Origin of the sequence: Fervidobacterium changbaicum, assembly GCF_004117075.1 — a bacterium.
Taxonomy (GTDB): domain Bacteria; phylum Thermotogota; class Thermotogae; order Thermotogales; family Fervidobacteriaceae; genus Fervidobacterium; species Fervidobacterium islandicum.
Window position 1 is genome coordinate 1,730,143 of sequence record NZ_CP026721.1, and the last position, 115,343, is coordinate 1,845,485.

Consider the following 115,343-nt stretch of genomic DNA (forward strand, 5'->3'; position numbering starts at 1 on the left):
ATCCTTCTAACTATTCCATCAGCATCGAGTGTTCCGATCTCGTACGTGGCGCTGTAAGCTGCCATAGCAAAAGGCTCGTACACGGGGCGTATTTTGTAAACTGTGAAAGGTTTCATGAGCAAAAGTTCTCTAAAATTAATCATCTTGTAGGCATAATCAAGGTACGTTCTGTTCTGCTCTATTCTCTCTCTCAGCTTTTTGTTGAAAAGTTCGTAAGTTTCTTTTTCATTTATCAAATACGTACCGAGCACCACATTACCATACATGAGTAGAGTACTTGCGAAATAAGCATCTGTATTTTCATCCATAGGTTCTGTGAAAGAAACATCGAATGCTACAACTTTTGCACCATCTTCAAAAACTTTTTGGAGCAACTTTCCGTAAACATCGCGGTTCCAAGGCCATGTATCTCCTTCTACCTCCAGAGTGCTAAGTGAATATTCATCGATTCCAACAACCACAACATGGGGTGAAATACCAGCTGCACCACGCATTTTGTAAAACAAATCTGAAATCTTGAGGTCCAGAACTTCCGTCATTTCGAATTTGAACATGATGGCCCAAATCATGAAGAATGTCAGCGCTATATTCAGAATATGTATCTTTTTCATATATCCTCCTTTGACTCGATCTCCAAAAAACAGTTGCCCGTTCCAAAAAATAGATTTATCTAGTATAATTCTATCAGAGCACTCTATAAATTAGACCATAAAATTGTTAAAATCGTTGAATTATATAAAAACTTAAAAGGAGGTACCTTTATATGAAAAGCTACACTGAATACCTTTGGTTCAACACAAGCAAGAAGAGGGAACTCGTTTACATAACAGATAAGATACAAGAAATTGTAGAAAAAAGTGGCATCAAGGAAGGTTTCTGCCTTGTGTCAGCGATGCATATAACCGCTGGGATAATCGTGAACGACAACGAATCCGGTCTGCATCAAGACATCTGGGAATGGCTTGAGAAACTTGCACCGGCGGGTAATTACAAACACCACTGGACTGGAGAAACAAACGGTGACGCACACTTAAAGCGCATCTTAACCCATCACCAAGTTGTACTTCCGGTTACAAACGGAAAACTTGACCTGGGCCCTTGGGAAGAGATATTCTATGCAGAGTATGACGGACAAAGAAGAAAAAGAGTCGTGGTCAAAGTCATTGGAGAATAGTGCCTGAAACTGCGGGCACACTAAAACCATGGAGATGAGCTGATGGAAAGGATCTATAAGATAGTTCTTGATTCAATTATCGAGGGAATAATCATCGTCGATAAAGACGCCAAAGTGCTTTATGTAAACAAAAACGCGCAAAAACTTTTGAATTTGCCCTCGGACATTGTCGGGAAAAGAGTCGATGAGGTTGTTAAAAACACCCGTTTACACATCGTTGTCCAGACTGGAATCCCCGAAATCGACCAAGTCCAACACACCGAGAATGCAGTAATCATCACCTCAAGAATACCAATCAAAGATGAAAATGGAAGAATCTTAGGTGCCGTTGCGGTCTTTAGGGATATAACAAGTATAAGAAAACTTGCTGAAGAAATTACCAACTTAAAGGAAATCGAAGCTCAGCTCAAAGCAATAATTGACTCTACAAATGATGCGATAAGCGTTGCCGATGAGAACGGTATAGTAAGACTCGTTAACAAAGCTTATACAAAGATCACAGGTTACTCACCCGAAGATGTCATAGGCAAGCCTGCAACGGTTGACATTGCCGAAGGTGAGAGCATACACATGCTCATCGCAAAACTCAGACAACCGATCTACAACGCTCGACTAAAGGTTGGACCAGCGAAGAAAGAGGTTATCGTGAACGCTACCCCGTTGTTTGTGAAGGGCAAATTCAAAGGTAGCGTTGCGGTGGTTCACGACGTTTCCGAAATTTTGAAACTAACCAACGAACTTGAAGAAGTAAAAAGGTTGATCAGGCACATGCGAGCTCAGTACACCTTTGATGACATCATTGGGGAAAGCAGGCTCATACAAATTGCGAAAGAGCAGGCAAAAAAGGTTGCGCAAACTCCGGCGACCGTTTTACTCAGAGGGGAAAGTGGCACAGGTAAGGAATTGTTCGCACATGCAATTCACAACGCAAGCCCGAGGAGAAACAAGCCGTTTGTCAGTGTGAACTGCGCAGCGATACCGGAAACAATTTTGGAATCCGAATTGTTTGGTTACGAGGAAGGCTCTTTCACAGGCGCACTCCACGGTGGTAAAAAGGGGCTTGTTGAAGAGGCAGACGGTGGCACTTTGTTCCTTGACGAAGTTGGGAAACTTCCACTTTCTTTGCAGCCCAAGTTGTTGAGGTTCATCGAAACAAAAGAGTTTGTTCCTGTCGGCGGGAGAAACGTCAGAAAAGTTGATGTAAGGATTATAGCGGCAACGAACATGGAACTTGAGAAGATGGTGAGAAACGGCGAGTTTTTACCAGACCTATACTTTAGGCTCAACGTCTTTCCGATATATTTACCAGCCTTAAAAGATAGAAAAGAAGACATTCCGAAATTGGCAATTCATATAGTCAAAAAACTCAATCAACAATACGGCAGGATGGTGGAAGGTATCAGTCCTGGGGTTATCAAATACATAGTTTCAAGAGATTGGCCAGGGAACGTAAGAGAACTTGAGAACTTCCTTGGTAGAGTCATGATAAACATGGGACCAGAGGAAAGGTACATCGACTTAAAACACCTTCCGGATGACAGCGGCGCGAAAGCGGAGAAGAAAGAAGCAGAATTTACCGATTTGGGCGAAAAACCGCTGAAAGATATGGTTGAAGAGTACGAAAAAAAGGTCATCACTGCGGCGTTAAAACAATCCGGCGGTGACAAAGTCAAAGCGGCAAAGATGCTTGATATCAGTGTCAGGACGTTGTACTACAAAATGGAACGGTACGGAATAGAAGACTGAAGTACCGTCAGAGAGGAGTGGACAACTTTGGAGAACCTTTATCCCATGCTCGTGATATTCTCTTATTCGCTTGTTTTAAACTCGATGCCGCCACTACTGAGTTCTTTTAGAGAACTGTTCGATATATCAATAGCTGTCTCTTCGCTTCTACCGTTCTTTTCACTTGCAGGAACGGTCATTTCGAATATCTTCACTGGGCTCTACCTTGGAAGGCTGGGAATTAAGCGTGCCTTACTTATCGGCTACACATTGACGATTACAGGTTCTTTGATAGTTGCGTTCTCAGGTAATTATTTACTTTCCATGCTCGGTTTGTTCGTATTCGGCCTTTCAACGGGATTTGGTTTCACAAGTTCCACAACACTTCTTGCGCAAGCCAAGAATGCGAACTTTGGCTTTTTTCATGGTGCGTACGGACTTGGAGGAGTGATTGCACCCCTTTGCATAACGTGGGCAACAAAATACCTTGGTGATTTCAGGAACGTGTATTTGATATATACTATTCTGTTCTTAACCCTTGGAATATACACAATTTTGAAACACTTCCCGGCTTTACACAACCAGCAAGGTGGGTTCTCATTGAGGGGCATAGTGGATGCGTTCAAGGACGGCAATTTTTCAACGTTCTTGCTGCTTCTTATATTTTACTCATCCGTTGAAATAGGTGTCATCACTTGGGCTGGAACGATAATGAAAGAGCGCATATTGTCAACGTACATGGCGTACGCCCTATTTTGGGTGACATTCACGGTGAGTAGGTTTATAACAAATACTATCCAGAAGGCTATCCCCAATTTATTGCGAACAAATGTGCTGATTTTAGTCTTCACTATAGCGCTGTTATTTATTTTTAGAAATCCACTTTTCTTCGTCTTTTCGGGCTTTTTCTTTGGACCACTTTTCCCTTACGTGCAAAAATGCGCACTTGGGAAAATTCAAAAAGACCACGTTACGCTCTTCAACGGTGCAACGTACGCGTTCACCTCACTTGGAGGTAGTGTAGTGAGCATGCTGTTGGGGGTAATCATAGAAAAGAACATATCTTTCTCACTCGTTGTACCGTTGATTATACTACTTGGCATGGGGTACATAAGCTTTAAAACAGCTAAAGTGCGATGAAAAAAGCCTGGGCGCAAAGCCCAGGCTTTTTTTGAAAACATAAATTACTTTTCGTTTATTATTTCGAGCTTTGCAATCACTGGAGCTTTTGTTGCTGGTATGTTGAGTTTGACATAAATTTCATCTTTTGAACGTTCTAATCCTTTCTGCCCGCGTCCCTTGCCCACACCAACGAGCCATCCACCTGCCAAGAGTATTTGGCTTGGATTGATATCCTGCACGGCAAAAGTTGAGAGTCTGTCTTTCAGCCACACTTGGAAATATGGTGTATCGCCGTAGCCGTATGCGTAGAACATAAGATTCCCATCAGCTGTTCTGAAGAGTGCTACATCTTTAACGTTCTTCTTTTGTAGTCTTATAGTTACGTTCTTTCCATCGAAATCAACCGACTGCACATCAAATATTCTTGTAACAGGTTCGTCAAATGAATAATTATTTACAGCATTGATCTTCGCTTCAATGTAGACTCCGCTCTTATCCGCCTTCATTGGGAACCCGTTTATCTTGCCATCGACAAATAGGTTATTGCCGTACGGATCAACTATATTAACTGGAGTTCTTTCTTTCGGTGCATTGGAATTAGCGGGACTGAAAAGGTTACAGCTTGATAGTACGATTAAAATTGAAACAACGGCGATTAAAAACAGATGTTTTCTCATAACGTTCACCTCTCTTCCCTATTCAAGGAATCACTGGAATACATCGGCCGGAGCGATAGCAAATCCGAACATCGTCGTGAAGATATAAAGGTCAGATGCGTCAACATTGTTGGTCGAATCAGTTAAGTATCCAACCTTGTAGCTGTAAACATTTGGATACGGTGGTGTGTAGTCTTGGCGTGGACCAATGTTGAAAACCATTTCCGTGCCGGTTACGGTTGTTCCAAGTCTGGTAACAAACATATTCCAGTCGTTGATATCCACATCTAAGTCGTTGTCGAAATCACCGAGAATATATAAGAACTTACCTGCTTTGTAAACCCTCTTTGCGGTTAGATAATCTGGATCCACCATTCCACCCTGAAGTTGTGCATATCCATACAAATCAAAGTATTGCTCGTATGGGTCACTTGCACTGCCAGTAAACGTGGCTTTGTCTGGGAACATAAGGTTGAGCGCAATTGTCGCAACCCTTGTTGTACCAGAAAGGGGTGGGTTGAAGTTTTGCAAGACTATCTCTAGCTTATTGGGTGATACTCTACTAAGTGAATCTACTTTTGTGACGTTAGCAGAGTAGTTTTCAAACTCAATCCTACTTATTGTAACACCAAGCTTAGTCTCCAGTCTCATAGCTTCAGCTACTGAATTAGTAGCTGCATCTAAAAATAGGAAGGCTTTAGTTGGACCATACGCAAACTCTGGAACTAAGAGAGTTACGGTGGCGTTGAGTTGAGCGTAGAATATTTCAACATATCCTGGTCCCTTTAACGGTAGTTGGATACTGTCTTTATAATAGTAAGTTTGTCTGTCATAGCCTGTGGACGCGTCTGGATTCCATTGATAAACGTTCCATTTATAAGCATAGAACACTTGCCCACCTTGTACTGGACTTGAGTTTATCGTGACCTTGGCATTATTTGGGTTGTTTATGAATTTACCGTAGTTAAATGTTGTGTTTACAACTGTCGTACCTTCTGAATTTGCGCTGAGTGGATACCTGTGGTAAATGAAGTATGTATAACTTGCATCTGTGTAGAGTTCCACCCTTCTGTCGTTGAATCTGAACGTCAAAGTTGCCGGGTTGTCACCTTGTGCACCTTCGTAATTATTTGGAGCGCCTGTTCTCCAGAACCTGAAGGTAAACGTGGAGTCCTTCGTTGGTTGTGTACTAACACCACGCACGTTAACGTATCTACCAAGTAGTAATCTAGCAGTTGTTGGTGTTGAGAACTCGACAACGGCTGATTGAACACCTGGGATACCTTGAAGAATAGAAGCAGGATTTGTTTCGTTCGTTCTTAAATTCCTGAATACTGTAGGTGGGCTATTATCGTCATTCACGATGGTCGCATCGTAAAGCAAACCATAAACGGGGCTTGATATCGAACCTGAAAGTAGAGAACTTGAAAGTTCTTTGCCGTAGTAACCTTCTCTTGCTATCAAATAAATTCTCGAGCTAAAGCCTATAGAAGTTCGGTCAATGAAACCTGTATTAAACGAGTTTTGACCGTACTTTGCCCAAATACCGTAGAGGCCACGTGCATCGAACTGCCATGCGTACACGGTTCCATCATTTGCCGCTACGGTGAAATAGTAATTCTCGGACATAAGAGCACCCAACGGTGCGATATTCACAGCACCACTGATTGGTATTGAGCTTGGAATGTTGTACTGCCATACTAAGTTAAACTGTCCGCTTGTTAAGTTATACGAAAGTATGCTTACCTTTCCGTTTCCATACGAAGATGATGGCACAATTAGGTATGTTATACCGTCAAGACCTTTTACGATACCTGGTGTTGAGGTGATCTGTTGTCCGATGCTGAATTCTCCTGCTTTTGTCAAACTGGAGTTAAGTGCTACTACTTTCCCGTTATCTCCAAAGACATAAATAATATCATCACCATCTATTAGCGGTCCAGATGAATTGGCAGCACTCAAGAATGTAACGTGTTGTTCCGAAGGCGATGTGGATGGATCAATTTTGTAGAGTGTACCTTGGTTGCTCAGTGCATAAACGTGTCCGCTACTACTCATCGCCATAGGTGTTGTAAATTCACCACCAAGAGTTATTGAAGAAACTTCAGTTAGGTCATTTTCATATCTTATCGAGAATGTTCCGTTCTGGGTTAGCACGTATACTCGTGTTCTACCTGGATTGAGCATCGGGGGTGTTTTAATGGGCTGTCCGAGGTTTACTGTAATAGGTGGTGTTACAAAACTGTTATTCACGGTGTCATAAGTTATTCTATACAAAGTACCGTTAACTGTGCCAAGGAAAATAACAATTTGGCCTGAGTCAAGGTATGCTGTAAGTCCATAGGATGGACCGTTTATGTTTGTATAATATGCAGTGCCACCTGTACTACCTTGTGTGAAATGATGCACTACGAGTCTATTTTGAGCCGTACCCTGAGCAGTGACGTATATCAAGTACCTGTCAGGACCGCTATCAGGTTTAATAAACACGGGAGGAGCTACGATGTTCGCCACTTGATCAATTTGTCCTTGTTGAATGGTGCCACCTGCCATAGTCAGTGTGAAAAGAGCACCGTCGTTTGACAGATAAAGCAAGGTTCCACCTTCCAGCGCAATTATACTCGGTCCTGATTTGCCTGGTATCGACCTTGAGAATGTTGGGGCCCATAATCCGCTGATGTTCAGTGCAGAAAACGTGAACTGCGGCAACAGAACTATTATGAACGTTAACAAGACAACCAAAAGTTTAAATCGCACCTTCATACACCGTACCCTCCTTTCTCACATGCTTATTAATCGTTACATCCAAACGTCAGAGAACCTGAAAGTTTTGGGCTGAGTTGGAGCTCATTCCGAACTACCGCGTATCTGAAGCAAGAAACACGAGAACGTTTTTTTGCACACTAGCTTTACAAGACTTTCATATGTCACCTCCTACATAAAAATATGGTATAAATAATTTAGCTTAAAAAAATTGAGGGCAGGACAACTTATGTCACCTTGGCTTTTAAGCCATTTAAGGAGTCTGTTGCCTGCCTTTAACCATGATTAGTTGGTTGGGCTTTCAGCCCTCGTCAGCATGGAGGATTGGTTCAGCAGGCTCCCTGCCCTCATCATTCGAAAGGAGGATTTTTCATGGATAACTTCCCTGTTTTCGTCGGCATCGATGTTTCCAAGGATAAGTTCAACGTCTGCGCTATCTCTAATCCCAGTTCCATCATCTTCGAATCTTCTTTCGATATGTCCCAGCAAGGCTTTTCCTCCTTCGCAAACAAACTCTCTGCCTTCCCAAAACAATCCATCATCATCGCTATGGAATCTACTGGCTGTTATCATCTCAACCTTCTGGCTTTCCTTTCTTCCAACGACTTTGCTTGCGCTGTTTTTAATCCTCTAACTGTTAAAAACTTTGCTTCTCTTCGAAAGACCAAAACCGACAAAATCGATGCTCGCATTATCGCTACTGCTTTGTTTTACCTACAACATCAAATTCCTTCTTCTGCTTTTGTCAACTCTGAGCTTCGTGATATTGTCAGAGCACGCGAAAACATTATCCACCGCATCGCAAAAGTTAAAGACAATATCGAAAAACTGCTCAACGTTCTTTTCCCTGAACTCGAAAGAGTTACCAATATCTACAGTGACACTATCCTCAATCTTCTTTCTCATTTCCCTTCTGCCAAGGCTATTCAAAAGGCTCGTAATCTGGATGTGTTCTTTTCCAAAGACCGTGGCAGAAGTACAAAACTTAATGCTCAAAAACTTAAAGAACTCGCTAATAACTCGATTGCTCAATATTGGCCGATGAAAGAAAAGATTCTTGTGCAAAATATCAAAGAACTACAATTTTTACAGCAACAGCTTGAAGAATACGACAAGATGATGAAAGAATATTGCGAATGTAGTGCGATAAACCTTGATATCGAGATACTCACGTCAATACCAGGTATTGGTGAAAACAGCGCGATGCATTTCTTGGCAGAAGTTGGAGATATCTCAAGATTTAGTACATACAAAAAACTCATTGCGTATTGTGGACTCGATCCAAGCATTGCCCAATCAGGCAAAAGCAAAGTAGAAGGACACATATCGAAAAGGGGCAATGCCCACCTAAGACGAATACTATGGCTAATGGCAGTGAGTGTAGTGATTCACAACGAATATTTCCGAACATACTATGAACGAAAAAGGCAGCAAGGTATACCGTACAAAAAAGCGATAATGTCAGTAGTACACAAGTTATTGCGAACGTTGTACGCAATGTTGAGAAAGAAAGAGAAGTTCAATATTGATTATGCTATCTCACACTCAAAACAAAAATTTAATTTTGCATAGTTGACTCCTTTGAATTTTCTATTTTTCCGTTTTTTACCAAAGCTTTTTTCATTTTTTGGCTGCTCAGGGATTATCTAAACAAAAATCAGGATTATTGTACATACAACAAGAAGTTTCCAATATCCCGCATCAAGTTACCTGACAAATCCTGAACATTCATAACAGTAACGTAATAATAGCCCAGTGCCATTATGGTAGACACGGAGAACACAACAGTCTTCCCATCAGAAGAGATCTCTTCCGGTTCCATTAGTAAATCCCTGTAAAAGCTGGCGAATTCGTTTTCTCTGATGAGCAGCCTCGGTTTAACTCCTGTGTTTATTCCACCAGCGTCGTAGACTTTCAATTTAAAGACCGCCGGTCCGGGTGAAATGTACGTTGGCTGGTCCTTCCCCATCTCAACATCGTTTACGGTGAGTGAGATAAATCTCGGACCGTTGTAGTCGGGTACACTCACAAAAGTTTCGGCTATTCCACCTCTATTATCGTCCGATTCCGCGTAAACTGTAATTATATGTGTTCCCTCTTCTACGTCCCACAAAGTAAATCTTTTTGCTTCTTTTCCTTCAGAAGCGATGCTCGAGTCTATCGCTTTCCCGTCGACGAAGTACACAATCTTTGTGTATCGGACTCTCTCTTCTTGTGGAACAAGTGCGATAACCGCCGTTCCACCTGCAGTTAAATTCGCTGGGCTCACCTCGACCTCAAAACTCAAAGCCGTCGAACCGACGTAGATTCTTTTCGAATAGTAGGCGGCATTTCCTTCTTTATCTCTCACAGTTATATTAAGCGTATGTGTTCCAAGTTCTTTTTTACCTATTTTTATGGCTTTTTCAAACGATTTTCCTGAAATCTTACCTTGCTCGACAACTTCACCATTGAACTCCACTTTGTAATAATCGAGCTCTTCGTTGTCATACATTTTGACTTCGAAGCTCACATCTGAGTTTACCGGATAAAAAGTCTTAGTGAAAACATTAATGATAGGTTTGACCCTATCCACTGGATTTACTTCGAATACTACCTTCGTGGCATCCTCCATATTGTAAGAAGAAGTTTTTAGAAATAGCTCCACTTTTCCAGGATAATTTACTGGTTCAAGTTTTCTATAAACATATCCCGCCTTCTCGGTAAGTGCTTTCCTTATCCAAGTGTTACCACCTACTCGACCGTCCAAAGTGTAGTTCACTATGGGGTTCTCACTACCGACTTTGATTAGCAGCATCACCTCATCGCCCACATACGGGCGCTCGGGTATGAGTCTCACTTCCTCAATTAAGGGAGGTAACGAATCGTAAACCGTCATTGTTCCGTTAGTGGTGTACCAAACATTATCAACTATCGAATAACCCTCAACACTTAGCTGGTAAATGCCCGGCTTTGAGAAGCGCTTCGTGATTTCGTAAGGGTACTTGTTAATCGAAATGGATTCACTGAACACGGTGCTGTCACTGTGTTTGGATTTCACCTTTATGTTCGACAAGCCCGGCTCGAGTGGTTCAACGGTGATTTTTACATCCGTATTGACAAAAGTGACTTCTGGGTAGGATACTTTAAACTTTTCGTTGGAAGTTGTTGTACCTCTTGAAGTACATGAGAAAACAGCTAACAGAAAGATATTCAGCACAATCAATAACAAAGCAGTTGACTTGGTGATGAACCCAAAAAAGAACCTGCTTTTTTTAACTTCAGGTTTCATACAAGCACACCTCCGAAAGTGTTCTATTTTTTATCTTCTTATTTGTGACAAACATCCCAAAAAGTACCAGAACACAAATTTACCCAATAACATATTCTATATTAGGCGTGCCTGCTCCTACTACATCAACTATAAATTTAGACCTCGAATTAGTCAAAATTATTGAAATTTTGTTAAGAAAAAATGTAAAGGAATCCTTCTTGATTTTTTTTCAATAAATGATATAATCTTCATGCGTATTAAGATGCATGTGTCATAATAGTGGGGCCGTAGCTCAGCTTGGGAGAGCGCTACCATGGCACGGTAGAGGTCGTGGGTTCAAGTCCCATCGGCTCCACCAACAGTTCAGACTTCAGCCCTGGTTGATCCCAGGGCTTTTGTTTTTCAATACCATACTTTTCGTGATGTTGCAAACAAAGCCGTTCAGTCAATTTTGGTTAGTGAAAACATAAGAAAAAATAAGAAAAATACATTTATTTCGCTATAAAGCTGCATAAATGGCCATAGACGTAAACTTTCACAATTCACATATTTCATTTTTCTGTTATACTAAAATTAGCACACGCAACTAAAGAGTGATAATCAAAACACAACAACATGTGACAGGAGGGGGTAAGAGTATGAAGGTAAAACCACTTGGTGAAAGGCTTTTGATAAAGCCCATCATCGAAGAAAAGAAGACAGCAGGTGGTATTGTACTTCCAGATGCCGCTAAGGAAAAACCGATGAAGGCTGAGATAGTTGAAGTTGGTAAACTGCCAGAAGATTGCACACTCAAAGTCGGAGACAAGGTAATATACAACAAGTACTCCGGAACAGAAATTAAGATCGACGATGAAGACTACATTTTGATCGATTTGAACGACATTCTTGCAAAAATAGAAGAATAAAAACGGAAAATTGGAGGAGGTGTGAGATATGGCAAAGTTGTTGAAATACAGTGAAGAAGCAAGAAGGGCACTCGAATCAGGTGTTGATGCGGTTGCGAATGCAGTGAAGATCACACTTGGTCCAAAGGGTAGAAACGTCGTTATCGAAAAATCTTGGGGAAGCCCAACAATTACAAACGACGGTGTTTCCATCGCTAAGGAAATAGAACTCGAAGACAAGTTCGCAAACCTTGGTGCTCAGCTCGTTAAGGAAGTTGCAAGCAAGACAAACGACGTTGCCGGTGACGGTACAACAACTGCAACAGTTCTTGCGCAGGCAATGATTAAAGAAGGACTCAAGATGGTCGCAGCTGGCGCAAATCCAATACTTGTCAAACGCGGAATCGACAAAGCTGTAGCAAAGGTTGTTGAGGAAATTAAAAAGATTTCCAAGAAGCTCTCCAGCACGGAAGATATAGCACACGTTGCAGCTATAAGCGCCAACAGCGAAGAGATTGGAAAGCTTATTGCAGAAGCTATGGAAAAGGTTGGAGAAGATGGGGTCATCACAGTTGAGGACAGCAAAACCATCGACACATACGTTGAATTCACCGAAGGTATGCAATTTGACAGAGGTTATATCTCACCGTACTTTGTAACAGACCCAGAAAAGATGGAAGTTGTCTACAACGAACCGTTCATACTCATTACCGATAGAAAACTTTCCAACGTAAAACCACTCATCCCAATACTTGAAAAAGTTGCTCAAACAGGAAGACCACTCGTAATCATTGCAGAAGATGTCGAAGGTGAAGTACTCACAACGCTTGTGCTCAACAAGCTCAAGGGTACACTCAACACAGTTGCAGTTAAGGCTCCTGGCTTCGGTGACAGAAGGAAAGCCATGCTCCAGGATATTGCAATTCTCACAGGTGGTATCGTAGCAAGCGAAGAAGTTGGTATTAATCTTGAAGACCTCACACTCCAAGACCTCGGTAGAGCGGATGTTGTTAGAGTAAAGAAAGACGAAACAATAATCGTCGGTGGTAAAGGTAAACCAGAAGAAATCAAAAAGAGAATCGCTCAGATTAAAGCCCAGATCGAACAGACCACAAGCGAATACGAAAAAGAAACGTTGCAAGAAAGAATGGCAAAACTCGCTGGTGGAGTAGCAGTTATAAAAGTCGGTGCTGCTACAGAAACGGAACTCAAAGAAAAGAAACACAGAATTGAAGACGCTCTTAGCGCAACAAGGGCAGCTGTTGAAGAAGGTATCGTTCCCGGTGGTGGAATTACACTCTTAAGAGCAAGAAAAGCCATCGAGCCACTCTTGAACGAACTTACTGGTGATGAGAAACTCGGAGCACAGATCGTTTACAACGCACTCGAGGCGCCAATCAGACAGATTGCTCTCAACGCTGGTTACGACGGTGCAATTATAGTACACAACGTTCTTGCAAAAGACGAGGTAGCATACGGTTTCGATGCACTCAAAGGAGAATACTGCAACATGTACGAACGCGGTATAATTGACCCAGCAAAGGTTACAAGGAGTGCACTGCAAAACGCAGCCTCAATCGCTGGAATGCTCCTCACAACAGAAGTGCTCGTCGTTGAAAAGCCAGAGGAAAAGAAAGCATCCGTGCCTGAAATGCCAGAATATTAATACTAGAAGAAATAGCAAAAAAAGCGGTACCCGGAAAGCGGGTACCGCTTTTTTATTCATTGCACTGTGCTAAAATATATTAAATGAAAGGGAAGGTGGTTGATACGAGAATCAGATTGCTGGCAGTGACAGATGTAAGGGGAACTATCGCAATTAATGAAAACGATAGAACGGATTGGGGAAGTCCGGAGGACAAAAGACTTTTCAAAGAAATAACCACCCGCTCAGGTCTTGTTGTTATGGGCAGAAAGACCTACGAAGCGATTGGTAAAAGATTGCCCGGAAGGTACAACGTTGTTCTGAGCACAAAGGGCGTGTTTTCTTGTGGAGAGCCTGATTTGGTACTAAACGGGAACGTTTCGCAGATAATTCAGGAACTTAGGAACCGAGGTTTTGAAGACGTGTGCGTTATCGGTGGTCAGACTTTGTTTTCTCAATTTCTAAACGCTGGTCTTGTAACAGACTTACACTTGACAATAGAACCGATAATCCTACCTGACGGGTTGAATCTTTTTTCAAATATTGACAAACACTACTCATTACGCTTTGAAAAAGCTCAGATTCTGAATTCTAAGGGAACTATCTACGTGCATTATCGAATTGGAGAGCTTGGAAACAAAATACAGGGTTTGAAAATCTGAAATATTCTGGTAAAATATACCACAGTGACATTTTTTTATCATATACGGAGGTGGGGACATGGTTGCGAAGGATAAACGCACAGTGGCTCTTGTGGGTCACAACGGTTCTGGAAAATCCGCTTTGATGGTAGCTGCTCTTAACCTTGGTGGGATGAACGTTACAAAGAAAGAGGTTGATTTTGATCCAATAGAAGCACAAAGGGGTGCAAGTATAAACTCGCATGTTGGCACGTTTAAGTTCGAAGGTAAACAGATCACGCTTGTTGACACGCCAGGTTTCAGCGATTTTATTGGTGAAGTTATCAGTGCGATCTTCGTTTCCGAGAATGTTATCAGCGTTATAAATGCAACGGCAGGTGTGGAAATCCAGACGGAAAGAACATGGGCTCTTGCAACGGAAATGGAAAAACCCATAATGGTCTTCATCAACCAGATGGACAAGGAAAGAGCAAGCTTTGAGAATTCACTCGCATCACTCAAGGAACGGTTCGAAGCGAAGATTGTACCCATAGTCTACCCAGTTGGTGCAGAAGCGAACTTCAAAGGAGTTGTCGATCTTATCTCTGGAAAAGCATACCTCTATGAAAATGGCAAACCAAAGGAGACAGAAATTCCAGCAGAAGTAAAGGATAAAGTTGAAGAAATTAAGATGTCGATAATGGAAGATATCGTTTCACTCGATGATACTTTGATGGAAAAATACTTTGCAGAAGAACCAATTACCCCTGAAGAACTTTGGTCGGCTCTTAGAAAGGGATTCATCGAAAGACAAATCGTCCCAGTTTTGGCAGGTTCTGCAGAAAAGAACATAGGTGTTGACGTATTACTTAGAACACTGAACAACATCGGTGCTTCTCCACTTGAAGCTAAACCGTACAAGGCAAGACTCGAAAGTGGCGACGAAGTGGATGTTGTAGCTTCCGAGACAGATCCGTTCGTTGGTTACACGTTCAAAGCGGTTGTTGACCCGTTCGTTGGAAAATTGAGCTACATAAAGGTTGTCTCCGGTGTTCTTAAACCAGGTGATACATTTGTTAATGTAACAAGAGGTTCCCAAGAAAAGGTCGGACACCTGTACTTTGCAAAAGGTAAGGAAACCTACGAAGTTGAGGAGGCATCCTGTGGTGATGTTGTTGTCCTTCCAAAACTCAAAGAGAGTGCCGTTAGGGACACACTAACGCACAAAGATAGGAAACTTGCGATAATTCCTCCAGTTTACCCGGAACCGATGATCTCCAAGAGCGTCAACCCAAAATCAAAGTCAGACATCGACAAGATCAGCAACGGTCTGAGCAGATTGGCGGATTCCGATCCAACATTCGCTTGGGAATTCGATCCCGAAACTTCGGAAACCGTTATCTCAGGTATTGGTGGTATGCACCTTGATGTCATGGTTGAAAGACTCAAGAACATCTTTGGCGTAGATGTAGAGGTTGGAAAACCGAAGATTGCTTACAGGGAAACTGTAATGGCAAAGGCGATTTCTGAGCACAAACACAAGAAACAAACAGGTGGACACGGTCAGTATGGACACGTTAAGATAGAGATCGAGCCACTTGAAAGAGGCGCGGGCTTTGAATTTGTTGACAAGATCGTGGGTGGAGTCATTCCAAGAAACTTCATCCCGTCGGTTGAAAAAGGAATTCGTGAAGCAATGAAGAAAGGTGTGCTTGCGGCGTATCCGGTTGTCGATGTCAGAGTAACACTATTCGACGGTTCGTACCACGAAGTCGACTCATCGGATATCTCGTTCCAAATCGCAGCAATTCAAGCATTCAAAAAAGGTATGCAGCAGGCAAGGCCAGTTTTGCTTGAACCAGTAATGTACGTAGAAGTCTTCACACCAGATGAAAACGCTGGAGATGTGATGGGAGATATAAGCTCAAGAAGGGGAAGACCGATGGGAATGGAGCCTGCAGGAAAAGGTATGACTGTTGTCAAAGCAGAAGTCCCACTTGCCGAAATGCTTGACTTCCAGAGCAGACTCTCATCGATCACGAGTGGTAGAGGTTATTTCACGATGAGGTTTGCGAAATACGATATCGTTCCACCAAACATCCAAGAAAAGATAATAGCAGAACGCAAGAAGTACCTCGAACAGCAAGCGGAAGAATAACGATAATTTCTTTGGCAGTAATGAGGGTCGGCATCAGCCGACCCTTTTCTTTTTTCACACTTAGGAAAATCATATCGCACAGAAGAATATTGAATTGGAGGTGGACTAATGAAATCAAGAAAATGGCTTTTCATATTGTTGGGCATCCTTATTGGAGTGCTAATTGTTGCAGTGATTTTTTTCTATGGCTATTCTTCATATCTTATAAGTCAAATTTACGGAAAAGAGGCCTCTACGTTCCAAGCGTGGAGAAACTATTTTGGCCTTTTATTTTCCAAAGTTCCGATTGTGAAAAACTTCGTTCAGTACGAGCCAATAAACGTTTTCACCGCAAAAGAGTACTTTGAAAGCGCTTATGAGCAATACGCTTCACAACTCGATGCGAAATTAAAAGAACTGGAGGAAAAAGAAACACTCTTAGCCAAGAAAGAATCCGAAGTTAACAAACTCTTAGAAGCGCTGAAAACGGTGGAGAATAACTGGAAAGAGCAGAGATTAAAAGAACAACTGAACAAAGTTGAAGATACAACAACACTGAAGCGCTTGCAGGACCTTGTAGATACATTTCTCAACTCAGATCCACCACAGCTCAGAAGGCTAATGAATGCAGAAAACATGTCGGTTGAAACACTTGCACTGATACTTTCAAAGCTACCTGCAGATACAAGGGCGGAATTACTCCAAGAACTCACCGCAGTTAATCCAGTAAAGGCAGCTCAAGTCGTTGAGAAGATAGGCGGTGTGGATCAGATAATTAGTGATATAGAGAACAAAATCCAAGACCTTGAGGCGAAGATAAACGAGTTAGTTTCATACGAAGCGCAGATAATAACAGTGGATGGTTTTAGGAAAGGGCTTTCAGCATACTTATCAGAAATGCCGTACGAAGAAATCTGGAACATGGTTGAAAAGATAAGCAAAAAGCCAGACTTGGTGTTCTACATCCTTTCAAACGTCGATGACCAAACACGAATCAGGTTGTTGAAAGACATAAAAGACAAGAACGAAGAGCTCTTCATCGAAGTTTTGAACTTGGGGGCGAGATTTTGATTGATCTAATCAACCTTACAAAAATTCTCGGTAGTCCTGAGAAAGTTCAAAGCGTGCTTTCCGAAATAAGTAAAAGTTCTGGAAATGGAGAATCTTTTGAAAAGATTCTCCAAAAAGTCGTTGATGAACTATCTAAAACAGACACTAGCGAAAGTCCCCAGAACGAGAATAGCGCTGTAGCGAAAAAGATCGCACTTTCACAACAAATAGTGAAAAACGAGAATCAAGTAGGTTCATTGGGCGAAGAAAACAAAATGAACAAGAAAGAAATCTTGCAAACAACCGTCACTGGCCAAAGCGAAAGATTAATAAAGGAGACTACCGCTGGGGATAGCAAGACCCACGAGGTAAAGAGTGACAATGGTGAAGAACTGTTCTCTCAAGCTTCAAATGAGCTAAGTGAAGGCAAAGATATCAATAATGACAAACACATATCAGTAATAGGCAAACTCCAAGAACTATCGAAAAAGGATTCGAACATTATCTCGAATTCCTTACAAACATCCGCTTCTGAAAACGGAAAAAGCGAAACTGGCACGGCATATTTGAAAGAAGAAAAAATCATCGAAGCAACCAAAGAAGAAGATAGCGTTTCGCAGCTCAAAAAAAAGTTTTTGACCGAGTTCACATCCGAAGCTCCAAAAGATGATAAACATGGGATTGTGGTTGCGGATACTGGTGTTAAAGGTCAGAACATGTACACAAAATACGAAACAGCAGAGAAACTTTCTATTAAAGTAAATACTGTTCACACTGAACAGCAAGCACAAGTCAGCGTCAAAGAAGTGACTTTGAACATGAATGATGCTGGAAAGGAAAATTCAGGACCAATTTCATCAAATAGTTCGAAGGATAATAAGCAAACAAAAGTTGTTATGAACGCTTCCGAAAAGGTCCAGCCTAAATACGTAAAAGAAAATAGAACCGTTAGCGATAACGCAGGTATTTTTAACTACGAAGCACCAACCAAAACCAAGCGCGATGATTTGCAGAATGTTCAAATATTCCCACAACAACTGAGCGAAACAAAGACAAGTAATTCCAAGACAGCGCAAAGCTTAGGAAACAAAATAGCCGAACCTCAGAGCAACCAAATTGCCAGAATTTTCAGTCAAAAAGCCGAGGTTGAAATTGTTCAGGACATCGGTCACGAAGCTTCTAAAACAAGATACGTAGTGGAACCAAACTCACAGATGGCTAAATCAAAGACAACCGATAAGAAGACCGATGTGATTCAGGAAAATCTGCAAAAGGAAGAACTTCAAAACAACGTATATAGACCTTCCGATAAAGGCATCCAAAATCTGGCTCAAAACGCTTTCGAAGCAAAGCGCATTGTTGAATCAAACTCTGCTATTGCCCAGTCGAAAGCGAGCGATACGAAAACAAATGCGATTAATGAAAAGAGGGAAAAACTGGAAGCATCAACTAAGGAGAACAAATCAATCGGTCGTGTTAGCAGTTTTATCAGTATTGAAAACATCGCTTATTTAGAAGAGAGAGCCCAGTTACTTCAATCTTCAGTCAATGAGTTTTCTAAATCTTTGCAAAGACAAAATTCGACCAATGGTGTTGTGTCTAATGTAAATGTCGAAAAAACGAACGTGCTTCATGAAATCAATGTTAGAAATGCAAGAACTTCGGAAAATGTGGCAGTAGTAAACGGTTTATCGACATCCCATACAAACGTACAGAATAAATCCAACATGGAAAAGATAGATAAAGTTATCTCGCAAGAGAAAATCCAGACTAGTCAGCGGGTTGTTCCTTTTGTTGCGAACAGTAACGCTAATGAGTCTAAGCAAAATGATGCAGAAAGGAAGAGCGATGGAAACATCTTACCGATACTTGGTTCAATAAGATTGATTGCTTCGGAAAAATTAAATCAGATTGTGAATTTCCAAAGTAAGGATGAAGATATTGGAAAAGATAATGCAATAGATTCTAAAGCTTCAAAAATCTCCAACCAACAGATATCACTAGCAGCTGAGTTAGTCAAAAGCGCAGCTATGGAAAATCCAAAGGTTGTGTCTAATCAACCAAATGTTCAAGTGAAGGAAAGCATTAAAGATAAAAACAACGTACAATTAGCTGAAAAATCAAACATTCCAGACATAACACAACCCGAAATTTCAAGCGATGTTGTGAAACCGGCTCAGAACGACATTTTTCAAAATACGAACTCTCAGCAAGAAAAATACGATGCAAAGGCATTTAGGAATGAGGCTGGTGAGGTGTCGAAGAATAAATTAGAGATAAAGTCCTTTGAAGTTGAGTACAGAGTTAAAGATGAACCTAAGAAAGGAGAAATTCAAGAAAAACCTAACATCTCAAACAAGTTCTTAGAACGGCTTGCTGAAATGACGTACAAAGCATCGGAAACAAAATTCGAGCAAACATACCAAGCAAGTAGCAGATTTGAACTTGCAGAACGTTTACAATATGCTCGTAACCTTGAAGAGATTTATCAAAAGATAAGAGAATTTGGATTTTCAGGCAAATTGGAAGAGAACGTAAGGATGAAGTTGTATCCAGAACAACTCGGGAACATCGACGTTGAGTTGAAAAAAGAGGGCAGGTCCATTACTATCGTTTTTGTGGCGGAGAATGAAAAAAGTAAGGAGCTTTTGGAAAAAAACATCGGTGTTTTGCGAGAAAGATTGACAACTCTGGATTTTGATGTGAAGAACTTGGAAGTGCGCATGAAAGAAGAGAACAACTACTATGAAGAAAGTAGACATCAGCACAATCAACAACAAAGAGAACATAATCAAGAAGGAAATAGAAAAAGAGCGTTTAATGAAGAGGTGATGGAAGATGATGATGAACGTGAACGCGACGTCTAATCTCTTCTCCCAGGTGAGTGAAAGAACAACGAAGAAAGATATGGATAAAGAAGCGTTCCTGAGACTATTGATCACGCAGCTCAAAAATCAAGATCCACTTGAGCCAATGAAAGACAGGGACTTCATTGCGCAGATGTCTCAGCTTTCATCCCTCGAGCAGATAATGAACATGAGCAAGTCTGTGCAGCAATTTGTTGAGACGGCAGCTCAACTTTACCGAACACAAGCAGTTTCCATGATAGGAAAGACCGCGGTGGTTAAGACCAACACGATACAGGTCTCGAACGGGGTTCCAGAGACGAAAGTTTTCAAGCTTGACGAACCAGCGAACATTATCATCAGGATATTTGATGGAAATGGAAAACTCGTGAAAGAGCAAAAGCTTGGCAACGTTGATGCTGGAATGCAGCTATTTGCCTGGGATGGAAAAGATGAGAACGGTACAAAAGTGAGGGATGGGAAATACACATTCAAGGTACTTAAAGTAACAGGAAACGGAGACTACGAAGAGATACCAAGTGTGGAAAGCGGTGTTGTTTCCGGTGTTCAATTTGACGGAAGCAAAATCAACATAGTTGTTAATAGCAAGGTATACGAGATTTCAGAAATATCAGAAATCTATGCGTAGGGGTGAGGATATATGATGAGGTCTCTTTACAGTGGTGTATCTGGACTTCAAGGATTCCAACAAGAGATTGATGTGGTAAGCAACAACATTGCAAACGTCAACACGATAGGTTTTAAGGGTGCGAGGGTCACCTACGCGACGAACTTTTCACAGATTCTCGATATGTCCAGAAGGGCAACGGATAGAACTGGTGGAACGAACCCAAAGCAAATCGGGTACGGTATACGTGTTGCATCGATCGACAAGATAATGAACCAAGGAAGTTTCCAAAACACCGGTAAGAAAACAGATTTGGCTATACAAGGTGAGGGATTCTTCGTCCTTTCGAATGGGCAAAGGTACTTCTACACGAGGGCTGGTAATTTTGATTTAGACCTGAATGGAACGGTGGTTCAGCCAACTACAGGTTTGAAATTACAAGGATGGGTTGCCGAAGTTGATCCCACAAGTGGTAGAAGATTTGTCGACACAAACAAACCAATTGGTAACATCCAGATATCGGCTGGTCTCAGCATGGCGGCAAAACAAACCTCAAGGATGGTCTTGGCGGGAAATCTTGATGCAAGAGTTGGGCCAGAGAAATTCGTTATCGCAATTAACGGTTACGGTGGTAGGGCTATTAACACGAAGGTTACATTTGAAAGAGACTTCGGAGGACTCCAAGACACTTTCAGTGATTACCAGATCTACCTCGGTAAGATAGATGCCAATCTGGACGATAAAATCGATGGCAGAATTTACATAAAGTTTGACAAGTTCGGAAACGTCGTTAGTGCAGGAGCTGTTAAGCAGAAGCTCTCAGGAACAGCTTCTTCTGGTGCTCTAACTCTTACAGAACCTATCCAGCAGCAGGATGGGAATTACCTTTTCATTATAAGGGATAATCAGGGAAGGATAGTTGATACAGTATCCAGAAACGTCCTAAATGGAAGTGTTACTGAGGCTATCGTAAGTGAGAAACTCATAGATGGTCAGAACTATTTTGTGGAAATTGCCGCTTCAACACAAGAAGTAGCTCCCCTTGATTTAGAGCTTGACAGCTCTAATGTAGGAGTAACAACGTCCGGTCAACTCACAAGGAACTACACAGTACAGTACGTGGTTGAAAATCTTGATGGAACACCGGTTAGCGGTATTGCTGCACAAGATATAAACAGTGCTGGAACGCAGAGCTTAACCAACGCAAATCTCGTTGCTGGTCGGCAGTACAGAGTGCGCGTTGTTGTCAACGGAAAGACACTTGGTTCGGAAGTTGTCACCGCTGTTGACGATGGTGGTAACGGAAGAATTAATTTTGAGTACACACAAGGTAAATACGGTGTTGTTAGAGTAATCAGGGACGCTGTTACAGGTAACGCAATTGGAACTTACAACGTGCTTTTGCTTAACGGCGACAACACAATTTACGATGCGAACTTAGCAAGTGGAAATTCTTACCAGGATGTCGTTTACCAACCATCAAAAGTTGATCAACTCACAATTCCTGGAGCTGGTGAGCCACGGTTCTACGAAGCAGATAACCCAACGAACTTCTCTGTGGTCTCATTCAAATCGCCATTCTACACGACATCGACACAGGTTTACGATTCTCTTGGAAATCCGTACACGCTTTACATTGACTTTGTAAAACTTGCAGCAGTTTACGGAAACAACGAAAACGCGTGGGCATTCAGAATTAGAAGTGCAACAGGTGAGAACATAAAATACCTTTCCAATTACGATACCGGAACAGAGATCACAGGTGGTAGTTTTGGTGTATTGAGGTTCGATAAAACAGGAAGACTACTTGGTGTCAATTCGTTTGATCCAAACACGGGGCAAATTGCTGAGGGAGAAAATATAGATGCTATCATGTTCAACGCAGGGGAAAACGGTGACGGAATAGTGAAAATCAAACTAGATTTGAACAGCATGACGCAATTCGCTGCGCTTGCGGATGCGTTTGTCAAAATGCAGGATGGTAATGCCCAAGGTGTTCTAGAATCGTTCTCGATTTCTGAAAATGGAGACATCATCGGTTCATTTACTAACGGTTTAGTTGATGTTCTTGGAAAAGTTGCACTTGCCACATTCAACAATCCAGCGGGCTTGCTTGAACTCGGTAACTCACTTTATGGAGAGAGTGCAAACAGTGGAACAGCTCGCATAGGTCAACCCGGTAAGGGTGGATTTGGATCACTTGTTGCAGGTGCTTTAGAAATGTCGAACGTTGACCTCTCAGAGGAGTTCACCAAACTGATAATCGCTCAAAGAGGTTTCCAAGCGAACGCAAGAACAATTACAACGGCAGACCAGATACTCCAAGAAGTGGTGAACCTCAGAAGATAATCCTATAGTGCAATCTGAGTAATCTGAAACCTATAGAGGTGAAAAATTTGATAAAGCTGACGGCACTTAATGGTAAAGAGTTCTATTTAAACGCTGAATACATCGAAAAAATCGAAGCCAATCCGGACACAACGATCACTTTGTACAATGGGAAAAAGTACATCGTGCTCGAACCAGTGCAAGAAGTGGTCAAGCGCATTATGGAATACAAAAAGCAGATATTCTTACCACCGATGGTAGGTGAGGAGTAATGGATATAACGGTTTTAATTGGTGTTATTCTCGGTTTTGGTATGATGGTATTCGGTATACTAAGCGGTAGTGGTGACTTCGCAACGTTCATCAATATCCCTTCCGTCATCATCACGGTGGGTGGAGCGATTTCTTCTGCTATAACAGCAAACAAAAAGGTTGTGGTCTTTGGTATCGCTAAAGTCATAACGAACGCGATCAAAGAGCCAAAAATCGATTATATTGGCACCTTAAGAACACTTGTGTCTTTCTCAGAAAAAGCAAGAAGGGAAGGTCTGCTTTCTCTTGAGGCGAACTTGGAAGAAATTCAAGATCCGTTCTTTAGAAAGGCCGTTCAGCTGGTTGTTGATGGAACAGAGCCAGAAGTTCTGCGCTCGATGATGGAAATAGAAATTGATATGACAACTTCTGAGATGTTAGACCAAAAGGCGTTTTTCGATTCCCTTGGAACGTTTGGACCAGCTTTTGGTATGATCGGAACACTTGTTGGATTGATCCAAATGTTGAATACATTGAATAACCCGGAAACACTGGGTCCATCGATGGCCGTTGCCTTGATAACCACGCTTTATGGTTCGATATTGGCTAACATCGTCGGTATTCCCGTAGCAGAAAAGATAGCGAAACGTGCAGCTGATATCGAAATTGCCAGAAGAATGATACTTGAAGGCGTGCTATCTATTCAGTCTGGAGAAAACCCGAGGGTACTTGAAGAAAAGCTCAAATCGTACTTACCGACAGCGGAGAAAGCAAAATACGAAGCCCAAGTTCAGGGGGCTGGCGCTTAATGGCTAAAAAAGAAAAGTGTGTCTGTAAAGCGGTTCCTGAGTGGCTTAACACGTACGGTGATATGGTCACATTATTACTAACGTTCTTCGTATTGTTGTTTTCAATGTCGAGCATAAGCCCTGGAAAATTCCAACAGGTCGTTGTTGGTCTAACTCTTGCACTCAGCGGTAACCCGCCGAGTGTCCTTACAGGCGGCCAAACAATGAGTGAAGAGGCGTTGATTTCAACTAAACCGGGCGTGTATCAGGAACTACTGAGAGTATCGGAGGAGTACAAAGGGAAGGTAACCATAGAAGAACGGGACGAAGGAACACTCATTACACTAACGAACTTTAAAATCTTTGAGACAGGAAGTGCAAGGCTAACAGCAGAAGCAAAGGAAATAATTGAAAAACTTGGGGCTATGATTTTGGAACACACGTCGAACATCATAGAAGTTAGAGGGTACGCGGATGATAGGCCAACAACTCCAGACTCGATATATCCATCGAACTGGCATCTAAGTTGCGCACGTGCCGCTTCCGTGGTCAATTTCATGCTTACAGAATTAAAGCAAAAGCGATACGCTCTGAGGTATTCTGAGATAAGGTCCGGTTTATTCGACATCGATTATTTTTATTCACCTGACAGATTTGTCCCGATAGGTAAAGGTGATGTAGACGTAAACAGAGAGTTGAAATCGATAAAGGCCAATTACGATTACGATATTTCCAAGCTGCAAAGTGATTACGAAAGTGGTAAAATATCATATGAGGAATACCAAAAGAAACGAGCAGAGCTTACCAAAAACTACAATATCGATGTAGAAAAGACACGTGCTAAATACAGAAAGATAGAGATAGTGATCAAAAGAGAGACAAAAGGTTATTGATTCTGATTTAAGGAGGGCAAAGTATGCCTGAAGAAGTTGAACAACAGCAAGAGCAGGCTAAAGGTAAGGGTGGATTAGGGAATTTAATAAAAATGATAGTAATACCATTGGTAGTCTCACTGGTTGTCAGTTTGGTGGTCTTCTTCGTACTTGGTTCGAACAGACAACCAAGTCAAGCACAGGAAGAAAAAACAACCACTGCACCTGTCCAGATAAAAGCTGTTGTCATTTCTCCTGGAAAATATCAAACTTTCATGCTTAAAGGTGGAAGGGATGTTGCGGTAGTTGATTCCTTGACGTTGCTTGTAGGTAGTGAGCCGTGCCGAGCGGCGGTTGCTGATAAGAACGACGAGATAATGGACGCACTTGCAACGATATTCTTGAGTAAAGAAAGATTTGACCTTGTCACCCCAGCAGGATTAGATTTGTTAAAGAAACAAATCAGAGAAGCGGTTAATCAGATCACTGGATTTACGGGTGAAAAAGAAAAACTGGGCGTGTTGAATGTTTATATATACATAAAAGCGATAAGCACAGTGCAATAAAGATTTGAGAGCCCCTTTGATGGGAGGTTGTTGGTTTTGCCAGATGTACTGAGCCAAGAGGAAATAGACCGATTACTGGCTGCGCTTTCGCAAGGAGAAGTTAACATAGAAGAAGTGAAAAAAGAGGGCGAAGAGAAAAAGATTCGCACGTACGACTTTTTACGACCTCAAAAATTTTCAAAAGAGCAAATCAGAACAGTACAGATGATCCATGAAAACTTCGCCCGAAGCACTTCCACCTATCTTTCAGGTAAGTTGAGGTCGTTCACATCGGTAAACGTCGTTGGTATAGACCAGTTGACTTACGACGAATACATGAAGTCAATCGGCAATCCATCTTTCATAACGATCTTTACAGCCAGGGAATTAGTGGGTAGTGCTATATTCAACATGAGTTTGGAAATATTCTACGGCATTCTCGATGTACTTCTGGGAGGTCCTGGAGAACCAGGCGATGTTAAGAGGATACCAACCGAGATCGAAATGGGAGTAATAAAAAAAGAAGTTGTAAACTTGCTCACGGCACTTTCGCAAGCCTGGATGTCCGTGCATCCGTTCATTCCAGTTATTGAGTCCACGGAAACTAACCCCCAGTTTGTACAAATCGTCCCCAGTAGTGAAATGGTCATGGCTATAACGTTCTTCGTAAGTTTCGGAAAAGTCGAGGGTTACATGAGTATTTGCTGGCCATCTTCTGTGATAGAGCCAATAGGCGAAAAACTCACAACGCAAAGTTGGTTCAAAGTGAAACAGAAAGAAGCAACGGAGGAACACATCGAAAAACTCAGAGAAAATCTACAAAGAACTAAGATAGATGTTATTGCAATCATTGGAGAGACGGTGTTAACCTTGGGTGAAATCTTAACACTTGAGATTGGGGATGTAATAAGGCTCAAAGAACACTACGATGAACCAATAAAAGTAGAAGTCAATGGTCGGACCAAGTTCTTGGGAAAGCCAGGTCAATACAAGGGAAACTACGCAGTGAAAATCACCGATGTGGTTGAAGAGCCTAAAGAGGAAGGTGAAGAAGAATGATTGCCGATGATTTCTTAAGCCAAGAGGAATTAGACGCGTTACTCAAACAAGTTGTACAAGATGAAGGGCTCTCAGATATCGAGAAATCAATGGTTGGAGAAGTTGGAAATATAATTCTTGGAGCAGGTGCCACTGCGCTATCTAACATCTTGGGGAGAAAGGTCGAGATCTCAACACCTGAAGTTGAAGTTATGACTCTCAAAGAACTGAGAAATGGTGTATCCGGCGAAAAGGTATGTGTAACGATACATTTTGAAGGAGAGATCGAAGGACTCAACGCTATGGTTCTCGAAAAGCAGCTTGCATCGGAGATTGCGGACATAATGATGGGTGGATTTGGTAAACCTGAAAGTTATGAACTTGATGAATTCAAATTGAGCGCTGTTGCTGAAGCCATGAACCAGATGATGGGCTCAGCAGCTACCTCTCTTTCTGACATGATAAAAAAACCGGTCAGTATCATTCCACCGACAGCTGAGATCTTGAACTTCGACGATCCGAGCGTAAAATTCCCACCTATCGGCAATGATGAAGACAGAGTAGCAAAGGCAACATTTACAATGACAATAGAAGAGTTGCAACCTGCGAAGTTTTTCTTGGCGATGCCTATCCCATTTGTTAAAAAACTGTACGAATTGATATTTGGTTCTCAAGAAGTTGAGCAAAAGCAGACAGCTACAGCGACTTCACAAAGTTCTCAAGTCTCCGCATCAAAATCAACAGCTACATATGTTCCGCCGGCTCCGAGAAGAGAAGAAAAACAAGCGGTTGCGGCAAGACCTGTCCAATTTGAAGACTTTGGAAAGGCTCAGCAACCTTCGGAAAGGCCACACGTGCTCGATGAAAGACTGCAGTTACTTTTCGACGTACCGCTGAATGTCACAGTTGAACTCGGGCGAACGAAACTTACGTTGAAGGAAGTCATGGAGCTTGGAATAGGTTCACTCATAGAACTTGACAAACTCACTGGTGAGCCTGTTGATATCTACGTAAACAACAAACTAATTGCCCGTGGAGAAGTTGTAGTCATCGACGAAAACTTTGGCGTACGTATAACGGAGATTGTAAATCCAAAAGAAAGATTATACACATTGAAATAGAAAAAACTCAAAAAAGAAAGCCCCTGTCGGGGCTTTCTTTTTATGATTTTAGAAATTCTTTTAACCACAATGCGGAATCCTTCAATATCCTCTTTTGAGTGTTATAGTCGACATAAATTATACCGAACCGCTTTGAATAACCATAAGCCCATTCGAAGTTATCCATCAAAGACCAGATGAAGTAACCTTTCAAATCCACGCCTGCGTTGATAGCCTCCAAAGCCTTTTCAAAGTGTTTCTCCAAATACTCTATCCTGTATGTATCTTGAACTCTACCATTCTCCAGCTTGTCAGGGCCTGCCATACCGTTCTCGGTTATGTAAAGCGGCAATCTGTACCTTTCTTTCAGATAAACTAGCATGTCGAATAATCCTTGTGGATAAATCTCCCAGCCCATCTCCGTTTTTGGGAGGTCTCCTTGCACGTATGAAAATCCAAGCGGGTTGTTTGGATCAAAAATGACAAGCGTTCGCGTGTAGTAATTCACACCGAAGAAGTCTATCGGTGTGGCTATGATATTCATATCGCTATCTAGGATCTGCAACCCCTTTTCTAAATAGAGAGCAACAGCTTCCTCGGGGTATTTACCGAAAACAACCGGATCATGGTACCAAGCGTTGACAAACTTATCAACAAGACTTGCAACAAGGAAACTTTCCGGTTTTGAATCACCGGGCTCTATTTTCATCACCACGTTAGTCAAACCTACTTTTCCATCCTTCACTTCTTCCCTAAACGCTTGGACTGCATGACCATGGGCTCTCAAAAGATTGTGTGCTGCGATTAGTGCCTCTTGAAGATCCTTATGTCCAGGTGCATGCTCTCCGGTGAAGTAGCCCAAGAAAGACGAACACCACGGTTCATTGAGCGTAATCCAGTGTTTTACGCGGTCACCAAGTTCATTGAACATGAACGTTGCATAAGCTCTGAAATAGAGTGCTATATCTGGATTTAACCAACCACCTTTTTCGTACAATGCGTAAGGCAAATCCCAGTGGTAGAGTGTGATAAACGGTACAATATCGTTTTCCAAAAGCTCATCGACGAGTCTGTTGTAAAAATCAACACCTTTTTGATTGATGTTCTTCCCATCCGGCATCACTCGAGGCCATGAAATCGAAAACCTATAGGCATCCAAACCTATTTCCTTCATTAGCTTAATATCTTCTTTGTACCTATGGTAGTGATCGCATGCAACGTCTCCATTGTCACCATTTAACGTTTTACCGGGCGTATGAGAAAAGACATCCCAGATCGATGGACCTCTACCATCCTCGTTTGCAGCTCCTTCAATTTGATAAGCCGCCGTTGCCGTACCAAAAATAAAATCTTTTGGAAAATCAGACCGTCTGATCATTTTTCCACCCCCTCTTTTGGCATTTTCATATCCAACATAATCTTATGCGTCTTCACAGCCAGGTAAGCGTTTGCAAGTGCACCCAGTGTACCAAGCGTCATTACCAAGGGCAGAAAGACAAAAATAGCATTTGAGCCGATGAGGAAACTTCCTACAACAAACTGCACCAAGTTGTTCGTTACCATACCCAGAATACTTATCCCGAAAACACCAAATAGTTTAACTCTCGAAAACAGGCTTTGAACAACTGCAGAGGCGATACTACCGAAAAAACCCATGAAAAAACCCGGTGTGAATATCGTACCTGAAAGAATCGAACCAAGTAAAGATTTAGAAACAGCAAGGAGCAGTGCATCGGAAAGACCAGAAAAAACTGACAGATAAAGCACAAGAAAGTTTGAAAATCCCCATTTACCACCTGGCACAGGAAATGGTACTAACCCTTCAACCACGTAAACCACACTACTCAGGGCTATCATCGTTCCAAAAACTACCACGTTTCTGTGTCTACCGCGTTCTTGTGCTTTTCTTTTTTGAACTCTATTATCATCCTGTTTGGCACGCAAATTATACTCCCTCCTGGTCCCACTTTGCCTGTCTTTTCGCAGATCTTATCAGGACAATTCGACTCGGTAACCCAGACCTTCTGTCCGTCGAAATGCAAAGTCGTGACGTACTTGCCATCTTTGTTTTTAATGATCCAATCACCTGGTTCATTTACTCTTAGAACCTCTTCACCTTGGATCCTTACAGAAATTGCGCCACTCTGTAACTGGTAACTCGCTGCCTTTTTGTGGCTGAACACGTAATCAAACAGATACCAACCAACTCCCACAGCAACGACTACTATAACCAAGACGACGTCAACAACTCTCAACAATTTCCTTTCTGCCATTAACTACACGACCATCCTTCCGTTTATCAAAACGTGCTCTACAAAGTTCTCTTGCCACATATAGGGAATATTCAAAAACTCGTTAGTTTTCCAAAGCACCAAATCCGCTGGATAGCCTGGCCTTACAAGTCCGGAATCAAAACCAAGAAGGTGTGCGGAATTGACCGTGTAAGCGGTCAGTACCTCCTCTGGTTCCATCTTCAAAAACCTTATCGCAAGGTGCATGACAAAACTCGGCATGAAAATAGGGGCAGAACCGGGGTTGAAATCGGAGCCTAAGGCTACAGGTATTCCAGAGTCTATTATTTCTCTTGCCGGTGCGAACGATTCACCCAGATAAAAGCTTGTGTTGGGCATCAAAGTAACCATCGTATTGCTATTTGACAGCTCCTGGATATCTTCCTTCGTAACTTTTAAGACGTGATCAACACTAACTGCTTCCAAGCGCGCTCCAAACCTTGCTGCGCCCACATTTTCTATCTCATCAGCGTGCAAACGTATCTTGAAACCAAGTGATTTTGAAAATTTCAAAAAATCCTCTATCTCCTCAGGTAGATACGCTCCTTTGTCGCAGAACACATCGACAAAATCGGCAAGCCTTTCTTTCGAAATCTCAGCGAGTAGTTCCTCCATTTCGGAGATGTATTCACCAACGGATTTCTCTTTTGGCTTTGCGTGTAAGCCAAGGAACGTGGAAGCGATTTTATTGGGAAGCGTTTCCTTAAGTTGTTTTATGACTCTTAATTGCTTTAACTCATTTTCCTTATCCAGCCCATATCCGCTTTTACACTCTATTCCAACCACACCGTGTTTTGTAAACTCTGCGATGTAGGAAGCGGAAACGCTGTAAAGCTCGTCTTCAGACGCCAATCTTACAAGATGTGAAGTATAGTGTATACCACCACCGGCTTGGAGGATTTCAAGATACGTCTTTCCTCGAGCGCGCATGTAAAATTCCTTTGCACGAGAGCCGACGAAAGGAATATGTGTATGCGCATCGAACAGCCCTGGAGTGACGAGCTTGGCCTTCACATCTGCATTCTTGTGCGGACGTAAATCAACAATTCTACCGTCCCTAATGACGATATCTCTTTCCAAATATTCCTCGATCTTTCTCATCCCTTCCCCTCTTACAGGGGCTTGAACGCTGGGGGTTAAAATCCTTTCCGCATTGATGATAAACTCCTTTTCGTAATTCATGAGCCTATCTCTCCAACTTTTACAAGTGCATCGAAAAGCTTTCTAAAAGCGACGCTTCTGTGACTGATAACTTTCTTCACTTCCTCACCGAGTTCACCGAACGTTTTATCGTAACCTTTTGGTATGAATATCGGGTCATATCCAAAACCTTTGTCCCCACGTATTTCCCTACTGATCGTGCCTTCGACGTAACCTTCTACAGAAATCAAGAAGTTCTTAATAGGATTGAAATACGTAGCGGCACAGACGAACCTCGCACTACGTTCTTCGTAATTCCTCATCAATTGAAGGATACTTTCCATCTTCTCAACATAACTGGCATCTTCAAGGTACCTGGCACTCATAACACCTGGAAATCCACCCAGCACGTCAATAGAAAGACCAGAATCATCAGCGATGACAGGCTGCCCTATTTCTTTACCGTACTCGATAGCTTTGATAATGGAGTTTTCAATGAACGTTTCACCGGTCTCTTCAACATCTACTTCCCAATCTACCGTTTCGAGCATCACAAACTCTGGAATAACGAGTTTAATTTCTTCGATCTTGTGATTATTCTTTGAAGCAACGTAGATTCTCAATTTTTCGATATTTTTCTTATCACTATTCAAAGTACTCACGATGCTTCCCCCTCACTGCAACATATCAAAGATGGAATTTTGTCTAGCTTATCTGAATTTGACAGAACCATTTTTAGGTACTTCCCGGTCCATGACCTTTCAACTTTCGCGACTTCTTCAGGAGTACCAGTTGCAACGACGTATCCTCCATCATCTCCGCCTTCAGGTCCAAGGTCAATTACGTAGTCGGCTGACTTAATGACATCGAGGTTGTGTTCGATAACGATAACCGTGTTACCTTTATCAACAAGCCTGTTGAGCACCTCTATGAGCCTTTTTACGTCATCGAAATGTAGCCCTACCGTTGGTTCGTCGAGTATGTATAGCGTTCTACCCGTTGCCTTCTTTCTAAGCTCGGAAGCCAACTTCACCCGCTGTGCCTCGCCACCGGAGAGCGTTGTGGCCGGCTGTCCGAGTTTGATGTATCCAAGTCCCACATCGGAAAGCACTTGCAGTGTCTCCCGAATCGTTGGGATATTTTGGAAAAACTCAAGTGCCTCATCAACGGTCATATCCAAAACATCTGCGATGTTCTTACCTTTGTACGTCACTTCCAGTGTCTCTGAATTGTACCTCTTACCCTTGCAGACCTCACATTCGACGTAGACTTCTGGTAGGAACATCATCTCGATTTTGACAACGCCTTGTCCACCGCAAGCTTCACACCGTCCACCTTTGACATTGAAACTGAACCGTCCTTTATCGTACCCGCGCGCCTTCGCTTCCGGGGTCATTGCGAACAATTCCCTTATAGCGTCGAAGACCTTCGTATAAGTTGCGGGGTTACTGCGTGGCGTTCTACCTATCGGTGACTGGTCGATAGCGATGATCTTATCGATATGCTCGAGCCCTTCTATCCTGTCGTGTTCTCCGACTTCGTACCGTGTTTTGTGCAACTTATTGGCGATGGCTGGATAGAGTGTATCAATTATCAATGAACTCTTACCGGAACCGCTCACACCTGTAACGCATATGAATGTTCCAAGTGGAAAATCAACGGTTATATTCTTCAGATTGTTGTGCCTCGCTCCGACTATTCTAATATAATTCCCGTTCCCTTTTCTTCTCACTTTGGGAACTTCTATCTTCAATTTGCCCGAAAGGTACTTTCCAGTTATAGATTCCTCGCAACTGATAAGTCCGTCGAGTGTTCCAGAATAAACTATATGCCCTCCGTTAACACCTGCTCGAGGACCTACATCGACGATGTAGTCTGCACTCCTAATGACCTCTTCATCGTGCTCAACAACGAGCACAGTATTTCCTAAATCTCGCAATTCTTTGAGCATCGATATGAGCCTATTGTTATCCCTTTGGTGAAGTCCTATGGTCGGTTCGTCAAGCACGTATATTACGCCAGTCAATCTCGAACCTATCTGGGTTGCGAGCCTTATTCTTTGCGCTTCCCCGCCTGACAGCGTCCGCACATTTCTTGAAAGACTCAGATAACCCAGCCCGACCTGTTCCAAGAAATCCAGTCGTTTCTCGATTTCGTGTAGCAGTTCCCTCACAGCTTCCATCTGCTTTTCCGAAAGCTCTTTAGGTAAACTTCTTATAATTTCCAATTCCCTTGAGATTGGAAGGTCTGTAAAATCTATGATACTCAATCCCTTGATCGTAACGCTCAACGCTTCTTGCCTGAGTCTTTTACCTTTACACGTCTGACAAGTGCGCTCCACGAAGAAATTCTGAACGATCCACTCTCTCATCTCTTCAGAAGTGTATTCTTCGTAGCGTTCTTTCACAAGTGCGATAAGCCCTTCGAAGTATTCCGTTCCGTAAAGTAGAGCTTCTTTAGCTTCCTCTGGTTGCTCCTCAAAAGATTTGTACGGGTCCCCACCGTACTCGCGCACTATCCTCTCAATTCTCCTAGGGAGCCATCCATCTGCCTTGTGCCCTATCCTCAACCCTTGGACGACGGGGACGCCTTCCTCAAAAAGAGTGCGCTCGTCGACTTCGAGTTTGAAACCAAGGCCGTGGCAATCAGGGCACGCACCGTACGGCGCGTTGAACGAGAAGAACTTAGGATTTATTTCTGGCATCGAAAAACCACAGGAAAGACAGGAGAGCTTTTCAGAATAAAAGTGTTCATCATCGCCTGACCTTACCAAGACGAAACCGTTACCCTCTTTAAGAGCGAGTTCTACAGACTGAAAGAGCCTGTGCGAGTCGGTATCGGAAAGGTCCAACCTGTCGATAACCAAGTTTATTGTATGCCTAACGTTCTTATTTAACTCAGGAACCTCTTCCAATCTGTATATCTTCCCGTCGACTTCTACCCTCGTGTAACCTCTGTTAAGAAAAGTATTGAACTCGTCCTTGTATGTTCCCTTCTTCTCACGGGCTATAGGTGCAAGTATCATAATCCGCTTGTTTGAAAAGTGCTTTTGCACGCGAGTCACGATTTCATCCACTGACATCCTTTGAAGTTCTCTACCACAGTGAGGACAATGCGGTACGCCTATCTGTGCGTACAGAACGCGCAGATAATCGTATATCTCCGTCACTGTTCCTACCGTAGACCTCGGGTTGTGGGACACACTCTTTTGGTCTATTGCGATAGTCGGAGAAAGCCCCTCGATACTGTCTACATCAGGCTTTTTCAACTCACCGATGAACTGCCTTGCATATGTCGAAAGGCTTTCCAGATAACGCCTTTGCCCTTCGATAAAAATCGTATCCATTGCAAGGGAGCTCTTTCCAGAACCAGATAGTCCGGTAATGACTACGAGTTTGTTCTTGGGCATTTCTACATCGATGTTCTTTAAATTATGCACACGCGCACCTTTGACGATAATCCTGTCCATTGGCTAACTTCTAAACCTCCTTGAAAGTGCCGACCACAGCATGACCATGAAAACAAGGCCGAAAACCAACGTTTCAACACTCAGCGCAACTATTTTTCTCTGGATGTCATCGATACTTAGATAGTGATACGCAGCCGCTTGGAACGGGAAGAACCAAGTAATTGCCATAACTACAAAAACAATCGTAACGAAAATAGCCATGGTCCTGATAGAACTCCAAGCATCGTCCAGTTCTTCTTGAAGCCTTTGAAACCTTGCGTTGATATTCTCCAAATCTTCTTCATATCTTTTCAAATGCTCTTCTAATTTTTCGAGAGATTCTAAAAGCTTTCTTTCAAGTTCTTCCTTTTCCACACGTACCCCTCCTCGATGGAGACAAGCGGAAAGAGCCTATATTACCTTTTTATACCGAGCATGTGTGTGACAACCTCGAAGTATATCCAGATACCTGTTAGGTCTGTGATGGTTGTGATAAGTGGACCAGACATGACCGCCGGGTCTATCTTCATCAACTTACCCAAGAACGGTAGCATCGCACCTACGACATTTGCGAAGATAATTATTATGAAAAGCGAGAACGCTGCGGAAACATTTACCATGATATTATTCGAAATCATGAAACCTCTAATGAAAAGTACAGCACCAAGAACCCCACCAAGTATACTTCCAACGAGCAATTCTTTCAAAAATACCTTCCACCAATCCTTAAGCTCTATATCTCCCAGTGCCATACTCCTGATAATGAGCGTGCTACTTTGTCCCCCAGCATTTCCACCGGCATCAACCATTGTTGTCATAAATGCGGCTATAATTGGTATCATCGCGAGCACCTCTTCGTAACCATGGACGATAAAAGCGTTAACACTCTCCAATAATAGCAAACCAACAAGCCAAGGCAACCTATTTTTGATGAAGACCAAAGGAGAAGTGTGGAAGTACGAAGTCGTCGTAACGTTCATACCTGCCATCTTGTGGATATCCTCTGTGGCTTCCTCATCGATAACATCAACTATGTCATCGATGGTTATAATTCCAACAAGTCTCATATCGTTGTCCACGACAGGTATAGCATTCAAATCGTATTTTTTCATCAACTCAGCAACCTCTTCTTGGTCAGTTGTCGTCTTAACGTAAATCGGGTCAGGAGTATATACCTCTTCAATCAGTGTATCTGGCTCTGCGAAGAGTAAGTCTTCCAGTTTCACAGTACCGATGAGCGTTCTGTCCTCTTCAACTACGAAGATCGTGTAGATTGTCTCAGCGTCTTTTCCAAACTTGCGCACCTTTTCGAGTGCCTGCTGAACGGTCATGGATTTCGTGACGTAGATGAAATAAGGCGACATCAATCGCCCAGCTGAATTCTCGGGGTAGTTCAACACTTCTATTGTTTGTTCCCTTTCGCTTTTTGGGAGGAACGAGAGTAGTTTGGTGACAACATCGGCAGGCAATTCATCGAGGAGTTCAGCCCTATCCGCAGGGTCCATGTTTTTGAAAATCGATTTTATCTCATCATCAGTCAGCATCTTTACAAGTTCGAATTGTTCATCGGGCTCAAGTTTGGAAAAGACTTCCGCAGCGAGTTCTTTGTTCAAAAGGCGGAATACAACAGCTTTCTCGGATGTCTCAAGTTCTTCTATCATCTCGTAGATAACATTTGCGTCTTGATCTTCGAGCAACATCTTAAGTGTTCGAAAATCACCGCGCTCGATAAGTTTGCGGATATCAACCTGGATCTTTACCTTCATCTACGTCCCCTCCTTCGTAAGAAAGTTATGGTGGCTTGTTACTGGAATAACTCGGATATTCCACAATTGATCACCTTCCTTTCATCTTGGTTTTATAAGGCTTAGATGAGATGTGCTGTGATTTTCAAAAGCTTGTACCGATTTGTAAATTTTGTGTATTAATTATACCAGAAAAAGGTCGTTCCGTGCAGATATGTATATGAATTTTCTGTGAAGAAAATTAGAATTCTTGAGAATTTCCTTTCAGAAATAAGATGAGTGAAAAAATCGCATTTTATGGTATAATGTATGAGAATTGGAAAAATATCGAGAAATACCAAAACTGAAAATCACAAAAAACTGAGCTTTGGAGGGAAAGCTATGAAGGAGTATCGTCCGCAGGAGATAGAACCGAAATGGCAGAAAGTATGGGAAGAAAAGAAGGTTTTCGAAACACCTCAGTATTCTCAAAAGCCAAAGTATTACGCACTTGTTATGTTCCCATATCCTTCCGGAACGTTGCACGTGGGTCACGTCAAGAACTACACGATAGGTGATATCGTTGCAAGATACAAGAGAATGCAAGGTTACAACGTCTTGCATCCGTTTGGTTACGACGCATTCGGATTACCTGCCGAGAACGCGGCGATTGCTCACAAAATACATCCGAAAAAATGGACGATGGATAACATAAACACGATCCGCGGGCAGATAAAAAAGATGGGTATTAGCTACGACTGGAACAGAGAGGTAATCACTTGCAATGAGGACTACTATAAGTGGACTCAGTGGATATTCTTGAAACTGTACGAGGCGGGTTTAGCATACAAAAAGCCTGGCGCTGTTAACTGGTGTCCGAGCTGTCAAACAGTTTTGGCAAACGAGCAAGTGAAGGATGGTAAGTGTGAAAGGTGTGGAACCACGGTTACAATAAAACACCTCGAGCAGTGGTACTTCAAAATAACTGAGTATGCGGAAAAACTCCTCGAAGGTCTTGACAAGCTCCCGGGCTGGCCTGAACACGTAAAAACGATGCAAAGGAACTGGATAGGTAAGAGTACAGGTGCAGAGGTAGACTTCCCTGTTGAAGGTTTGGATAAGAAAATTAGGATCTTCACAACAAGGCCAGACACCATATACGGTGTCACTTTTATGGCGATCGCACCTGAGTCGCCTCTTGTGCTTGAACTTGTAACGGACGAAAAAAGAAAAGAAGTGGAAGAGTTCTTGGCAAAAGTTGCACTTGAGGACAGGTTCAAACGTACTAGCTTAGAAGCAAAGAAAGAGGGTGTCTTCCTCGGTAGATATGCGATTAATCCTCTAACAGGCGAGCGTATACCAATCTACGTTGCCAACTACATACTGTACGAATACGGAACTGGTGCGATAATGGCTGTTCCTGCACACGACAAGCGCGATTTCGACTTTGCAAAAGCGTACGGACTTCCAATCAAGCAAGTTATAAAGCCAAAAAATGGTGAGTGGAACATAGAAGAAGCACCTTACGAAGAAGAAGGTATAATGGTTAACAGTGGTCCGTTTGATGGATTAGAGAGCAAGGCAGGTATTGAGGTTGTTACCAAATACATGGAAGAAAAAGGACTTGGGAAAAAGAGCGTTCAATACAAACTTAGAGACTGGCTCATTTCAAGGCAGCGGTACTGGGGAGCTCCAATTCCAATAATTTACTGCGATAAATGCGGTATTGTTCCTGTGCCGGAGAAAGATTTACCGGTGAAACTACCGGAAAATGTAGAGTTCTTACCAACAGGTCAATCACCACTCACGCTGAGTGAGGAGTTCAAGCACACAACGTGTCCAAAATGCGGAGGTCCTGCGCATCGTGAAGTGGAAACGATGGACACGTTCGTTGATAGTTCGTGGTATTTCTTAAGGTACGTGAATCCCAAACTGGAAGACAGGCCTTTTGACACAAACGACGTAAATTATTGGCTACCGGTGGACCAATACATAGGTGGAGTAGAACATGCTGTTTTGCATTTGCTCTACTCAAGATTCATCACCAAAGTGCTGCACGACCTTGGTTATGTTGGTTTTGACGAACCATTCCAGAACTTATTCACTCAAGGTATGATCTACAAAGATGGTTGGAAGATGAGTAAGTCAAAAGGGAACGTTGTCTCGCCTGACGATATGATCGAAAAATACGGGGCCGATACTTTGAGAATGTACATACTCTTCATGGCACCACCAGAAAAAGATGCTGAATGGAGCGATGCGGGTATTGAGGGCGTGCACAGATTTGTCAAACGACTGTGGAATAACTACTACAAAATGCTTGATATTATAAACGCGTCCGATGTTGAAGAGGCAGAATTTGGCAGAGAAGAAAAGGCACTGAGGCGAAAACTACACGCGATGATTAAAAAGATAAAAGAAGACATAGAAGGCGGGTTCAAATTCAACACCGCTATAGCAGGTTTGATGGAATTCAACAACCAACTTTCCGATTACCTTGAAAGCGTTGAGAATCCAAGTAAGAAGTTGTTAAGAGAGATAGCAGAGAAGATAGCGTTGATCATCTCGCCATTCGCACCGCATATGGCTGAAGAGATGTGGCACGACCTTGGGAAAGAGACGCTCATCGTCGAAGAACGCTGGCCGGACTACGACGAAGAGGCACTAAAAGAAGATGAAATAACGATAGTAGTCCAAGTCAACGGTAAAGTCAGGGGCAAGGTCACCGTCCCAGCCGGCTTCACAGAAGAGCAGATAAAAGAAAGAGCTGTTGAAAGTGTGAAGAAGCTAATAGAAGGTAAGCAGTTGGTCAACACGTTCTATGTGCCCGGGAAGTTGGTAAACATAGTTGTTAAATAAAATCTCAATACCATAAAATATCGGGGGGATTGACGATGAAACGACTAGCAGTGTTCTTGTTTCTTGTTTTAAGCTTGCTAACATTTGCTCAGCAAGACATCGTTGCCGTTGTCAACGGAAGGAATATTACCATGGATGAGTGGAACAGAGAAGCAAACGTTCAAAAACTGCTTTTGGACATCCAGAAGACCAATCAAACGTTTTATACGGTATTAACCAATACACAGGAAGGACTAGCACTGCTCGAGAGGTACAAATTGGCAGTTCTGGACCAACTGATAACAAAGGTATTATTCATACAATTTGCAGAGAAAAAAGGTGTTGCTCCGGATGATAAAGATATCAAAAACTATGTTGACAACGAAATCAAGAAGATGCTTACAGAGGCATCAATGACAGAAGCGGAGCTAAACAACTATTTAGTAGAGCTTGGAATGGGAACACTGAATGATTACAAAGAAAAACTTTACTTCCAAAGAAAGTATTCTCTGAGCATTGCAAACGTTTACGCACAGTACTTAACTGCGTCTGTGAGCGATGCGGAAGTAAAGGCTTATTACGAAAAGAACAAAGAAAAGTACACCGTTCCTTCACAGTACGACTTGCTTGTCTTTAAGACAAACAACAAAACTACTGCAGATTCTTTAAGGCAAGATGTTATCAGAGGTACCTCGGTAGATGACATATCAAAAAAATACAACATCTCACCGTTGATAAATGGCTGGGTTAACGAGAATGACACGACGAAACTTCCAAAAAACTTATGGCTCTTGGTTACAAACTCCATTAAAGGCACAACGCTACCTGTACAACAAGTAGGAAACGAGTTTTACGTTATAAGGGTGAGGGACATTAAACTTGGCGGAACGAAAACTTTGAATGACGTTGCAGAGGAAATAAAGAAAGAATTGCTTGCACAAAAACAAGAGGAAGCCACAAAGAAGGTTCTGGCTGATTTCGATGAGTTCAAGAAGACTTCGAAAGTAGAAATCAGGTACAAGAGCAATTTGATAAAGTAAAGCAAAACAGGCGAAAGTGCTCCAGATAGAAAGGCAAGAAAGCAATGCCGAACAAATCGAAGAGGCACAAGAAACACTTGAACAAGACTTTTCAGTTCCTAGAGCGCAACATCGTCCAACGTTTGAAAAAGGCACTGCTCAGTATAACGGCCGTTTTCGTTGTTGGAACTTTATATTACTGGATTTTTGAAGGTTTTTCCTTTATTGATGCGCTTTTTTCGTGGGCATCACCATATCTACAGTTGGATACGGGATACACAAAGAACTCTCGGTTTTTGGAAAGTTCTTCACATTGGCACTGATACTTGCTGGCTTGTCCATAGTCTTGTACAACGTATCCTATGTCACAGCACTGCTTGTGGAAGGTGATTTACTTCGCTTATTGAGGCAGCGGAGAGTAGAAAGAAAGGAGTCAAGGATGAAAGATCATATCATCGTTGTTGGAGTGGGGAAAATTGGTACGGAAGTTATAACCCAACTTCGCAGACTCAATGAACCCGTTGTGGCAATTGATAGCGTCATATCTGAGGAAGAATTAAAAAAGAAGCTACCTGCGAACGCGGGTGAAGTTGTGTTTGTAAGAGGTGATGCCACAAACGAGGATACCTTGCTGCGTGCCGGCATAAAACAAGCACGGGCGCTTATAACCACATTGCCCAGCGATGCGCTGAACGTCTTTGTTTCGTTAACCGCAAAGAACTTGAACCATGATATATACATCATTTCGAACATCAGTGACTTATCTAATCTCACCAAATTTATCTATGCAGGTGTTGACCATCCGATAGCCACGGCGGAAATAGCGGGTCTGAAGATGGTAGAAGCTATAGGTTTTCTGAGGAAAAAAGAGAACATAGTTGACGTACTCAACATCTTAGATCGAACGTTCCAGGTGGAGATACTCGATATTACTAATACAAAACTTTCAGGCAAGAAGATTTCAGAGCTCAGACTTAAAGAAAAGTACAACGTTTATATAGTAGCCATAATTAGAGGCGACGAGTTTATATTGGGACCTTCAAAAGACGAAGTCTTAACAAAAGAGAGCAAGATTGTTCTCTTCGGTGAAGAGAACGGACTGGCTAAGTTCAGAGATGACTTCTTGAACGGGAAATGACCTATGAAAATATAAAGTGGGAGGGAGCACGTGATGAAGTCAAAAGCTCAAACAAAAGTTTTAAAAACCATGACTCTGGAATGGACAGGTGACGCCTTGATACTCATTGACCAGCGAAGACTTCCCTTTGAAGAAGTCTACGTGACCTGTGCAGACTACCGTGCCGTTGCACTTGCGATAAAAGAAATGGTTGTTCGAGGAGCTCCCGCAATAGGTGCAACCGCGGCGTTCGGGTATGTTTTGGGAGCAAAGGAAATAACAAGAAAGACTTACAACTACGAACAGGCCATGATGCAACTTAAAAACGTAAAAGAGACACTGGCAAGAACAAGACCAACCGCTGTCAATCTCTTCTGGGCACTCGACAGGATGGAACGCAGAGCTGTTGAGCATGGGAAATTTGAAGGACTCGTTAAGGCGTTGGAAGAAGAGGCTCTTAAGATAGCAATTGAAGACATAGAAACGAACAAAGCCATAGGCAGGCATGGTGCTCAACTTCTTGAGGATGGCTTTACGGTGCTAACTCACTGCAACGCAGGTGCACTTGCAACGGTAGATTACGGTACAGCACTTGGCGTCTTGAGAGCGGCAAAAGAACAGGGAAAGCGCATAAAAGTTTACGCTGATGAGACAAGACCGTACTTGCAGGGCGCAAGACTGACCGCTTGGGAACTCATGAAAGATGGATTCGAAGTTACGGTGATCAGTGATAACATGGCGGGCTGGGTTATGAAACAAGGAAAAATCAACGCAGTTATCGTCGGTGCCGACAGGATCGCTGCGAACGGTGATGTTGCAAATAAGATAGGAACTTACATGGTAGCGGTGCTCGCGAAAAGACACGGCATACCGTTCTACGTCGCAGCTCCAACAAGCACGATCGATATGTCTATAAGAAGTGGTGCAGAGATACCAATCGAAGAAAGATCACACGAGGAAGTTGCTACCTGCGGTGGAAAGAGGATAGTACCGAACAACGTCAACATATACAACCCGGCATTTGATGTTACCGACAACGAACTCGTGACAGCGATCATAACGGAAAAAGGCGTTGTCTATCCTCCATTCGAGGAGAACTTGAAAAAGCTCTTTGAAGAAAGCAAATGAGGATTGCCCTGTTTGTTATTATAAAACTGAGGAGTGTGAAGATATGATAGACCTTAAATTATTGAGGAAAAATCCAGAGATATTCTACGAAGCACTGAAAAAGCGTAATTACTCTACAGAAATCTTGGATAAAATCGTTGAGCTTGACAGAGAGTGGAGAAACTACGTCAACATAGTAAATAACTTGAAGGCAAAGAGAAACGAACTCTCCAAAATGGTTGCAAAACTCAAGGCAGAAGGCAAGAGCGAAGAGGCGAATGAGGTAATCACAGAGAGCAAAAAACTCGGTGATGAAATCGCTCAGTACGAAGCGAAAGAGAAAGAGCTTGAAGATCAGATGTACAACCTTGCACTGTACATACCTAACGTTCCCCACGAAAGCGTTCCGGTTGGCAAAGATGAGACCGAAAACGTTGAAGTTCGAAGATGGGGCGAACCGAGGAAATTCGATTTTGAACCAAAAGCGCACTGGGATCTCGGACCGGAACTGGGCATGCTCGATTTCGATAGGGGTGCCAAGTTGAGTGGTTCAAGGTTCACTGTGATGTTTGGAGAAATAGCGAAACTCGAGCGCGCACTTGCACAGTTCATGCTGGACACTCATACACAAAACGGTTATATCGAAGTCAACGTACCACATCTGGTGAAAAGAGAAACGATAACGGCAACGGGCCAGCTTCCAAAGTTTGCCGAGGAACTTTACACCTGTGAAAAGGATGATTTGTTCCTCATCCCAACGGCCGAGGTTTCTCTTGCGGCACTCCACATCGACGAAATACTTGAGGAAAATCAACTCCCGATAAGGTACACCGCATTTACACCGTGCTACAGGCGTGAAGCTGGAAGCTACGGAAAAGACGTACGCGGATTGATTAGACAGCATCAATTTGAAAAGGTTGAACTTGTATGGTATACCACTCCAGAACGGTCCTTTGAAGACTTAGAACAGCTTACACGCGATGCGGAAAAGATCCTGCAGCTATTGGGCTTACCGTACAGGGTTGTTGTACTCTGCACGGGTGATTTGGGATTTGCTGCAGCTAAGACTTACGACATAGAAGTTTGGTTGCCATCCTACAACGCGTACAAGGAAATATCTTCTTGCAGTAACGATACAGATTTCCAAGCAAGAAGAGGCAACATGCGCTACAGAACGAAAGATGGAAAATTGAACTACGTCCATACACTCAACGGTTCAGGACTTGCAATTGGAAGAACTCTTGTTGCAATAATGGAAAACTACCAAAATCCAGATGGTACAATCACCGTTCCTGAAGTTCTCAGGCCTTACATGAAGACCGATGTAATACGACCGATGAAATAATTCGAAGCGGATGATAGATAACGGGAGAGAAGAAAATGTTAGCTTTCAACGGTCGTTTCAGTGAGGACAGAACACTTATAGAAAGAATCAGAAAGATGAATTACGATGATTTGTACAACTTCGCTGAAGAAATCAGGAAATACATGATAGATGTGACCTCCGTTAACGGGGGTCACTTAGCTTCGAATTTGGGTACTGTGGAGCTAACTCTTGCACTCTACAGGATCTTTGATCCTTACGAGGACTACATAATTTGGGATACAGGTCATCAGACCTACACCCATAAATTACTCACAGGTAGATGGGATGCGTTCAAAACGCTCCGGACATTTGGTGGGATATCTGGTTTCACGAACATATTCGAATCGCCAGTGGACAGGTTTGGTGCAGGACATGTAGGCACTTCAATAGCAGCGGCACTTGGTATTGAAAAAGCTCTGAAACTGCAGAATAAAAACGCCAACGTTGTAGTTGTCATAGGTGACGGGGCACTTACAAGTGGGCAAGCACTTGAAGCCCTGAACCAAATAAAGTCCCAGAATTCGAGGATAAAAATCATCCTCAACAGCAACGGAATGAGCATATCGAAAAACGTAGGTGGCTTGTCACAGCTACTTGAAGCTTTAAGAACGAGTAAAATATACGTGAGTATAAAAGAAAAGCTCAAAAAAGGGCTCAACGAGGCGGTTGAGTTCGAACTGAAGAAGATAAGGGAAGCACTGAAGGTTGCACTCATAGGCGACGACTTTTTCGAATCACTCGGTGTAAAGCACTTTGGTCCCATCGATGGACACGATTTAAAATCGCTCGAAGAAGCATTAAAACAGGTGAAAGATTACCCCTATCCGACTGTACTTTCTGTATTTACGATAAAAGGCAAAGGTTACCATTACTCCGAACAAAATCCAACGAAATACCACGGTGTGGATAAATTTGATCCCGATTCTGGCACATTCGAAAAGCCGGAAGGGGCGTATTCGTACAGCGAAGTTTTTGGCACGACGCTGATGAAAATAGCCTTAGAAGATGATAAGGTTGTTGCACTAACAGCCGCCATGCCAGATGGAACAGGGTTAAGCAAATTTGCTAAACAATTTCCGGAACGATTCGTTGACTTAGGGATAACCGAACAATCTGTAGTAACCTACGCAGGTGGTTTGGCTGCTATGGGCTTCAAGCCTGTTGTAGCTATATATTCGACGTTTCTACAAAGAGCGTACGACCAGATCATTCATGACATCGCGCTACAGGATTTGGACGTGGTATTTGCAATTGACAGGGCTGGATTAGTTGGAACCGATGGTCCAACACACCACGGCGTGTTTGATATAGCCTATTTAAAACCTATTCCAAACATCAAGGTATTGACACCTCTTGATGGGAAAGACCTTGCTTGTATGTTGTGGACTGTTTTAAAAGGAAAAGACAAATACAAAGGACCTATCGCTATAAGGTACCCTCGGGACGTGGAATTTGGCAAATTAGACGAAATTTATGGTAAAATAGAAATCAGAAGTCCATTCAAATGGGAAGTTCTCGTGGAAGGTAAAGAGGTGGCCTTGCTGGCAGTTGGCGTTCTTGCCAAAAAATATACAGATATGGCAAAAACAAACGGTTGGACGTTGATTGGGGTAAGAAGTGTAAAACCTATGGACAAAGATATGCTTGAAAGGACTTTTCAAAGTCATAAATACATTTTTACCATAGAGGAAGGTACGGTACTTGGAGGATTTGGAGAGACTATTGCTTTTGAATACCTGCAGAAGTATTCAGACAAGTACGAGTGCCAAGTTGAAATCATTGGAATACAAGACGAATTCATCCCTCACGGAACGCGCGAAGAACTCATAAGATACGTGGGACTTGACAGCGACAATGTAGAGCAAAGAATTAAAAAAACAGTTTCGAAAGGAGTGAGATTATGAAATTCCCAACAGAATACGGGGAAGTTGAAATCACAGTAAATGCCATAAGGAAGCTTGTGTACCTTGCGGTCCTCGAAACCTACGGACCAATAAGTATAGGTTCTGACAACTGGTTTTCAAGGTGGTTCTCATCTGAAGAAGGCAAGATAAAAGTTGAAGAGGACGAATATGGCCATCTGAAAATCGACATATTTGTCGAGGTGGAATTCGGTACAAAAGTCACAGAAGTTGCCAAAAACATCGAAGAAAACGTTGTTCACAAACTCAGTGCCTTTGCAAACTGCGAGAATCCTGAAGTTAACGTGCACGTCATAGGTGTGCGCTGAAATGGGGTGGTAACTTGTTGACAACAATAAATGGGACGGATATGAAAGGCATCTTCATGAAGGGTGCCGAAAATTTGCTTGCACACAGAGACGAAATAAACGCTTTAAACGTCTTCCCGGTTCCTGACGGTGATACGGGCTCAAACATGAGCTCAACGATGCTTGAAGCCTGCAAATACCTTGAAAACCTCACCGATGAAAAATTGAGCAACGTGCTCGATGCGATAAAACGGGGCACGCTAATGGGGGCAAGGGGGAACTCTGGCGTTATCCTTTCTCAAATATTCAGAGGTTTTTGCGATACCTTGATGAAAAAGAGCAAACTTACGGTTGCTGACTTTGTCAAAGGCATAAAAGGAGCGAAAGAGACCGCTTACAAAGCGGTGTTAAGACCTGTTGAGGGAACCATCCTTACGGTTGTGCGGGTCCTTGATGAGCATTCCAAAGAACTTTCAAATCTTGAAAGCTTTGAAGCACTCTTTGAGAAAATGGAAGAAATTGCGCTCGATACAGTGAAAAAGACGCCTTCTTTGTTGCCAAAGTTGAAAGAAGCGAACGTTGTTGATGCCGGAGCGAAGGGTTTGTACTACATCATCCAGGGATTCAAAATGTACGTACTCGGTGATACGACAATAAACCTCCAAGGTGTCGAAACGAGACCTTCCGAAGAAATTACAATAGCTTACGAAGAGCTGAAGTACCAGTACTGTACCGAATTGATTGTCAGAGCGAGGAAACCGATAACTAACGGTACGCAAAAACAGCTGGAGAATTACCTCAACTCTATGGGAGATTCAGTTGTATTCTTTGTTCAAGACGACATAATAAAACTTCACGTACACACGAACAACCCAGGTCAGGTAATCGAGGAATTCTTAAAACACGGGGAATTGCTCAAGGTCAAAATCGACAACATGAAAGAACAGCATGAACATGTTGTTGGTGAGCAGTACGCAAAAAAAGAAAGAAAAAAGATAGCCTACGTTGCGGTCTCACCTGGCGATGGAATCTCTAAAGTGCTTAGAGACCTTGGCGTAGATGAAATCGTCTCAGGCGGCCAATCGATGAACCCGAGTATGGCCGATATACTCGATGCTGTAAGACGCGCGAACGCTGAGAACGTCATCGTCTTCCCAAATAACTCGAATATCATACTAGCTGCTGAACAAGCTGCGAAAGTAGCAGAGCAGGAAGGATTAAAGGTGCATGTTGTAAAAACAATAAATGTTCAGCAGAGCGTTGCAGCAATGATCTACAGGATGGGCGAGGAAATTGACGAGATACTAAAGAGTATAGAAGAAACCATAAAAAATACAATTGCCATATCGATTACCGTCGCCGTGAGGGATTCAAAGTACGCAGGCGAAAAGATCAAGAAAGACGAGTACCTTGGTTTCTTGAACAAAGAACTCGTATCGCACCACAAGAACTTAGTGAACGTACTTGATAAACTATACCAAAAATGTAAACTCGAAGAACGTGAAATTCTAACCGTCTTCGTAGGTTCGAGTGCAACTCCAATCGAACAGAATATCGTTGAAAAATACACCAAGAAAAAATACCCAAACGTCCAAATAGAGTTCATAGAGGGAGGTCAACCGCATTACCCGTTCCTGATGATGGTTGAGTGAATTTGGTGATTAGGCGATGGTCGATAAGAGGTGGAAAACGTGAGAGAAGTGATGACAGTTACAAGCGTTGATGAGAATTACATATACGTTTCATTGTCTGTAGATCCCGGTACATGTGCTTCATGTGCGCTGAGTGGTGCTTGTTCTATCAAAAGCGAAAGTGCAAAAAAGGGCGTCTTTAAGATTTCAAAAAAGAACATAAATGAAAACCTGCTCCCTGTAATGCCTGGCGATATCGTTGTTGTCGATTTCAAATACAACACGGCAATTCTATCCATGATAGTTTACGGAATCCCACTAACAGGATTCATATTCGGAGCACTGATTGGATATCTATTGAAACTTTCCGACATTCTTTCATTCGTGCTAGCTTTAGTGTTCGCTGGTATTGGAACCGTAATAACGAGGTTGTATGACAAAAAGTATAAAATAGAAATCGTCGATGTAAAGAGGAACACGTCAGGTATAAACCTCGGTCATATTTCTTGACATGATCTTTATTGAGCTTTTTTGGCGATGGGGGGAATAGAAATGGTATACCACTTCAAAAAGGGGTCCGGTAATAACGGGTGGGTCGTTATAGTACACGGTCTTGGTGAGCACATTGGAAGATATGAAAGGCTCATTCAATTGCTTGCAGAGAACGATTATGGAGTCATAGGATTTGACTTGCCAGGCCATGGTAAAAGTTCAGGCAAACGCGGTCACACATCCATCGAAGAGGTCATAGACTTGATCGATGAAGTCACGAAGTCTGTTAATTCTTTTGTACTCTTTGGTCATAGCCTTGGTGGACTTATCGCCGTGCGTTACACAGAGGAAAGACCTACGAAAGTCTCAAAACTCATCGTTTCATCGCCAGCGCTTTACCTTGAGCCGAAACCGAATCAGGTGATGATGTTAAAGTTGTTCTCGTTCTTGGCACCTTCGATGACGGTGAAGAACGGAATTGATCCCAATTTACTTTCCAGAAACAAAGATGCTGTTCACAAATACATTACGGATCCCCTTGTCCACGACAGAATATCCATTAGGCTTGGCAAAAGTATGTTGCAAAACGTTCAATTAGCCCATGAGCGTGCTTCGAGGATCAAGTGCCCTGTGGCCATACTGGTAGGCACCGACGATAAAGTAACGCCACCGCACGGTGCACGCAACTTCTACGAGCAGCTTGATACAAAAAAAGCGATTGAAGAATTCGAAGGGGGCTACCACGAACTCTTTGAGGACCCCGAGTACGGGGAGCAATTCCACAAAAGAATCTTATATTACATAAAAGATTGGGAGAGCAAATTGGAAAAGGAAGAACCAGTTTAAACCGAAAGGATGAGGTAAATGGGAGCTTACAAAACAAGATTCGGTGAGCTAGAAATAAAAGACGATGAAGTGATAAACTTTCCGAACGGAATTCCCGGTTTTGAGCAGCTTAGAAGATTCATAATCTTGAACACTCCGGAAACACAGCCTATCCAGTGGCTTGTGAGTCTGGAGGATGAGAACGTAGCGTTCCCACTGATAGATCCCTGGCTCGTTATGGAAAGTTACGAAGTGGACCTATCTAAACAGGATCTTGATCTGCTCCAAGTTGAAGATCCATCGGACTTGGTTGTATGGAGCATAGTTACTATCCCCATCGGTAAACCTGAGGAAGCCACTGTGAATTTGAAAGCTCCCGTTGTGGTAAACGTAAAAAAGGGGATAGGGGTTCAAGTCATACTCGAAAAATACGAACTGAAACATCCGATAACCAAGTCAAAAACAACAGAAAATCAAACAAACGATGACGCGACTTCTTTACAGAACGTTCAAGAAGTCAAAGAAGTTGCAGATGAAGAAAAGGTGCATGAAAGAAAAGAGAGTGGTGCTTGATGTTGGTATTATCGAGAAAAGTTGGGGAAAGCATAATAATAGGTGATAACATACAAGTGAAAGTGTTGAAAGTCGAAGGTGGTGCGGTTAAGATTGGGATAATTGCACCAGCGAACGTGAGGATCTACCGCGAAGAAATTTACAAAACAATAGCCCAGAGCAACAAAATGGCTACCAATGCTGCATTTCAATTAGACAACGTACTTAAACTGAAGGAGGTTATCGGCGGTGATAAAGATAGATGATAAACTCATCGAACACCTTTCAAAACTTTCGCGCCTGACATTTGACGAATCGGAAAAATTAAAATCGGACTTACAGAAGATTATAGACTATTTCGAGATCTTGTCCGAAGTTGATACAGAAAGTATCGAACCGATGTACACGCCTATCGAAGAGCCTTGCAAACTCAGGGAAACAGGACCGCGAGTGAACGAAAATGTTGAAGGCATTATTGAGAACTTTCCTGAAAAAGAAGGAAGACTCATCAAAGTTCCAAGCATCTACGGATGATGCAAAGAACAACCAGAAAAGTTGGAAGATAGCTGAGCAAATCGCGGCTGAGTATCTAAAGCGCAAAGGTTATAAAATAATCGAAAGAAACTACCGCACCCCTTACGGGGAAATAGATATAATTGCAAAGCTTGGCTCATCGTTCGTATTTGTTGAAGTAAAATCGGGCACGGGGTTTCGCATAAACCCTTCAGAGCGTGTTGACAAAATAAAGTACGAAAAAATATACCGCAGTGCCGAGTACTATCTGAAAGGGAAGCGATACACAAGAGCGCAGATAGATGTTGTTGAAGTTATAGATAACGGAGTAATAGAAATAAAGCATTACAAAAACGTAGGGTGGGATTTTGCATGAAGATAATAGCAACCAACAAAAAGGCATATACAGATTACATCATAGATGAAACGTACGAAGCGGGCATAGTCCTTGTAGGGACGGAGGTAAAGTCCCTTAGAGAGCACGGTGCAAGCTTCAAAGACTCGTTTTGCAGGATAAAAGATGGGGAGATCTACCTGTTGAACTTGCACATACCGCCTTATCGATACGGTAACATCTACAACCACGACCCAGAAAGGCCAAGGAAATTACTTTTGCATAGAAAACAGATAGACAGAATCTGGGGAAAAATCCGTCAAGAAGGGTACACGGTCGTTCCAACAAAGATTTACTTCAACGACCGTGGGATCGTCAAAGTTGAGATAGCAGTTGCGAAAGGTAAAAAGAGCCACGATAAACGCGAGGAGATAAAGAAGAAGGAAATCGATAGAAGGATAAAGGAATACTTGAAAAGGTAATACCAAAAATACGAAAAGGAGTGAGAGATATGGATATAACAAAAGCTGTTTTGGAAAAACTTGAAGAGTTCAAGAAAAACTACAAACCTGAGACGGTTGAGATAGATTTGAAAAAGATATCGCTAAATGAGTACATCGACCACACAAACCTAAAACCTACCGCTACAACGTCTGAAATAGAATTGCTCTGCAAAGAAGCTATAGACTACAAATTTAAAGGCGTTTGCGTCAATCCCTCCTTTGTCCCATTTGTTGTGCAGAAGCTCAAGGGTAGTTCGGTTCTAACCGTAACCGTTATAGGTTTCCCCCTGGGAGCTACGAGTACATACTCCAAGGTGGAAGAAACGAAATGGGCTGTGGAAAACGGGGCACAGGAAGTGGACATGGTGATACACATAGGTAAACTCAAAGAGGGTGACTACGAATACGTGTACAACGACATAAAATCCGTTGTTGAGGCAGCAAAGGTGCCCGTTAAAGTCATTATCGAAACGTGCTTTTTAACGGATGAAGAAAAAGTCGCTGCTTGCGTACTCTCCAAACTTGCAGGGGCGACTTTCGTGAAGACATCTACGGGTTTTGGTACCGGCGGTGCCAAATTCGAAGACGTTCAGCTCATGCGTTGGGCAGTTGACGGAGAGATTCAAGTCAAAGCTTCTGGCGGTGTGCGAACCTACGAAGATGCTATCAAAATGCTTTCGGCAGGTGCAACAAGAATTGGGACAAGCTCAGGAGTAGCGATAGTAACGAACAAGGCAACTGGACAAGGGGGATATTGATAGCCGAGATAGGTGTTTAGGTGTTTTTTGGTCTTTTCGTATGTTGGTCTGGTGTGACCGATTTTGGGGGTGAGCCTATGAAAGTATTGGGGTTAATCTTAGCTGGCGGAAAGAGTGAGGCTTTGGGAAAACTGGTGTACAAGAGGGCAAGTGCGGCAGTCCCTGTTTTTGGAAAATACCGTGCGATAGATTTCACGTTAAGCAATATGGTGAATTCAGGTATATACAAAGTAGGAGTTCTAACACAGTACAACCCGAGGAGCTTGATGGACCACCTGGGTTCTGGAAAAGAGTGGGACCTCGACAGAAAACACGGAGGTCTTTACATACTCCAACCGTACATAGGCATGACGGGAGAATACTGGTACAGAGGTACGGCGGATGCGATCTTCCAAAACACAACGATGCTCCGAAGAGGCGATGAAGATTACGTTCTGATAGGTTCAGGCGACCACATATACAAAATGCTTTACAACGACATGTTCAGTTACCACTTTGCGAAAGGTGCGGATATCACACTCTTAGTAAAAGAACTGGATGATACATACGATATAACCCAGTATGGAACGGTTGTAACAGAACCTGACGGTAGGATTGTGGAAATAAAAGAGAAAGTTCAAAATCCACCAACTAAAAAAGCCTTCCTGGGTGTGTACTTTATCAACAAGTACCTGTTGATGGAATTACTCTATGATGCAGTCCCGGCAGGGAAGTATGACTTGCTCCTCGATGTTGTTATACCAAACCTTTCAAAACTGCGAGTCTACGCGTACGAATTCAACGGCTACTGGAGGAACGTAAAAAAAGGCATAAATGAATATTACAAGATGAACATGGAGGTTCTGAACAGCCGAGCACTGCGCGAGGAACTTTTCGTAAAATATGGAAAAGTTTACACAAAACTGAAAGACTATCCACCTGCCAAGTACACGAATACAGCAAAAGTAAGTAACTCAATGATAGCCGATGGTTGCATCATTTCGGGTAACGTTAAGAACTCCGTACTCTTCAGAGGAGTTGTTGTAAAGGCTGGCGCAAGGGTTGAGAATTCCATCGTGATGCAAGACACAGTGATTGAAGAGGGTGCGGTTGTTAAAAACGCGATAATAGACAAGAACTGTGTTATTAGAGCAGAACAGATGCTTGTTGGCGACTTTGAACCTGTTGTGCTTGAAAAGTGGATGGTTGTTTAGTGCGGCGTAGCGTTTTAACTGTCTAATTTGGGGGTGTGCGTATGACAAATGTTGTAGCATTAATACTCGCCGGTGGACAAGGCACAAGACTGGGAGTACTGACAGAGAAAATACCGAAACCTGCGGTTCAATTCGGAGGGAAATACAGAATAATAGATTTTACACTCAGTAACTGCGTTAATTCCGGAATTTACAGGGTGGGTGTCCTTGCTCAGTACAGGCCACACCTTTTAAACAAGCACATTGGCATAGGAAAACCTTGGGATTTGGACAGAAAGGGTGGCGGGGTGACTATACTCCAGCCATATTCAACACTGACAGAGAGCGTCTGGTACAAAGGAACAGCGGACGCGGTTTATCAGAACATAGAATTTGTTGACGAATTCTCGCCCGAATACGTTGTCGTTCTTTCAGGTGACCATATATACTCAATGGATTACAGTGAGTTCGTTTACTACCACGTCTCAAAGGGTGCACTTGCAACGATAGCGTGTATGGAAGTGCCTATATCAGAAGCACATAGATTTGGTATAATGGTAACTGATATAGATTACAAAATCGTTGATTTCCAGGAAAAGCCAAAGCAACCGAAATCCAACCTTGCTTCGCTTGGCATTTACGTGTTCAGTTGGGAGTTCATAAAGCAGGCACTTATTGAAGACGCGAAAGATGAATCGAGTGAGCACGATTTTGGTAAGAACGTAATTCCGAAGATACTGTCAACCGGGCGTGTCTACGCCTTCCCATTTGAGGGCTACTGGCAAGATGTTGGAACGATAATGTCTTACTGGGAGACAAACTTAGAGCTTGTAAGGCCTATCCCGCCGTTCAACATCCATGATCCGAATTGGAGAATCTATACAAGGTCTGAGGAGATGCAACCAGCGTACATATCCCCAACTGGAGAAGTGAGGAACTCTATTGTCAGTGAGGGTTGCGAGATATACGGGCTGGTCGAGAACAGCATCCTTTCTCAAGGTGTAACAGTCGGCGAAAATAGTGTTATCAGAAACAGCGTGATAATGACAAAAGTCGAGATTGGCGATAATGTCATAATAGAGGATGCAATCATCGCCGAAAACACGATCATCAAAAATGGTTGCAAAATAGGGATTGGTGAATTTGCCGAAAGCAAGTACGACAAAAAGGTCTACAATTCCCACATAACCGTTGTCGGAATGGACACAGTAATCGAAGAAGACTGCGAATTCGGTAAAAATGTCGTTATCGGCAACGACAGGCTCATTCCAAAGGGCACGAAGATAGAGAGTGGAGGTTACTTCTTCTGATGATTAGTCCTAGCCACAAAAAGGAGGAATTTACGTGGACCTTTATTTCATAAAAGTGCGGGCGAGAAGCAAAGGAACAGCTGAAGAGATAGTTGGATACTTCTTTGGCAAAACCAACGGTGCACCAGACTTCGACTTTCTGGTCGTTCCTTTGCGCTATTCTGAAGTGGTGGATAATATAACCTTAGATGAAGACCTGAGGGAATTCAAAGAAAAACTTGACAAGGCAAAGCAAAAAGTAAAGGAAATACCGGGCGTCTACGACGTCACAATAGCATTTATCGCTTACCTTAACAACATGATGAATCGTCGCGGTAAGATACCTTTGGGCATAGAGTTTTCAACAGCTATAAAGGAGAACGACACCGAAGTTCTTAGAGTTATCATCTCAGACCTACTCGAGGAATGGAGCCCGAAGATGGAGGTCTTTGTCAAAGCCCAGGGGCTGCTCTTGGAAGAATATTCCGCGTACACGTTTCTTTCAATGCAAGAAGATTTTTCCGATGAAAATGTTGCGAAAGTTTACACACGTCCGGATGTTGCAGACTTACCGGAGGTCTTTCCTGTCATTGACCCCATTAACGGTACCTCGATTGTCCAATTCGACGTAGGCGACAAAATTCCGGTCGTTATTTTGAACCCTGGCAAGTACGAAAAGCAGATACGTGAAAAATTCCCCAATTTTGACAAGGACAAGTTATCAATAGAGGCAACTATCTTAAGCAAGGAACTGGTTCGGGTAAAAGGTGGAAACTTGTACCTGGTAAAAGTGGAACTTGACGAAGGATTGATAGCAAAAGGTTTAGTAAGTCCTGCTCTGAAAATACTAAGTGATGAGGCATACTTTGAAAAAAGAAGAAGACAGCGCGTAGTAGAACAGAAAGAACCCACAGAAAAATACCCGAAGACCATCAAAGTTGAAATCCCATCAACAACGGGATCCGAACTTCTTATATCTCTCATGACCACACTTTTAATAACGGGGGCTTTACTCATAATTATTTACCTCTTTGCCAAATAATGAAAAATAGGCAAATGCTGAGCAATAAGCAAAATCAGGGGTGGTATCTTGCAGACAACTACTGTGAACGAGAAGAACATCGGCAAGGTAGTAGAACTCGTTTACGAAGAAAAGCAAGAGTTCTATGATGAACTTTTTGGTAAGAATGCATTGAAGTACATAAAAGAAGCATTTGAGTACGATATACCACCTTTCATAAAGAAGAACTGCATAGTTTTAGAAGATCAAAAAGGCGTAAGAGCTGTACTTTTGTACGCAACCAAAGCAGAATTTCGACACGGATACCAAAGGTGGTTCAGTGTTCTTGGACTAAAGATAATTCCTGTTGGAGCCAAGATGATCTACATCATAGAAAGAATATTGATGGATTTTTCCATCGATGATTTGTACGTTGTTTCATTGGCTGGAGAGTTTAAAGAACAGCTTTTATACAGGTTCATAAAATCAAGCAGGTATAAGAAAATCATTGTTGATACGCTGAATTCCGATTTATACGAGCGGTTCAGCTTTGGAGAAGAAAAGCCAATACATGCAAAACTGAAAAGGTTCTCGAAATTTTGTGACTACCACACATTAACCGGTATAGGTTGGGACACTCATCCGCTTGTCCAAGGCAGAAAATTAATACTCGGTGGAGTTCAAATAGATTCTCAACTTGGCCTTCACGGTCATTCCGATGCAGATGTGCTTTGCCATGCGCTTATCGACAGCCTACTTGGAGTGACTTTGAAAAAGGATATAGGTGCTGTATTCCCAGAAAACGACGAAAACAAAGGTCGGAGCAGTTTAGAGATGCTGGAATTAGTCGTGCAGACCGTTAACAAAAGCGGTTTCTTCCCATCATCTGCAGATTGTGTTATAATTTCACCGATTAAGTTGAAAGATTACAGGGAAAAGATATCGAATAGGCTCGAAAACGTCCTGGGTTGCCCGGTTTCGATAAAATTCAAAACTGGTAATGGTGTATACCCTGAATCCGAGATGAAGGGAATAACGGCAATGTGTGTGACAAATGTGGACAAGGTGTGAATCTTGAAAATCTTTAAATAAAGAACTGGAGGTGTTAGGGATGGTGAACAGCTTTCTGAAACAAGCGGAAGAAAAGATGAAAAAATCTGTCGAGAAAATCGCCGAAGAACTCAAACATCTGAGGACAGGAAGGGCCACACCAGCTGTCCTTGAAGAAATAAAAGTCGACTACTACGGCGTTCCAACTCCCGTTCTCCAAGTTGCTCAGGTAACAACTGAAGAAAGACAGCTCATAGTCAAACCTTGGGAAAGGAACCTATTATCGGCAATAGAAAAAGCAATACTTGCCAGCGACCTTGGACTTACCCCAGTGAACGATGGGAACGTTGTAAGAATCAACTTCCCAACGCCGACAACAGAGCAAAGACAGAAATGGGTTAAGAAGGCAAAAGAAATCGTAGAAGAAGGAAAAATAGCGGTCAGGAACATCAGACGTGACATATTGAAGGAAGTAAAAGATGCAAAGAAGGATGGGAAGATTTCCGAAGATGATGAAAAAAGACTTGAAAAAGAAATACAAAATGTCACTGACAAATACATAGCAGAACTCGATAAACTATTCGAGAAGAAAGAAAAGGAGATAATGGAATTTTGATGGTAAGCGAAAACCAAAGCCAAGTTCACTCTTTAACCCACATCGCATTCATAATGGACGGAAATGGAAGATGGGCAAAAAAACAAGGCAAGCCACGCACATACGGGCATTACGTTGGTGCATATAAAATAGAGGATGTTGTCCGATGGTGCGCCGAACGTGGCGTAAAGTACGCCACTTTCTACGCATTTTCAACAGAAAACTGGAAACGTCCGCCAGAAGAGGTCAATTTTATCCTTGGCTTGCTTGTTGAAAAAGTAGGCGAGTTCTACGAACGCATGGCGAAAGAGCATGTCAGACTGCGTTTCATAGGTAGAATCAACGAATTACCAGAACCGGTAAAAGAAAAGTGTATTGAGTACGAAGAAAAGACAAAACAGTTTGATAGAATACAGGCAATACTTGCTTTGAACTACGGTGGTCGGGCGGAAATGGTGGATGCTGTGAAGAAGATAGTAGCAGCTGGAATTAATCCTGAGGATATAACCGACGAGACCATTAGACAGCACCTTTACGCACCGGACATCCCTGACCCAGACCTTATAGTCAGAACTTCTGGTGAAATGAGACTCAGCAACTTTTTGATATGGCAGGGTGCGTACAGCGAGCTATACTTTAGCGACCTACTATGGCCAGAATTCACTGAACAGGAACTTGACAAAGCGATCGAATCTTACAAGCGTCGTGAAAGACGCTTTGGGGGGATAAAGGGTTAATATGCAAGACCAAGGCACAGGCAAAAATTCAGTTGGGGATAACTCACTGAAGAGAGAAACTATCCAACGGGTAATAAGTGCTTTTATAGTTGCTCCTTTTGTCGTATTTTGTTTTGTCTCCTATCCCAGCTTAGTTGGACTTGTTGCAACTATCGTCTTGATCAGCTCTGGTGAGTTTTTTTTCACAACGTTGAAAAAACATGATCCGTGGCTATCAATAATCTACACAGCATTGGTAACAACTTACCCAGTTCTTTACGGTGCCGCGTTCCCCAACAACCCGATGGAACTGTTAGCCGTTGTCTTCATAGTGGGTTCAGTATTTGCACTCAGTAGGGTGAAAAACAGAGAGATAATAACAGAAGTGTACTTTGCTTACTCGGTGGCATTGCTTTACATAAGCTTCTTACTTTCGTTCTTTATCCCATTGTACGCGAAGTACGGTGCAGCGATGTCTTTGCTTACGCTCACACTTTCCTGGTCTTACGACAGCTTTGCTTACGCATTTGGTATGACGATGGGCAAGCACAAATTCGGCAGCTATTACAGCCCCAACAAAAGCTGGGAAGGTTTCTACGGTGGTATATTTGGAACGTTCGTCTACATATTGATATACCAATTTGTTACAAACACTGTCCTTAAGTCGAATATACATATGAATCCACTACTGGCACTTGCTTTGGCCGTTATAACCGGTGTCTTTGACACGTTCGGTGACATTTTTGAATCGTCGATAAAAAGGCACTACGGAGTTAAGCATATGGGAAATCTCATGCCAGGCCACGGTGGCATGCTCGATAGAATCGATGGATTGTTGTTCATAACACCTGTTATTTACATTGTTCTTAACCTATTCTACTAATTTTGCAAAATAGTCTGGAGCGGAGGTGCTAAGGTTAATGAAATACATGACCAGTGATGAAATAAGAGAAGCGTTTTTATCTTTTTTTGAGAGCAAGGGGCACAAACGATTGCCGAGTGCTTCGCTTATACCTGATGACCCGCAACTCATGTTTACCGTTGCAGGTATGGTGCCTTTTAAACCCATCTTTTGGGGTAAGGTTGAGCCTGTGTACACACGGGTTACAACCTGCCAAAAATGTGTTCGAACGAACGACATAGAGAACGTTGGTAGAACACCGAGGCACCACACCTTTTTTGAAATGCTCGGTAACTTTTCCTTCGGCGACTACTTCAAAAAAGAAGCGATCGAATGGGCTTGGGAATTTGTCACAAAAGTACTTGAAATGCCAGAAGAAAAACTGTGGGTAACGATTTACGAGTACGATGATGAAGCCTTTGAGATCTGGAGAGCCATCGGTATCCCTGAGCACAAGATAATTAGAATGGGAAAAGAAGACAACTTCTGGGGTCCAGCTGGTCCAACAGGTCCGTGTGGTCCGTGTTCTGAAATCCATTACGACACAGGCCTTGAAGTACCGGTCAAGGATGGGGGTATTCCAACCCCAGCCAACACCGATGGCAGATTCATCGAGATTTGGAATTTAGTTTTTACCGAATTCTATCAAGACGAAGAAGGCAAATTGCACCCACTTCCAAGAAAGAACATAGACACCGGAGCAGGTCTTGAAAGAATATCAGCGATGATGCAAGGAGTGCTCTGGAACTTCGATACAGACCTCTTTGCACCGATCATCGAAAGAATCCAAAACGTGCTCAGTGTCAAATACAAAGAAGATCCAAAAAAGGACGTTTCGATAAGAGTTATCGCCGACCACGTACGAGCGGTCACGTTCATGATAGCCGATGGAGTCCTTCCGTCTAACGAGGGAAGAGGCTACGTTTTAAGACGCGTGCTGAGACGAGCTTTAAGACACGGGGTATTGCTTGGTGCAAAAGAGCCATTCCTCTACAAGATAGTTGAAAGCGTTGTTCAGAAGATGGGCCATATCTATCCCGAGATCTTAGAAAAACGCAGCTTTGTTGAAAACATAGTCAAAGCAGAAGAACTTAAGTTCATCTCCAACCTCTCAAGAGGTCTCGAACTTGTCCAGAAGATCATCGAAACAAAGGGTAAGATAACCGCGGAGGATGCATTCAAACTGTATGACACGTACGGATTCCCGATAGACATACTGCGCGACATAGCCCAAGAAAACAACTACGAACTCGACGAAAAAGGCTTTGAAGCATACCTTGAGCAGCAACGCGAAAGGTCAAGAAAAGCGCAGGGCGAAGTCGAATTTGCACAAAAAACCGGATACGAAACACTCGACGTAGAGACCGTATTTGTAGGTTACGACACGATGGAATCTGAAGGTACCGTGCTGAAGATCAAAAAAGATGGTGAATTCGTTGATAACGTAGAATCTTCAGAACCGATCCTGTGCGAAATTGTCTTGGACGTCACGCCGTTCTATGCGGAAAAGGGTGGCCAAGTTTCAGATAAAGGAACAATTACATGGGAGCATGGAAAATTCGAAGTTGAGTACGTCTACAACCCAGTAGAAGGTATAATTGTTCACAGAGGAAAACTAACAGGAAAACTCAGCGTTGGAACGAAAGTACTTTCAAAAGTCGCCCCAATTAGAAAATGGACGATGAAAAACCACACAGCCACACACTTACTCCATGCTGCACTGAGAAGAGTACTGGGCAACCATGTGCGCCAAGCTGGTTCACTTGTAGAACCCGAAAGACTGAGATTTGACTTCACCCACTACCAAGCACTCACGAAAGAGCAGATACAGGAAATAGAAAACCTAGTAAACGAAGTCATACTCAGCGCGATTCCTGTTGTTACCGAAGTAAAGAGCTACGATGAAGCGGTCAAAGAAGGTGCAATTGCGCTCTTTGAGGAAAAGTACGGAGATTACGTAAGGGTTGTAAAAGTTGGTGACTTCAGCGAAGAACTCTGTGGTGGAACCCATGTCAAGAACACGGGCGAAATCGGTTTGTTCAAAATAGTGTCAGAAAGCGCAGTAAGTGCAGGTGTTAGAAGGATAGAAGCGATAACGGGCTTCAGTTCACTTGCATACGTACGCAGGCAAGATGAGATATTGGACAGCCTCAAAGAAAAACTCGAAGCCCCAGTTAGTGAACTTCTTTTGAAAGTTGAAAGACTCATAGAAGAGAAAAAGACACTAGAGCGCGAACTTGCAAACTTGAAAAAACGCCTTGTTAACCCAGATGCTATCGCGAGCAACGTAAAAACTTGGAACAACGTGAACTACGTGGCTAGTACTCTTGAAGAGATCGACCCTGAGGTTTTGAAAGAGCTTACAGACGAAGTTTCTGAAAAAATCAAAGGTTTGGTGTTACTCATCTCCAAACTCGGTGAAAAGGTCGTCTTCACTGTAAAAGTTCCAAAAGAGCTGACCACTGAGTACCATGCTGGAAACATCGCGAAAGTCGTGGCCAAAATCCTCGGTGGTGGTGGAGGCGGAAGTCCGACGTTCGCACAAGCAGGAGGAAAGATTGCTCAGAACATCCCGGAAGCAATAGAAACATTTGAAAAGATAATAAGAAAGGAAGTGCAGTGATGTTTGCTAGGTCGGATCTGGGAATAGACCTTGGAACGGCTAACACACTTGTCTACGTACGTGGCAAGGGTATAGTAATTAACGAACCATCCGTCATCGCAATCAACGTCGAGACAAACGAAATAATAAAGGTCGGAGCCGAAGCCAAGAAGATGCTTGGCAAAACACCGTCTTACATCCAAGCGATAAGGCCACTAAAAGACGGCGTCATCGCAGACTACGACGTAGCACTTGCCATGCTTACGTACTTCATAAACAAAGCGCAGGAAAAGTTCTCATTCTTCCGCCCAAGAGTAGTCATAGGCGTTCCGTACGGTGTGACCGAAGTCGAAAGCCGTGCACTGCTCACAGCTGGAAAAGAAGCGGGAGCCAAGAAAGTCTTCCTCATAGAAGAACCTATGGCCAGTGCATTGGGTGCCGGGCTTCCGGTTGAAGAACCTCAGGGTAGCATGATAATAGATATCGGTGGTGGAACGACCGAAGCTGCGGTTATTTCGCTTGGTTCCATAGTCACCGCTACATCGACAAGAATTGCTGGTGATGAATTTGACGAAGCGATAATACAGTACGTTAGGGAAATATACAGGGTCACGATAGGCGAGAGAACGGCCGAACGAGTGAAGATAGAGATCGGAAACGTGTACCCACTCAAAGAATTCGACGAGCTCCAGACTGAAATTGTTGGAATTGAATTGTCGTCAGGGCTACCGAAGAGACTGATACTGACTGGAGGCGAGATCAGAGAAGCGATTCGTCCAACGGCTATGCAGATAGTTGAAACAGCGAAGCTAACACTTGAAAAGACGCCTCCAGAACTTGTTGCAGATATCACCGAAAGAGGAATCGTTATTTCTGGTGGTGGTTCCTTACTTAGGGGCATGGCTGAACTTTTGTCAAAAGAGACGGGCATAAAGGTCTATCAAGCAGACGACCCGCTTAGCTGTGTGGCAAAAGGTGCAGGGTTGGTACTTGACAAAATCGACATACTGGCGAGGCTGAAGAGTGTAGAATGAAAATCAACTATGTGTCTTTAGTTTTCATCATCTTGTTGACAATCTTTTTTCTTGATGTATTCACAAACAACAGCATATCACGTTCATTGCATTCAATACTCTCGGCGATTGCATCACCGCTTTTCAGTGCAAAGGCCTTTCTTGAAGATTATTTTGAAAAATACATAATTATTCAGAACATAAAACTCTTTTCCGATGTAAAACCGGACGAGTTTGTAGTACTAAGCGAAGATTTAAAAGGATACTACGTTCGAAATCTCAGGAAAAAGGGATTGATTTTAAACGAAAAGGGCCAGCTCGTTGGTTTTGTCGAAAAGACAGGAGACGTAGGATACGTTTCAAAGTGGTGGGAATCGGAATTCCCTGTAACCGTCCAGGCAACAGACTTAACAGTTATCGGATACTACAAAGATTATAAAATCACAATTCCGGATCCAAACATATCGACAGAAAAACTACAAGGTAAAGTCTACATGTCCGAATATCTTCCATACGGTAAACTCTTAAAAAACTATGACCTAAATCTAGGCTACTACGAAAACGGAAGATTCGAAATAAACATTCCTAAGGTTTCAAAGAAGGTTATCTTACTTGAAAACTACGAGACAGATATAGCTAATCCAGAAAATTCGGAATAAATGAAATTTGAAACAACTCAGTTTGAACCTTACAGATCCTGTTAACTTGTAGTGATGGAAGACAATAGAACACAGATAACACGCGCAATATCATTGTTGTTCAGTTTCAAGAGATTTCTCACTACACAAAAGCTGTTCACGTACATTGGAAGATTGTCAATATTCTTAAATCCACGCTTGGCTCGTACAAAGTCTTGGAATAACGAAAACTTCGATTCACATTGATTGTTTTGCCCAAGTCTCACAACAATATGATTGATATTCTTGTATAGTATCTTCACTGCACCATATGCACCAAGTCCATCTGTAATTAGTTCGATTGTTCTTTCGTTGTTACCAAAGAACTTCTCTAACAATATCTTCACTTGACCCATATCGCGATATTTGGATACATGCCAAGCAACAATAAGATTCGAATCGTGCTCAACTAAGAACCAAACGTAGTACTTTTTGGATTTAAACAAAACGACAGTTTCATCACCATGGACTTTGAAAGCATCTACAGGAACGAGGATGGAAAAGAAACAAGACAACTTAAGGATCCACTTGTAGATAGCGACATGAGAGACTTTGATATTAAGTGAGTCTCTGATGGAACGCAAGGACACAGCTTTGAAATAAAGGACGAAGGCTTTAAGGACAATAAAGATAGGGAAGCGGAAGAACTTGAAAGAGTCGAAAGGAAGAGGGACAAATTGAGGTAAGTTAGTTGGGATTTCGTCTCTGGTATGGCAAGAACGGCAACGGAACTTAACGAAGGCTTTTTTGATTTTGTGGATTTGCATAGTTTTTCCACAGACAGGGCATTTAGGATAAGGGAAAGAGAAGAGCTTGTGTTTTTTTGAATGAACAAGTCTGAAAGTGCGCTTACAGTCTTTGCAAAAGTATTGTTGGTTACCGTACTTATCATGACCGTTTTTGTAGATGTTGGTAGAGCCGCATTTGGGGCAAGAGACTACAGAATTTTGCATAGTGGAGTACCTCCTTTTTGTGAGAATTGATGGTGGGGGGTGTTCCACTAATAAGAAGATAATACGGTTTTTGGAAATTTTCAATACTTTTAGTTAACAGCATCACCTTACAGATGCTGTTAACTTGTAGTGATGGAAGACAATAGAACACTCATAACACGCGCAATATCATTGCCATTCAGTTTCAAGAGATTTCTCACTACACAAAAACTGTTTACGTACATTGGAAGATTGTCAATATTCTTAAATCCACGCTTGGCTCGTACAAAGTCTTGGAATAACGAAAACTTCGATTCACATTGATTGTTTTGCCCAAGTCTCACAACAATATGATTGATATTCTTGTATAGTATCTTCACTGCACCATATGCACCAAGTCCATCTGTAATTAGTTCGATTGTTCTTTCGTTGTTACCAAAGAACTTCTCTAACAATATCTTCACTTGACCCATATCGCGATATTTGGATACATGCCAAGCAACAATAAGATTCGAATCGTGCTCAACTAAGAACCAAACGTAGTACTTTTTGGATTTAAACAAAACGACAGTTTCATCACCATGGACTTTGAAAGCATCTACAGGAACGAGGATGGAAAAGAAACAAGACAACTTAAGGATCCACTTGTAGATAGCGACATGAGAGACTTTGATATTAAGTGAGTCTCTGATGGAACGCAAGGACACAGCTTTGAAATAAAGGACGAAGGCTTTAAGGACAATAAAGATAGGGAAGCGGAAGAACTTGAAAGAGTCGAAAGGAAGAGGGACAAATTGAGGTAAGTTAGTTGGGATTTCGTCTCTGGTATGGCAAGAACGGCAACGGAACTTAACGAAGGCTTTTTTGATTTTGTGGATTTGCATAGTTTTTCCACAGACAGGGCATTTAGGATAAGGGAAAGAGAAGAGCTTGTGTTTTTTTGAATGAACAAGTCTGAAAGTGCGCTTACAGTCTTTGCAAAAGTATTGTTGGTTACCGTACTTATCATGACCGTTTTTGTAGATGTTGGTAGAGCCGCATTTGGGGCAAGAGACTACAGAATTTTGCATAGTGGAGTACCTCCTTTTTGTGAGAATTGATGGTGGGGGGTGTTCCACTAATAAGAAGATAATACGGTTTTTGGAAATTTTCAATACTTTTAGTTAACAGCATCAGAATTGATGGTGGGGGGTGTTCCACTAATAAGAAGATAATACGGTTTTTGGAAATTTTCAATACTTTTAGTTAACAGCATCACCTTACAACAGGGGGGAGCAACATGGAAAACACAAGAAACAGGGACTACAACGAACTTACAAAAGAAGAGCTCATCCAAAAAGTACGTGAATTAGAAGACGAAGTCTCAAGACTTAAAATGCGCGAATCTGAACTTGAGATGCTCTTGAACGAGTACTCTTCAATAATGAAGAAACAATTCGAAGTCTTCGACGATTTCATCAAAGATGTGGGAACAAGACGTATGATAGACCCTCTGACAAGGGTCTACTCACATGAGCACATTTTAAAACTCATATCCTACTACCACCAGAAGGCGTTCGAAGAAAGCTTCGGATACTCGCTACTAACAATCACTATAAATAACTTCGACAAACTTGAGCAAATGGAAAAAGAACGCGTTTTACTGAGCATAGGAAAGTTACTAAAAGAGCTTGTCAGAGTGCCGCTTGATAGCGTTGGACGGTCCGCTGAAGACCAGTTCATAGTCTTGCTAACTGAGATTACGAAAGATAACGCACTAAAAGTGAAAGAGCGCATAGAGAATGCGCTCGCATTGCACAACATCGACGCTGCTGTAAAGTTTGCAGCATATCCTGACGATTCGACAAATCTTGAAGAGCTCGTAAAGATGGTTCAATAAGCTCAGTAGTTCATATTAGATTTAGAAAGGAGACTTGCCCAATGGGTTCAATAATCGTCGAGAGGTCGCAGTTAACAGGTGAAGTGGAAATTTCCGGGGCGAAAAATTCAGCACTTCCTCTGTTAGCTGCCGCACTATTAACAGAAGAGGAAGTCACTCTTCATAAAGTACCGGTCCTTTCAGATGTTGAAACAATGATAGATATCTTAAGAACCACAGGAAAAAAAGTGGTGTTTGAAAAAGACAAAAACACCGTTCACATATCTGGTCCAATAGTCCAAACGCACGTGCCTTATGATTTAGTAAGGAAAATGAGAGCATCGTTCAACGTCCTTGGTCCCATCGCCGCACTCATGGGTGAGGCGAGCACTCCACTTCCTGGTGGTTGTGCAATAGGTGTGCGACCTGTGGATTTCCACATCGAAGGTCTTAAAAGACTGGGTTTTGATATTACGTACGATCACGGTGAAATACTTGCCAAAAGAGGTACAAAACAAGATGGAGTAACCGTTTATCTACCATTCCCAAGTGTCGGTGCCACCGAGCACATAATGAGCACAGCGTCGATACTGCCCGGTACCACAATAATTGAAAACGCCGCGATGGAACCGGAGATAGTGGATTTGCAGAACTTACTTAACAAAATGGGTGCGAAGGTTTCAGGAGCCGGGACAAGTAGGATAGTTGTTGAAGGTGTCAAGAACTTACACGGTTGCGAGCACACGGTCATACCAGACAGAATTGAGGCGGGCACATACGCTATTGCTCTGCTTGCCACACGTGGAGAAGGGTTGATCAAAAACGTCAATCCAGAACATCTTGATGCACTCTGGTTTGTCCTTGAGAGAACTGGTGCGGTCGTGAAAAAGGGTCCAGACTACGTTGAAGTGAGGTCATGGAACCGTTGGAAAGGATGTGACATCAACGTACTGCCTTACCCAGGCTTTCCGACAGACCTACAACCGCAAATAATCGTATATCTTGCACTTGCAGATGGTACGAGCACCGTTACGGAAAACGTGTTCAAAACACGCTTTGCACACGTTGGCGAACTTGTCAGAATGGGAGCAGATATGAGAATAAAAGACAACACGGTCTTTATAAACGGTGTTCCCAAGCTGGAAGGAACAACCGTTATGGGCACAGACCTAAGGGCAACCGCAGCACTTGTGATTGCAGGTCTTGCAGCGGAAGGAACGACCGAAGTTACACAAGTTGAACACATATTCCGAGGCTATGAAAACGTTATTGAGAAATTCGCGAAACTCGGAGCAAAGATTAAGTACGTCCCCGGAGGTGCACCTGAAATTTGAGAATGGAGCAGCCAGAAAAATCAGGTACTGGAGCTGAAATTAGGCGATCAAATCATCCGAAGCGTCCCCACTTTCTAAAAATCTCAAGGAACTTTTGGCTCTTTTTGATAGATACTGCTCTACTTTTTCTTTCAGGTGCTGTTGCGCTCTTTGTCAGATTCGGATTCGATTTCGCAGAGATGCGCAAGTACGCATCTGGTGTTCTGTTATTGATCCTATTCACATCGCTTTCCAACCTGTTGAACGGCACTTACCAAATCGTTTGGCGCTACGCTCAGCCGGTTGAATTCTTAAAGCTTCTCAGAGGGCTTTTCATAGGCTACGCTTCCACTGTGTTGTTCATCCACTTCACGAGGATTGCCGTGCTACCCAGGTCCGTTGGTATGCTTACATTCCTTGGTGGGTACTTTTTGCTCTTCAGCGCAAGGACCACGTACCAATTCTTGTTGAGCATTCGAAAGGCATCCGGCAAGCGGATTGCGATAGTTGGTGCAGGGGACGCCGGTGTTATTTTACTCAACGAAATCAAGCGCACCAACTACGGACATGTACTTGCCTTCTTTGACGACGACCCTTCAAAATTGCACAAGACGATAGCCAACGTGAAAGTAGTGGGTACCATAGAGCAAATAGACAAATTCATCGATAAACTTGAACTCGATGAAATACTGATAGCGATTCCTTCAGCATCAAAAGAACTCATAGCGCGAATTTCAGATAAAGTTGTTGAGAAAGGTGTGACGTTGAAGACCTTCCCTCCGATATCTCAACTTTTGGACAGAGAACCGACGATTGAGGACCTGAGGGAGATCTCCATCCAAGACATCATCGGAAGAGAGCCTGTAACGGTTGACCTGCGTTCAATAAGTGGTTATATATCAGGCAAAACAGTCTTAGTTACAGGTGCTGGCGGAAGCATCGGTTCGGAAATCGCAAGGCAGGTTTCTAACTTCTCACCAAAAGGTTTAATTCTTCTGGGGCGTGGTGAAAACAGTATATACGAAATATACAACGAACTCAAAGAAAAAGCCCAAAATCTTGACTTAATCCCCGTAATAGCCGACGTAACAGATGAAAAATTGATGGACCAAGTCTTTTCAAACCACAAACCAGACATCGTCTTCCATTCTGCTGCCCACAAACATGTATTCTTCATGCAGACGAACCTTTACGAAGCACTTAGAGTCAACACATTAGGAACGATAAACCTAGCGAAACTTGCGTGTATACACAACGTTGAACGGTTCGTCTTCATCTCGACGGACAAAGCGGTCCATCCTACATCGTACATGGGCCTGAGCAAACGGATTGCGGAACTTTACCTTCTTACCATTCCCAAAACGTGCACTACACGTATTTCAATCGTACGGTTTGGGAACGTCATAGGTAGTCGCGGAAGCGTGCTTTGGAAATTCAAAAAGCAAATCGAAAAAGGCGGTCCTTTGACCATAACTGATCCAAGGATGAAGCGCTACTGGATGAGCATCCCAGAAGCTGTCTCCTTGGTCATACAATCCGGTGCCTTTTCAAACAGCAGGGAACTCTACGTACTGGACATGGGTGAACAGATCCCCGTTGAGAAAGTAGCAAAAACGCTGGCGAAACTCATGGGAAAACCGGACATACCGGTTGTCTACACAGGAGCAGTGCCCGGAGAAAAGTTTGAAGAAGAACTATTTTACGAATTCGAAATCCCGGAACCAACCGACCATCCCAAGATCTCTCGTGTCAGATACACCGAAATCTCACTAACATCCGACCAGATAGAAACAATAGTTAAACAAGCGATGGAACTCTTCGTTATTGGAAAGGAAAAAGAGGCAGTTGAATTACTAAAGACAATCTTGGATGCGGTAGTACAAAGCGAACAGCAAAAATAAAAAATCGGCAGGGTTCAACCCTGCCGATTCAATCTTTTAACTCTCTTGGCTTTCTATTTTCTTCTTTTCCTCGATCGCCATCTTAATCTCATCTGGCCCGAATGTATAAGTTGTTGAACACCACTTACACGTCACTTCCGCTTTACCTTCCCCGAGCATCTCATCCAAATCGCTGAGGTCTAAAACCTTGAGAGACTCAAAAGCCTTTTCCCTACTACAAAGGCACTGAAACACAACGTTCATCTCTTCAAGCAACAACTTCTCCGTTCCAAGCACGTGTTTAGCGATCTCTTCTAAACTCTTTTCTCCTAAGAAATTCGTAATCGCAAAACTGTTGAGCCTTCCTTCGATACCGGATATTACCTGTTCTGGTATACTTCTATCCAAGATCTGAACAGCCAATCCACCTGCCTTTGCGACACCTTCCTTGTCCATCAACACACCAAGAGCGAATGCAGATGGAATTTGCTCGGATTTTGTATAATAATACGCAACATCTTCCGCTATCTCACCTGAAACAATGGGTACTTTTGAAACAAATGGCGTCTTAAGCCCCACATCCCTCACAACAGTGAGGTCTCCGCCACCGATAGCACTCTTCACATCGAACTTTCCAAATTCGTTCCTTTCCAACTCAAACGACGTATTCGTTATATACCCCCTAACCGTCCCTTTCCAGGTCGATTGTGCGACCACGGTTCCTGCCGGTCCGTTGCCACTGATAACGAACGTGATAGTCTCTCTTTCTCCAAGCCACGGGATGACCAACATCGAAGCGCTTATCAACCTTCCAAGCACCACAGTGGGAAGGTACGATAGCTTGTGTCTTTCCCTCAACTCCTGAACAACATCCTTTGAATCGGTGACTGAAAACCTAATCATTCCGTCGTACGCAGTCCCGTAGATCAACCTTGCCATCCTTTCGCCTCCCCTTGGACTTCCTATTTTCTAAAACAAGTTTAGCAATTTCCATCGAAAATAGCAAGTGTTGATAAACTCTTATCATAGAACCGAAAAAAACTGGCACCTTTTCAGAAAGCGTGTGGTATAATTCAATCAGAGCGAAAAAGCTCACTGTCCCAGAATGGGGGGTATAACATGCCGGTGGTAGATGCTGTCAAAATCGAAGAGTTGATATCTAAAGTTCCCGGTGTAAAAGCGGTTAAAGTTGTGGGAGACGGAGCAGGATTGCACGAAATTCACGTGATCACGACGAGCGATAAAAGTCCAAAACAGCTTGTCAGGGACATTGAAACCGTTGTCCTTGCAAGCACAGGCATCAGGCTCGACAGAAAAATCATCTCGATAGCCCAGGTCGAATCGGATGTGAAGACACAAAAAGTCCTTCCTTACCAAATTTCAAACCTAAAGGTCGAGCACGTAGACGAGCGAAACATCCGCGTAACGGTCACGATAGAACACGGTGAAGAGGAGTTCTACGGCGAGTACAGTGGTCCTAAGACATCGCGAAACATCCCGAGGGTTATCGGCAACGCCGTTCTCAACGCCCTTTCGGAAATTCACGATTTTGCACTCTCATTCGACGATATCGCCGAGGTCTACTTTGTTGGGAAAAGATACCTTCTTGTGCACATCACAAAGCAGTACAACAATGTAGAAGAAGGCATAATCGGAACAGCCGTCATCGAAGGAAACTACGAAAGAGCTGTAGCGGAGGCGGTACTCGATGCGTTTAGGAGGATTTAAGAGAATAGTACTTGTTTTTCTTTTCAGCGTCTTATTCAGCACCTCATTTGCTCACTTGGTTATCCCAGCGATACCGGAAGTCTATTTCACAGGGGCTTATCCCCTTCCAGAGAGTTGGTTGAGCAATCAGTTGATACCTAACAACACCGTGAAGCTGGAGCTCAACTTTTCATTGTACACAGCCAGTTGGCCTACGACAGTAACAACGAAATACAGTGGATGGTGGGGTGTTCCCGCAAACCCTGCTGAAAACATCTTCTATCTCCCAGAAGAGATACCGCCGTTCGTAAATTTAGTACTTGACTACAAATTGGACAACTTCTCACTATACTTGGAGTTACCTTTTGAAAAAGAATACCGGAACAAACTCGTGACCTTATCAGAGCACACGAATCTACCTTTTAGCCTGTTCAATCCGCTTGATATGTCGAAGCTCTCAGTTGATTTGAATTTCCCGCGCATAGGTTACATATACTTCGCCAGCGACAATCTCTACTTATCAGTCGGCAGATTTCCACTCAAGTGGGGCGATGCGAAATACCCCGTCCATATCTCACCAACAACGTACCAGGACAACATAACGTTTGCGCTGAGATTCCCTGGAATGACCTACACATTCCACGCGATAACTTCGTATCCTCTATTGTCACCGCAAGAATACGCTGTCCAATCGAATTATTCAGACCAACATACCGCTGGCAGGTATTTCAATGAACCATCGAAATGGATAATTGCTCACCGATTTGATTTTTACAACACGTTTGGAGATGCAAATCTAAGGATTGGGTTTGGCGAGCTCAACGTTGTCGGTGGTAAATACCTGGACCTAACCGACTTCAGCCCGATACTCATCTACCACAACACGTACGGTGAAGGCTACAGCAACGTGACGGGCAGTGTGGATTTTTCTCTCAAATGGAAATTTCTTAGTTTATACGGCGAATATGTTCTTGACGATATAGTTGGTCCAACAGAAGTTGGATATGGTTACAAGCCTGGTGCATCCGCTTACGACATCGGTGCAGAAGTGGATTTTGGTAACGTCTTGTTGTGGGTGGAGTATGCCGAAACATCGGAGTGGATGTACGTAACAAACTATCTGCCGTATCTCAGAATTAGCGTGCGGCATTTTGATCTGGAAAACAACCCATCCGGGCGACTCATGTTCGACTATCCGCTTGGCTTTATCTACGGTCCCGATGCCAAGATGCTATCGTTTGGTTTAAAGGGAAACTTTTTAGGTGTAGATTTAGAAGCTGTGTACAACATGTTGACAAAAGGACTTGTAGATGACAACGGTACAATACGTTGGAAATGGTTCTGGGATGGCTGGCCAGGAAATGTTGCAGAACCGGGCGCAACAACACCACAGCGCGCAGGTGAAGAAAACTACAACATCCTTTCATTGAAAGTGTCCTGGAATAATCTCACATTCTTCTACAAAACCGTTGATTTAAATAACTACTTCCTTTCTGTGAACTACAAAACAACGTTCTAAGAGTTACCATTTTTTCAGTTTTAATACTCATGATGAGCCCCATCACTTCGGATGGGGCGTTTCTTTATTTAGTTCATGTTAGTCCTTGTAACATTGTAACATTTAAACTATGCTCAATGATATAAAAAAACTCTTTACAAAAGGTAAACGTTTGTGGTATAATCTTAAAGAAATTCAATATCATTTTAAGGAGGGAAAAGCATGGCAAAAAAGACGATTATGGTTATCGACGACCAGCCAGAGATTCTCGAATTGGTGAGCTTCACTTTACAAAAAGAGGGATACGAGGTCATCCCTGTTGAGGATGCAGAAAAGGCGTTGCAGGAACTTAAAGACAAAGATGTGGACATGTTCATTGTTGATATCATGCTTCCAAACATGGACGGTTTTGAGTTCGTAAGGCACATCCGCGCCTCTGAAAAGCACAAATTGACACCGGTAATATTCCTCAGTGCGAAAGGCGAAGAGTTTGACAAGGTTCTCGGATTGGAACTTGGTGCTGATGACTACATCGTTAAGCCGTTCAGCATCAGAGAATTACTTGCAAGAATCAGAGCGGTCTTCAGAAGAATGCAGCTTGGAAACGTTGTAAAAGAAGAAAAGCCAAAGAAGATAGTTGCGAAAGACCTTGAAATCGACATCGACAAGTACGAAGTCAGGGTAAAAGGAAAGAAAGTTAGCCTGACACCACTTGAATTTGACCTGCTCAGATTCCTTGCCGAGAACGAAGGTAAGGTCTTCTCCAGGGACGTTCTCCTTGACAAACTCTGGGGCTACGATTATTTTGGTGATACAAGAACCGTTGACGTGCACATCAGAAGATTGAGAACGAAGATCGAAGAGGATCCATCAAACCCAAGGTACGTTGTAACGGTACGCGGAAAAGGATACAAATTTAGAGATCCTGGAAAGGAAGAACAATAATTAGATGACAATAGTTACGATTATTAGTATCGTCCTTGCGATTACATTTGCTGTCTTGTACGCTCTGGCAAGGAAAAACGAAAAAACATACGCAAAATACATGGACAAAATCGCTTTAAGTATAGGAGAGGAGGCAGGTACTCCTCCCCTATACATTTACGAGCGCGTTAGGAAAAAATTGGAAGAGCTGGAAAAGAAGATCACGGAAACAGAACGCGAGAGGCGGAACATATTTACTATTCTCAACAACATAACGGACCCGATAATAATCGTTCGCGGTGACGGTGTCGTGACATTTGCCAACATAGCCGCTCGCGATATCACACGTCCAGGCATCGAAGGTCGAAGGGTTTACGACATCATCGAAAACTACCATCTGCTGGAACTGTTCGAAAGGGCGCTCGCAACAGGCGAGATTCAGAGTGCGGATGTCTCTTTAGTTGTCGATGCTGAAACACGTTATTACGATGCAAAGGTCGTACCAATAAAATTCGACGAAGAGAGCGAACGTTACATCATCGTATTGCACGATACAACGAAAGAAAAACAACTCGATAAATTGAGAAGGGAATTTATCTCAAACGTTTCCCACGAACTCAGAACACCGCTCACCTCTATCCATGGTTATGCAGAAGCGCTCCTTGAAGACGACCTATCAAACAAAGAACTCGTTAAAAAATTCCTAAAGGTCATCGAAAGCGAATCCGCACGTATGACAAGGCTCATAAACGACCTGCTTGACCTTGAGAAACTTGAGTCCGGTGACACGAAATTCAATTTTGCACCTATTGAAATGTGCGAGGTGATGGACAGAGTTTACAGCATCGTTGAACCACTTGCACACGACTACGGTGTGGAACTGGAGATGGAGTGCGATGAGCCGAAAGTCGTCTACGGTGATTTCGACAGGCTCGTCCAAATGGCTCTGAACCTCGTTGACAATGCTGTGAAATACACATCCATAAAAGAATCCGGTGAGAAGAAAGTTGTTGTAAGGTGCTACGAAAAAGAGGACAAAATCGTCTTTGAAGTCAGAGATACGGGACCTGGTATCCCAGAAGATGCGCAAAGAAGACTCTTCGAAAGGTTCTACCGCGTCGACAAAGCCAGAAGCAGAAAAGTTGGTGGCACCGGTCTTGGACTTTCTATCGTAAAAACAATCGCAGAGCGCCATAACGCAACCATCACATTTGAAAGCAAAGTCGGAGAGGGTACAACGTTCAGAGTGTTTTTCAACAAATACAAAGAACAAGAAAACCAGGTAGAAACAGCAGGCAATCAAAAGCAGGGAAGATGAAATAACATCAAACGTCGTAATCAAAATTTGGAGATTTTGGAGGCGTAGATGATGCGAGCGTACGATATAATACTCAAAAAGAGAAATGGTGGAAAGCTCTCGAAAGAAGAGATAGAATTCATGGTTAGCGGATACGTAAAAGGTGATGTTCCAGACTACCAGATGGCCGCATTCCTAATGGCCATTTACTTTCGTCATATGGACCCAGAGGAACGTGCGATACTAACAGAGGTAATGGCGAATTCCGGTGACCGGATAGATTTGTCTTCGATACCTGGGATCAAGATAGACAAACACTCGACTGGCGGTGTCGGAGACAAAACGACGCTAGTAGTAGGGCCTATTGTTGCCTCACTCGGTGTGCCCGTTGCGAAGATGTCCGGTAGGGCACTCGGCCACACAGGTGGCACGATAGACAAACTCGAGTCGATACCTGGCTTTCGCACAGCGCTTTCCGAAGAGGAATTCTTCGAAAACGTACGGAAGATAGGTATCGCAATCGTAGGCCAGACGGCAAACCTTGTCCCTGCCGACAAGAAGATATACGCACTCCGAGATGCAACGGCGACCGTTGATGAGGTATCTTTAATAGCATCGAGCATAATGAGTAAAAAGCTAGCTGGTGGAGCAGACGGCTACGTGCTCGATGTGAAAGTTGGTAGCGGTGCGTTCATGAAAACTTTAGAGCAAGCAACGGAACTCGCCGAAGCCATGGTTGGAATTGCGAAAGCACACGGTAAAAAAGCGGTTGCTGTTCTTACAAACATGGATGTCCCACTTGGAAAAATGGTGGGGAACTCACTGGAAGTATTGGAAGCAATCGAGACGTTGAAAGGCAACGGTCCTGATGATTTTACCGAGCTTTGCTTGAATTTGGCTGCATGGATGTGTCATCTTGCAGAAAAAGGCACATTTGAAGAATGTCTAAAAATGGCGCAAGAAGCACTGGAGAGCGGAAGGGCACTTGAAAAATTTAGACAACTTGTTGAACATCAAGGAGGCAATCCGGAAGTAGTCGACAGGCCCACCGAAGTATTACCGATGACGGATAGAACCGTAGAATTCACCGCACCGCAGAATGGATACATAACGGCCATAGATACAGAAAAAATAGGCATCGCCTCAAACTACCTCGGTGCTGGTAGAAAGACGAAAGAAGACACAATCGACTACCGTGTTGGTATTGAAATACTTAAAAAGCTTGGCGATTACGTGGAAAAAGGTGAACCTATTGCAAAACTCTACATCTCAGAAAAGAGTGATGTAGAGTCTGCACTGAAACTACTTTTGGAAAGCTACGAATTCAGCAGCGAAAAACCCGAGCACAAACCGATAATCCTCGGAATCGTGCAGTGATGTGCTTAGCATTGTCTAATCGTTCAGAATACTACGCAATATTGATAATTCATGGGCGGGTGGAATAATACATCCGCCCATTTTCATTCTTTCATCTTGTTGTTTTACCGGTTCTTGAAATAGTGGTTTAAACATGGTATAATAATTCAGCAAGTTATCAATTTAGAAAAATAAAGCCCAAGGGGTGTTTGCTTCCGTGCTTTCAAAATACTCGAAGCTCTTGAAATTCATTTCTATCATTTTTCTAACTTTGGCAACCTTTTTGGCTGCCCAAATTTTTTTAATCAACAACAAAGTCTTCGAACCTTCGAATGGCTACTTCACGGAATCGCAACTCCGAGACATGGGGTTTAACATCGTAAAAAACGAAAGAGTCTACCTTATTTACAACAAGAAACTCATCATCGGTTCCGACGGTGATTTTCTTGTCGATTTCGACCAGTATGTACCAAAAACTTACATATTGTCGAATAATGTGGTGCAGGTAAAGGCGGATTTCATTGCAAACTTCCTTAAATTGACCAAAATCAACGACGTGTATTACGACAAGCCATTTACAATAACAAGTATCAGCTATGAAGACGACGTTCTAACTATCACGCTTTCTGTGAGCGCAAGAAAAGAATTTCTCAGTGCGTCGCTTTCCAACAACGTCCTGTCACTTAAACTCTCACCTGCACAGGGTGATGTAAAGGTCCCTTCCGGTGTATCGATTTCTAAGACGAATCACACCATTTCATTGGGAGTTGCAAAGGCGATATCGAGTTACAAAGTAACGTACTCGGGGAACAACATAGTCGTTGAGATGGAACCTGTCATTAAAAGGATAGATTACATCCAGCGTACAGAGACCTTTGCTGGAAGAACATTCACGGTCAACTACATCATCGCAGACCCAAGGTACACCAACATAGCACCTTTACTGCCGTCAAAGGGCATAGGTTCTACGGCGACCTTGGCGACAATTCTATCTCAAAACGGTTATTCAAACGGTGTGAATGCGAATTACTTCGACCCGTCAACAGCATTGCCGATAGATATAGTCATTGCGAACGGGAAAGTCCTCTCGCACAGGTACGGATTAAGGCCGATGTTTATCCAGACAGTTGATGGTAAAGCATTCATTAAGAAGGCATATGTCGACATCACGATAAGGATTGGGGGAACTTTGCTCTTGGTTAAGGGTGTTAATACCACATCATTAAGCGAAGTCAACCTCTACACCTCCGAATTCGCACTCAGGATACCAAACGACAGGACAAAAACTTACATCGTTGTGAGAAGCGGAAAGGTATCGTCTATAGGGTATGTTGCAAGTGTACCTGCAAATTCAGAGGTTATCATGCTCAGCAACGATGTAAAGAATAAGTTCTTGCCCGGTCTGTCCGTTGGTCAGAGTGTCTCTATTGAACTTTACACGGACGAGGGTTACCAGATCAAGAACGCTGTTGGTGCTGGTCCTTTGCTCTTGCAGGACGGCAACATTATTCCCGATGCGGCTGAAGAGAAGCTCCGTTACGGTGGAGGTATACCAACAACACGTGCCGATAGAACGATAATAGCTATAAAGGATGGCAAAGTGCATCTAATAACGATAGAAGGCAAAAACGGTTCTGGAATGAACTTCGATGAGGCTGCCCAGTTCCTGAAATCCAAAGGTTACGAATCTGCGATGATGCTCGACGGCGGTAGCTCAACCTCGATGGTCTACGCGGGAAAATACGTAACAAGCGGCACACCTCGAAACATACCTGTAGCACTTGGGGTGAAATAGATTAAATAATAAGCTAAAAAGCTGCCCCACTCAGGGCAGCTTTGATTTTAAAATTTGGATTTCTCTTAAGAACTCATCAAGGTGCGGTGCGAACGTCCAACCTTCAAGTACCTTCTTAGCCAACTTATCCGCAAAATTGTTCAAATGGTTACCTTTATGTGCTTGAACCTTCACAAATTCAATATCTATGTATCTTTTATAACGTTCAATGAAAGTCTTGTACAACCTTGTTAGCTCAGTTTTCGTCCTCCACTCACCACCGATCCAGAACGCAAGTCCGGAATAATCGTGGAATATCCGCAATTTCTTTATACCTTCCTTCCAAGCGTAAAAAATTGCATACATCACAGCATAAATCTCACCGGAAACATTTCTGTGTGCTGCCAATTCTTCTGATTCGATACTGAAAGCAAATTCTTCAATCCTATCGCCGCAAACAAACACAACACCACTTCCAATGATACCGTCTTTGTAACTCCCATCTGTGTAGACATCGCAGCTTATCTTGTTCATTTTTTACCACCCTGTTGCGTTTGGTAACTTGACTTTCTATTTCTCAGTGGCAGCACGTAGAACTTCCAATATTCTCGTATAAAAAGCAGAATTGGAAGTGCAATCAACACACCGGCAAACCCCAGCACACTTCCGAAAACAAATATCGAAAGCAGTATTACAAACCAGTGGAGCTTCAAATTGTTCCCCTGTATCCTCGGCCCATAGACCCAAGATTCCGTCTGATTCACAACAACAAGCAGAACTGTGAGCCAAATCATGCCCTTAACGCCTTGCGAAGTGAACGCCAAAAGGTACATCGGCACAGCCGTGATCAGCAATCCGACAAATGGGAAAAACCCGCCTATGAAAGACAAAATCCCCAAAGTCATTGCGTACGGCACACCGATGACGTAAAGCCCTATCGTCGTAAGTGTCGCGCTCAGAAAAGAAACAAGCACTTGTCCGCGCAAGTACCTTTTCACTGCACCGAAGAAATGAAGGATGAACTGTTCTCCGTACCCTGGATCGTCGACAAACAACAAATTGAGCCTTTCTTTGAAATAGAACCTGATGCTCTCTATACCCGCCATCGTAACGATGAGCAGCACGATCATAGTGAAAAGCGATGGCAAGACGTTTGCAACGTACTTCAACAACTGTGTAAGGAACGAAGAGATGTTGGTTTTAAACTCGTTCAAATAATTAAGCACCCAGGGTGGCAGGGCTAAATTAAACTGTGCTGACTGTGCACTCTGGAGCACAGAACTGATTTGATTCACAACTATCGGGAAGAACGAACCAATTGCGTACGCAAAAATCAACACGACAATCACGTAAGCAACTACGGCAAGATAACGTTGCTTTGTCTTTTTCAGCACGTAATCGTATGGCACACTCAGAATCACTGAAAAATAATAGCCCAATATGAGCGCACCAACAACAAAAGGCACCTTCCAAGCAAGGAAGATGAAAAAAACAAAATAAACCAAAACTAGCCACGTATCCCTGAAAACTGACCGTTCAGGATTCCCGACATTCTCTCCAACCTTTGATTTCTCATTCTTTTCCTTCATCCTCATTGGACTCCTTAACAATTTTCTTTTCAATTTCCAGCACAAGTGCTTCCGCGGTAGCGAGGTTTGTTGCAAGCGGAATATTGTGCACATCGCACACCCTCAAAAGAGCGCTCACATCAGGTTCGTGCGGCTGAGCGGTGAGTGGGTCTCTTAAGAAAATCACAAAATCGATTTCTCCGTTAACAATCATCGCACCGATCTGCAAATCGCCACCGTACGGACCTGAGTGGAACTTGTTCACCTTCAGCCCGATTTTCTCCTCAATCACCTTTCCCGTAGTGCTTGTAGCGAAAAGTTCGCACCTTTCGAAAACGTTTTTCCACTCCTTAACAAACATCGCCAAGTCTAGCTTCTTCTTATCGTGCGCAATAAGTGCTACTCGGATTTTTGCCATACACATCGCTCCCATTACCCTAAATTTTCATTGACAAAAACGTACGAATTCTCCAACTTGCGTTGCGCAGCCAAATGCCGCTGGACATACTGACCGCAGTTGCTACCTATCTTGTTTTCTTCCAACTCGCCAACACTGATGATAACTTCATACCCATTCCTTTCCAATTCCTCAACGAATTTCCTGTGTTTCAACACAAGCCCGCGTTCATCCACATCCGAGTTCAACCCGTTCTCAACGGCTCTGTAGGTCGGATTAACCGGAGTAATCTTTACTAAAAACTTCTCCGGAGCAAAGTACCTCATTATAACCGATGCATCTGCCTCATTCTCCTGGGCGAGTGCGAAATTCAGCGTTACTTTTCTATCGCCTTTTTGCACAAACCGTTCACCGTACTGCGCAATCTTTTCAAATCCCCATTTTTTAACTGGAATGATCTTATCTCTTTGCTCTACACTCGTGCTGTGGATGGAAAACTGTATCTGGAATTTTCCGATATAGTACTTATTTTTAATCTCAAGCAGTCTTTCAAACCAAATCTCCCTACCAATTGGTGCGACGGTACTTATCGAAGGCATCAACCCGGGAGCATCGAGCAGTTGCGGAAGATCTTCAAGTGCGCCGAGCACATGGTCGTTCAGTGCAGGTTCCCCAACGCGCGCAAACTGGATTTTGAACTTTTCAACTGGAACGTGCGTGCCGAATCGTTTATTAACTAAAAACAGAATCTGCGCTAAAATTTCCTCTTTCGTCAACTTCCTTTTGTAATACCCACCTGCATCGCACATCGCACAACCCACCGGACATCCATCCATTGTAGAGACGATCAAGACCCACTTTTTCTCCCTTGGTATAGGTGGCTGGACAGACTCAACAAACTCTATCAGGGCGCCGTTTTTACTTTCAGCCAAGTAAACCATAGCGATATCTTCCTTACCGTAGCTGGCAACGATCTTCAAATCGTTCAGAACATGCTGAACATCGGAAAGTTTCATAACCTGAAACACCTCCAGCCAAGCATTTTATTTTTTATCTAATTAACTGTTCAACAATCTCCATCGCACACCTAATTCCATCGCCGATAGCGATCGAAGACTGCCGGATATCTGGATGCGCCGCATCACCGATCACATGCACAGGCATAGACTTTGCTGTTACCTTGGGCATTTTTCCTTCTCTGCCGATGGCGATCAAGAGTCCATCTGCGATGTATGAACCGCCTTTTGTGTAGATGTACACCTTCTCGCCCTTGTGCTCAACGAAGGCTACTGGTTCTTTGAGTTTGATCACAATACCCCTTTGCATTGCGTACTCAACCAACCTGCTAACAGCTTTCAACCTATCACTTCTCACAAAAACAATTGGTTCCATTCCATCTTCCTTTGCATGAATCGCGTAGTCCAGCGCAACGTCTCCCCCACCGTAAATCGCTACACTGCCGATATCTTTAGGAAGCTCTACATATTCATAGAACGTCTTTGGACCTTCCAGCTGCTCAATTCTTTTTGCCTCTGTACCTGTTGCGACAACTGCGATATCGCACTGGTATCTCCCATTTATCCCTGCAAGCTTGTATTCATCAACGCTTAAAATCTCATCTTTAACAACTTCTATTTTGTAGTCCTCAACGTACCACTTCAACCGATTTGCAAATTCAATGCCGGATATAAATCCAACGGGTGGGAAATTCTCAACTCGCCACGCGTTCCTTATCAGACCGCCGATCTCTTCTTTCTCATAGATTGTAACATCAACGCCGTATCTTTTCAACAAAACCGCGCAGGCAACGCCCGCAGGCCCACCGCCGATTACTCCCACCTTCACATTGAACCACTCCTGTTTTAAGCTCGTTTAAAAAAACCGTGGCGGAAAGCCACGGCCTTGTGATTTTACCGACTGCGAAGGTTCTATTGAGACCTCACCTCAAATTCCCAAGTCTTGCTCTTTGTCTCTTCACCGTGCCTATCTCTTGCCACAACGTACCAGTAGTACTTTCCAAGGACGTTGATTGGTACAACCACAGATTTATTAGTTGTCGTATAGGGTGTGACCGACGAGAAATCATCGCTGGTATTTATATAAACCTCGTACGTTAGACTATCTCCGTCAGGATCCGAACAATCCCAGCTCAGAGTAACCGTTGTGGGCACACCTGAAACGGGAACCTGACTGCCATCAGCTGGGTTTGGATTTAGTGGTATGTTAGGTGCCTCGTTGGGCTTTGTTTTGAGACTCCATGTGGTGCTGTAGGCGTAGTTACCGAACGAATCTTTCACTTCCACCCTCCAGTAGTACGTCGTAGCAGGTGCAACTGAACTGATCGTATGGAAGATCTCATCATCTGTCTTACCAGTCACCGTGGCAACCAGTTCCATGTTATCGGCTTTACCAAAGTACACTAAGTACACAAGCCTATCCAGTGCGGTTTCTTTATCTGTGCTAGCCCTCCATCTGAGTGTGATGTTGTTAAACGAAATCCCATTCGCTCCATTCGACGGCGACAACAGTACAGGTGCTGTTGGTGGCCTATCCTCGTCTGTTATCGTGAAGCTCCAGACTGGCCCTTCCACCGGTGGGTTATACCCATCGCTTACAACCACTTTCCAATAGTACGTCTTCCCAAAATCAAAAAGTCTGGACGTGCTGTAGGTTTTTGTTGTCAAATTACTGGCTTCAAGCTTCAAATTGTCAGGGCTCTCACCTATGTACAATTCAAATTTCAGGGCATCACCATCGGGATCCGAACAATCCCAAGAAAAACGCTCGATCCTATTTGGAAGATTGCGCGCACCGTTAGCCGGATAGGGCGATGTAGGAACACTTGGCGGAGTATTTCTGTAGGTCTCAAACGTAAACCTGTCACTTTCCGTTCTGCCCCCGTGCCTATCTTTCGCTGCAACGTACCACGTGTAAGTTTTTCCAACATCGAGCAGACTATTTACATCGATTGTATAACTATTTGAAAGCACAGCACTTCTTTTGTGCACTATCTGCGAACCTGAAACCAGAACGAACTCGTAATCCACGTCATCTTCGTCTGGGTCTGTAGCGTTTGTCCACGTAAAGGTGATCTGCTTAGCACTGACGAAATTCACCCTTGCATTATTTGCCGGATTGGTTAACTCAGGCTTGGTTGGTGGGGTATTAACCTTCGTTGTGAACTGAAAACTCTCGGTTCGTGTTTCACCGTATTTATCCACCGCCGTAATAGTTAACGTGTACAACGTACTTGGACTGAGTCCTGTGACTTTGTACTCAGTGAGAGTGGAATTAGAAAGCAGTGCTTGGCTCTCGGCACCACTCGCCTTGAGTGTCACGGTAAACTTCAGGTCTTCGTAATCTCTGTCGTAGGCCTGCCATTTCAACAACAAATTATTGAACTTCACATTCGCTTCGCCGTTCTTAGGGTTCATTAAATCTATCCTGTCGGGCGGTTCGTTCTGCTTGGTTTTGAAGGTTGCTTCAGAAACCCCACTTTTCGCGCCCCATGGGTCAATTGCCTCAACGGTCCAGCGGTAATTTGTCAGCTGTTTCAAGTCCTTAACAACAGCCGAATTTGTTGCGCTGGTCGTCTCGTAAACAGGTACATCTTTTCCAACCTCAAAAACCCTTACAACAAACGTCAGCGTATCATCGTCTGGATCGTTGGCATTCCAAGTCAGAGCAAGTGCGCCGAATGGATGTCCTTCGGTCTTGTCAGGTTTCAATCCATACACACTCGGTAGAGAATTCTTCTTTGTGGTGAAATACCACATCGAACTTGCTCCGGAATCGTTGCCTTTGCGCCTAACGTACCACTTGTACTTCGTGTCGGGTTTGAGCCTTCCTTTTGGAACCACAACCGAAATGTTTTGCCCTCCGTTCACCACTTGCCTAAAAACCTCGGCGTTTGTATCTGCTTCTTTGACGATCACTTCGTACTCTCCGTCACTCGGTGTACCAAAAAGCAGCGTGGTATTATTGAACGGGACGCTCTGCGCGTTGTTTTTAGGTTCCAACAATTCGGGACCACTCTTTTGAGGTGTTACACAAGCACTTAAGAAGACCAAAATAAGGACGTAGGAGCATAAAAGCAAAGTTGAAGTTTTGAACTTACCAAACATTCCAAAACCCCCTTTTAGTTATTTTTTCTACTGTTCTTACCGTTATTATATCACAAAACCAAAAATTATCATACCACCACCAATAGCTTGCAAAGCAAAACACCCCGACGGACGTCGGGGTACTGAACAAATTGTCTATTTTTGAAAAATTCAAGAGAACTCAGAGCAAAATCACATTTTCGTACTTTCCTTTCGTTACGTTCTTTGTATCGAACACAAACGGTACGTGCTTTGCAACAAATTCGTAATCGATGCCTATCGTATGCCCGGAAGTTACTATCGCTCCGTCCATCGTTCTTAAATTTTCCTCAGTTAACTCAATTCTCTTGTAGTGCTTTCCGTTGTGTGTGAATTCCGGAACGAACGGGTCGTAGTAGAAGACATTTGCTTTCTTTTTCTCAAGAATCTCAATAACCTTCAATGCCGGGCTTTCCCTCAAATCGTCTATATTCCCCTTGTACGTCACACCGAGCAGCAAAATGTTTCTTCCGTTCAAGCACTGTTTCCTTTCGTTGAGGATATCTGTAAGCCTGTCAACCACATAGTACGGCATACCGTCGGAAATCTCGCCTGCTACCTCAACGAGCATCATGTGCAGGTCGTACTCTTTCGCCTTGTACACCAGATAGAACGGGTCAATTGGTATACAGTGCCCACCTATCCCAGGTCCTGGGTAGAATGGCATGTAACCGAACGGCTTCGTCGCTGCTGCATCGATAACCTCCCAGATATTTATCCTCATCTTTTCGGCAACTTTTGTCATCTCCTGAACGAGCGCGATATTCACGAGCCTGAACGTGTTTTCCAAAATCTTCGTCATCTCCGCAGCCCTTGGCGAGGATACAGGAAAGACGCCTGCTTCAAGCACGTTCTCATACAGCGCAACAGCGTGCTTTGTACATTCCGGTGTGACCCCACCAACTACCTTAGGTGTGTTTCTTGTTTTGTACCTTGGATTGCCCGGATCGACCCTCTCTGGGCTGAACGCCAAATAGAAATCCTGCCCCACCTTTAGTCCTGTTTCCTGCAAGATGGGGAGCACCACCTCTTCTGTTGTGCCAGGATATGTTGTACTTTCGAGCACCACCAACTGTCCTTTCCTTAAGCGCCTTTTTATCTCACTTGCACTGTTGGTTATATAACTCAAATCCGGCTGCTTGAACTTATCAAGCGGTGTTGGGACACATATACTGATCACATCGCAATTTCTGAGCTCATCGAAATCCGTCGTTGCGCGCAATCTTCTGGCCTGAACAAGTTCTCTCAACTCGTTGTTATCCACATCCCCTATGTAGTTCTCTCCTCTATTGATCATATCAACGCGCTTTTGCTGGATATCAAATCCGATAACCTTGTACCCAGCTCGTGCCTTTTCAACAGCCAAAGGCAGTCCAACATACCCCATTCCAATCACGCCAACTACCGCTTCCTTGCTCAGTATCTTCTCGTACAAACTCATCTCCATCCCCTCCAACACACCATTTTCTGATTTTCCCACAATTGCGTCTCTACAAAATTCATTCACTGAATGAATTTTACCATATCCCTTATCGTCCGTCAATCGGAAAACTTTAATCGCGAGCTGAACGCTTGGACTACTTGGCAACATCCCTGTAAGCATATATTAACGAAAAATTTTCTTGAAAAAATAAACTCGATGGTAAAATAATACACGTACGCAAAACGCACATGCAAAACGGGCACTTAAAACGCGTCGCAAACGGTTGGGGATCCCCCGCACGTCTCCAACCTACGTTGTTTTAGTGCCTGTAAAACTGGTAGGAGGTGAACTTTGTGTACGCGATAGTGGAAAGCGGAGGAAAGCAGTACAAAGTCGAGGCAGGTCAGCTACTGCACACAGAAAAGCTCAACGTGGCCCCAGGCGAAACTGTAGAACTCGACAAGGTCGTCATGGTCAAAACCGACGACGGTAAGGTCCTCGTTGGACAACCATACCTCACAAACGTGAAGGTCACAGGTACAGTTGTTGAACACGCAAGGGCTAGAAAAGTCCTCGTTGGTCAATTCATCCCGAGAAAGGGCCACAAGACGATCAAAGGTCACAGGCAGTGGTACACCACTATCAAGATCGAAAAGATAGAAGTCAAGTAATATAAGTGCTGAAATGATAGTGTGCAAATTCACTGTAAGAAACGGATTCTACGATTCTTTCACAATCACAGGACACGCACTGTACGCAAAAAAGGGAAAAGATATAGTCTGTGCAGCGGTCAGTACGGTCTCTCAGCACACAGCAAGGGCTCTGAACATAAACGGTGCAAAAGTGGAAATAGAAGAAGGTTACCTGAACGTTACGGATATTCCTAAAGACGAAATCTCGCAAAGATTCGTTGAAGAACTGAAGACAACACTTGAAGATATCGCGAGTCAGTATCCAAGATACGTAAGAGTGGAGGTGAACGATGATGCGCATTAATATACAACTGTTCGCAAAAGCCAGTGGCGCAGGTAGAAACGGAAGGGACAGCAATCCAAAGTACTTGGGATTCAAAAAATACGACGGTGAAAAAGTTATCGCAGGCAACATCATACTCAGACAAAGAGGCACAAAATTCTGGCCAGGTCAGAACGTCGGTATGGGTAGAGACTTCACGCTCTTTGCCCTCAAAGATGGAGTAGTGAAGATAATAGAAAGGAACAACAGAAGGTACGTCACAGTTGTTGAAGAATAATCTGATAGCAGCGTTTTTGCGCAACCAGGGGGGAACCTGATGAAGAAGAATTCTGCAGTTAGAATAGCAACGATCGGAATAATGTCAGCCCTTGCAACAGGCTTGATGTTTTTGGAATTTCCCATATTTCCATCTGTCAATTTCCTAAAATTCGATCCAAGCGACATACTCCCATTACTTGCAGGATTCATCTTCGGACCAATTGACGGGATATTGGTGCTGCTGATAAAAGACATACTCTTCTTCTTACTAAAATCCGGCGACATCGTGGGCATTGCGATGAATTTTGCAGCAGGTGCATCTTTCTTACTACCAGCTATCTACATATACCGAATCAGGGAGAACAGAGCGTTTGAAATAATCGGCTACGTCGTCGGTGTGGTCGTAGTTGCAGGCGTCATGACCGTACTCAACATGATTGTTGTACCGTTGTACTGGAAGATCCCGTTGCAGGAAACTTTGAAGTATCTTCCGATTATCGCTGCTTTTAATGCGATAAAGTTTTCAATCGATGCGGTTGTAACAAGCTTAATCAGAGAACGAATAGCGAGAATTTTTGAAAATTAAAATATTCGAAACGATTAGAAGGAAAGCGAAGGGAGGAAAGTGAAATGGCAAGGCCATTACCCATACAGAAAACCACATTTCCAAAAGTAGAAAGAAAATGGTATCTTGTCGATGCCGCAGACAAGCCACTTGGCAGGCTTGCAACCAGAATTGCCCTTTTGCTCCAGGGCAAGAACGAACCCACGTGGTCACCACACCTCGATAACGGCAATTTTGTGGTTGTGATAAATGCAGAAAAGGTGAAACTCACAGGTAAGAAAGTGAAACAAAAAGTCTACTACCACCACTCTGGATACCCCGGTGGTCTCAAATCCCAGACCGCAGAACAGATACTCGAAAGCCACCCAGAGAGGCTCATCGAACTTGCGGTTAAGAGGATGCTTCCAAAAACAACGCTTGGTAGACACCAATTCAAGAGATTGAAAGTGTACACCGGCGAGCATCATCCACACGAAGCGCAAAAACCTGAGAAGGTAGAACTTCTCTGATAGGGAGGGAAATAAATGGCTGACATCTACATGGGCACAGGTAGGAGGAAGACTTCAACCGCCAGAGTTTACCTCAGACCAGGAACAGGAAAAATAGAGATCAACGACAAAGTCTACAACGACTTCAATGAGTACTTTGAGAATAAAGTATGGACAATGCACGCAATTGAACCACTCAAAGTCACAGGCCTTGAGGGCACGTTCGATATTCAAATCAGAGTTGAAGGTGGCGGTAAGAACGGACAAGCCGGCGCTGTCAGGCTCGGTCTTGCAAGGGCACTTGTTGCATTCAATCCTGACCTTAGAAAGACACTCAGGGACAGAGGATTCCTCACAAGAGACCCAAGAATGGTCGAAAGAAAGAAATACGGTCTCAAGAAAGCAAGAAGGGCTCCACAATTCTCCAAGCGTTAATTTTGCATTCTCAACTGGCTTCACTTTGCAATTAGCTCGCATGATTCCAAATTAGGTGGCGGATGGCACGTTCCATCTGCTACCTTTATTTTCATGATTTTCCCACTTGTCTGCCCCGCTTCAAGAAAGGAGCGGAACGGTATGATACCGAAGGATATAATCGAAAAAATTAGGGAGAAAAACGACATCGTCGAAGTCATCTCAGAATACGTCAACCTCCAAAAAGTCGGTTCCAACTACCGAGGTCTTTGCCCGTTTCACCTTGAGACCACACCTTCGTTCTACGTGAGCCCGCAGAAGGGCATATACCACTGTTTCGGTTGCGGAGCTTCCGGGGATGTTATCAAATTCGTCCAGGAAATAGAGAACATCTCGTACGTGGAAGCTGTAAGAAAACTTGGAGAGCGCGTCGGTATAGCCGTTTCTTACACACAAGAAGACGAAATCAGAAATAAATACTACACATTCTACAAAGAACTGCACCAGCTTTACAAATCAAAACTGAATCAAAGCACAGTTGCTTTTGAATATCTTAAAAAGCGTGGGTTTGATGCAAGGGAGATATCACTTTACGAATTCGGCTTCTCACCGTCTGATTCAAAACTCCCACAACAAGTTGCGCAAAAATTGAGGCTTAGTAAGGATGAAATTGAAAAATTCGGCTTTTCTAACACAGATCCGTTCGCTGGCAGGCTCATCATACCGATAACTGATGATTTTGGCAGGGTGATAGCGTTCGGTGGAAGGCTCATTGGCGAAGGTGTACCAAAATACCTCAACTCCCAAGATACACTGCTTTTCAAAAAATCCTCCACGTTCTACATGCTCAGCTTTGCCAAAGAGCATATAAAGGAAGTCGATTACGTTATCATCTGCGAAGGCTATTTCGATGCACTTGCGTTCCACAGAGCGGGTATAAAGAACGCGGTGGCAACACTCGGAACTGCCCTAACGAAACTTCACATATACAAACTCAAAAAACTCACAACGAATATCGTACTTGCATACGATTCAGACAGTGCAGGGATAAAGGCGGCCCTCAGAAGTTTGGAGATGCTCATCCCAGAAGGTTTCAACGTAGTCATCGCAAGCTTCGAAGAGGCAAAGGACGCAGATGAGACGTACTCGAAATTCGGAACCAAAGGGCTTGTTAAGGTCCTTGACAGTAGCGTTGGCGCAGAACAGTTCGTTGTTGAAAGCCTTGCCAAACAGTACGATTTATCGAACCCCAGCGGGTTCAACACATTTGTGAAAGTGCTGAAAAATTGGGAGCGCATCTTCTCCACGAACCCAAAAAGCATCGAAAAATTCTATGAGCACGCAGCCGCAACGGCAGGTGTAACAAAAGAAGAACTCAAAAACTTACTTTCTTCCCAGAGCATTCAAACACCAAACCAGCAGCAAAGATATCCGCAAAACCAAAACGTCCAACTTCCCAAAACGCCCGTGAAAAAAGTCCCAACAACCGAAGACTACCTTGTCTATATGTACTTCAACTACCCGGAACTTTTCAAGCAAATCGAATTCACACCCGATTTACTCGAGGGCAAGGCAAGGGAATTTTTCCTTATCGCAAAAGATTTGAACGTTTCGCTCGATTCGTTGTCTAAATATATGGGAGATTTCGTTAAAGAGGTTTTTGACAAAATCGATTTCGAAGTGGACGACAAAGTAGTGGAATACATAAAGAAAGACCTCGAACTCAGACGCATAGACAAGCGCATTGCAGAAATCGACTCCCTCGTTCTCAAAGCAACATCCGAAGATGAAAAACGCATACTTTTGAAAGCACGCACAGAATTGGTTCGCCAAAAGATGAGAATCAAAAATCAAAAATAAAAATAAAGTCCCTCAATACAGTGAGGAGGTGTTTTTGTATGTCAAAAACAGCGGTAAAAGACAACACAGAACTCCAGAAAAAGCTCGAAAAACTCATCGAACTCGGCAAAAGAAAAGGCTACATCACCTACGATGACATCGACCGCACCTTCCCGCCGGGAGAAAGCGATGTGGTTGACGGAAATCTGGATTTTGTTTACGAAACACTTGAGAAGAACAAAATAGAGATTAGAGATACAACCGACTTTGCCAGCATGGAAGAAGAGCTCAAGCACTACCTAAGCGAAGGACCTGAGGTTTTTGATAGCACCGAGCCGAAAGACCTGATAAAGATGTACCTGCGCGATATAGGAAAAATTAGGCTCCTTACACCATCCGAAGAACGAAGACTGGCGCAGAGAGCTCAGATGGGAGATAAGAAAGCGAAAGAAGAACTCATTATATCAAACCTCAGACTTGTTGTCAGCATGGCGAAAAGATACCTTGGAAAAGGCCTTTCGTTCTTAGATCTCATCCAAGAAGGCAGCTTGGGTCTAATCAAGGCGGTTGAAAAATTCGACTGGTCGAAAGGTTACAAATTCTCCACCTACGCAACATGGTGGATAAGACAAGCAATCACAAGGGCGATCGCAGACCAGGCAAGAACGATCAGAGTTCCGGTCCACATGGTGGAAACGATAAACAAGATACAAAAAATCAAAAGAGAATACATGCAAGAACACGGTGAAGAACCACCACTGGAATACATCGCAGAGCAGGTTGGAAAACCGGTTGAAAAAATAGAGGAAATCTTGCAATCAACTCCTGAAATACTCTCTTTGGAAACACCTGTAGGCGAAGAAGAAGACTCTTCTATGGCTGATTTTGTTGCCGACGAATCCGTTGGTTCACCTAAGAAAGAAGCAATAAGAACGCTCATGAAAGAAGAAATCGATAAATTATTGGAAACACTCAACGACAGAGAAAAGATGGTTTTAAAAATGAGGTACGGTATACTCGATGGGAAGCCCAAAACACTTGAAGAAGTAGGTCAGTACTTCGGTGTCACTCGTGAAAGGATAAGGCAGATAGAAGTCAAAGCGCTAAGAAAACTCAGACATCCTTCACGTAGCAGATACTTAAGGTTACTCCAGAAACTCGCCGAAGAAGACTAAAAATATTAAGGAATGAGACCATGATAAGACAAATTTACGACACGATATTAAAAATCTCCTTCAGAAACTTCATCAAACACTGGAAAGTAGGCTTACTTGCAATCCTTGGCACGATGGTGGCCACCATGCTCCTTGTTGGTGGCCTTTCTTTAAATGATTCTGTTTCCGCTTATTTGCATGAAAAACTTACGAAAAACTTCGGAGAAGTTGATTTAATAATCAAAGATAAGGCAGATACGATATTCTTGCCAAAGGCTGTTAATGCAGAATCTGTCGAGTCATTGCTCAAGCAATACCCTCAAGTAAAAAAATACGTTTCTGTCAAACTTGCCCAAGTAACTGCTAAGATAAAAGGAAAATACGTTGACCTATTTGCAATAGCGATTAACAAGAACTTTGAAAAATTTCTTGGGCAGAAGGTTCAGCCGTTCACCATCAGTGAAGATACAGCAAAAGCATTTGGAATTAACATCGGTGATGAGATAGAGATAATCACGGCGAAAACCTCTTTCAACATCAAAATTGGAGCCTTTGGTAAAGGTATACTCAATTTTCGTGGCGAAACAGCCTCGGCAAACGGGACTATCTTTTTGCCAGAAAGTTATTTTGAAGAATACGGCGTTTATCCATTGAAAGACCCGAACGTCTATTTTGTCTCCACGAATTTGCTCGTCGAACAACACAAAACATTTGCTAAAGAATTGGAAGGGAAAGAAGGCTCAATACGAATCACCGCTGGCAAATACAGATTATCAACTTCCCCGTTGAATAAAATTATCGGCTATCTCTTCATTGGATTTTCCGGGTTCACAGTTATTTCAAGCTTTCTTTTCGTCTCCTCGTTCTTTGGCATTATCGTTGAGGAACGCAAACGTTCACTTGGTGTATTAAGGGCGTTGGGTTACACAAGTCTTCGCATGTTCTCAGTCCTATTTGTTGAAGGATTGCTTTACCTGATATCTTCAGAAATCGTTGGTGCAGTTGCTGGGATATTTTTCGGTATCTACCTACTTGATAAAATCAACTCATTCAGAAGAGAAGACCAGCTCTTTGCATTTGTCCAGGATAGAATACCTTTCAGCATATCGCTCTCAACCATCGTCCTTGGTATCCTTATTGCCATGATTGTTCCTATCATTATCCTTGCCTACCGTAGCATGGAATTTTCCCAAATTTCCCCATCCGAACTGTATGGTGATAGACCTGTTGAAAAAAGGAAAAAGAAAGGAAAAGTAAAGAAAGTTTTCGTTGCGATTGCAGGAATTCTTCTTTTCCTCTTTCTTTTGCGTACATCGTACGTCTACGCACTTTTGGGATTACTTTCCATCGTTCCTCTATTCTACCGCAATTCCTTAGTCACATTTATATACGGACTTTCCATCCTTGCTTCGGTCTACCCTCTTGTAGGCTCTGGTGGAGCGAAAGATTTACTTATCCGCTCAGGTTTTGTGCTTGTTGGAAGTATATACTCTATCTTTGCTTTCATCCCATATGCCAAAGTGTTTTTCGAACGCTTCAAAAATGTGTCCGTTGTTTTGGCGTTATCTTACATCGACAAACACAAAATGCGCAACTTTGCGATGTTTGTAATATACGCCGTCACACTTATTTTAATTCTTGTGAGTGCAATAGTTCCAACGAGCATTTCTGAATACATAAAAGAAAAGAAGGAAGAAGGCGCGTTTGGTTACAACTTCATCATCGTTGAAAACCCCATTAAAACATTCTTCGGTTCCTACAAATACCTCAACGATGAACAATTCGTCTCAAAATTCCAAGCACTTGTTCCTATCCAACTTGTCCAAGCATCGTTCCCAAATGACAAAAAGAAGTACACAATAATCGTTTCAGACGAGAGAATATTCCAACACCTAAAGCTCCCGAGTGAAAAGTTAATGAACGATATCCGAAAAGAAAACTGGTCAAAAGTACCAGATAAAACATTGTACCTGTCAAACAAAATCCTAAAAACTCCTGGCGTAGAAGTCACAATGGTTTTAAAAGGTGTTTTGCCTGGCATCTCACCAAAAATTGTTGAAACGCTTTACATAAAAGGTGTCTACGACCCCCAGGAAACCTTGCTCCCCATGGACGGCGTTCTCATCTGGAGAAACAAAAAATTCTTCGGTGCCATCAGCGGTTACGCAGGCGTTATCAATGACCCACAAAAGGCACTCGAAGCCCAAGAATTTGTCACAAGAAAGCTTGACGGTGCGTTTTATATAACCGGAGAAATCGAAAAACTATACGCATCTATCAACAACCTTGTTGACTTATCTTTGCAGCTTTTCCAACTCGGCTTTATCGCTGGTTTTGCCGGCTTGGCAATAATTACCTTTAGAAACGTTTATGCGCGTAAGAAAGAAATCGGTATGCTAAGAGCCATAGGGGCGGATAGCAAAGTAGTTTATCGAATGTTCATCTACGAAGCAGTGGCTATAGTACTCATTGCAACAATCGTTGCGATACTCGCAAGCATATTCGTTGTCAAAGACCTCGTTGCCTTTGTCCAACCTTTGCTCAGTTCATTCAAGGTAGTGATACCGTTTTGGAAAGTATTTGTAACCTTAGCTGGCGTTTTTGGAATTACAATAATATTTGTCTCACTTCCTGCGAGTATATCGCAGAAGATTCCACCCTCAGAGGCGTTGAGGGTGTTTGATTGAAAAATTCTTTGGAAGTTTGTTTGGACATGGTATAATCTAATGGTATAGTAGTTTAAAATTAAACATAAAAAGGGGTGTACACAAGGCATGAAAAAAGTCTTCATTGGTACAATCTTACTGCTCACACTAACTACTATTTTTGCCTACGCCGTTCGGGTAGGAGATACTATTGCTATCGAAGTTTTTGGTCAAACCGAATTCAGTAGGACGGTTAAGGTAGCTTTTGATGGAACGATTCCTTATCCATACGCCGGGAATGTGAAAGTTGTGGGACTCACTACAGACCAAATCAAATCGATAATCGAACAGACAGTGCGCAGGTTTATAAAAGACCCCGTTGTTACCGTTTACGTTGTCGACTACGGACCTATGTACGTATACCTCCAAGGAGCTATCAACCGTACATTTGATATTTCGAACTACAAAGAAGTCACTCTAACCCAGCTGTTCTCACTCTTGGGGCTATCCCCGTCGTCTGAGATAGACTTTGAAACAATTCAACTGAGACGAGCAGGAAAAACGCAAACGTTGAATATGCTTTCGTATTTTTACGATGGGACCATCACAGACGACCCGAAGCTCCAAGAAGGTGATGTAATTTACTTCCCGCCTTTGAAATATAGCCAAACAATCCAAGTTAGCGGTGCTTACACTTACATTGGCAGATACGAGCCTGGCATGACTTTAAAAACATTAATTTTACGCCTTGGAACACTTGATAAAGAAAAAGCGGTCCTCGAAAGTTCATACCTTACGATTTCAGGAAAAACAATAGTTGTAAACCTCGAGGATGTTATTAGTGGAAAAATCGATTACCCAATTTTGTCTGGTTCATCGCTATACATCCCAAAGCGTGAAGAACGATTCATTTACGTTGTTGGCTTTGTGCCTTCTCCTGGTCCAAAAACTTTCCTTTCAACAGAACCTCTAACTCTTGCATACGCACTTGCCAAATCTGGTGGCATCTCTCCAGATAACGAAAAATGGATAGAAAAAATCACAATAACAACCCCTGATGGGAAAACACGAGAATACACGCCAGATATCATTAAATCATCGGAAAATCTCCTATTGCAAACGGGTTCTATCGTGAACGTTGTAAAGTACCCAGAGTTTAAAGTATACCTAACAGGAGATTTCTCTACAGGTTTAATTGTCTTTGAACCAACTGAACCAAAGACACTTAAAACATTACTTACAAAAGTAGGTGGCTTAAAGACAGACCAGCTCAAATGGATAGAATGGATAAAGATAAATAACAAACTTGTGGACCTGGCAAAGCTCGATGATTACACACTTTCAAACAACGACAGTGTCGAAATCAAGAAATACCCAGAATTCAGAGTGTATGTCACAGGTGATTACAAACCGGGCATAGTATCATTCGAACCAGACGAACCAAGAACACTCGAAGGGTTGTTGACAAAACTTGGTGGAATACCCGTAAACGAACAAAAATGGATAGAGAGTGTAACGATAAACGGACAACCAGCTGACATATCAAAAGCTGCAAGCTATATGTTGAACAATGGGGATAAAGTAGAGATAAGAAGGTATGCGGAATTTAAAATCTACCTCAGTGGAGACTTTGAAACTGGAGTAATCAACTTCGAACCACAAGAGCCAAAGACATTGAAGACATTACTTACAAAGATAGGTGGCCTAAAAACAGACCAGCTCAAATGGATAGAGAGTATAAAGATAAACGATAAGGCGATAGAATTAAGCAAACTTGAAACCTACACGTTGAGAAATGGAGATAGTGTAGAGATAAAGAAATACCCGGAATTTTACGTTTACGTCCAAGGTTATGCAAATGCAAAAGGAAAAATTGTATTTGAACCACAGGAACCAAAGACACTAAAAACCCTTATTAACAAAATCGGACTCACATCGCCAGATGTAGAAAATGAAGGTCAAGCAATAATTAATAACGCCACGGCTGTTGCACTCAAAGATGTTGTTTACTCTAATAAAGATGTTCCGCTTTCACTCGGTGATACCGTTCTTATTTCATACGAGCCGTTCTTAGTTTACGTAACAGGTTCTGGCATGCCCGGTGTTGTTCAATTGTCTTACTATGAGCCAAAAACTCTTAGCTACATCTTCAAAAAGCTTGTTAACACGCCCGAAAACATCGAACAGGTTACACTTGTACGCAATGGAAAAGAAACCGTCTATTCACCAAACGACTTACTCTACGGACTCAAAGACTCAGTAATTGAAAGAAACGACACTGTTGTCTTCAAACAAGCACACGTCAACGCCGTCTACCTTATTGGCGATGTCTCTTCATATGTCTCGTTTGCACTCAACGAACCGATAACAATCCAAAGAATTCTTGCTAAGGTTGGCTTGAGTGATTTTAGAAGAATCGAAAGCATAACCCTTGATGGGACAAATGTGAACTTCACATCCGATATCTCAATACCAAAAGGTGCAATTCTTAACGTCCAACTCAAGAAGCCAGTCTTTGTAACGGCAATGGGATACATCAGAAACACCGGCAGAGTGCAATTTGATTACTACGAAACACCTGATTTAAAAACACTCTTTGCCAAACTCGGTGGACTCATAGTTGGACCGGAAAATTACTACGCATCTGACAAAGTACTCGTAATACGTGAAGGAAAATTAATAGGACAGTTCGATGCGGAAAATATCTTCAAAGGCATAGAAAACGCGGAACTTAAAGATGGCGACTTCGTCTACGTAACCCAAAAAGACCCGAACCAAGTATATGTCTTCGGTAAAGGTGTTCCAAACGGGTTATTCAAATTCACACAAGGTGAAGAATTCGACCTTAGAACGCTTATCGGCAAGCTGGGCGGAATTAAAGAAGGCGTTAGCAGAAAACTGACAATCGTCACTGGTGATAAGGTCGAAAGCATCAAATGGGACGAATATACAAACTTCAAACTTACAAGCAATAGTATCATTCTCTTCGATGTAGACAAAGAAAACTATGTCTACATCATCCGTCAAGACGGAAGACCAGATATGATATACACAGACAAACCAACAACCCTTTACGAAATACTCACCAAAGTAGGAATCGACAAAAATTACAGAAAAATTGAACTCACACGCGGAACAGAGAAACAAACACTTGAACTCAAAGACCTTGCTCAAGCAAGAGGATATAATGTTTATCCAGGAGATATTGTCAGAGTGCTCGACGTTTTGCAGAACTACGCCTTCGTGTTTGGCGAAGTTAATCAGCCTGGTATAATTAAGCTGACTGAAGGAATGACCGTACTACAAGCAATACTCCTATCAGGTTCATTTACTCAAAAAGCGGCACCATCGAGCGTGTGGCTTTACAAAGGTGGAGTTGAAGGTAAACCGATACAAGTAGACCTCTCCGCCACAGTTTCTGGAGGAGTAATCAAGTTTAACCCTGTTGTTGAGAATGGGGATATCATATTTGTACCGTCTGATCCTTGGAGAAGTGCTCTCGATTGGTTGCCTGTTATTACGAGCTTATTGGGATTTTACACGTACACAACTAATTTGTTCGGCGGCAGCAAGTGATGAAAAACCAAATGATTTATAAATGGACAAAGGAGGAAACCTAATATGGAAGCAAGAGAGCTGCAACAAGATGTCATTAACGATGAAATAACACTGAGCGATATAATCCAAATACTCAAAAGACGAAAATGGCTTTTAATTGCAACATTTGTTATCACGGTTGCACTAACTCTTGTCTACTTATTTTTCATTGCAGCACCTACATACGAAATAACTGCAACGATAAAGCTTCCAAAATCTTCGGAAATGAGCCTTTCTGGTGCGGCGGCACTCGTACCGGGAGGTTCAACAACCTCTCCAGCTGTTGATGAGCAGATAGAGATAATCAAGAGTAGAAAAGTTCTTGGGAATGTTGTAAAAGAGCTAAACTTACTGGATTACTTCAAAAAAAAGGCAAAGAATCCTGAAAAAGTTGAATTAACAGAAAACCAGGTTATTAAGATGCTCGCTAAAGACATAGTAACTGCAACATCTAAGAATAATACATCACTTATCAGTCTTACAGTCGCCCTTGACGACAAAGAACTTGGTTACAAAATCGCACAATCGGTTATAAAGAACTACATCGAAGTTGCAAAAGAACTCAACAAGGATGAAAATTCGTACCTGTATGATTTTGTAAGGCAGCAACTACCTATAGTTGAAAAAGAACTTGCCGAAGTAGAAGCCAAGCTTCAGGAATTCCAAAAGACAAAATCGCTCATGCCAACGAAAGAAATAGAACAGTTGATCCAAAGCTATAGTGACATAACAAAACAAATTGTTGACACACAGCTTGCAATTCAATCGGCAGAGGCTCAAATAGCGGAGCTAAACAAAAGGATTTCGGAAGTAAAAGGACTGGCAAAAGCACAGTCATACACACCAACCAGTGACCAACTTGAAGAATTAAAAAAGGAACTATCTCAACTTGAAATTCAACGCAGTTCTTTACTTTTGAAATACACAGAAGAAGCAGAACCTGTGAAAGATGTTGAAAAACAAATAGAAGTTATTAAGAAGATGATAAATGACGAGCTAAACAGAATAACATCAGCAAAAGTTGAAGCTCAAGACCCTGTGCTCAGTGAACTTTACGCTTCGCTTTCAAAAGCAATCACAGAAAAAGAAAGCCTAAAAGCTGCGCTCCAAGGACTTCAAAAGACAAAAAATGACCTTGACAACCAACTTTCAAAGTACCCAGAAATCCAACGTGAATATGTTGCCTTGCAAAGAGATTTCACTGTCAAACAACAGACATATACAGCTCTTAAAGCCAAGGAGGAAGAACTCCGCCTTTCAACTGCTGGAATGAACTTCAACGTACCTGTTGTTATCGATGAACCATACATTCCAGAAAAACCCGCCAAGCCAAATAAAAAACTAATGCTTGCTGTTAGCGGGGTTCTTGGTATTTTTCTTGGTATTCTTGTTGCCTTTTTACGAGAAGCAACAGACCAAAGAATTCTCGATAAATACCAACTTACCGCCATCACTGGAGTTATACCAACCGAATTCAAACTACCAATTGATAGTGCAAAGAACACTGAAGCAATGAAAGAGTTGTACGTAAAACTCTTTGGCAATAACTTTTCACATGAAGAATCAAATAAAACTGCCAAAATGATCCATATCACATCGGTAGGAAGAATAACTGAGAAAAACAGCATCAGCTACGAGCTTTCAAAATTTTTCTCCGCACTCGGTAAGAGAACCTTAATTATAGATACCACCGGTGATTTTAGTGATCTCATCGATAAATCAAAAGCACTATCTTTTGCTCAATTCATTTCACAAAGCGACTTAGCTCAGTACAAGGACACGCTGTCTTTTGTTATCAAGAGCAAAGATGACGAACCTTATGCATTTTTCAATGAAACCTTCTTAGAGAAGGTCAATTTACTTAAGGATACAATGGATGCAATAATGATAATTACACCAGACTCTGATTCTGCTGAAGCAAAGTATTTCGAAGATATCGCAAACAGTTCTGTTGTTGTTATAAAACCAAGCATTTCAGAAAAACCAAAGTTGCTCTTTGGTAGTTTATTCAAAAACGTCCACTTCGTTTGGATTGACAAGAAATAGAAAAATTTTTGAAATTCGGGAGAAAAATTAATGATTAAAAATGGTAGTAAAATATAACTGATGAACGGAATATCATCAAAGAAAGTCTAAATTAATGAAAAGAGTTAAATCATTGGAATTGGGGGGGCTTTCTTGAGCCTGCAGTTTATAGCAAATTACGTCATTTTAGCAACATCTGGGTTACTTGTGACCAAAAACTACTATATGTCCCTTTTATACCCATTTTTAATTATCACAACTTTGTATGCTTTTAAATTCTATGAATACTCAGACGACTTAAACGAGGCGCTCTCAAGAAGTATTTTTGGAATTACTATTGGTTCGCTCTTTCTTTTCGCATTCTGTAAGCTCTTTGATATACAATTTTTCACAAAAAAACTTATGCTTATATTACTTATCTTCATTTTCATCCTCCCATTTCTCAATTACATATTATCAAAAATATCATCGAAGACAATTAAGCCAATTCGCTATCTTGTGGTTGGAAGAAAATCAGAAATTTATAGCATTCTTAAGGAAATCGAAGAAAAATCAAAGGGAAAGTATCAATTTGTAGAATACATTAACCCATCACCGGTGACATTCAAAGAGAAAATAGCACAATACGATAATGTTCTCATAACAGACCCGCAACTTGAAAAAGAAATCGGAAACGAACTGGAGCAAATTAGGCAAACTCACAAAATCGAATATCTTCCAAACTTAGCAGAAATGGTTTTAAAACGCATCCCTCTTGAAGTTATGCAAAAATTCGAAGAATACTACAAAGTTTACTTTGACAACATCAAAGAATCTCCGGCAAAAAGAGTAATGGACATATTCTTTTCACTCATCGGGCTGGTTGTGTATTCGCCAGTGATACTGATTTCGGCGATATTTATAATGATAGAAGATGGTTTGCCCGTCGTTTTCAAACAAATTCGAGTTGGAAAAGATGGAAAAGAATACTGGATGATAAAACTAAGAAGCATGAGAAAACAGAAAACAGATGGTCCGAAATTCGCTGATGATGAAAAACACAGAATACTGAAAATAGGCAGATTAATCCGTCCAACAAGAATCGATGAGTCGCTCCAGTTTGTAAACGTGTTGAAAGGTGAAATGAGTCTTGTAGGTCCCAGACCAGAGCAAGTGCCATTTGTTAGGATGTTTGAACAACAAATACCATACTATTCCTTGCGTCACAAGGTCAAACCCGGCATTACTGGCTGGGCACAGATATGTTACCAATATTCCTCCAGCGTTGAGGAAACAGAGATAAAACTGAGCTATGATTTGTATTATGTAAAGAACAGGACAGTGTTTATGGATTTGAAGATACTTTTGCTAACGCTTGAGACATTGATATTCAGAAGAGGGGCGAAGTAGGACTACTCATTTAAATATCCTCGTATAAGTTCTCGAGAAGAATAGGATATGAAACATCTGTTGGCCTCCGAGTTTGGAAATAAGAAGAAAAAGATAGTTTCCGACAATTAATTTAGAAAAAAACACAAAGGGGTGTTTAATCTTGGGTGGCGGTATAGATCAAGGTAAGAGCTTACGAGTACTCTTAGCGGTTACTCACGCTGGTTTTGGAGGTGTTGCAAAGCACGTCATAGATCTTGCGAATCTGCTGAGAGAACATGGATGCAAGGTTGACATTGCAACTGGCAGTGAAAGAAACGAATTGATGCAAGAATATGAGAGAGTATCCGATAATGTTATAAAACTAAAATACTTGAAAAGGAGCATTAGTCTTCTGGACGATATTCTTGTATTCAAGGAAGTAGAAAAAGTTCTTAAAAGCTCGTCTTATGATATTATTCATGCTCATGGTCCAAAAGCTGGCTTTGTCTTTAGACTGGTAGCTGCAAAGTTATCTATACCTTGTGTTTATACTCACCACTTAATAGTTTACAAACAATTTAAATCTTTGTTGAACCCGTTATATAAAATCCTGGAAAAGATTGCAAGCTCTGTTGGTGACCATGTAATAGTTGTAACTAAGATAAATAAAGATATTTTGGTTTCAGAAAAAATTGTTAAACCCGAGAAGGTTTCGGTTGTTTATAATGGGTTGATTGATTTTTCAACGAAGTATACAAAAAAACAAGCTCGTGAAAAACTAAATATCTCCCCGGACGATTTTGTCGTAGTCTATGTGGGACGGCTGGAACCACCTAAAGATCCACTCACACTTGCTAAGGGTTTTCAAGATTTCTGTAAACGTTACAACGACGGAACTAAGAAATATTTGTTTTTTGTAGGAGACGGACCGTTAAAAGCCAAATTACCAAATGATGGTAATATAACTGTTACAGGATTTACGAATGACGTAGAACTATACTTAGCCGCTGCTGACGTTTTTTGTTTGACAACAACAAAGGAAGGGTTGCCGATATCAATTTTAGAAGCCATGAAATATTCGCTGCCGATAGTGGCAACAAATGTAGATGGCATTGCTGAACAGGTCTTTCAGAGAGTTAACGGCTTTCTTGTAAAACCGTTTTTCTGGCAAGAGATATCGCATGCATTGGGAGAGATTTATACAAACGGTGAGCTTAGAGAAAAAATGGCTCAGGAGTCCAGGCGACTATCCGAAGAGAGATTTGATATGAGAAAGAATATTGTGCAAATATTGCACATCTATAGAAGCATAACTGAAAATTATTCCATTTCTAAGAAAAGTTTGAGGTGAGAGGCGTGAGAATTGTAATCATAAACTTTGAGCACCATGGTGGAATGAAAGCTTTCACAGAAGGAATAGTAGAGTTTATGACTAAACTAAGAGATGTTCAAATCTCGCAAATTTTAGTTGTCTTTACAAATGAAAGAAAAATTGGAATTTCGAGGAGCAGTAACACCACTGTTATTTCTCTTCCAAGAAAGTTCAAATTATTGTACTATATCTTCCCAAAACTCCTCAAGAAGTTATTTACTCAGCTTATATTAGAGAATGTAGACGTAGAACTTTACATTGTAACATGGGGGAGTCATTTTTCAGACCTACTGTTACAATTTCGAGAAAGATTAGCAATTTTTGTTCACGATGCAAGGCCACACGATAACAAAAGAATCTTAAAAATGTTTAATGATTTTTTGCTCTACAAGAGAAATATTAAACTTGCCAAATCATCAGCCTTTATAATTACAAATAGCGAAACACAGGCGATTTATTTGAGAGAGAAACTGAGAAAAACTGTATTTTTCCTTCCGCATCCACCATTTACCTACAGAAGTAACCTAAAAGAAGTAACGGTAGGTTTAGAGAACTACTACCTTTTTTTTGGACGAATTGAATACTATCGGGGTGTAGATATATTCTTAAAAGCAATTAGAATTCTTCGGGATCAATATTCTTTGGAACCCAAAGTGGTTATTGCTGGTCGTGGGACGTTTTCAAGAGAAACGCGAAAACTCATCAATAAGTATAAATTATTAAACGTTCATTTTATTGATAGATTTATCGATGATGACGAAATTCCTTGGCTGTTTGAGCACTGCAAATGTGTTGTATTGCCTTATCGTTCGGTAACACAAAGTGGACCTCTTCAGTTGGCATATAAATTTCATAAGCCAGTGATTGTAAGCGCTCTAAGTTACTTTCTTGAAAACTTTGACTTCGAAAATAGGCCAGGTTTTTTGGTAGATCCAGGAAATCTTGAGAACCTGGTGTTGAACTTGCTGAACTTCGAAAGACTCTCGAAGGAAGAGCTCGAAGTTTTTGAAAAAAACGCTGGAATGAATTACGAAAAGTATTATTCAGAGGAAAAATTCCTATCTGAATTAAATACTTTAATGCAAAGAATCCAAAACTTACTCAATTAATTGTTTGAAGGGGACAGTACGTGCTCTTAATTCAAGAAAATCTTAGGTTTTGTATTATTATTGTGGCTACTTATAGAAATTTTAGATAGGTATGCATTCGGGTGAGGAGTATGCTTTTTTCGTGGAGTTCATTACGTAAAATCAAGTTTTGAGTAGAAGGCGGAAATGTATGATAAATGTTGAATTTCTCTCGCTTTTCATCTTAACAAATATCGTTTACTATATTTACACTTATTAGCCAAACTACTCGTCTCGGATGGGCATGGGCTCCTTTAGATATTGTGGGTTTTTGAGTAAGTGAAGCACATGTGCAATATTCTTTGAGCATTTCATCAAACTGATTAAGTTGCTCTTGCAAAAATCGAAGTTCTTTGATAGTTTGAATAAGAATCTTCTCTTTCATTGGTCATCACTGAGCAATGGAGTTGTTAGCAAGTTCTTTAAGAGTTTCTGGGGAAAGTTTTAACTTTCTACCGGTTGTCTTTGAAAAGAAAACAAGTAAAGAATCAATAGGGGCTTTTTGGATAGCTTTAGCAGAAGGGAAAGAAGAAAGCAAATCTAAGATAGTATCATTGTAGATGTTGGTCGCTTTTTCAAGTTCAGGAAAGAGAAGAGAAAGAAGCTTTTCAATGTCGTTTTTGACTTTTGAGATTTGATGAGTGATACTTTCTTTTTTTCTTGCAATATCCCGAAAATCGGAGTTGAGGAAAGAAGACGCAGGAAGAAGGTAATGAGTGTAAAAGATGGTAAGAGCGATAGAGCGAGCATCGATTTTGTCAGTTTTAGTTTTCCTAAGTCCGACAGAAGTTGGGTTTTGGATAGCATAGGCGTTGAACTTATCCTTGGAGATGTCAATACCGACAAAGATGGAGAAGTTTTGAGACATACTAAAACCTCCTTTCGGTTGATTTGGTTAAAAGGCGAGGGCAGGAGCCTGCAGAACCAAACCTCCAGGGTGACAAGGGTTAAAAACCCAACCAACTCATCATGGTTAAAGGCAGGCGACAGACTCCTATAATGGCTTGAAAGCCAAGGATGAATAAGTCGTCCTGCCTTGTCTACTTTTTGACTAAAATATTTATATCATATTTTTACGTAGGAGGTTTAAATATGAAGATAACATTTATTACACCCCAGCCACCTGAAAGATTCGGAGGAGGTTCCATTGTAATATTATCGCATTTGATAGCTCTGAGAGGACTTGTAGGTTCCTCATCAATAAAATATATAGGACCAAAAAGTAATACCATTGACTTGCGTGACTTTGTGTCTGAGTACATATATGTTCCAAGCTCGAGCATGGTGCTAAAGTTTATTTCCGTATTAAAACAAGACAGTTTTTTGAGTGTGGATAAGTTTATTCTTTCTAATATCAAGGACTTAAAGGGTTTCTTACGGGATAGCGATATTATTTGGATTGAAACCACAAAGCTTGGAAACTCTCTAAGAATTTTAAGGGACTATATTGGGAAAGCGAAAGTTATATTGTCAGTCCACAATATTGAGCAGCTTTACTATAAACAATCTGAGAAAATAACAGGAATGCTACTCAAAAAGGCTATTTCTCATTCTGAGAAATTTTGTGCTGAATTTAGTGATTTAATGCTTTTTCCAACCGAGGAGATTTATAAACTTTACGAGAAAATTACAGAGACAAGGATTCGGAACGTGGCAATAGTGAATTTCTTCTTGAATGATGACCAAGTACATGTAACTGACGATATATTGCGAGGAGCTTGTATAACTGGCAGTTACCGATATGGTCATAACCGGCAGCCGTTGGACACACTCATAAGCGAATGGTCTAAAAAGAGCCACAGTTTTAAGCTGTTTGTGTTTGGATCTAACATACCTGTGAAGACGATGAAAAAATCTAGTAACTGTAAGGATATCGTATTTGTAATTAATCCTGTTGACGACACGGACATATTACCAAAGATACCAATAGCCTTAAATCCTGTTATTAGTAGCGGAGGAGTCCTTGTGAAAAACATAGTAGCGCTTAAAAATGGTCAGGTAGTAACCGGTTTCCCTGGTAGCTTTAGAGGAACTCGTGTTGGAAAGTATTTTGAAGTTGTTACAAGCTTAGAAGACATGCTCGAACGAGTAGAAGCTTTACTTGATGATAGGAAAACTCTCAAGGAGAAACGAGAAGCTGCAGCTGAGTATTACATTACCCAACACTCATTAAGTTACGGTTTGGAAGCTTTTCAACAGATTATTGATAAAATTGTGTGGTAAGGAGGATTTGAGCGTGGGCATTGTTCGTGACAAGGTTTTAGCATTTGGTTACCATGTTTACGGCAACACAAAACGACGTGGAGGGTTTCCCGCTATACTGGAACAAATTGCAAGCTTTGGTTATTTTGTGGATTATTTCACAACACCTATGAGTTATGGATGGCTCTATAAAAACACAGATAGGGAAAACATTAGGAACTTTTTTAAGCTTATTGTTGGTACTGAATTTAATATTGGACATGGGAAGATTATCAATAGAGGATTGCTAAACCTTCTACCATGGAAAATTTCGCGATTCATCTTTTCAAAAAAGTTTTTATGTTTTGCGCCAACTCTTGATCAAGTAGTTCGTGTTGCTAAGCAGAAAGTATATGACCTCGTAGTCTTAGAGAGTGTTCCTGCAGCATTATATGGACCTGTAATAAAGGAAAATACAAGAACTCCTTTAATTTACAGGGCATCAGATCCCTTAATTGCATGGTTTTCAACATACTTTAGCGATACGGATAAGATGGAGAAGGATTTATTTCAAGTTTCAGACGAAGTTTGGGTTCCTAATGAAATATGTTATAGGTACTACATTGAGCACGGATTTCCAAAAAATAAAATGGTTATTATAAAAAACCCGCTGCTGACAGTTTCCCAGCTCGAGAATATTGAAAATAACACCAAACTCTCCAACGAAGGAAACGAACTTCGAAGATCTATCTTACAAGGTAAGTATAGAAAAATAGGTCTTTACTTTGGTGCTGTAGAAATAGATTATCGATTGATAGATATTATAGCAAAGAAAGTTAAAGATGTTGTTTTTGTTATTATAGGTCCTTACAGAAAAAAAATGGATATGGCACATAATGTTGTTTTTCTCGGCCCTTTGGATAATACTAAGATAGATCAGTTTGTTCAAATATCTGATTTTGGATTCTTACCGTATAAAAAGGTTGGGGACATGGATGTGTTAAGGACGGCACCAACTGGTAAGGTTGTGAGATTTCTTCTACATTTAAAACCTGTTTTTCAGTTTTCACAATACGACATCAGTTTTCCCTATATCTACTCTGTAAAGGTCGAAAGTGAGTTTGTAGAAAAAATTCAAGAAGTTCATAGAGAAGCCGAGAAAATGAAAGAGGACAAGAATTTATTGCGGTTAAAGGAGTTCTTGAAAGATTATACTGTAGAAAATTTTATCCAGAATGTGCGCTTAAGGCTTAGCAATTATATAAAGGTACCTAAATGACGTCGATGCTGTTAATTCATAATTATAGTGGAAGCTGATTGTGGAGCGACTATTTTGATATCATCAATGTAAAGCTCTGTCATTATCACACAAAAAGGATCCACATATAGCTTAATACTTCAATATTTTTGATTCTCGGTTTTATCTTGAATAATATAAGTAAAGTTTTGATTCATGGTTGTTTTTAACGAGTATTTATCAGGTAACGTAACTATTGATTGAGTACCCACAACAGGTCTTCAGCGATAAAGCGCACTAAAAGTTTATACGTGCTAGAGTTACCGCCTTTTTTGTGTGTCAAGAAAATTGTCCGACAATGTCTAAAGTTGTCCCGTACCATGATATTTAGTTCAGAGTCATGTCAAGCAACAATTGGGTTCGTCTTATTCCTTATAAGTAGTACGAAAAGGATAAATCGTTGTTGCTACATAGCGAGAGAGCTTTTAAAACAACGAAGAACGAAAGTTTAAAATTTGGGAAAAAATGATAGATGACGTAAGATAAACAGGGACATATTCTTTTAAGTAACAAGGTTTTCAACAAAAAGCGAAGAGGGTATTACGGCCTTTGAATTCACATAATGGTTGGCAAAACATTTAGGATAAGAGAAAATGAAAAGCAGGGGCTTTTTGGAATATGATAGCATGAAAGATGCTTACAATCCAAGTAGAAAATGTTAACTTCCGTATGTGCCGCTACCGTTTTTGTGGACAAGGAAGCTATTTGGGGCAGGATGATTTTCAACTCTGCTTGGTGTGCTATCTTCTTTTCAGAAGTACAGATTACGGTATTACCTGTGTAAAAGACAATAAGTTCTTAGGTAAGTTTCAATACTTTTGTTTAACGTTATCATGAATTCGATAATGTTAACTTGTAGTGATGAAAGTAGCTAACTGAGAAATGACATTATTGATATTGCTCTTGTTGATTTTCCAAAGATTCTTCACTATACAAACATGAATATATAAATCAAGGTTCGCCAACTTCTTCAGACCTCGCTTAAGCCGGAAAAAGTCTTTCAGTAGTGAGAATTTGGATTCACACATGTTTTTACCAAGCGATACTACTACGTGATTGATATTCTTGAACAATATCTGTGCACTTTCATATGCACCAAGACCGTCGGTAATAAGTTCGATACTTTTGTCTTTGGAATTACCTAAGAACTTTTCAAGTAGCACTTTTACCTGACCCATGTCACGATACTTTGAGACATGCCAGGAAAGGATAAGGTTAGTATCGTGGTCAACTAATAACCAGACATAATACTTTTGGTCTTTGAATACTACAATAGTTTCGTCAGCATGAACTCTAAAAACATTTTCGAAAGTTGGAAAAAGCACAGAGAATAAAGCACACAACTTAATAACCCACTTGTAGATAGAAACATGAGAGACTTTGATATTCAAAGAGTTAGCAATAGTCCTGAAGGAACAATTGCCTTTCATATACAAAACGAAAGCTTCTAAGACAATAAAGATAGGGAAACGGAAGAATTTAAAGTAATCAGAAACAAAAGAGGCAGGTTCGGGGAGATTAAAAGGTACTCTATCTTTGGTATGACAAGTTCTACAACGGAAGACAACGAAAGAACGATGGGGTTTGTGGATTTCCATAGATTTACCGCAAGAAGGGCATTTAGGGTAAGGGAAAGAGAAGATTTTGCGCTTTTGAGAATAAGAAAGTTTGAAAGTACGTTTGCAATTTTTGCAGAAGAATTGTTGGTTGCCGTATTTGTCATGACCGTTTTTGAAGACAAAGAGCCACACTTTGGGCAAGAAGGTGTTGAGTTATTCATATCGGGATACCTCCTTAAGAGTAGGTTGGGGGGTGTCCCCTGTTTAAAGGATAATGCGGTTTTTGGATAGTTTCAATACTTTTAGTTACATTATCATGAATCCTTTTGGGGGTGAAGTTTTGAAACTAATTAGAGCAACTTTTATTCTCAGTTTTGTAATCTTGATTGTAACTCCTTCCATATTGCCTGATTCTGTTGATTTTCTTTTAACAGTTCTAACCAATAAAAAAATTGGTAGGTTTTACATACCTTATAATCTATATTTTCTTCTAATACTCTTTGCTGCGTATTTTTTGACGTCTTTTCTTTTAGGTATTGTAAAGGTCGCTTTGGCTAAGACACGTAACCCGATTAAGAAGAGCTACGTTATATTGTGTCTCCTTCTACTTATAGTATTCATCGTTCCTGATTTTTTTCTGACGAAAGCTTATGATAAGGTACTAATTGCCTATGGAAACGTTTTGTTACCTTTTTTTGTTTTTTATCTTGCTTTCAAGGAAACAAGCAGATGTTTTAGAAGAACTTTCCTTGGACTTCTTTATTTAGTATACTTTTTCATCGTTTTTCAAGTCATATATTTCTCGTTAGTCAACCCTAGAATATCATGGACACACGAAATTGTACAATTCCTTGGTTTTCGAATACACAGGGTTACAGTCACGTCTGGTCCAGCAACAGCTACCTCATTCATTATTATCGCACTGTACGTGCTCCTAAAAACCTTAGAAGGTAATACCAAACTAATCAAACTCCTGACTGTGTTAGCTGTTGTTTCAGTTTTTCTAACCCTCACAAGAACAGCACTGATCATCATTTCAATTATGGTAGTCAAGGATATTCTGTCATTTAGACTAAGAAAAGCAGATAAGTTGCCATTTTTTGCTGCAATTCTTCTCTTATTCTTACTTATATTTTTTTTATTGTTTATTAACAGATGGTTATATGGTCATGGGGTTGAGGGTGACAGGTATAGGTTATTGCGACTTACCGAAGCAGTGCAAATATACAAAAAGGGCGACATTCTTCACAAGACATTCGGAACAGGCTTTGGAACTTCCTATACGCGACAAATTAGCAACATATCATATCTGGAAAATGTGGAGGATTTTTATCTCAAATCCCCTCATAATACTCATGTCATATTAATTAACGAGATTGGATTTTTAAGATTGTCAATACTATGCATTATTTTTGCTTTTTTAGTAAGAAAGGCAAAAACTCCGCTAAAAGAGTTCATTGTACTAACGCTCGTGGTTGGTATGAATACAGAAGTGATTTATATTTACCACTTTTGGAACTGGGCTTTTATAGCAACTTTGGCTGGAGCTGCTTTTGAAATGTAAGGAAACCCAAACAGCACCAAATAAAGGTTTTGCTTAAGCAGACACATATCAGAATAACGAATTTCCGAACACAAATTGAGGTAGTTATACGTTACTGTATGAGTTAATACGACAGAAATACGCTGGTACACTAGAAAAGGATAAAAGAAAGACTTTGAATAGAGAGAATTTTGAACTTATCCTTGCAGATTCCAACCACATGGAGATGCTCGATGCTCTATGTCTATCTTGAATGCTTTTTCCGATTACTCAAAGTAAAAAGCAGAAGTATAGTGTTGCTGAAACAAATTTACAAAGTGACAGTGGCTAGAAAACTGCCAGGTTATCACCATTGAAGGTTGTATAAAAGATTTCAAAAATAGCTTAAATGTAAAAATTGGATAAGTTATCCCGCTTATTTTCTAAGCTTAACTAGTAGTAACTATAGAATCCGATTGTGCAATGCTGCTGTTAATATTTCTCTTATGGTTTTTACAAAGATTTTTAATTACACAAGAACTTTGAATGTATATTGAGTGTATCTTGATAGATTCTTCGTATTCTTAAGTCCTTGCATGAATCGAAAAAAATCTTTCAGTAATGCGAATTTAGATTCACACATGTTTCTACCAAGCGACACTACTAACTGATTGATGTTCTTGGACAATATCTTCACTGCACTTTCATATTCACCAAGTTGTTTTGTAGTGAGTTCAATACTCTTGTCTTTTCAATCATCCAAGAACTTTCAAACAACTCTTTTATTTGACTCATGTCACGTTACCTTGAGACATATAAGCAAAGGACGAGGTTAATATCGTGAACAATTAATAGCCAAAAATAATACTTTAGGAAAGTCATTTAGGGTAAGAGAAAGAGAACTTTTTGTACTTATGAGAATGGGAAAATTTGAAAGAATGTTGGCAGACTTTGCAAAGGAATTGTCGGTTACAATATTTGTCGTGACCATTTTTGTAGACAAAGAACCGTACTTTGGGCAATAAGTAGTTGAGTTATTCATATCGGGAAAGCTGCTTTTGTTAAGACTTGGCGGGGATGTCCCCTATTTAAAGAATAATGCGGTTTTTGGAAGTTTCGGTACTTTAGTTAATATTATCTTCTATTTAACATTATTTTCACTACAATCGGGAGGTAGTGTTGAAAGCTAGAGAGTATTGCGCCAGAGGCATTTTGTTTGTGATTTCATACGATGATGTTGGCTTTCCAAATGATTTTCCATATATGCTAAAAGTACCAGCAGATGAAAGCGCGGTTGATATAGGACAGATTTTGCAATTTTATGATAGAATAAAAGACAGGGATATTATAAAAGAAATGAGAGACTACGCAGAAAAGAATCTGAGCTGGGAAGCAAAGTTAAAGCCAGTGATAGATGAGATAAATAGACTTCTTGATGAGAAAGAGAGAGTTGGTAAAGGTCGAAAGTAAGAAAAAACATAGGGAAATGTAAAATTCTCAGCAGTAAATATTCGAAGCGCTTTTCCATTAGTAGGAGGCCTGTTAAGATTTTCACTACACAAAATCGAATCTCTGCGCACCCAATCATGTAGTTACATATTAATTCAAGTTACGAAATGACGCATTTTTAGGAATAGAAGTGCTGAGGGTATGAGAAAACAATAAGATAGTGGTTTATAAACGCCTGTAGTACGTTAGGTGCATTTCGAATGGGAAAGGACAAAAGTTTGTATTTACTGGAATCGAAAAGTTTGAGGGTTCGTATGAAATCTGTGCAAAAAACTGTCAGACTCGTATTTACCATAAGCGTTTTTGTGAGTACTATCGAACACACGTTCAGCGCAAGAAGATATCTGACTGTTCATAGTGAATTACGTAGTTGTTAAAGAGTTCGGCAGTAGTGTATCGCACATTAAAAAAATAAAGCAGTGTGCGGAAAGCTTTAAAAATTCTAGTCAGCGCTATCCAAAAGTTTCTTGACAAGTCTACTCTGTCTAAACTGTAATGCAATCTTGGAAGGTTTCAACACTTGTTGGCAGCAGAATTGAACAACTGCTGGAAATTACATTGTGAGGAATTGAAAACATCATCAAAAGAATAACTCAAGAGATTTAATGTTTTTCTAGAACTCTTTTACCAGGATTATTAGAATTCGATTCTTAGTTATTAAGCGATACGAAGGGTGAAAGGTTTGTTAAAAAAGAGAATTTCGGATTGGCTGCTTGCACTTACAGTCGTGATTGAAAGCCCGCAAGGACAGCCAAATGCAAAAAAGACCATAGCTAAAAGTTATGACATATGATATATATATATATTTCTAATCAGGCGAAAATCAGAAGACTCACAATATTTGTTGTAAATAGAGCCAACTTTTTCGTTACAACTATCGGATTAGGCTTCTTATACTTACAAAATGCACCGGCAACACGGAAATGCTGGTTATAAGAAAAGTTTTTTGAAAAAGCTTTATTAGCATCACAAAGGACTTAAGTTTAGACGCGAATACCAGCGAAACGGCTGCATCTGCTGAATAAAGCAAGACATGAGTTGTCCAGCTTGAAGCATGGCATAATAGCTAAAATGTACTTCATCGTAACTAAATTTTTGGATGATTCACAAATTAAAGCTGAACAATACCAGAAAACAAGATCATACCTGCTTAACAGAGGTGATTATGTGATAGTACATTTGATAACAGGGGTATTGAATTCTAACTATACAACAAAGTTTGCCAAATTTGTTAATCAAAACTTCGAAAAAGAGGCTCATGTGTTTATTGGTATTACAAAAAATTTAGCACTACTAGACAACGTATCCAAAACAGGCGTAAAAACTTTTAGTGTAGGTTCGGTTAGAGAAGCTAAAAAAGTTTTTTCTATCTTTAGAAGAGCTGAAAAAATAGTTATACATAGCCTATTCTCCATAAGCGATGTTGTTTGGCTTTTGCTCAATAGTCGGCTTCTCAGTAAGACTGTTTGGGTACTCTGGGGAGGCGATCTGTATAACTACTGGTTACAAGAAAAGCACTCGCTCAAGGAACTAACAAAAGAAAAGCTAAAGAGACTTGTAATTAAGCAACTTGGAGGGATAGCAACCTTTGTTGAAGGTGATTATAATTTAGTCAGGGAGAAATATAAGACAGAAGCAAGGTACTTCTATACTTTTTATCCAAATCCTGTTAACTTTGAGCTGTTGGATAATGCAAACTCCAATACACAAATAGCACACAGTGGCTTAAGAAAAGTTCTGCTTGGGAACTCAGCTACATGGACAAACAATCACTTTGAGATTCTTAGTGCCTTATCGCGTATAGATGACAAATCTTTTAAAATTATATGTCCTCTTTCTTATGGAGATTCTGCGTATGCAGAGGAAGTGATAAAGTTCGGATACGAATTATTTGGGGATCGTTTTGCCCCACTAACGCAATTTCTTAGTTCAGAAGAATATGCTAAGGTGCTTGCTTCTGTTGATGTGGCTGTTTTCAACCACAACAGGCAGCAAGGACTCGGAAATATACTTGCACTTCTTTATCTTGGTAAGAAAGTTTACATTCGTGATGACATAACGACTTTTGAGTTTTTTGATAAACACGGAATAAGAGTTTACAATACAAAGGATATATTGAAGAAACCTAACGTTGATATTTTTGAATACAATGAAGAAATCGGGAAAAGAAACAGAGATGTAATTGCTACGGAATTCTCAGAGGAACGATGTATCGAACTCTGGAGAAAAGTTTTTTATGAATAAACAAAACTTATCAGGTCGAGGTGATTAGCATGAAAGGCATAGTTCTCGCTGGTGGTTCAGGTACAAGGTTTTATCCAGCAACGATAGCTGTCAACAAACAACTGTTGCCTCTATACGATAAACCACTTATATACTATCCTCTGTCTGTTTTAATGCTCGCTGGCATCAGAGAAATTCTCGTTATTTCCAGCCCAGAATATTTGCCACTCTATCAAAAACTACTCGGAGATGGCTCTCATCTTGGTGTGCAGTTTGAATATCAAGTCCAGGCAAAACCAAGAGGGATAGCCGATGCGTTTATCGTTGGTGAAGAGTTCATAGCAAAAGACAATGTCTGCCTTGTGCTAGGAGATAATGTCTTTTTTGGGCAAGGTTTTTCTCCGATTTTGCAAGAAGCAGCTAAGCTAAAAGAAGGTGCGATAATCTTTGCTTATCCAGTGAAAAATCCAAGAGATTTTGGAGTTGTTGAGTTTGATGGAAATTTCAATGCGATAACCATAGAGGAAAAGCCAGAAAAGCCAAAGTCGAACTATGCAGTGCCTGGGTTGTATTTTTACGATAACAGAGTGGTTGAAATAGCCAAAAGTATAAAGCCATCTTGGAGAGGAGAACTTGAGATTACAGATGTGAATAAAGAATATCTTAAGATGGGGAAATTAAAGGTAATACCGCTTGGTAGGGGTTTTGCATGGCTTGATACAGGAACACCGGAAAGCTTTTTGGAAGCTGCGAATTTCGTCGCAACGATACAAAAACGCCAGGGATTTTACATCGCATGTTTGGAAGAGATTGCTTACAGGATGGGGTTTATTTCAAAAGAACAACTATTAGAACTTGGCAAGAAGATGGAGAAAACAGAATACGGAAAATATTTGATTGAGATAGCTGGTGAGGAGAAATGATAAACGTAACCAGAAGCATGATGCCGGATTTTGAGAAATATCAAGAGAAAATCAAAAAGCTCTGGGAGACACGGTGGTTGACGAATAATGGTGATTATTTGGTCGAACTTGAAAGGCGACTATCTGAAAGGTTTGACACTCAATGTGTGATAGTTTCAAATGGAACGCTTGCACTCTTGATAGCAATTGAACTTTTTGATTTCCCGAAAGGTTCCGAGATAATCGTTACTCCGTTCACATTTGCAGCGACTGTTGAGGCGATAATCTGGCAAGGTTACAAACCGGTATTTGCAGATATTGATCCAGAAACATTTAATATATCTCCAGAAGAGATAGAAAAGCGCATAACAGAGAAAACAGTTGCGATAATGCCTGTTCATGTGTTTGGTAATCCTTGCAACGTAGAGGAAATTCAGGATATTGCTGAAAAGCATAATCTAAGAGTAATCTACGATGCAGCACATTGTTTTGATGTTTTTTATGAAGGAAAGTCTGTATACAAATTTGGAGATATTTCAGTTGCAAGTTTTCATGCGACAAAAGTATTTCATACAATAGAAGGAGGGGCTATCTTTTCGGATAATTCAGAACTGATAGAAAAAGCCAGACGACTGAGAAACTTTGGATTTAACCAAAAAGTTGAAATTGTAGACGTCGGGATAAATGCAAAAATGAACGAATTTCAAGCAGCGATGGGGTTATTGAATCTTGAGATTGTCGATGAAGAAATCGAAAAGAGGAAAAGAGTCTTCGAAAAATACAGAGAGCTTCTCGGTGATGTAGTTGATTACCAAAAGCTGAGTGAAAGACTCACCAAGTACAACTATATTTATATGCCTGTACTGTTTGCAGATGAGAAAACAAGAGATAATGTTTTTGAAGAACTCAGGGCTAATAGCTACAACACGAGGAAGTACTTCTATCCATCTTTAAATAGCATATTTTCAAGGCAGAGCTGTCCAAACTCAGAGAGTGTGTCATCGAGGATATTGCACTTACCATTGTACGGCGACTTAGAGGACGAGCATATTGAGAATGTATGTATCATAATAAAGAGAATAGTAGGAGGGAAATGACAATGTCGATCAAAACTTCCTTTTACACAAGAGAGGAACTCGAAGAGATAGGATTCTCCAAGATAGGGGAAAATGTGTTAATAAGTCGGAAAGCCTCGATATACACGCCGGAGCTTATAGAAATAGGTGATAACGTAAGAATCGACGACTTCTGCATTATTTCAGGTAAGATAAGGATTGGTAGCTATGTACATATAGCAGCTGGTTGCTATCTTTTTGCGGGAGAATACGGGATAGAGATGGAAGATTTTTCTGGATTATCAAGTCGTGTGGTGATATATGCAGTGACTGATGACTATACAGGGAAATACCTTACAAATCCGACTGTTCCAAGTGAATACAGAAATGTGATCGGTGGGAAAGTGCGCTTGGGTAAACACGTTATTGTTGGAACAGGTGCAACAATATTACCAGGAGTAACAATAGGCGAAGGTGCAGCAATTGGTGCAATGAGTTTGGTTACTAAGGATATACAGCTTTGGAAGATAGCAGTAGGAATACCAGCAAAAGAGATTAAGGAAAGAGATAGGAGTCTTTTGCAACTTGAAGAGCAGCTGAAATCTGGTGGAGGGAAATGATAATGAAATACCTTATCACCGGTGGTGCAGGTTTTATTGGAACAAACTTCATATATTACATGCTCGAAAACCATCCTGAATATGAATACGTTTGCTTGGATAAGCTAACGTATGCAGGTAACTTGGCAAATTTGCAGAAAGCAATGGAGTATAAAAATTTTCGATTTGTCAAAGGTGATATTGCTGACAGAAAGTTCGTTTTTGATTTATTTGAGCAAGAGAGATTTGATGTAGTAGTGAACTTTGCAGCAGAATCACATGTGGACAGGTCGATAGAAACTCCTGAT

102 protein-coding genes and 1 tRNA gene (2 of these 103 only partly in view) are annotated in these 115,343 nt (G+C 41.8%); 78 read left to right on the top strand and 25 right to left on the bottom strand.

Annotated features, from left to right (window positions below; translation table 11 throughout):
- On the bottom strand, nt 1-611 hold the start of the coding sequence (locus tag CBS1_RS07945) for a CHASE2 domain-containing protein (protein ID WP_090222954.1). The gene continues 1,357 nt to the left of window position 1, outside the view; only the first 611 of its 1,968 coding nucleotides appear in the window; it begins with the start codon at nt 609-611; its stop codon lies beyond the left edge, outside the window.
- Between the two features lie 152 nt (nt 612-763).
- Here CBS1_RS07945 and CBS1_RS07950 point away from each other — a divergent pair, with 152 nt between their 5' ends.
- The 3 genes from CBS1_RS07950 to CBS1_RS07960 are packed head-to-tail and all read left to right on the top strand — an operon-like array spanning nt 764 to nt 4,039.
- Nucleotides 764-1,174 carry a secondary thiamine-phosphate synthase enzyme YjbQ gene (locus CBS1_RS07950; protein ID WP_033191562.1) on the top strand — a complete coding sequence of 137 codons (411 nt, stop codon included), beginning with the start codon at nt 764-766 and terminating at the stop codon, nt 1,172-1,174.
- Between the two features lie 42 nt (nt 1,175-1,216).
- Nucleotides 1,217-2,920, top strand: coding sequence for a sigma-54 interaction domain-containing protein (locus tag CBS1_RS07955; protein ID WP_090222955.1), 1,704 nt, complete (start codon nt 1,217-1,219; stop codon nt 2,918-2,920).
- Between the two features lie 27 nt (nt 2,921-2,947).
- Entirely contained in the window at nt 2,948-4,039 is a 1,092-nt protein-coding gene (locus CBS1_RS07960; protein ID WP_090222957.1) for an MFS transporter, read from the top strand.
- 44 nt (nt 4,040-4,083) lie between these two features.
- Here the strand turns inward: CBS1_RS07960 and CBS1_RS07965 are convergent, their stop codons facing one another.
- Together CBS1_RS07965 and CBS1_RS07970 are read right to left on the bottom strand one after the other, a co-directional pair.
- On the bottom strand, nt 4,084-4,698 hold the full coding sequence (locus CBS1_RS07965) for a hypothetical protein (RefSeq protein WP_033191560.1): 615 nt from the start codon (nt 4,696-4,698) through the stop codon (nt 4,084-4,086).
- Nucleotides 4,699-4,728: 30 nt separating this feature from the next.
- A complete protein-coding gene (locus CBS1_RS07970; RefSeq protein ID WP_090222958.1) occupies nt 4,729-7,440 on the bottom strand; it encodes a PQQ-binding-like beta-propeller repeat protein in 2,712 nt (903 codons plus the stop codon).
- A 372-nt stretch (nt 7,441-7,812) separates the two neighbouring features.
- Here CBS1_RS07970 and CBS1_RS07975 point away from each other — a divergent pair, with 372 nt between their 5' ends.
- Nucleotides 7,813-9,012, top strand: a complete 1,200-nt coding sequence (locus CBS1_RS07975; protein ID WP_236938321.1) for an IS110 family RNA-guided transposase — start codon at nt 7,813-7,815, stop codon at nt 9,010-9,012.
- Nucleotides 9,013-9,103: 91 nt separating this feature from the next.
- Here CBS1_RS07975 and CBS1_RS07980 read toward each other — a convergent pair whose 3' ends face one another.
- The gene (locus tag CBS1_RS07980) at nt 9,104-10,711 is read right to left on the bottom strand and encodes a hypothetical protein (RefSeq protein WP_176759487.1); all 1,608 of its coding nucleotides are present in this window, start codon (nt 10,709-10,711) and stop codon (nt 9,104-9,106) included.
- Between the two features lie 263 nt (nt 10,712-10,974).
- Here CBS1_RS07980 and CBS1_RS07985 point away from each other — a divergent pair.
- The 15 genes from CBS1_RS07985 to fliY all read left to right on the top strand — a co-directional run bounded on the left by CBS1_RS07985 (nt 10,975) and on the right by fliY (nt 27,449).
- Nucleotides 10,975-11,051: transfer RNA gene (locus tag CBS1_RS07985), tRNA-Ala, on the top strand.
- Between the two features lie 280 nt (nt 11,052-11,331).
- Nucleotides 11,332-11,601, top strand: a complete 270-nt coding sequence (gene groES / locus CBS1_RS07990; protein WP_014450657.1) for a co-chaperone GroES — start codon at nt 11,332-11,334, stop codon at nt 11,599-11,601.
- 28 nt (nt 11,602-11,629) lie between these two features.
- Nucleotides 11,630-13,246 (top strand): chaperonin GroEL, encoded by a 1,617-nt coding sequence (groL, locus tag CBS1_RS07995; protein WP_033191557.1) that lies wholly within the window; start codon nt 11,630-11,632, stop codon nt 13,244-13,246.
- An 83-nt stretch (nt 13,247-13,329) separates the two neighbouring features.
- A complete protein-coding gene (locus CBS1_RS08000; protein ID WP_052107125.1) occupies nt 13,330-13,887 on the top strand; it encodes a dihydrofolate reductase family protein in 558 nt (185 codons plus the stop codon).
- 58 nt (nt 13,888-13,945) lie between these two features.
- On the top strand, nt 13,946-16,003 hold the full coding sequence (gene fusA, locus CBS1_RS08005) for an elongation factor G (protein ID WP_033191556.1): 2,058 nt from the start codon (nt 13,946-13,948) through the stop codon (nt 16,001-16,003).
- A 108-nt stretch (nt 16,004-16,111) separates the two neighbouring features.
- Nucleotides 16,112-17,053 carry a coiled-coil domain-containing protein gene (locus CBS1_RS08010; protein ID WP_033191555.1) on the top strand — a complete coding sequence of 314 codons (942 nt, stop codon included), beginning with the start codon at nt 16,112-16,114 and terminating at the stop codon, nt 17,051-17,053.
- On the top strand, nt 17,050-19,899 hold the full coding sequence (locus CBS1_RS08015; protein WP_090222549.1) for a flagellar hook-length control protein FliK: 2,850 nt from the start codon (nt 17,050-17,052) through the stop codon (nt 19,897-19,899). The genes CBS1_RS08010 and CBS1_RS08015 overlap by 4 nt, the downstream gene beginning before the upstream one ends.
- A complete protein-coding gene (locus CBS1_RS08020; RefSeq protein ID WP_033191553.1) occupies nt 19,871-20,527 on the top strand; it encodes a flagellar hook assembly protein FlgD in 657 nt (218 codons plus the stop codon). The genes CBS1_RS08015 and CBS1_RS08020 overlap by 29 nt, the downstream gene beginning before the upstream one ends.
- A 12-nt stretch (nt 20,528-20,539) precedes the next feature.
- A complete protein-coding gene (locus CBS1_RS08025) occupies nt 20,540-22,855 on the top strand; it encodes a flagellar hook-basal body complex protein (protein WP_033191552.1) in 2,316 nt (771 codons plus the stop codon).
- A 47-nt stretch (nt 22,856-22,902) separates the two neighbouring features.
- Nucleotides 22,903-23,106 (top strand): flagellar FlbD family protein, encoded by a 204-nt coding sequence (locus CBS1_RS08030; protein ID WP_033191551.1) that lies wholly within the window; start codon nt 22,903-22,905, stop codon nt 23,104-23,106.
- Entirely contained in the window at nt 23,106-23,894 is a 789-nt protein-coding gene (locus CBS1_RS08035) for a motility protein A (protein WP_033191550.1), read from the top strand. The genes CBS1_RS08030 and CBS1_RS08035 overlap by 1 nt, the downstream gene beginning before the upstream one ends.
- Complete coding sequence (locus tag CBS1_RS08040; protein WP_090222550.1) at nt 23,894-24,766, top strand: flagellar motor protein MotB; 873 nt, start codon at nt 23,894-23,896, stop codon at nt 24,764-24,766. The genes CBS1_RS08035 and CBS1_RS08040 overlap by 1 nt, the downstream gene beginning before the upstream one ends.
- A gap of 23 nt (nt 24,767-24,789) precedes the next feature.
- A complete protein-coding gene (locus CBS1_RS08045; RefSeq protein WP_090222552.1) occupies nt 24,790-25,311 on the top strand; it encodes a flagellar basal body-associated FliL family protein in 522 nt (173 codons plus the stop codon).
- A gap of 36 nt (nt 25,312-25,347) precedes the next feature.
- Nucleotides 25,348-26,349: a flagellar motor switch protein FliM gene (gene fliM, locus CBS1_RS08050; protein WP_090222554.1), complete on the top strand. Its 1,002-nt coding sequence runs from the start codon at nt 25,348-25,350 to the stop codon at nt 26,347-26,349.
- A complete protein-coding gene (gene fliY / locus CBS1_RS08055; RefSeq protein ID WP_090222555.1) occupies nt 26,346-27,449 on the top strand; it encodes a flagellar motor switch phosphatase FliY in 1,104 nt (367 codons plus the stop codon). The genes fliM and fliY overlap by 4 nt, the downstream gene beginning before the upstream one ends.
- 40 nt (nt 27,450-27,489) lie before the next feature.
- Here fliY and CBS1_RS08060 read toward each other — a convergent pair whose 3' ends face one another.
- The 8 genes from CBS1_RS08060 to mgtE form a co-directional block, all read right to left on the bottom strand.
- A complete protein-coding gene (locus CBS1_RS08060) occupies nt 27,490-28,803 on the bottom strand; it encodes a GH1 family beta-glucosidase (RefSeq protein WP_407918647.1) in 1,314 nt (437 codons plus the stop codon).
- Nucleotides 28,803-29,372 carry a Gx transporter family protein gene (locus CBS1_RS08065; RefSeq protein WP_241685504.1) on the bottom strand — a complete coding sequence of 190 codons (570 nt, stop codon included), beginning with the start codon at nt 29,370-29,372 and terminating at the stop codon, nt 28,803-28,805. The genes CBS1_RS08060 and CBS1_RS08065 overlap by 1 nt, the downstream gene beginning before the upstream one ends.
- Complete coding sequence (locus CBS1_RS08070; protein WP_033191544.1) at nt 29,297-29,701, bottom strand: NusG domain II-containing protein; 405 nt, start codon at nt 29,699-29,701, stop codon at nt 29,297-29,299. Before CBS1_RS08070 ends, CBS1_RS08065 begins: the two co-directional genes overlap by 76 nt.
- 3 nt (nt 29,702-29,704) lie before the next feature.
- Nucleotides 29,705-30,820 carry an imidazolonepropionase gene (gene hutI / locus CBS1_RS08075; RefSeq protein WP_236938396.1) on the bottom strand — a complete coding sequence of 372 codons (1,116 nt, stop codon included), beginning with the start codon at nt 30,818-30,820 and terminating at the stop codon, nt 29,705-29,707.
- Between the two features lie 77 nt (nt 30,821-30,897).
- Nucleotides 30,898-31,491 carry an RdgB/HAM1 family non-canonical purine NTP pyrophosphatase gene (rdgB, locus tag CBS1_RS08080; protein WP_033192549.1) on the bottom strand — a complete coding sequence of 198 codons (594 nt, stop codon included), beginning with the start codon at nt 31,489-31,491 and terminating at the stop codon, nt 30,898-30,900.
- 26 nt (nt 31,492-31,517) lie between these two features.
- Nucleotides 31,518-34,328, bottom strand: a complete 2,811-nt coding sequence (gene uvrA / locus CBS1_RS08085) for an excinuclease ABC subunit UvrA (RefSeq protein WP_090222560.1) — start codon at nt 34,326-34,328, stop codon at nt 31,518-31,520.
- Between the two features lie 3 nt (nt 34,329-34,331).
- A complete protein-coding gene (locus CBS1_RS08090) occupies nt 34,332-34,682 on the bottom strand; it encodes a hypothetical protein (RefSeq protein WP_033191541.1) in 351 nt (116 codons plus the stop codon).
- Nucleotides 34,683-34,723: 41 nt separating this feature from the next.
- The gene (gene mgtE / locus CBS1_RS08095; protein WP_033191540.1) at nt 34,724-36,073 is read right to left on the bottom strand and encodes a magnesium transporter; all 1,350 of its coding nucleotides are present in this window, start codon (nt 36,071-36,073) and stop codon (nt 34,724-34,726) included.
- A gap of 360 nt (nt 36,074-36,433) precedes the next feature.
- On the opposite strand from mgtE, the gene leuS reads away from it, so the two are divergent.
- The 26 genes from leuS (at nt 36,434) to CBS1_RS08225 (ending at nt 62,292) form a co-directional block, all read left to right on the top strand.
- On the top strand, nt 36,434-38,890 hold the full coding sequence (leuS, locus tag CBS1_RS08100; protein WP_090222562.1) for a leucine--tRNA ligase: 2,457 nt from the start codon (nt 36,434-36,436) through the stop codon (nt 38,888-38,890).
- A gap of 35 nt (nt 38,891-38,925) precedes the next feature.
- Nucleotides 38,926-39,909 (top strand): peptidyl-prolyl cis-trans isomerase, encoded by a 984-nt coding sequence (locus CBS1_RS08105; RefSeq protein ID WP_090222563.1) that lies wholly within the window; start codon nt 38,926-38,928, stop codon nt 39,907-39,909.
- A 220-nt stretch (nt 39,910-40,129) separates the two neighbouring features.
- On the top strand, nt 40,130-41,026 hold the full coding sequence (locus CBS1_RS08110; protein ID WP_241685505.1) for a potassium channel family protein: 897 nt from the start codon (nt 40,130-40,132) through the stop codon (nt 41,024-41,026).
- A 33-nt stretch (nt 41,027-41,059) separates the two neighbouring features.
- Nucleotides 41,060-42,133 carry an S-methyl-5-thioribose-1-phosphate isomerase gene (mtnA, locus tag CBS1_RS08115; RefSeq protein ID WP_033191537.1) on the top strand — a complete coding sequence of 358 codons (1,074 nt, stop codon included), beginning with the start codon at nt 41,060-41,062 and terminating at the stop codon, nt 42,131-42,133.
- Nucleotides 42,134-42,176: 43 nt separating this feature from the next.
- A complete protein-coding gene (serS, locus tag CBS1_RS08120; protein ID WP_090222564.1) occupies nt 42,177-43,457 on the top strand; it encodes a serine--tRNA ligase in 1,281 nt (426 codons plus the stop codon).
- Between the two features lie 35 nt (nt 43,458-43,492).
- Complete coding sequence (gene dxs, locus CBS1_RS08125; RefSeq protein WP_090222566.1) at nt 43,493-45,382, top strand: 1-deoxy-D-xylulose-5-phosphate synthase; 1,890 nt, start codon at nt 43,493-43,495, stop codon at nt 45,380-45,382.
- Nucleotides 45,379-45,708 carry an Asp23/Gls24 family envelope stress response protein gene (locus CBS1_RS08130; RefSeq protein ID WP_033191535.1) on the top strand — a complete coding sequence of 110 codons (330 nt, stop codon included), beginning with the start codon at nt 45,379-45,381 and terminating at the stop codon, nt 45,706-45,708. The genes dxs and CBS1_RS08130 overlap by 4 nt, the downstream gene beginning before the upstream one ends.
- Nucleotides 45,709-45,725: 17 nt before the next feature.
- The gene (locus CBS1_RS08135; RefSeq protein WP_407918646.1) at nt 45,726-47,339 is read left to right on the top strand and encodes a DAK2 domain-containing protein; all 1,614 of its coding nucleotides are present in this window, start codon (nt 45,726-45,728) and stop codon (nt 47,337-47,339) included.
- Between the two features lie 39 nt (nt 47,340-47,378).
- On the top strand, nt 47,379-47,828 hold the full coding sequence (locus tag CBS1_RS08140) for a SoxR reducing system RseC family protein (protein WP_090222569.1): 450 nt from the start codon (nt 47,379-47,381) through the stop codon (nt 47,826-47,828).
- A gap of 42 nt (nt 47,829-47,870) precedes the next feature.
- Nucleotides 47,871-48,656 (top strand): alpha/beta hydrolase, encoded by a 786-nt coding sequence (locus CBS1_RS08145; RefSeq protein WP_090222571.1) that lies wholly within the window; start codon nt 47,871-47,873, stop codon nt 48,654-48,656.
- 18 nt (nt 48,657-48,674) lie between these two features.
- Nucleotides 48,675-49,208, top strand: coding sequence for a flagellar assembly protein FliW (gene fliW / locus CBS1_RS08150; RefSeq protein WP_052107121.1), 534 nt, complete (start codon nt 48,675-48,677; stop codon nt 49,206-49,208).
- Nucleotides 49,208-49,453: a carbon storage regulator CsrA gene (gene csrA / locus CBS1_RS08155; RefSeq protein WP_033191532.1), complete on the top strand. Its 246-nt coding sequence runs from the start codon at nt 49,208-49,210 to the stop codon at nt 49,451-49,453. The genes fliW and csrA overlap by 1 nt, the downstream gene beginning before the upstream one ends.
- Nucleotides 49,437-49,721 carry an Asp-tRNA(Asn)/Glu-tRNA(Gln) amidotransferase subunit GatC gene (gatC, locus tag CBS1_RS08160; RefSeq protein WP_033191531.1) on the top strand — a complete coding sequence of 95 codons (285 nt, stop codon included), beginning with the start codon at nt 49,437-49,439 and terminating at the stop codon, nt 49,719-49,721. The genes csrA and gatC overlap by 17 nt, the downstream gene beginning before the upstream one ends.
- A complete protein-coding gene (locus CBS1_RS08165; protein ID WP_090222572.1) occupies nt 49,648-50,076 on the top strand; it encodes a YraN family protein in 429 nt (142 codons plus the stop codon). The genes gatC and CBS1_RS08165 overlap by 74 nt, the downstream gene beginning before the upstream one ends.
- Nucleotides 50,073-50,516 (top strand): SsrA-binding protein SmpB, encoded by a 444-nt coding sequence (gene smpB / locus CBS1_RS08170; protein WP_033191530.1) that lies wholly within the window; start codon nt 50,073-50,075, stop codon nt 50,514-50,516. Before CBS1_RS08165 ends, smpB begins: the two co-directional genes overlap by 4 nt.
- Before the next feature lie 29 nt (nt 50,517-50,545).
- Nucleotides 50,546-51,295 (top strand): deoxyribose-phosphate aldolase, encoded by a 750-nt coding sequence (deoC, locus tag CBS1_RS08175; protein ID WP_090222574.1) that lies wholly within the window; start codon nt 50,546-50,548, stop codon nt 51,293-51,295.
- 77 nt (nt 51,296-51,372) lie between these two features.
- Nucleotides 51,373-52,488 carry a glucose-1-phosphate adenylyltransferase subunit GlgD gene (glgD, locus tag CBS1_RS08180; protein ID WP_033191528.1) on the top strand — a complete coding sequence of 372 codons (1,116 nt, stop codon included), beginning with the start codon at nt 51,373-51,375 and terminating at the stop codon, nt 52,486-52,488.
- A gap of 41 nt (nt 52,489-52,529) precedes the next feature.
- Nucleotides 52,530-53,777: a glucose-1-phosphate adenylyltransferase gene (locus CBS1_RS08185; protein ID WP_033191527.1), complete on the top strand. Its 1,248-nt coding sequence runs from the start codon at nt 52,530-52,532 to the stop codon at nt 53,775-53,777.
- A gap of 34 nt (nt 53,778-53,811) precedes the next feature.
- On the top strand, nt 53,812-54,798 hold the full coding sequence (locus tag CBS1_RS08190; protein ID WP_090222575.1) for a DUF4899 domain-containing protein: 987 nt from the start codon (nt 53,812-53,814) through the stop codon (nt 54,796-54,798).
- A gap of 48 nt (nt 54,799-54,846) precedes the next feature.
- The gene (locus tag CBS1_RS08195) at nt 54,847-55,827 is read left to right on the top strand and encodes a 2-C-methyl-D-erythritol 2,4-cyclodiphosphate synthase (RefSeq protein ID WP_033191525.1); all 981 of its coding nucleotides are present in this window, start codon (nt 54,847-54,849) and stop codon (nt 55,825-55,827) included.
- A 40-nt stretch (nt 55,828-55,867) separates the two neighbouring features.
- On the top strand, nt 55,868-56,422 hold the full coding sequence (frr, locus tag CBS1_RS08200) for a ribosome recycling factor (protein ID WP_033191524.1): 555 nt from the start codon (nt 55,868-55,870) through the stop codon (nt 56,420-56,422).
- Nucleotides 56,422-57,138, top strand: a complete 717-nt coding sequence (gene uppS, locus CBS1_RS08205) for a polyprenyl diphosphate synthase (protein WP_090222577.1) — start codon at nt 56,422-56,424, stop codon at nt 57,136-57,138. Before frr ends, uppS begins: the two co-directional genes overlap by 1 nt.
- Nucleotide 57,139: 1 nt before the next feature.
- The gene (locus CBS1_RS08210; RefSeq protein ID WP_176759488.1) at nt 57,140-58,000 is read left to right on the top strand and encodes a phosphatidate cytidylyltransferase; all 861 of its coding nucleotides are present in this window, start codon (nt 57,140-57,142) and stop codon (nt 57,998-58,000) included.
- Nucleotides 58,001-58,037: 37 nt separating this feature from the next.
- Nucleotides 58,038-60,641: an alanine--tRNA ligase gene (gene alaS, locus CBS1_RS08215; protein WP_090222579.1), complete on the top strand. Its 2,604-nt coding sequence runs from the start codon at nt 58,038-58,040 to the stop codon at nt 60,639-60,641.
- The gene (gene mreB / locus CBS1_RS08220; protein WP_033191521.1) at nt 60,641-61,654 is read left to right on the top strand and encodes a rod shape-determining protein; all 1,014 of its coding nucleotides are present in this window, start codon (nt 60,641-60,643) and stop codon (nt 61,652-61,654) included. Before alaS ends, mreB begins: the two co-directional genes overlap by 1 nt.
- Complete coding sequence (locus tag CBS1_RS08225) at nt 61,651-62,292, top strand: hypothetical protein (protein WP_033191520.1); 642 nt, start codon at nt 61,651-61,653, stop codon at nt 62,290-62,292. Before mreB ends, CBS1_RS08225 begins: the two co-directional genes overlap by 4 nt.
- Before the next feature lie 41 nt (nt 62,293-62,333).
- Here CBS1_RS08225 and CBS1_RS10520 read toward each other — a convergent pair whose 3' ends face one another.
- On the bottom strand, nt 62,334-63,263 hold the full coding sequence (locus CBS1_RS10520) for a DDE-type integrase/transposase/recombinase (protein ID WP_033191365.1): 930 nt from the start codon (nt 63,261-63,263) through the stop codon (nt 62,334-62,336).
- Between the two features lie 119 nt (nt 63,264-63,382).
- Nucleotides 63,383-64,312, bottom strand: coding sequence for a DDE-type integrase/transposase/recombinase (locus CBS1_RS10525; RefSeq protein ID WP_033192800.1), 930 nt, complete (start codon nt 64,310-64,312; stop codon nt 63,383-63,385).
- Between the two features lie 209 nt (nt 64,313-64,521).
- Here CBS1_RS10525 and CBS1_RS08230 point away from each other — a divergent pair, with 209 nt between their 5' ends.
- From CBS1_RS08230 to CBS1_RS08240, 3 genes are read left to right on the top strand one after another with little or no spacing between them, the layout of a single operon-like run.
- The gene (locus CBS1_RS08230; RefSeq protein ID WP_033191519.1) at nt 64,522-65,121 is read left to right on the top strand and encodes a diguanylate cyclase domain-containing protein; all 600 of its coding nucleotides are present in this window, start codon (nt 64,522-64,524) and stop codon (nt 65,119-65,121) included.
- Nucleotides 65,122-65,162: 41 nt separating this feature from the next.
- Nucleotides 65,163-66,434 (top strand): UDP-N-acetylglucosamine 1-carboxyvinyltransferase, encoded by a 1,272-nt coding sequence (gene murA / locus CBS1_RS08235; protein WP_090222422.1) that lies wholly within the window; start codon nt 65,163-65,165, stop codon nt 66,432-66,434.
- A gap of 2 nt (nt 66,435-66,436) precedes the next feature.
- A complete protein-coding gene (locus tag CBS1_RS08240; protein ID WP_090222484.1) occupies nt 66,437-68,314 on the top strand; it encodes a nucleoside-diphosphate sugar epimerase/dehydratase in 1,878 nt (625 codons plus the stop codon).
- 36 nt (nt 68,315-68,350) lie between these two features.
- On the opposite strand, the gene CBS1_RS08245 is transcribed toward CBS1_RS08240, so the two are convergent.
- Nucleotides 68,351-69,232: an Hsp33 family molecular chaperone HslO gene (locus tag CBS1_RS08245; protein ID WP_090222423.1), complete on the bottom strand. Its 882-nt coding sequence runs from the start codon at nt 69,230-69,232 to the stop codon at nt 68,351-68,353.
- A gap of 180 nt (nt 69,233-69,412) precedes the next feature.
- Here CBS1_RS08245 and CBS1_RS08250 point away from each other — a divergent pair, with 180 nt between their 5' ends.
- From CBS1_RS08250 to CBS1_RS08275, 6 genes are all read left to right on the top strand, one after another.
- Nucleotides 69,413-70,021: a hypothetical protein gene (locus CBS1_RS08250; protein ID WP_084383992.1), complete on the top strand. Its 609-nt coding sequence runs from the start codon at nt 69,413-69,415 to the stop codon at nt 70,019-70,021.
- Complete coding sequence (locus tag CBS1_RS08255; protein ID WP_090222425.1) at nt 70,002-71,519, top strand: hypothetical protein; 1,518 nt, start codon at nt 70,002-70,004, stop codon at nt 71,517-71,519. Before CBS1_RS08250 ends, CBS1_RS08255 begins: the two co-directional genes overlap by 20 nt.
- A gap of 201 nt (nt 71,520-71,720) precedes the next feature.
- Nucleotides 71,721-72,443 carry a response regulator transcription factor gene (locus tag CBS1_RS08260; RefSeq protein ID WP_033191515.1) on the top strand — a complete coding sequence of 241 codons (723 nt, stop codon included), beginning with the start codon at nt 71,721-71,723 and terminating at the stop codon, nt 72,441-72,443.
- A gap of 4 nt (nt 72,444-72,447) precedes the next feature.
- Nucleotides 72,448-73,740 (top strand): sensor histidine kinase, encoded by a 1,293-nt coding sequence (locus tag CBS1_RS08265; RefSeq protein ID WP_033191514.1) that lies wholly within the window; start codon nt 72,448-72,450, stop codon nt 73,738-73,740.
- Nucleotides 73,741-73,791: 51 nt separating this feature from the next.
- Nucleotides 73,792-75,096 (top strand): pyrimidine-nucleoside phosphorylase, encoded by a 1,305-nt coding sequence (locus tag CBS1_RS08270; protein ID WP_090222427.1) that lies wholly within the window; start codon nt 73,792-73,794, stop codon nt 75,094-75,096.
- Nucleotides 75,097-75,292: 196 nt separating this feature from the next.
- On the top strand, nt 75,293-76,870 hold the full coding sequence (locus tag CBS1_RS08275; protein ID WP_033191512.1) for a phosphodiester glycosidase family protein: 1,578 nt from the start codon (nt 75,293-75,295) through the stop codon (nt 76,868-76,870).
- Between the two features lie 30 nt (nt 76,871-76,900).
- Here CBS1_RS08275 and CBS1_RS08280 read toward each other — a convergent pair whose 3' ends face one another.
- The 7 genes from CBS1_RS08280 to CBS1_RS08310 all read right to left on the bottom strand — a co-directional run bounded on the left by CBS1_RS08280 (nt 76,901) and on the right by CBS1_RS08310 (nt 84,397).
- Entirely contained in the window at nt 76,901-77,383 is a 483-nt protein-coding gene (locus tag CBS1_RS08280; RefSeq protein ID WP_090222429.1) for an RNase H family protein, read from the bottom strand.
- The gene (locus CBS1_RS08285) at nt 77,380-78,438 is read right to left on the bottom strand and encodes an AI-2E family transporter (RefSeq protein ID WP_090222431.1); all 1,059 of its coding nucleotides are present in this window, start codon (nt 78,436-78,438) and stop codon (nt 77,380-77,382) included. The genes CBS1_RS08280 and CBS1_RS08285 overlap by 4 nt, the downstream gene beginning before the upstream one ends.
- Complete coding sequence (locus CBS1_RS08290; protein WP_090222432.1) at nt 78,422-78,835, bottom strand: methylglyoxal synthase; 414 nt, start codon at nt 78,833-78,835, stop codon at nt 78,422-78,424. Before CBS1_RS08290 ends, CBS1_RS08285 begins: the two co-directional genes overlap by 17 nt.
- Before the next feature lie 14 nt (nt 78,836-78,849).
- Nucleotides 78,850-79,794 carry a radical SAM protein gene (locus CBS1_RS08295; protein WP_164969296.1) on the bottom strand — a complete coding sequence of 315 codons (945 nt, stop codon included), beginning with the start codon at nt 79,792-79,794 and terminating at the stop codon, nt 78,850-78,852.
- A 70-nt stretch (nt 79,795-79,864) separates the two neighbouring features.
- Nucleotides 79,865-80,659 (bottom strand): NAD(P)/FAD-dependent oxidoreductase, encoded by a 795-nt coding sequence (locus CBS1_RS08300; RefSeq protein WP_090222436.1) that lies wholly within the window; start codon nt 80,657-80,659, stop codon nt 79,865-79,867.
- A gap of 83 nt (nt 80,660-80,742) precedes the next feature.
- Nucleotides 80,743-82,938 carry a fibronectin type III domain-containing protein gene (locus tag CBS1_RS08305; RefSeq protein WP_090222438.1) on the bottom strand — a complete coding sequence of 732 codons (2,196 nt, stop codon included), beginning with the start codon at nt 82,936-82,938 and terminating at the stop codon, nt 80,743-80,745.
- Between the two features lie 160 nt (nt 82,939-83,098).
- Complete coding sequence (locus CBS1_RS08310) at nt 83,099-84,397, bottom strand: nucleotide sugar dehydrogenase (protein WP_090222440.1); 1,299 nt, start codon at nt 84,395-84,397, stop codon at nt 83,099-83,101.
- 335 nt (nt 84,398-84,732) lie between these two features.
- On the opposite strand from CBS1_RS08310, the gene rplU reads away from it, so the two are divergent.
- From rplU to CBS1_RS08380, 14 genes are all read left to right on the top strand, one after another.
- Entirely contained in the window at nt 84,733-85,050 is a 318-nt protein-coding gene (gene rplU / locus CBS1_RS08315) for a 50S ribosomal protein L21 (RefSeq protein WP_090222442.1), read from the top strand.
- Between the two features lie 13 nt (nt 85,051-85,063).
- Nucleotides 85,064-85,375 (top strand): ribosomal-processing cysteine protease Prp, encoded by a 312-nt coding sequence (locus CBS1_RS08320; protein WP_090222443.1) that lies wholly within the window; start codon nt 85,064-85,066, stop codon nt 85,373-85,375.
- Nucleotides 85,365-85,631 carry a 50S ribosomal protein L27 gene (gene rpmA / locus CBS1_RS08325; RefSeq protein ID WP_033191505.1) on the top strand — a complete coding sequence of 89 codons (267 nt, stop codon included), beginning with the start codon at nt 85,365-85,367 and terminating at the stop codon, nt 85,629-85,631. Before CBS1_RS08320 ends, rpmA begins: the two co-directional genes overlap by 11 nt.
- Nucleotides 85,632-85,670: 39 nt before the next feature.
- On the top strand, nt 85,671-86,198 hold the full coding sequence (locus CBS1_RS08330; protein ID WP_090222444.1) for an ECF transporter S component: 528 nt from the start codon (nt 85,671-85,673) through the stop codon (nt 86,196-86,198).
- 44 nt (nt 86,199-86,242) lie between these two features.
- Nucleotides 86,243-86,686 (top strand): 50S ribosomal protein L13, encoded by a 444-nt coding sequence (rplM, locus tag CBS1_RS08335; RefSeq protein ID WP_090222445.1) that lies wholly within the window; start codon nt 86,243-86,245, stop codon nt 86,684-86,686.
- Between the two features lie 15 nt (nt 86,687-86,701).
- Nucleotides 86,702-87,100, top strand: coding sequence for a 30S ribosomal protein S9 (gene rpsI / locus CBS1_RS08340; protein ID WP_090222447.1), 399 nt, complete (start codon nt 86,702-86,704; stop codon nt 87,098-87,100).
- 141 nt (nt 87,101-87,241) lie between these two features.
- The gene (gene dnaG / locus CBS1_RS08345) at nt 87,242-88,939 is read left to right on the top strand and encodes a DNA primase (RefSeq protein WP_090222485.1); all 1,698 of its coding nucleotides are present in this window, start codon (nt 87,242-87,244) and stop codon (nt 88,937-88,939) included.
- A 38-nt stretch (nt 88,940-88,977) separates the two neighbouring features.
- Nucleotides 88,978-90,093: an RNA polymerase sigma factor RpoD gene (gene rpoD / locus CBS1_RS08350; protein WP_090222448.1), complete on the top strand. Its 1,116-nt coding sequence runs from the start codon at nt 88,978-88,980 to the stop codon at nt 90,091-90,093.
- Nucleotides 90,094-90,113: 20 nt separating this feature from the next.
- Nucleotides 90,114-92,759 (top strand): ABC transporter permease, encoded by a 2,646-nt coding sequence (locus CBS1_RS08355; RefSeq protein ID WP_090222449.1) that lies wholly within the window; start codon nt 90,114-90,116, stop codon nt 92,757-92,759.
- 87 nt (nt 92,760-92,846) lie between these two features.
- The gene (locus CBS1_RS08360; RefSeq protein WP_090222450.1) at nt 92,847-96,293 is read left to right on the top strand and encodes a polysaccharide biosynthesis/export family protein; all 3,447 of its coding nucleotides are present in this window, start codon (nt 92,847-92,849) and stop codon (nt 96,291-96,293) included.
- A 45-nt stretch (nt 96,294-96,338) separates the two neighbouring features.
- A complete protein-coding gene (locus tag CBS1_RS08365; protein ID WP_090222452.1) occupies nt 96,339-98,360 on the top strand; it encodes a GumC family protein in 2,022 nt (673 codons plus the stop codon).
- 132 nt (nt 98,361-98,492) lie between these two features.
- The gene (locus tag CBS1_RS08370) at nt 98,493-99,728 is read left to right on the top strand and encodes an exopolysaccharide biosynthesis polyprenyl glycosylphosphotransferase (RefSeq protein ID WP_090222454.1); all 1,236 of its coding nucleotides are present in this window, start codon (nt 98,493-98,495) and stop codon (nt 99,726-99,728) included.
- A gap of 142 nt (nt 99,729-99,870) precedes the next feature.
- Nucleotides 99,871-101,040 (top strand): glycosyltransferase family 4 protein, encoded by a 1,170-nt coding sequence (locus tag CBS1_RS08375; RefSeq protein ID WP_090222456.1) that lies wholly within the window; start codon nt 99,871-99,873, stop codon nt 101,038-101,040.
- 5 nt (nt 101,041-101,045) lie between these two features.
- Nucleotides 101,046-102,170, top strand: coding sequence for a glycosyltransferase (locus CBS1_RS08380; RefSeq protein WP_090222458.1), 1,125 nt, complete (start codon nt 101,046-101,048; stop codon nt 102,168-102,170).
- A gap of 409 nt (nt 102,171-102,579) precedes the next feature.
- On the opposite strand, the gene CBS1_RS10690 is transcribed toward CBS1_RS08380, so the two are convergent.
- Entirely contained in the window at nt 102,580-103,056 is a 477-nt protein-coding gene (locus CBS1_RS10690; RefSeq protein WP_241685506.1) for an IS110 family transposase, read from the bottom strand.
- 224 nt (nt 103,057-103,280) lie between these two features.
- Here CBS1_RS10690 and CBS1_RS08390 point away from each other — a divergent pair, with 224 nt between their 5' ends.
- The gene (locus CBS1_RS08390) at nt 103,281-104,411 is read left to right on the top strand and encodes a glycosyltransferase (RefSeq protein WP_090222460.1); all 1,131 of its coding nucleotides are present in this window, start codon (nt 103,281-103,283) and stop codon (nt 104,409-104,411) included.
- A 13-nt stretch (nt 104,412-104,424) separates the two neighbouring features.
- Nucleotides 104,425-105,648, top strand: coding sequence for a GumK N-terminal domain-containing glycosyltransferase (locus CBS1_RS08395; protein WP_090222462.1), 1,224 nt, complete (start codon nt 104,425-104,427; stop codon nt 105,646-105,648).
- Nucleotides 105,649-106,514: 866 nt separating this feature from the next.
- On the opposite strand, the gene CBS1_RS10530 is transcribed toward CBS1_RS08395, so the two are convergent.
- On the bottom strand, nt 106,515-107,264 hold the full coding sequence (locus CBS1_RS10530) for a transposase (protein ID WP_241685507.1): 750 nt from the start codon (nt 107,262-107,264) through the stop codon (nt 106,515-106,517).
- On the opposite strand from CBS1_RS10530, the gene CBS1_RS10695 reads away from it, so the two are divergent.
- A complete protein-coding gene (locus CBS1_RS10695) occupies nt 107,253-107,516 on the top strand; it encodes a hypothetical protein (protein WP_241685508.1) in 264 nt (87 codons plus the stop codon). The two genes, CBS1_RS10530 and CBS1_RS10695, sit on opposite strands and share 12 nt — an antisense overlap.
- 49 nt (nt 107,517-107,565) lie before the next feature.
- A complete protein-coding gene (locus tag CBS1_RS08400; protein WP_090222464.1) occupies nt 107,566-108,789 on the top strand; it encodes a hypothetical protein in 1,224 nt (407 codons plus the stop codon).
- 487 nt (nt 108,790-109,276) lie between these two features.
- Here CBS1_RS08400 and CBS1_RS10700 read toward each other — a convergent pair whose 3' ends face one another.
- Nucleotides 109,277-109,444: a DDE-type integrase/transposase/recombinase gene (locus tag CBS1_RS10700; protein WP_241685509.1), complete on the bottom strand. Its 168-nt coding sequence runs from the start codon at nt 109,442-109,444 to the stop codon at nt 109,277-109,279.
- A gap of 479 nt (nt 109,445-109,923) precedes the next feature.
- On the opposite strand from CBS1_RS10700, the gene CBS1_RS08405 reads away from it, so the two are divergent.
- The 6 genes from CBS1_RS08405 to rfbB all read left to right on the top strand — a co-directional run.
- Nucleotides 109,924-110,217, top strand: a complete 294-nt coding sequence (locus tag CBS1_RS08405; protein ID WP_128998143.1) for a hypothetical protein — start codon at nt 109,924-109,926, stop codon at nt 110,215-110,217.
- A gap of 1,086 nt (nt 110,218-111,303) precedes the next feature.
- On the top strand, nt 111,304-112,500 hold the full coding sequence (locus CBS1_RS08410; RefSeq protein ID WP_241685510.1) for a TDP-N-acetylfucosamine:lipid II N-acetylfucosaminyltransferase family protein: 1,197 nt from the start codon (nt 111,304-111,306) through the stop codon (nt 112,498-112,500).
- A 29-nt stretch (nt 112,501-112,529) separates the two neighbouring features.
- Nucleotides 112,530-113,402 (top strand): glucose-1-phosphate thymidylyltransferase RfbA, encoded by an 873-nt coding sequence (rfbA, locus tag CBS1_RS08415; protein ID WP_014450744.1) that lies wholly within the window; start codon nt 112,530-112,532, stop codon nt 113,400-113,402.
- Complete coding sequence (locus CBS1_RS08420; RefSeq protein WP_014450745.1) at nt 113,399-114,478, top strand: DegT/DnrJ/EryC1/StrS family aminotransferase; 1,080 nt, start codon at nt 113,399-113,401, stop codon at nt 114,476-114,478. Before rfbA ends, CBS1_RS08420 begins: the two co-directional genes overlap by 4 nt.
- 2 nt (nt 114,479-114,480) lie before the next feature.
- Nucleotides 114,481-115,056: an acyltransferase gene (locus CBS1_RS08425; protein WP_014450746.1), complete on the top strand. Its 576-nt coding sequence runs from the start codon at nt 114,481-114,483 to the stop codon at nt 115,054-115,056.
- Between the two features lie 2 nt (nt 115,057-115,058).
- On the top strand, nt 115,059-115,343 hold the 5' portion of the coding sequence (gene rfbB / locus CBS1_RS08430) for a dTDP-glucose 4,6-dehydratase (protein WP_014450747.1). The gene runs 792 nt beyond the window's last position; only the first 285 of its 1,077 coding nucleotides appear in the window; it begins with the start codon at nt 115,059-115,061; its stop codon lies beyond the right edge, outside the window.

Coding starts and splice junctions, on each gene's coding strand:
- CBS1_RS07950 (WP_033191562.1), top strand. CDS start 764: ATGAAAAGCTACACTGAATACCTTTGGTTCAACACAAGCAAGAAGAGG.
- CBS1_RS07955 (WP_090222955.1), top strand. CDS start 1,217: ATGGAAAGGATCTATAAGATAGTTCTTGATTCAATTATCGAGGGAATA.
- CBS1_RS07965 (WP_033191560.1), bottom strand. CDS start 4,698: ATGAGAAAACATCTGTTTTTAATCGCCGTTGTTTCAATTTTAATCGTA.
- CBS1_RS07970 (WP_090222958.1), bottom strand. CDS start 7,440: ATGAAGGTGCGATTTAAACTTTTGGTTGTCTTGTTAACGTTCATAATA.
- CBS1_RS07975 (WP_236938321.1), top strand. CDS start 7,813: ATGGATAACTTCCCTGTTTTCGTCGGCATCGATGTTTCCAAGGATAAG.
- CBS1_RS07980 (WP_176759487.1), bottom strand. CDS start 10,711: ATGAAACCTGAAGTTAAAAAAAGCAGGTTCTTTTTTGGGTTCATCACC.
- groES (WP_014450657.1), top strand. CDS start 11,332: ATGAAGGTAAAACCACTTGGTGAAAGGCTTTTGATAAAGCCCATCATC.
- groL (WP_033191557.1), top strand. CDS start 11,630: ATGGCAAAGTTGTTGAAATACAGTGAAGAAGCAAGAAGGGCACTCGAA.
- CBS1_RS08000 (WP_052107125.1), top strand. CDS start 13,330: ATGAAAGGGAAGGTGGTTGATACGAGAATCAGATTGCTGGCAGTGACA.
- fusA (WP_033191556.1), top strand. CDS start 13,946: ATGGTTGCGAAGGATAAACGCACAGTGGCTCTTGTGGGTCACAACGGT.
- CBS1_RS08010 (WP_033191555.1), top strand. CDS start 16,112: ATGAAATCAAGAAAATGGCTTTTCATATTGTTGGGCATCCTTATTGGA.
- CBS1_RS08020 (WP_033191553.1), top strand. CDS start 19,871: ATGATGATGAACGTGAACGCGACGTCTAATCTCTTCTCCCAGGTGAGT.
- CBS1_RS08025 (WP_033191552.1), top strand. CDS start 20,540: ATGATGAGGTCTCTTTACAGTGGTGTATCTGGACTTCAAGGATTCCAA.
- CBS1_RS08035 (WP_033191550.1), top strand. CDS start 23,106: ATGGATATAACGGTTTTAATTGGTGTTATTCTCGGTTTTGGTATGATG.
- CBS1_RS08040 (WP_090222550.1), top strand. CDS start 23,894: ATGGCTAAAAAAGAAAAGTGTGTCTGTAAAGCGGTTCCTGAGTGGCTT.
- CBS1_RS08045 (WP_090222552.1), top strand. CDS start 24,790: ATGCCTGAAGAAGTTGAACAACAGCAAGAGCAGGCTAAAGGTAAGGGT.
- fliY (WP_090222555.1), top strand. CDS start 26,346: ATGATTGCCGATGATTTCTTAAGCCAAGAGGAATTAGACGCGTTACTC.
- CBS1_RS08070 (WP_033191544.1), bottom strand. CDS start 29,701: ATGGCAGAAAGGAAATTGTTGAGAGTTGTTGACGTCGTCTTGGTTATA.
- hutI (WP_236938396.1), bottom strand. CDS start 30,820: ATGAGAAAGATCGAGGAATATTTGGAAAGAGATATCGTCATTAGGGAC.
- uvrA (WP_090222560.1), bottom strand. CDS start 34,328: ATGGACAGGATTATCGTCAAAGGTGCGCGTGTGCATAATTTAAAGAAC.
- mgtE (WP_033191540.1), bottom strand. CDS start 36,073: ATGAAGGTAAAGATCCAGGTTGATATCCGCAAACTTATCGAGCGCGGT.
- leuS (WP_090222562.1), top strand. CDS start 36,434: ATGAAGGAGTATCGTCCGCAGGAGATAGAACCGAAATGGCAGAAAGTA.
- CBS1_RS08105 (WP_090222563.1), top strand. CDS start 38,926: ATGAAACGACTAGCAGTGTTCTTGTTTCTTGTTTTAAGCTTGCTAACA.
- mtnA (WP_033191537.1), top strand. CDS start 41,060: ATGAAGTCAAAAGCTCAAACAAAAGTTTTAAAAACCATGACTCTGGAA.
- serS (WP_090222564.1), top strand. CDS start 42,177: ATGATAGACCTTAAATTATTGAGGAAAAATCCAGAGATATTCTACGAA.
- dxs (WP_090222566.1), top strand. CDS start 43,493: ATGTTAGCTTTCAACGGTCGTTTCAGTGAGGACAGAACACTTATAGAA.
- CBS1_RS08130 (WP_033191535.1), top strand. CDS start 45,379: ATGAAATTCCCAACAGAATACGGGGAAGTTGAAATCACAGTAAATGCC.
- CBS1_RS08145 (WP_090222571.1), top strand. CDS start 47,871: ATGGTATACCACTTCAAAAAGGGGTCCGGTAATAACGGGTGGGTCGTT.
- fliW (WP_052107121.1), top strand. CDS start 48,675: ATGGGAGCTTACAAAACAAGATTCGGTGAGCTAGAAATAAAAGACGAT.
- csrA (WP_033191532.1), top strand. CDS start 49,208: ATGTTGGTATTATCGAGAAAAGTTGGGGAAAGCATAATAATAGGTGAT.
- CBS1_RS08165 (WP_090222572.1), top strand. CDS start 49,648: ATGTTGAAGGCATTATTGAGAACTTTCCTGAAAAAGAAGGAAGACTCA.
- smpB (WP_033191530.1), top strand. CDS start 50,073: ATGAAGATAATAGCAACCAACAAAAAGGCATATACAGATTACATCATA.
- deoC (WP_090222574.1), top strand. CDS start 50,546: ATGGATATAACAAAAGCTGTTTTGGAAAAACTTGAAGAGTTCAAGAAA.
- glgD (WP_033191528.1), top strand. CDS start 51,373: ATGAAAGTATTGGGGTTAATCTTAGCTGGCGGAAAGAGTGAGGCTTTG.
- CBS1_RS08185 (WP_033191527.1), top strand. CDS start 52,530: ATGACAAATGTTGTAGCATTAATACTCGCCGGTGGACAAGGCACAAGA.
- frr (WP_033191524.1), top strand. CDS start 55,868: ATGGTGAACAGCTTTCTGAAACAAGCGGAAGAAAAGATGAAAAAATCT.
- uppS (WP_090222577.1), top strand. CDS start 56,422: ATGGTAAGCGAAAACCAAAGCCAAGTTCACTCTTTAACCCACATCGCA.
- CBS1_RS08210 (WP_176759488.1), top strand. CDS start 57,140: ATGCAAGACCAAGGCACAGGCAAAAATTCAGTTGGGGATAACTCACTG.
- alaS (WP_090222579.1), top strand. CDS start 58,038: ATGAAATACATGACCAGTGATGAAATAAGAGAAGCGTTTTTATCTTTT.
- mreB (WP_033191521.1), top strand. CDS start 60,641: ATGTTTGCTAGGTCGGATCTGGGAATAGACCTTGGAACGGCTAACACA.
- CBS1_RS08225 (WP_033191520.1), top strand. CDS start 61,651: ATGAAAATCAACTATGTGTCTTTAGTTTTCATCATCTTGTTGACAATC.
- CBS1_RS10520 (WP_033191365.1), bottom strand. CDS start 63,263: ATGCAAAATTCTGTAGTCTCTTGCCCCAAATGCGGCTCTACCAACATC.
- CBS1_RS10525 (WP_033192800.1), bottom strand. CDS start 64,312: ATGCAAAATTCTGTAGTCTCTTGCCCCAAATGCGGCTCTACCAACATC.
- CBS1_RS08230 (WP_033191519.1), top strand. CDS start 64,522: ATGGAAAACACAAGAAACAGGGACTACAACGAACTTACAAAAGAAGAG.
- murA (WP_090222422.1), top strand. CDS start 65,163: ATGGGTTCAATAATCGTCGAGAGGTCGCAGTTAACAGGTGAAGTGGAA.
- CBS1_RS08240 (WP_090222484.1), top strand. CDS start 66,437: ATGGAGCAGCCAGAAAAATCAGGTACTGGAGCTGAAATTAGGCGATCA.
- CBS1_RS08245 (WP_090222423.1), bottom strand. CDS start 69,232: ATGGCAAGGTTGATCTACGGGACTGCGTACGACGGAATGATTAGGTTT.
- CBS1_RS08250 (WP_084383992.1), top strand. CDS start 69,413: ATGCCGGTGGTAGATGCTGTCAAAATCGAAGAGTTGATATCTAAAGTT.
- CBS1_RS08255 (WP_090222425.1), top strand. CDS start 70,002: ATGCGTTTAGGAGGATTTAAGAGAATAGTACTTGTTTTTCTTTTCAGC.
- CBS1_RS08260 (WP_033191515.1), top strand. CDS start 71,721: ATGGCAAAAAAGACGATTATGGTTATCGACGACCAGCCAGAGATTCTC.
- CBS1_RS08265 (WP_033191514.1), top strand. CDS start 72,448: ATGACAATAGTTACGATTATTAGTATCGTCCTTGCGATTACATTTGCT.
- CBS1_RS08270 (WP_090222427.1), top strand. CDS start 73,792: ATGCGAGCGTACGATATAATACTCAAAAAGAGAAATGGTGGAAAGCTC.
- CBS1_RS08280 (WP_090222429.1), bottom strand. CDS start 77,383: ATGAACAAGATAAGCTGCGATGTCTACACAGATGGGAGTTACAAAGAC.
- CBS1_RS08285 (WP_090222431.1), bottom strand. CDS start 78,438: ATGAAGGAAAAGAATGAGAAATCAAAGGTTGGAGAGAATGTCGGGAAT.
- CBS1_RS08290 (WP_090222432.1), bottom strand. CDS start 78,835: ATGGCAAAAATCCGAGTAGCACTTATTGCGCACGATAAGAAGAAGCTA.
- CBS1_RS08305 (WP_090222438.1), bottom strand. CDS start 82,938: ATGTTTGGTAAGTTCAAAACTTCAACTTTGCTTTTATGCTCCTACGTC.
- CBS1_RS08310 (WP_090222440.1), bottom strand. CDS start 84,397: ATGAGTTTGTACGAGAAGATACTGAGCAAGGAAGCGGTAGTTGGCGTG.
- CBS1_RS08320 (WP_090222443.1), top strand. CDS start 85,064: ATGATAGTGTGCAAATTCACTGTAAGAAACGGATTCTACGATTCTTTC.
- rpmA (WP_033191505.1), top strand. CDS start 85,365: ATGCGCATTAATATACAACTGTTCGCAAAAGCCAGTGGCGCAGGTAGA.
- CBS1_RS08330 (WP_090222444.1), top strand. CDS start 85,671: ATGAAGAAGAATTCTGCAGTTAGAATAGCAACGATCGGAATAATGTCA.
- rplM (WP_090222445.1), top strand. CDS start 86,243: ATGGCAAGGCCATTACCCATACAGAAAACCACATTTCCAAAAGTAGAA.
- rpsI (WP_090222447.1), top strand. CDS start 86,702: ATGGCTGACATCTACATGGGCACAGGTAGGAGGAAGACTTCAACCGCC.
- dnaG (WP_090222485.1), top strand. CDS start 87,242: ATGATACCGAAGGATATAATCGAAAAAATTAGGGAGAAAAACGACATC.
- rpoD (WP_090222448.1), top strand. CDS start 88,978: ATGTCAAAAACAGCGGTAAAAGACAACACAGAACTCCAGAAAAAGCTC.
- CBS1_RS08355 (WP_090222449.1), top strand. CDS start 90,114: ATGATAAGACAAATTTACGACACGATATTAAAAATCTCCTTCAGAAAC.
- CBS1_RS08360 (WP_090222450.1), top strand. CDS start 92,847: ATGAAAAAAGTCTTCATTGGTACAATCTTACTGCTCACACTAACTACT.
- CBS1_RS08365 (WP_090222452.1), top strand. CDS start 96,339: ATGGAAGCAAGAGAGCTGCAACAAGATGTCATTAACGATGAAATAACA.
- CBS1_RS10690 (WP_241685506.1), bottom strand. CDS start 103,056: ATGTCTCAAAACTTCTCCATCTTTGTCGGTATTGACATCTCCAAGGAT.
- CBS1_RS08390 (WP_090222460.1), top strand. CDS start 103,281: ATGAAGATAACATTTATTACACCCCAGCCACCTGAAAGATTCGGAGGA.
- CBS1_RS10530 (WP_241685507.1), bottom strand. CDS start 107,264: ATGGAAATCCACAAACCCCATCGTTCTTTCGTTGTCTTCCGTTGTAGA.
- rfbA (WP_014450744.1), top strand. CDS start 112,530: ATGAAAGGCATAGTTCTCGCTGGTGGTTCAGGTACAAGGTTTTATCCA.
- CBS1_RS08420 (WP_014450745.1), top strand. CDS start 113,399: ATGATAAACGTAACCAGAAGCATGATGCCGGATTTTGAGAAATATCAA.
- CBS1_RS08425 (WP_014450746.1), top strand. CDS start 114,481: ATGTCGATCAAAACTTCCTTTTACACAAGAGAGGAACTCGAAGAGATA.